The following is a 110008-nucleotide window of genomic DNA, read 5'->3' as shown; positions in this document are numbered from 1 at the left end:
GGGATTGATGCGCGTCTTTACCGTGTGGTGGCCGTGGCGGCCCCCACCGACGAGGAGCGCGCCCATCATTATTTGTGGCGCTTCTGGCGCTACGTGCCGCCCCGGGGACGCATGACGGTGTTCGACCGGTCCTGGTACGGACGCGTGCTCGTGGAGCGGGTAGAGGGGTTTGCCGCCGAGGATCGCTGGCGCCGGGCCTATCACGAGATCAACGACTTCGAGGAGCAGTTGGTGGAGCACGACATCGTGCTGGTGAAGTTCTGGCTGCACATCACGGAAGAAGAGCAACTGGAGCGTTTCCGGGAGCGCGAGAAGGTCGCTTACAAGCAACACAAGATCACCGACGAGGACTGGCGCAATCGCCAGCAGCGGGAGGGCTACAACGCGGCGGTGAACGAGATGGTGGTGCGTACCAGCACCGAATACGCGCCCTGGACGCTGGTATCGGCCAACGACAAGCGCTTTGCGCGGGTGACGGTGCTGGAAACGGCGTGCGAACGCCTGGAGGCGGCGATCAGTTGAGGTGCACGAGGAGCCCTTCGGGCTTGCCAAGCCCTGGCATCTGGGCTAGCTTGGGCGCCTGAAGCTAGGGGTGCCCCCGAAGGGGGCTGAGACAGTCCCTTGGAACCTGAACCGGATCATACCGGCGGAGGGAAGCTTCGGAGGCGCGCAACCGCGCCCCGTGGTGACCGCCGCCCCCTTGAGGTCATCGCATGAGCGCCATCCCCCAGGACTTTGTCACGCAAACCGCCCGTCTGTCCGACGAGATCACCCAGCCCTTCCCGGGCTCCCGCAAGATCCATGTGCCCGGTTCCCGCCCGGACATCCAGGTACCCATGCGCGAGGTCACCCTGGCTGAGACCCAGACCAGCGCCGGTACCGAGCACAACCCTCCCATCACCCTGTATGACACCTCGGGCCCCTATACCGACCCCGAGGCCCGCATCGATCTGATGAAGGGCCTGCCCGCGTTGCGCGAGCCCTGGATTCTGGAGCGGGACAATACCGAGCAACTGGACGGGCCCAGTTCCCGATTTGGTCGGGAGCGGGCTGATGATCCGGAGTTGGCGTCCTTGCGGTTTGAGCATATTCGCGCGCCGCGCCGTGCCCGTGAGGGGCGCAACATCACCCAGATGCACTATGCCCGCCAGGGGATCGTGACGCCGGAGATGGAGTATGTGGCCATCCGCGAGAACTGCCGCCTGCAGGAGATGCGCGCCGACCCCCGATACGCGGCCCTGCTGCGTCAGCACCCGGGGGAATCTTTCGGGGCCCACATCCCCGAGGTCATCACCCCGGAGTTCGTGCGCGACGAGGTGGCCGCGGGCCGCGCCGTCATCCCCGCCAACATCAACCATCCGGAGCTGGAGCCCATGATCATCGGGCGCAACTTCCGGGTGAAGATCAACACCAATATCGGCAACTCCTCACTCACCTCCAGCATCAGCGAAGAGGTGGAAAAACTGGTGTGGTCCTGCCGCTGGGGCGGCGACACCCTGATGGACCTGTCCACCGGCAAGAACATCCATGAAACTCGCGAGTGGGTGCTGCGCAACAGCCCGGTTCCCATCGGCACCGTGCCCATCTATCAGGCCCTGGAGAAGGTGGACGGCAAGGCCGAGGACCTCACCTGGGAGCTGTTCCGCGACACCCTCATCGAGCAGGCAGAGCAGGGCGTGGACTATTTCACCATCCATGCCGGCGTGTTGCTGCGCTATGTGCCGCTCACCGCCCAGCGGCTCACCGGCATCGTCTCCCGGGGCGGTTCCATCATGGCCAAGTGGTGCCTGGCCCACCATGAAGAGAACTTCCTCTACACCCATTTCGAGGACATCTGCGAGATCATGAAGGCCTATGACGTGGCCTTCTCCCTGGGGGACGGGCTGCGCCCGGGCAGCCTGGCCGATGCCAACGACGCCGCCCAGTTCGCCGAGCTGGAGACCCTGGGCGAGCTCACCCGCATCGCCTGGGAGCACGATGTACAGGTGATGATCGAGGGCCCGGGGCATGTGCCTTTGCATCGGGTGAAGGAGAATGTGGAAAAGGAGCTGGCAGACTGCTTCGAGGCGCCTTTCTACACCCTGGGGCCGCTGGTCACGGATGTGGCCCCGGCCTACGATCACATCACCTCCGGGATTGGCGCCGCCAACATCGGCTGGTATGGCACGGCCATGCTGTGCTACGTGACCCCCAAGGAGCACCTGGGGCTGCCCAACAAGCAGGACGTGCGCGATGGCATCATCACCTACCGCATCGCCGCTCACGCGGCGGATCTGGCCAAGGGCTTTCCTGGGGCCCAGGTGCGGGACAACGCCCTGTCCAAGGCACGCTTCGAGTTCCGTTGGCAGGATCAGTTCAACCTGTCGCTGGACCCGGAGCGGGCGCGGGAATTCCATGACGAGACCCTGCCCAAGGAGGCCCACAAGGTGGCCCATTTCTGCTCCATGTGCGGGCCACATTTCTGTTCCATGAAGATCACTCAGGATGTGCGGGAGTATGCGGCGCGCCAGGGCATGTCCGCTGAGGAGGCCCTGGAGAAGGGGATGCAGGAGAAGGCGGTGGAGTTCGTGGAGAAGGGGGGGAAGGTGTACCGGGAGGTGTAGGCTTTCTTGCCTTCCCCCAATGCCTGCGACTACTCAGGTTCCCCGAAGCGCTCCCCGATCAATCCCTCCAGCGCTTCCAGGGCCTGCTCGGCATCCTCCCCCTCGGCGATCAGGCGCACGGTGGTGCCGCGGCTGGCGGCCAGCATCATGATGCCCATGATGCTCTTGCCATTCACGCGGCGGCTGCCCTTTTCCACCTCCAGGTCAGCCGCATAACTACTGGCCAGGTTGACGAACTTGGCCGCTGCACGTGCATGCATGCCCAGCTTGTTGATGATCTCGACTTCCCGCGTGGGCATTTAACTGTGGGTCTCGCAGAGAAGGATGCCGTCGTGGCCACCACTGATGGCCTTGTTGACCAGTTCATGCAGGCGCAGGGTGGGGTAGTTCAGCACCCGCACCAGCATGGGGAGGTTCAGCCCGGCGATCACCTGGACCTTGGGCTGCTGGGTGAGACGGTTGGCGATATTGCTGGGGGTGGAGCCGTACATGTCGGTGAGCACCAGGACGCCGTCCCCCTGGTGGAGTCGATGATAGGCATCGATGGCCTTTCCCAGGAGGATGTCCGGGTCACCGGACTGGGAGACCGCCAGGCAGTACGTTTCCAGCGGGATGGTGCCCATCATGGAACGCGCCGTGTTGAGCAGGTCTTCCCCGATGTGATTGTGTGTAATGATCATGAGTCCGACGGACATGCTGGCATCCCGGTTCAAGGATCAGGAAAGTTCACGGTGACGGGTGCTCACCGCCTCGCCCCTGAGGCCGCGGAAATGTTCCGCCAGTCTCTCCGCTAGATAGACTGAGCGATGCTGCCCGCCAGTGCAACCAATGGATACGGTCAGGTATGAGCGGTTTTCACCCTCGAATCGTGGGATCCAGGTGGTCAGGAAGTCGCGCAACGAGGCAAACATCTCCTCCACCATGGGGTGATTGTCCAGGAATCGGGCCACTTCCTCGTCACGGCCGGTAAGGCCGCGCAGCAGCGGTTCCCAGTGAGGGTTGGGAAGACAGCGTACATCGAAGACAAAATCCGAGTCCACTGGTGCGCCATGCTTGAAACCGAAGGACTGGATCAGCAGGGAGATGCCCCGGTCGGCGGCCTGTTCCACACGCTCACGGATCGTCTGACTCAGCTGGTGCACGTTGGTGCGGGTGGTGTCGATGGCGAGATCGGCATGGTTGGCGATATTGGAGAGCAGCTTGCGCTCCAGATGGATGGCCTCCCACAAGGGCACGCCGTCGCGGGTGAGGGGATGCCGTCGACGGGTCTCGCTGAAGCGTCGCAGCAGGGTCTCCTCCTCTGCCTGGAGGAAGATGACCTGCAGATCCACGCCCATGGCGCGGATCTCCTCGACGATGGTGTCGAAACGATCCAGTTCCTCGATGCCGCTGCGGGCGTCGATGCCCACGGCGGCCTCGTCGTACAGGGTGAGGCGGGGGCTGCGCAGCTGCGCGACCACCGCTGTGAGCAGGCCCAGGTGCAGGTTATCGATGCAGTAATAGCCCGCATCCTCCAGGGCATGCAGGGCCACGGTCTTGCCGGAGCCGGACAGGCCACTGACGATGATGAGCTTCATGGGCTTTCGCTCTGCATCTGCTTGCGCTGTCGGGCAGCCAGGTCGTCGCCGGCATAATAACCGCGCAGGCGCAGCAGGTGGTTGCGAATCGCGCCTTCCACCATGACGGCCAGGTTGCGTCCCGGGGCGACCGGCAGGGTGATGACCGGGATTTCCAGCCCCAGCACCACCCGGGTGTAGCGCACCCCGTGCAGGCGGTCGATATCCTCGGCCTGCACCTTGGCCTGATCTTTGAGATCGATGATCAGGCGCAGGTACTTGCTGTTCTTGATGGCGCTATCGCCGTACATGGCCTTCACATTGAGCACGCCCAGCCCCCTCACCTCGAGAAAATTCTCCAGCACCGGCGGGCAGGTGCCACGCAGGATGTCCGGGGCGATGCGGGCGAATTCCGGGGCATCGTCCGCCACCAGGCGGTGGCCCCGGCTGATGAGCTCCAGGGCCAGTTCACTCTTGCCCACGGCGCTATCGCCGGTCAACAGCACCCCGATTCCCAGCACTTCCATGAACACCCCGTGCAGGGTGGTGGTCTCCGCCAGCTTGTTGCTGAAGAAGTAACGCAGGATATTGATCAGCTCATGGCTGGGCAGGGCGGTGCGCAGCAGCGGCACCGACTGGCGCTCCGACAGGGTGCGCAGCTCCGGGAGGGGCTCCAGGTTATCGGTCACGATCAGCATGGAGGAGGCGCCGCTGCACAATTGCTCCAGAATGTCTCGCTGGGAGTTCTTGCGCAGCGACCACAGGTAGCGCATCTCATCATTCCCCAGCACCTGGATCTGGTTGGGGTGGATGATGTTCAGGTGACCCACCAGGGACGGACTGCCATGGGGGGTGGACCGGTGCGATATGCTCCGGCCACCCCCCTGAGTACCCGCCACCCAGGTGAGGCCCAGGCGCTCCTCCATGACCTCCATGATGTTGCTGACGGTGAGCGAGTCGGTCATGGGCTCATCCCGGGGCTTCGGTGTCCCATTCCCGCACCAGAGTCAGCAGGTCCGAAGGACCGGAGGTGCTGCGCAGCCGGGCCAGCGTCTCCGGATCGGAGAACATCCTTGCCAGCAACGCGAGGATCTGAAGATGCTCGTCCGTGCAGTCTGCCGGCACCACCAGCGCGAACAGGATGTCCACCGGCTCACTGTCGGGGGCATCGTAGTCGACGCCCTTTTCCAGCTTGAGCAGCGCGGCACAGGCCTCGCTGGCGCCGGCCAGTCGACCGTGGGGGATGGCCACGCCATGCCCCAGGCCCGTGCTGCCCAGGCGCTCCCGGGCCAGCAGGCTGTCGAAGATCTCGCCCTGGGTGAGCTTGGGTAGATGATTGGAGAGCATCTCGCCCAGCATCTCCAGCGCACGTTTCTTGCTGCTCACGTCCGTCTGGCAGTGCACCCGCTCAGGGGCGAGAAGATCACCGATGTTCATGAAACGCTCACTCGATGTGGTTGCGGTGGGAGCCTTCCGCCCGGTGGTGGTCCTTGAGCTTCTCCTTGTGCTTCACCACCTGGCGATCCAGTTTGTCCACCAGGGCGTCGATGGCGGCGTACATGTCCGTATGCGTGGCCTCGGCATGGATGCTGTTACCGCTGAGCAACAGGTTGCTCTCGGCCTTTTGCTGCAGCTTCTCCACGGTCAGGATCACATGCACGTCGATGACGTTGTCAAAATGCCGCTCCAGGCGCTCGAACTTCTCGTTGACGTAGTTGCGCAGAGCGTCGGTCAGGTCGACGTGATGACCGGTGAGGTTGATCTGCATGAGATGACTCCTTGGGAATGGATAGGGATGGGTAATGATCAGGACGGCTGCGTGGGTTTGCTTCAAACGAGCCGCTTGCGTTCGTTGGATGGCGGAATGGACATGGCCTCACGGTACTTGGCGACCGTGCGTCGTGCCACATGAATGCCGCGATCCACCAGGACCTGGGCGATCTTGCTGTCACTCATGGGTTTGCCCTGGGGCTCCTCGGCAACCAGCTTGCGGATCATGGCGCGTATCGCGGTGGCTGAACACTCACCGCCGTCGGCCGTGCCCACGTGGCTGGAAAAGAAATACTTGAATTCGTAGATGCCCCGGGGGGTATGCATGAATTTTTGGGTGGTCACCCGGGAGATGGTGGACTCATGCATCTCCAGTTGCTCGGCGATATCGCGCAACACCAGGGGTTTCATGGCCTCGTCACCGTATTCCAGGAAGGCACGCTGGTGCTCGACGATGGCTGTGCCCACCCGCAGCAGCGTTTCGTTGCGGCTTTGCAGGCTCTTGATGAACCAGCGTGCCTCCTGGAGGCTGTTGCGCATGTAGGTGTTGTCCTGGCTGGAATCGGCGCGGCGCACGAAACTGGCATACAGGGGGTTCACCCGCAAGCGCGGCGCGATTTCCGGGTTGAGCTCCACCTGCCAGCGGCCTTCGCGCTTGCGCACGAACACATCAGGGATGATGTATTCGGGCGAACTGCTGCTGATGAGCCCGCCCGGGCGAGGGTTCAGTGTCTGGATCAGGGCGATCACCTGCTGCAACTCGCCATCATCCAGCCCCAGGCGCCGCTGCACGCCCTTGTAGTCACGCGCACCCAGGGCATCCAGGTGTTCGCGGGCCAGGGCGCGGGCCTCGGCCAGCCAGGGGGTGTCCTCCGGGAACTGAGCCAGTTGCAGGGTCAGGCACTCGGCCAGGTCACGTGCGCCCACGCCCACCGGGTCCAGGTGCTGAACCATGTTCAGTACGGCTTCCACCTCATCCAGTTCCAGGTCCATTTCCCGGTCCGTGGCCAGGGCTGCATGGATCTGCTCGATGGGTTCGGCCAGATAGCCGTCTTCGTTAATGGAATCGATGATGGTCAAGGCAATGGCCCGGTCACGCTCACTCATGGACGACAGGTGCACCTGCCACATGAGGTGTTCATGCAGGCTTTCCGAGGGGCCGGTCTGGTTCTCGAAAAGGTCTCGCCCGTCGTGGTCCGACTGTCCGGCGCTGGAAGGGGGCACATCGTAGATGTCGTCCCAGTTGCTGTCCACCGGTAATTCGTCGGGGATCTGCTCCTGACTGCCGTCGGCGTTGCCTTCCGTCTCGGCGGCGGCCTCCGCTGCTTCTGCTGCCTCGGAGGTTTCGGCCTGCTCCTGCTCGCGAGGCTCCTCGCTGGCGGTCTCCTGATCGGCCTCCGTGCCCTCCACGGCCTCGAGCATGGGGTTGGTCTCCAGGGTCTCCTGGATCTGGGCCTGCAATTCCAGCGTCGAGAGCTGCAGCAGGCGAATGGCCTGCTGCAGCTGGGGGGTCATGGTCAGGTTTTGACCCAGCCGGAGCTGGACGGACGGTTTCAACATAGCACGATGTGCGCCATCGGGCCGGGGCCCGGGTCTTTGATGCCTGATGATGAAGGCGGGGGCAGGCCCCCGGCGTAAATGATGCTTTCAGGGGAGATTATACGGTGTGCCAGCAAAAATGGGACCCATGTCCCGAAAACCGCATGCTGAACGGGGGGGCTTGGCTTCACAGGCGGAAGTTCTCCCCCAGATAGACGCGGCGGACCTGCGGGTCGGCCAGTACGTCTTCCGGCGCGCCCTGGCTGATGATGTGCCCGCCACTGAGGATGTAGGCCCGGTTGCAGATGCCCAGGGTCTCGCGCACGTTGTGGTCGGTGATCAGTACGCCGATGTTCCGTGACGTGAGATGGGTGATGATCCGCTGGATCTCGATCACCGAGATGGGGTCCACGCCGGCGAAGGGTTCGTCCAGAAGGATGAAGGCCGGTTCGGTGGCCAGGGCACGGGCGATCTCCACGCGCCGTCGTTCGCCACCGGAGAGACTGACCCCGGCGTTGTCGCGGATGTGCTGGATCTGGAACTCTTCCAGCAGGGATTCCATCTTCTCCAGGCGCTGGGCCTTGTTGAGGTCGCGGCGGACCTCCAGCACGGCCATGATGTTGTCTGCCACGGAGAGCTTGCGGAATACCGATGGCTCCTGGGGCAGATAGCCCACGCCCATGCGGGCCCTCGCGTGCATCGGCAGTCGGGTGATGTCGCGGCCATCCAGACGGATCTGGCCTTCGTCGCAGGGTACCAGGCCCACGATCATGTAGAAGCAGGTGGTCTTGCCGGCGCCATTGGGGCCCAGCAGGCCCACCACCTCACCGCTGTTGATGTGGATGGAGGCGCCGTCCACGGGTTTGACTGCCCGGTAACGCTTGACCAGCTTGTCGGTCTCCAGGCGGCTCATGGGGTGTCGCCGTCCTCCGGCCGGGAGCGAGAACGATCCCGGGGTGCGAAGATGGCCTCCACCCGGCCTGTGTCGCCGGTGCTGGCTTCAAGGGTGGCGGCCTCCAGGTTATAGACGATGCTGCTGCCGCGGAATTCGTCATCCCCCTGCCATACCCGGGCCTCCCCGGTGAGCACCACCCGCGGTCCATCCGGAAAGAACTCCATGCGTCGTGCCTCGGCGCGAACCTCACGGTTGGATTCATCCCGTGTGGTCAGGGTGGCCAGGCGCCCTTCTGAGACCATGCGCTGGAGTTGCCGCTGGGGGGCATGCACCGTCACCTCGTCGCCCGTGATGACGGTATCGCCCTGGGTGATGGTGACGTTGCCCCGGTAAATACTCACCCCCCGCTGATCGTCCAGGCTGGCGCGATCCGCCTCGATGCGGATGGGCAGGTCGGGGTCGTGCTGGCCCTGTGCAACAGGCATCCATGACAGCAAAACGGCCAATAGCAGCCCCGCCACAAACGGACTCGTGGGGATGTCAGTGCGGAACATAGGTGCCTCTCACCTGACTCTCAAGTTCCAGGGTATCCCGGGTCAGATCCAAAGTCATGCCCACTCCCTCCGCCTCCCGATGAGTGCTCACCATGCGGGCCAGTGCATCGGTTTGTGCCTGGCGGGGCAGGGTCCACACCGTGACATCCCGGCTGGTGATGGTGATGGGGGCGTGATCGGGGGCCTCGGGGCGGTCCAGACGCACGTTGCCCAGCAGTTGCACTTCGTCGCCGGCGGGTGAAATCCAGCCGTGTTCGGAACGCAGGGTCCAGTCGGGAGCGGGGGGGTGTTCCATGATCAGCACCGGGGCCTCCACATGACTGGAACGGTCCGCCTGGCGCTGCTCCAGTCGGGCGCCGGAGAGCCGGTACTTGAGGTTGCCGGACTCGTCCATGCTCCAGACCACGAAATCCTCGGCAAAGAACTGATTGGCCTCGGGATCTATCTGGGTGGTCGGCACGACGCGTCGTTCCTGGGCATTCTCGGCGAGCCAGAAGCCGACCACGGCCACCAGGGTGAGTGCCAGGATCAGCAGCAGTCCTGAAAGGCGGCGACTCATTCCAGGTAGGGGGCCAGGGCGACCTGCAGGTTGTCCTGGGCCTCCAGTATGAACTCGCAGGCCTCACGCACCGCTCCACGGCCGCCGCCTGCCCGGGTGATGTAGTGGGCATGCTCGCGCACCAGGGGGTGGGCATCGGCCACGGCAATGGCCATGACGACGCGACGCATCACGGGCAGATCCACCACGTCGTCCCCCATGTAGGCAGCATGTTCGATACCCACGCCAGCCGCCTCCAGCAATCCACCCAGGGCATCCAGCTTGTCGCGACGGCCCTGGACGATGTGCTGGATGCCCAGGTCACGGCAGCGGTGTTCCACCACCTGAGAGCGTCGCCCGGTGAGGATGCCGATCTGAACGCCGCTGTCGGCCAGCATGCGGATGCCATGACCATCACGGCTGTTGAAGGCCTTGTACTGCTGGCCATCGTCCCCCAGGTAGAGGCTGCCATCGGTGAGCACGCCGTCCACGTCAAGGATGAGGAAGCGCACGTCGCGGGCACGTTGTCTTGGCGTATCATTCATGGGGCAAGGATACCACGGGGCCGTCGTACCACTTCAGACCACGCCGGCGCGCAGCAGGTCATGCATGTTCAGGGCTCCAACCAGGTGCTGGCCCACGTCCACCACCGGCAGGGCGCTGATCTTGTGGTCCTCCATCACCTTGAGGGCCTCGGCTGCCAGCATGCCCGACTGCACCGTCTTGCACTGGCGGGTCATGACATCACCGATGCACGTGCCACGGATGTCGATGCCGCGGTCCAGGGTGCGGCGCAGGTCGCCGTCGGTATACACGCCGATCAGGTTGCGGTGCTCGTCCACCACCGCGGTCATTCCCAGGCCCTGGCGGGTGATTTCCATGAGGGCGTCGGTCAGTGGGGCATCGGCCCGCACCAGGGGTATGCGTTCACCCGTGTGCATGATATCCCCCACATGCAGCAGCAGGCGCCGCCCCAGGCGACCACCGGGGTGGGAGCGGGCAAAGTCATCGGCGGTGAAGCCCCGGGCCTCCAGCATGGCCACAGCCAGTGCATCACCCATGGCCAGGGTGGCGGTGGTGCTGGAGGTGGGGGCCAGGCCCAGGGGGCAGGCCTCCGCGGCGACGCTCACATCCAGGTGCACGTTGGCCTCCCGGGCCAGCGTGGAACGCGGATTGCCGGTCAGGGCGATCAGGGGGACGCCCAGGCGGCGGATCAATGGCAGGATGGTGAGGAGTTCATCGGTCTCCCCGGAATTGGACAGGGCCAGCGCCGTGTCCCCGGTGGTGATCATGCCCAGATCGCCGTGGCTGGCCTCGCCCGGATGGACGAAGAAGGCCGGGGTGCCGGTGCTGGCCAGGGTGGCGGCGATCTTGCCGCCCACATGGCCGGATTTTCCCATGCCGGTGACCACCACACGCCCGGTGCAGGCCAGCATGTACTCGCAGGCACGGACAAAGCGTTCATCCAGGCGGGGGATGAGATCGCGGATACCCTGAGCCTCGTTCTCCAGGACGGCCCGGGCCATGTCCAAAGTCTTGTCGGGATTGAGCTTCATCGGCGAAACACTACCTCAAGGCGGGAGCGGATTAAACAATGGGACAAGGCAAGTCTTTCCACCTCACGCTGGGCGCCCGTGACTGGGAGCACCCGGCGTGGGTGGCGCAATTCTACCCCCAGGACATGCCGGCGTCCTGGCGTCTGTGCTTTTACGCCAACGAGTTCTCTGCGGTTCTCGTGCCTGCACAGCGGTGGCAAGGCACAGAGGTGTCGGATTGGCGGGGCTGGCTCGGTGAGGTGCGGGAGGACTTCCGGTTTTATCTGGAACTGGCGGACCCCGGGGGAGTGGATGTGGAGCACCTGGGACGCCTGCGGGAGACCCTGGGGCCCCAATTGGCGGGCCTCGTGGTGCCCGAGGCCATGCGCGTGCCCGGGGAGGGGGGAGGGTACACTCCGGCCATGGGCCCGTGGCCGGATGGCCTGCCTTGTTACTCGGCCAGTGCCCCGGCGACACATGCCCGCTTGTGGACGGGGCCGGACACGCAGGCGCCTTGCGGGCCGGTGGGGCGGGTGGTCCTGCCATCAGGGGCGCACCCGCGTGTCCTGCGTGACCATCTGGAGGCGTTCGCTCGGTGCTCGCAAGGCCGCTCGGGCGTGTTGTTCCTGGATGCCCCGCCCGCCGTCATGGGGCAAACCGTCACCCTGGCCGGCTTGCTGGGGTTCACTTGACAGCCCCGGCGCTCCGACAGATCATGATCGCGGCTCGATTGATATTCGACGATCATTACCCTGCCAAGGAACGTCCCTATTTCCCCCATCCCCGATAAAACCCCCTGGATCGAGATCCGCAATGTGCATTTTGCCCGCGGTGACCGCAAGATCTTTGATGGGCTGGATATCACCATCCCCCGGGGGCAGGTGACGGCCATCATGGGTCCCAGCGGCACGGGCAAGACCACCCTGCTGCGGCTGATCGGCGGCCAGCTCAAGCCCGACCGGGGGCAGGTGCTCGTGGAAGGGCAGGACGTGCATCGGCTTTCCCTGCGGGAGCTTTACCGCCTGCGGCGGCGCATGGGCATGCTGTTCCAGAGCGGGGCGCTGCTCACCGATCTCAATGTCTTCGACAACGTGGCCTTCCCCATCCGCGAGAATACCCGCCTGCCCGAGCCGGTGGTGCGTAATCTGGTGCTGATGAAGCTGGAGGCCGTGGGATTGCGCGGCGCCTGGGCCCTGCAGCCCAGCGAACTCTCCGGCGGCATGGCCCGGCGCGTGGCCCTGGCGCGGGCCATCGCCCTGGATCCGCTGTTGATGATGTACGACGAGCCCTTCACGGGCCTCGATCCCATCACCATGGCCGTGATCGTGTCGTTGATCCGACGCCTGAACGATGCCCTGGGCATGACCAGCATCGTGGTCTCCCACGATGTGGCGGAGGCCAATTCCATCGCCGACTGGGTGTATCTCATCTCCGACGGCCGGGTGGTGGACCAGGGGTCGCCGTCGCAACTGCAGCGGGAGGCCTCGGACTGGTCGCGTCAGTTTCTGGAGGGGCTGCCCGATGGGCCGGTGCCGTTCCATTACCCGGCGCCGGACTACCTGGATGATCTGATGACGGGTGGACGATCCTGATGGGCGCATTCCAGCGGCTGGGACAATGGAGTCTGGGAGTGCTCGAGCGCCTTGGGCGTGGACATCTGTTCCTGTTCCGTACCCTGCTGGCCCTGGGGCCGCTGGCGATGCGGCCCCGGCTGCTGATCCGCGAACTCTATTCGGTGGGCGTGCTGTCCTTGCTCATCATTGTGGTGTCAGGGCTGTTCGTGGGCATGGTGCTCGGGTACCAGGGCTATATCACCCTGGTGGACTTCGGTGCCGCCGAGATCCTGGGTGCGGTGGTGGCGCTGTCGCTGGTGCGGGAACTGGGGCCGGTGGTCACGGCATTGCTGTTTGCCGGCCGGGCCGGTTCGGCCCTCACTGCAGAGATCGGCCTGATGAAGGCCACCGAACAGCTCTCCAGCATGGAGATGATGGCGGTGGATCCCTACAAGCGGGTGATCGCGCCGCGTTTTCTGGCGGCGGTGATCTCCCTGCCCCTGCTGGCGGCCATCTTCAGTGCCGTGGGGGTGATGGGCGGATATTTCATCGGTGTGGGCCTGCTGGGCGTGGACTCGGGGTCCTATTGGTCGCAGATGCAGGCCAGTGTGGATCTGTTCGAGGATGTGATGAACGGTGTCATCAAGAGCATGGTCTTTGGTTTGGTGGCCGCCTGGATTGCCGTCTACGAGGGCTATGACTGTGCGCCCACGTCGGAGGGCGTGAGCCGGGCCACCACCCGCACCGTGGTGCATACCGCATTGGCCGTACTGGCCCTGGACTTTATTCTCACCGGACTGATGTTCGGTGACCTCTGATAACGGGACGGCAAGATGACGACACGCTGGATCGAAATCACCGTGGGCATCTTCGTGGCCCTGGGGCTGGCAGGCCTTTTCATGCTGGCGCTGCAGGTGAGCAACCTGGGTGAATACCGCGGTGGCGAAGGCTATGAGGTGCATGCCCATTTCAATAACATCGGCGGGCTCAAGGTGCGCGCCCCGGTGACCATCTCCGGCGTGCGTGTGGGTCGGGTCACGGATATTCGCTACGATCCCCAGCGTTACCAGGCGCGGGTGACCATGAATATCTCCGCTGCGCATGATTATCTGCCCACCGACACGCAGGCCAGCATCTATACCGCCGGTTTGCTGGGAGAGCAGTACATCGCTCTGGAGCCTGGTGGGGAGGAAGAGGTGCTGGCGGATGGCGACACCATCCTGTTCACCCAATCGGCGGTGGTGCTTGAGGAATTGATCGGGCGCATGTTGGTCAATATGACCAGTGATTAAGCCGTAAGGATTCGCCCGGCCCATTCAGCCCCGGTTCATGCCCCGGGGCGCAGCATCGCAGAACCATCGAACCGGAGTCCGTCATGAAGTCGTTCTTTCATTTACTGCTAGCCGCCCTGCTGGTCGTGGCCACCTCGATGTCCGTCGCCCAGGCCTCCCTGCCCGACAAGGACCCGGTCGACCTGGTCAGGAATACGGCCGACAAGGTCCTGGAAAAACTGCGCGAGGACCCGGAGCGGACCCGCGAGGATCCTGAATTCCTGTTCGAACTGGTGGATGACATCATCCTGCCGCTGATCGACTGGCAGGGCATGTCGCGGCTGATCCTGGCCCGCCACTGGCGCACTGCCGAGCCCGAGCAGCGGGAGCGGTTCGTGAGGGCCTTCCGCAACATGCTGGTACGCACCTACACCCTGCAGATGGCCGAGCACAAGGACAAGGACATCCGCGTACTGCCTCACCGCAGTTTCACCGATGACCGCATGGCCTCGGTGGCCAGCGAGATCGTCATGGGCCAGGGGCGCTCCAACATCAGCGTGAATTACAGCCTGCGGCCCGTGGACGGGGAATGGAAGGTCTTCGACCTGACCGTGGAGGGCCTGAGCTTCGTGACCAACTTCCGCACCAATTTCGGGGCCGAGGTGGATCGTCACGGCCTGGATGCCCTGATAGAGCGCCTGGAGGAGGGTGATGAGTCCCTCATCGAGGAGGCCATCGAGGCGGGGCAGGAACAGTGACCGAGGCCCGCCTGGAATCCGGTGATCAAGGCATGCGTCTGGTGGGGGAACTCACCCAACAGACCGTGCCAGATCTCTGGGCCGAGTCCCGGAAACGCTTCAAGGAGGGGCAAGGCGGCTGCCGGGTGGATCTGTCCGGGGTGACCCGCACCGATTCCGCGGGGGTGGCCCTGCTGGTGGAGTGGATGCGTCTGTGCGGCGGTCCGGAGGGAGGGCTGCGGTTCGTGGGTGTGCCGGATCGCATGTGGGGCCTGATCCGTCTCAGTGACCTGGATGGCGTGATGCCCCTGGAGCGGGACGACTGACGGCCGGATTTCCGCTATCATCCCACCCCCATGGACAAACTCATCATCAGCGGTGGCGGCCCTCTCCAGGGCGACGTGCGTATTTCCGGCGCCAAGAACGCGGTGCTGCCCATCCTGGCGGCCACGCTCCTGGCCGACGGGCCCATGACCATCGGCAACGTCCCGCATTTGCAGGACGTGACCACCACCATGGAGTTGCTCGGACGGATGGGCGTGACGCTCACCGTGGACGAGCGCATGCGCATCGAGGTGAACCCCGACACTCTTCGCGAATGCGTGGCGCCGTATGAGCTGGTGCGCACCATGCGCGCCTCCATCCTGGTACTGGGGCCCCTGCTGGCCCGGCATGGCGAGGCGGAAGTCTCCCTGCCTGGCGGTTGCGCCATTGGCTCGCGTCCGGTGAACATCCATCTGGAGGGGCTGGCGGCCATGGGGGCCGATATCCAGGTGGAGGGGGGCTACATCCGTGCCCGGGCGCGTCGCCTCAAGGGAGCGAAGCTGGTGCTGGACACGGTGACCGTGACCGGCACCGAAAACCTGCTCATGGCGGCCACCCTGGCCGAGGGCACCACGATCATCGAAAATGCCGCCCGGGAGCCGGAGATCATCGACCTGGCCAACTGCCTGAATGCCATGGGTGCCCAGGTGAGCGGTGCCGGCACCGATACCCTGATCATCGAGGGTGTGACCTCGCTCAGGGGGTGCGCCTATGACGTGCTGCCGGACCGCATCGAGACCGGGACCTTCCTGGTGGCCGGGGCCATCACCGGTGGCCAGGTGCGAACCCGCAACACCGAGCCCAAGACCCTGGACGCCGTGCTGGTGAAGCTGGAAGAGGCCGGGGCGGAGTTGGATGTGGGTCAGGACTGGATCAGCCTGGACATGAAGGGTCGACGCCCGCGGGCCGTGAGTCTGCGCACGGCGCCCTATCCGGCCTTTCCCACCGACATGCAGGCCCAGTTCGTGGCCCTGAATACCGTGGCGGAAGGTACGGCCACCATCACCGAGACGGTGTTCGAGAACCGCTTCATGCATGCCCTGGAGATGCAGCGCATGGGAGCGGACATCCGCATCGAGGGCAATACTGCCGTCATCCGCGGCGTACCGCGCCTCAAGGGGGCCCCGGTGATGGCCACGGACCTGCGCGCCTCGGCCAGCCTGATCCTGGCGGGCCTGGTGGGCGACGGCGACACCCTGGTGGATCGCATTTATCACATTGATCGCGGCTATGAGTGCATCGAGGAGAAGCTGTCCCAGCTTGGTGCCATCATTCGCCGCGTGCCCGGATGATTTCATGCCTGAACAGACATTGACCATCGCCCTGTCCAAGGGGCGCATCTACAAGGACACCCTCCCTTTGCTGGCCCAGGCCGGCATCGAGCCGGTGGACGATCCGGAGACCAGCCGCAAGCTCATCCTGGATACCAATCACCCGGATGTGAAGGTGGTGGTGATTCGTGCCACCGATGTCCCCACCTATGTGCAGTACGGAGCCGCCGATGTGGGCGTCTCCGGCAAGGATGTGCTCATGGAGCATGGCGGGGAGGGCATCTACGAGCCCCTGGACCTGCGCATCGCCCGTTGCCGCCTGATGGTGGCCGGGCACCCGGGTGCGACACAACGGGCCGGGCGCCTGCGGGTGGCCACCAAGTTCGTCAACACCACGCGCCGTTATTACGCTGAGCAGGGGCGGCAGGTGGAGATCATCAAGCTTTATGGTTCCATGGAGCTGGCGCCCCTGGTGGGTCTGGCCGATTGCATCGTGGACCTGGTGGACACCGGAAATACCCTGCGCGCCAATGGCCTGGAACCGCTGGAGCATATTGCCGACATCAGCTCCCGCCTGATCGTCAACAAGGCCTCGATGAAGATGAAGTCCGCTCGCGTCAAGGCGCTGATCCAGTCCATGGATACGGCGGTTTCTCAGGCGGCGTGAGCCTCCACCCGGGTGAAGTCGATGCCCGTGACTCAGCCAGGGAAGATCCTCCTCAGACTCGACACGTATTGCCCAAGGTACCCATGCAGCACCCCACCGACGACCTGAAGATCATCAATATCCGCGAGGCCCTGCCACCACGGCAGTTGCACGAGGAGTTGCCCATCAACGAGGCAGCCGCCACCACGGTCTACGAAGCCCGCCAGGCGATTCAGGGCATCCTGCAGGGCACGGATGACCGTCTTCTCGTGATTGCGGGCCCCTGCTCCATCCACGATGTGGAGGCAGGGAAGGATTATGCGCGGCGGCTGAAGGCCCTGCGGGACGAGCTGTCCCGCGACCTGGTGGTCATCATGCGCGTGTATTTCGAGAAGCCGCGCACCGTGGTGGGCTGGAAGGGCCTGATCAACGACCCCAACCTGGACGGCAGCTTCGAGATCAACAAGGGGCTGCGCCTGGCCCGGGGGCTGTTGCTGGACCTGGCCCGGGAGGGCATGCCGGCGGCCACGGAATACCTGGACCTGATCAGCCCCCAGTATGTCTCCGATCTGGTGGCCTGGGGCGCCATCGGCGCGCGCACCACCGAGAGTCAGGTGCACCGGGAACTGGCCTCTGGCCTGTCCTGTCCGGTGGGGTTCAAGAACAGCACCGATGGCAGCCTGCAGGTGGCCATCGACGCCATTCGCTCGGCCTCCAAGCCGCATCACTTCCTCTCCGTGACCAAGGCGGGTCACTCGGCAATCTTCTCCACAGCCGGCAATCCCGATTGCCACATCATCCTGCGCGGTGGGCGCAAACCCAATTACGATGCCAAGAGCCTGGACGAGGCGGCCGAGGCCCTTGGGGACGCCGGTCTGCCGGCTCACATGATGATCGATTGCAGCCATGGCAACAGCCGCAAGGACCCGGCAAAGCAGGTGGACGTGGCCCATTCAGTGGCCCGGCAGGTGGCCAGCGGAGATCGGCGCATCATGGGTGTTATGCTGGAGAGCCACCTGGTGGCTGGACGGCAGGATCTGGTTGCCGACAAGCCCCTCGTTTATGGGCAGAGCATTACGGACGCCTGCATGAACTGGGACGATACCATCCCCGTGTTGAGGGACCTGGCCGCAGGTGTGCGGGAGCGCCGTTCCAAGGCGTCGTAGCTGGAGATATCGTCATGCCAAAGATCAATCGACTGGATTCCACACAGACCGACTTCATGGTCCGGCTCGACGAGCTGCTGGCCTGGGAAGGGGTCTCCGATGAGGCCGTGACCCGCGCCGTCACCGACATCCTGGCAGACGTGCGCCAGCGTGGCGATGCGGCGGTGCTGGAATACACCGCCCGTTTCGATCGCCTGGAGTGCCACGACCTGCATGAACTGGAAATTCCCCAGACGCGCCTGGCCCGGGCACTGGAGACCATTCCTCAGGAACAGCGTGAGGCCCTGGAGCGCGCCGCCGCTCGCGTGCGCAGCTATGCCGAACACCAGAAGATGTCTGATTGGTGCTACACCGAGGCCGATGGCACGATGCTGGGGCAGAAGGTCACGCCCCTGGACCGGGTGGGCCTGTACGTGCCCGGCGGCAAGGCCGCCTATCCCTCGTCGGTGATCATGAACGCCGTGCCCGCCAAGGTGGCCGGAGTGCCCGAGGTGATCATGGTGGTGCCTACCCCGGACGGCGTGGTGAACGACCTGGTGCTGGCGGCGGCGTCTGTAGCCGGTGTTGATCGGGTGTTCGCCATCGGCGGCGCCCAGGCGGTGGCCGCTCTGGCCTATGGCACCCAGACGGTGCCACCGGTGGACAAGATCGTCGGGCCCGGCAACATTTATGTGGCCACCGCCAAGCGCATGGTCTTCGGTACCGTGGGCATCGACATGGTGGCCGGTCCCTCGGAAATTCTGGTGGTCTGCGATGGCAAGACCGACCCGCGCTGGATCGCTGCTGACCTGTTCTCCCAGGCGGAGCATGACGAGGATGCCCAGGCCATGCTGGTCAGTCCGGATGGTGCCTTTCTGGATGGGGTGGCCGCTGCCATGGACGAGCTGCTCACCGAGATGCCGCGGGCCGGGATCATTCGCACCTCCCTGGCGGACCGAGGGGCACTGATCCAGGTGCGGGACATGGAGGAGGCGGTGCAGGTGGCCAACCACATTGCACCGGAGCACCTTGAACTGTCGGTGGCAGATCCCGAGACCCTGGTGCCGGGTATTCGTCATGCGGGCGCCATCTTCATGGGACGTCACACGGCCGAGGCGGTGGGGGATTACTGCGCCGGCCCCAACCATGTGCTGCCCACCTCGCGCACGGCCCGCTTTTCCTCGCCACTGGGGGTGTATGATTTCCAGAAGCGTTCCAGCCTGATCCAGTGCTCCCCGGCGGGCGCTGCCGATCTGGGCCGCACGGCCTCGGTTCTGGCCCGGGGCGAGGGCCTGGTCGCCCATGCGCGTTCCGCGGAATACCGCCAGGACCCGGATGCCCAGCCATGACCATGGCCACGCCTGCGGACCTTGTTCGGCCACAGATTCGGGAACTGTCTGCTTATCCCGTGCCCTCGTCCCAGGGACTGGTTAAGCTGGACGCCATGGAAAACCCCTACGAATGGCCCGCATCACTGCAATCAGCCTGGGCTGAGCGCCTGTCCCGGGTGGCCATGAACCGCTATCCCGATCCTCAGGGCACACGTCTGACCCTGGCGCTGCGCCGGGTGATGCAGGTGCCCGATGCGGCGCGATTGATGCTGGGCAATGGCTCGGACGAATTGATCCAGATCCTGCTCATGGCCGTGGCTGCTCCGGGGCGCGTGATCATGGCACCAGAGCCGGGTTTCGTCATGTATCGCATGATCTCCCGCTGGCTGGGCCTGGAGTTCGTGGGTGTCCCCCTCAATGAGGACTTCTCCCTGGACATGCCCGCCATGGAGCGGGCCCTGGACACCCATCAACCCGCGGTGGTCTTCCTGGCCTATCCCAATAACCCCACCGGTAACCGCTGGTCGCGGCAGGACGTGGAGTCGCTGATTGCCCGTGCACCGGGGCTGGTGGTCGTGGACGAGGCCTATGGCCCCTTTGCCGATGACAGCTTTCTGGCCGACCTGGATCGGTATGAGCGCCTGCTGGTGATGCGGACCGTGTCCAAGCTGGGCCTGGCCGGTCTGCGACTGGGGTATCTGTGCGGCCCTGCGCCTTGGATGGACGAGTTGGAGAAGGTGCGTCTGCCCTACAACGTGAACGTGCTCACCCAGGTGGCGGCGGAATTCGCCCTGGACCATCACGAGGTGCTGGACGAGCAGGCGGCAGCCATTCGCCGGGATCGCGAGGTCCTGCACCAATCGCTGGAGTCGATATCGGGGGTCAAGCCCTTCCCCAGTGAGGCCAACTTCGTCCTTTTCCGGGTGCCGCGAGGCAAGGGGCGAGTGGTGTTCGAGGGTATCCGTGATCGCGGCGTGCTCATCAAGGACCTCTCCGGCCAGGGTGGCCTGCTTGCCGATTGCCTGCGCGTGACGGTGGGCACGCCCGCGGAGAATCAGCAGTTCCTGGAGGCCCTGAAAGGCGCACTCGCCACCGCCTGAAGCGACAGAGGATTGTGTGGGCGGCGGCCCTCGGCCGCGAAAGCGCGAAAGCGGTGGTCGCTGAATCAGCGCCTCGCCGTCGGTCTTTTCCCCACCTCGGCCCGGATCTCGAAGGGCTCCCCATCGCGCAGCCCCTGGATGCGCAGGGTCTTGCCCGGTTTTTTGCGGGCGATGAAATTCAGGGCGTCCTGGGCGTCGTTGATGCGGTCGCCATCGATATGGGTGAAGATGTCCCCGGGGCGGATGCCGGCCCGGGCCGCCGGTCCGGTGCCCAGCACGCCGGCGATGAGGATGCCCCGGCTGTCCGCGAGACCGAAGGACTGGGCCAGTTGCGGCGTGATCTCCTGTACCTCGATGCCCAGCCAGCCGCGCACCACGGCCCCCTGCTCGATGATCTGGGTCATCACGTCCCGAGCCAGATCCACGGGGATCGCGAAACCGATGCCCTGCGACCCCCCCGAGCGGGTGAAGATGGCGGTGTTCACGCCCACCAGTTCGCCATGGGCGTTGACCAGGGCGCCGCCTGAGTTGCCAGGATTGATGGCGGCGTCGGTCTGAATGAAATCCTCGTAGGTGTTGATGCCCAGTCGACTGCGGCCGGTGGCGCTGACGATCCCCTGGGTCACGGTCTGTCCCACGCCAAATGGGTTGCCGATGGCCAGGACCACATCCCCCACACGCAGGTGCCGCGAGTCTCCCACCACGATGCTGGGCAGGGGGCCTTCACCGGATTCGATGCGCAGCACGGCCAGGTCCGTCTCCGGATCCGTGCCCACCACCTGGGCCGGCAGGTTACGCCCATCGGCGAGCATGGTCTCGATCTCGTCGGCGCCCTCAATGACGTGGTTGTTGGTGAGGATGTACCCTTGCGGGCTGATGATCACACCGGAGCCCAGGCTGGTCTGGGTGCGACGTTGCGGAGTGTCGAAGCGATCACCGAAGAACTGACGAAACACCGGGTCGTCCATGAAGGGATGACCCCGTTGCACCACCGTCTTGCGTGTGTGGATGTTCACCACTGCAGGGGTGGCCCGGTCGACCGCGTCGGCATAGGAGACCGGTCCCTCTCCCAGGACGAGCGGCGCAGGCCGGTCGCTCTGCAACACCTCCACTCGCGGCTGCGGTTCCCGCAGCAGGTCGGGGAAGAACAGCAGCATGAGCACGGCCACAGCCACGCCGACGCCAACCACCTGCAGAAGGAAGGGACTGATTCGGATCATGCCGCTACAATAACACAATGCTTATATACGCAGTTTGAAGCGCTGCCCATTACGGAGGTCCCCCATGGTTGCCATCCAGGATCTGGTGAGTCACGTCGATGACCTGCTCAACGTGAGTGCCTTCACCGACTACAGCCCCAATGGGTTGCAGGTGCAGGGGCGACCCCATGTGGGTCGGCTGGTCACCGGCGTCACTGCCAGTCGCGCCCTGATCGAAGCGGCGATCCAGCATGGGGCCGATGCCCTGCTGGTGCATCATGGGTATTTCTGGAAAGGTGAGGATGCCCGCGTCACCGGCATGAAGCGCGAACGCTTGCGCCTGCTGCTGGCCCACGACATCAACCTGCTGGCCTATCATCTGCCTCTGGATGCTCATCCGGAACTGGGCAACAACGCCCAACTGGCGCGGTTGCTGGAGTTTCAGGTGGAGGGCCTCATGCGCCCCGACGGCGTGGGCAACTTTGGTCGTCCGCTGCAGGTCCTATCAGGACAGGAATTGAAGGATCGCATCGCCCGGCGACTGCAACGTGAGCCCTTGTGGATTGCATCCGGCCCGGAGTCCATCCAGCGTGTGGGTTGGTGCACCGGCGGTGCCCAGGGAATGATCGAGCAGGCCGTGGCCCTGGGGCTGGATGCCTTCATCACCGGCGAGGTCTCCGAGCAGACCGTGCATGTGGCCCGCGAGGAGGGCATTCACTTTTTTGCGGCGGGGCATCATGCCACCGAACGCTATGGACCGAAGGCTTTGGGTGAATACCTGGCTCAAACATTAGCACTTTCGCATGAATTTATAGATATTGAAAACCCTATTTAAATCAGAGTGGTACGGATTCTGTGCCAGTTTTCTCTTGACCTCTGGGGCTTCTTCGGGAATGCTACCGCGTTTTGAGTGCCCCGGTGGGCCGAGGGGTTTTAGTGTCAGGCGGCGCGTCTTTCCTTGCGCTCGGTCGGCGCCGGGCGCCCAGCGGCCAGCGGCTTTTTGTTGGAACTCAACGGGAGATCTTAATTAATGTCTTATGAAGACGTGAACCAGAATCGACGGCGATTCCTGGTGGCGGCGACCAGCGTGGTCGGCGGGGCCGGGGTCGCAGCGTTAGCCTATCCGTATCTGGCATCGTGGTCCCCCAGTGCGCGTGCTCAGGCAGCGGGTGCACCGGTGGAATTCGATGTAAGCCAGGTTGAGCCCGGTCAGTTGGTTCGTGTCGAATGGCGCGGCCAGCCTGTGTGGATCACTCACCGCACGCCGGAAATGCTTGATCTGCTTCCGGAAAACCGGCCACGCCTGGTGGATCCGGACTCCCAGGTGGAGTCGCAGCAGCCCGCCTACGCACAAAACGAAACCCGCTCCAGAAAGCCGGAATACTCCGTGCTGGTGGGCATCTGCACCCACTTGGGCTGCTCGCCCAGTTACCGCCCCGAACTGGCTCCGTCCGACCTGGGGGAAAACTGGAAGGGCGGTTACTTCTGCGCCTGCCACGGCTCGCGCTTCGATCTGGCCGGGCGCGTATGGCGCAATATGCCAGCGCCCACAAACCTGGTGGTGCCCGTGCACAAGTATGAGTCGGAAACACTGCTCGTCATCGGTGAGGACGAGGAAGGAGTCGCATTATGAGAGCTCTTCTAGAATGGGTCGACGCCAGGTATCCGCTCACCAAGACCTGGAATGAGCACCTGGCGCAGTACTACGCGCCGAAGAATTTCAACTTCTGGTATTACTTCGGTTCTCTGGCCATGCTGGTGCTGGCCATCCAGATCGTGTCGGGCATTTTCCTGACCATGTTCTACAAGCCGGATGCCGAACTGGCATTTGCTTCCGTTGAATACATCATGCGTGACGTGGAATGGGGCTGGCTCATCCGCTACATGCACACCACGGGGGCGTCGGCCTTCTTCATCGTGGTCTATCTGCACATGTTCCGTGCCCTGCTTTACGGTTCCTACAAGAAGCCGCGTGAACTGGTGTGGGTGATCGGTGTGGCCATCTACCTGGTGCTCATGGCCGAGGCATTTGCCGGCTACATGCTGCCCTGGGGTCAGATGTCCTACTGGGGTGCGCAGGTGATCGTGAATCTGTTCGCGACCATACCGTTCATCGGCCCTGAGCTGGTGACCTGGATCCGTGGTGACTTCCTGATCTCTGATGCCACGCTGACCCGGTTCTTTGCTCTGCACGTGGCTGCCCTGCCGCTGGTGCTGATCATGCTGGTGTTTGCCCACATCGTGGCGCTGCATGCCGTGGGTTCCAATAACCCGGATGGTGTGGACATCAAGAAGTTCAAGGGTGACGACGGCGTTCCTCTGGACGGTATTCCCTTCCACCCCTACTACACCGTCAAGGACATGATCGGCTTCGGCGTCTTCCTGATCCTGTTCTTCGCCGTGGTGTTCTTCGCCCCGGAAGCCGGCGGCTACTTCATCGAGAAGGCCAACTTTGAACAGGCCGATCCGATGGTGACCCCCGATCTGATCCATCCCGTGTGGTACTTCGGTACTTTCTACACCATCCTGCGCGTGGTGCCCGATCCGTTCCTTGGCGTGTTGCTGATGTTCGGTGCGGTGCTGATCCTGTTCTTCCTGCCCTGGCTGGATCGCAACCCCATCAACTCCGTGCGCTATCGCAGTGCCATCCACAAGTTCAACCTGGTGGTATTCGCCATCGCGTTCATCGTTCTGGGTTGGCTGGGCATGCAGGCGGTGGAGCCCTTCTACGCAGAACTGGGTCTACGTCTGACCACGATCTACTGCGCGTTCTTCTTCGTGTTGTGGTTCCATAGCAAGCCTCGATCCTTCACGTTCAGCTGGGCCTCCTTCCTGGTCATCGTGGCAGGTTACACCTACTGGGATTTCCTGCGGGTCGAGGGCGGCGCCGATCCGACCATGGCCATGACCTGGTGGCTTCTGCCCACGGCGTACCTGACGATCTGCCTGCTGGCACCCCTGTACACGAGCTTCAACGAGGAAAAGCCGGTTCCGGCGAGGGTGACTTCGTGATGAAAAAATTTGCGACATTAGCATTTGTAGTGGCCTGCCTGGTGCCGGCGGGTCCGGCCATGGCGGCCGGGCCGTCCGCCCCCCTGGATCGGGCCAACATCGACCTGAGCGATACCGCATCCATTCAGCGGGGGGCCGAGTACTTCTTCCAGTACTGCATCGGCTGTCATTCCCTGGAGCATGCGCGTTACAACCGCATCGGTCAGGATCTGGGTCTCACCGACGAGCAGGTGGCGGAGAAGTTCGTGCACACTCGGGATGCTGCTGGCGATCCCACGGGTGTGGGCGAGTTGATCAAGATCGCCATGCGTCCGGATGATGCCGAGGAATGGTTCGCGCAGCCCGCGCCGGACCTGACTCTCACCGCTCGCGCCAATAGCCCGGACTGGATCTACACCGTGCTGCGCAACTTCTACCTGGATGATTCCCGCCCTCTGGGCGTGAACAACGCCACCTTCGAGGCCATGGGCATGCCCCATGTCCTGTGGGAGCTTCAGGGCTGGCAGAAGAACGTGGGCGAGGACGGCGAGATCAAGCTGGAACTGGTGGAAGAGGGCAAGATGTCCGCTGAGGAATATGACGAAGTGGTCCGCGACATCACCGCCTTCATGACCTACGTGGCCGAGCCGATCCGCATGGAGCGCGAAGCCATGGGCATGTACGTGATCTGGTTCCTGATCGTGTTCACCATCCTGGCCTACCTGTTGAAGAAGGAATACTGGCGCGACGTTCATTGATCGTCATCGTTAGCCCGGGGCAGGGACGCCCCCCGTGTTTGGCGGTCGCGCATGGCGCGGCCTGCCTTATGGAGAGCCTCCATGGCGTTAGTCGCCAACCGTAGATCCGTCATGACGCTCTTTTCAGCACCCGCCTGTCCGCGTTGCCACGCGGTGAGAGTTGTGCTGGCTGAAAAGGACATCACCGTCGATATCACCCATATCGACCCTGAATCCAGACCCGAAGACCTGTCCCATCTCAATCCCTACAATTCCGTACCCACCCTTGTGGATCGGGACCTGGTTTTGTACGGTACGCAGGTCATACAGGAATATCTGGACGAGCGATTTCCTCATCCGCCGCTGATGCCGGTGGACCCGGTTTCCCGTGCCACGGCCCGATTGGCCCTGTATCGCATCGAACAGGACTGGTATCGGGGTGTGGAGAATCTGGAGGCAGCCACAGACAAGGCTGCAGCCAATCGCGCGCGCAAGATCCTGCTGGAGAGCCTCGTGTCCTCAAGCGAGATCTTCGCCATCAAGCCCTATTTTCTCAGTGATGAATTCAGCCTGGTGGATGCTGCGGTGGCGCCGGTGCTATGGCGCTTGCCCACCCTGGGAATCCCCATGGACAAGCTGCCAAAGCCCGTGCGGGACTATGGTCGCCGCGTGTTTGCGCGCGAGGCTTTCCAGCACAGCCTCACCGAGGCAGAAAAGGAAATGCACTGATCACGGGGCCTCGGGCGGTTGTGCTTCCGTTACCGGGCACCGCGCAGGCGCCCCGCGACCCACGTCAGCAAGAGCAGCCCAGTTTGAGCCCTACCATGACTTCCAGTCGTCCCTACCTGATTCGAGCCATTTACGAGTGGATCGCCGACAATGACATGACGCCCCACCTGCTGGTGGACGCGGCGCCGGAAGTGGTGGTGCCGCGCGAGTATGTGGAGGCGGGTCGTATCGTGCTGAACGTGGCCCCCATGGCGGTCAGCGCTCTGAGCATTGGCAATGAAGAGGTGACGTTCAGCGCCCGCTTTGGTGGGCGTCCCATGAACGTGATCATCCCCGTGGATCGGGTGCTGGCCATCTACACGCGCGAGAACGGCCAGGGCATGATGTTCGCCGAGCCCGGCGATGGCGATGAGCCTCCGCCGGAGGGTGGCGGGGACGATAACGGCTCCGGCACCGGCGATTCCGGCGCCCAGAAGAAGGGCCCGAGCCTTCGGGTGGTCAAGTAAACCCTCACCACCCTGTGTGATTCTGACTGTGGGAGCGGCCCTCGGCCGCGAAGGGTCAGAGCCCGCACACCATCCCCCTCGGTTGGCAGCGGAGTGAACCTCGTCGGGGCGGTATGCCTGTCCGCGGGACGCCGTGAATACATCCCTGTAGGCTTGGCCGCCGCATCCATGCGGCGAACACCCGCTCCCAGGCACACCGCCCCGACGAGGTTCGGAGGCTGTTGTGGCTTCGTTTTGAGAAGACCCTTCGCGGCCGAGGGCCGCTCCCACATGCGTGCGCAGCGAAACGCCCGGTGGCCCCCCGGTGGCGGGCTACTGTGGGGCGGGCGGCACGCCCTTGCCAGGATTGAGGATGCCCGCCGGATCGAAGGTGGCCTTGATGCCCTCCATCAGACCGAGCACTTCTGCTCCCAGCTCCCGACCCACAAAATCCCGCTTGGCCAGCCCCACGCCGTGTTCGCCGGAGATGCTGCCGCGCAGCTCCAGTACCAGGGTGAACACCTGGTCCAGGCAGGTCGCGGCGGCCTTCATCTGACGGGCGTCGTCCGGGTCGATCAGCAGATTGACGTGGATGTTGCCGTTGCCGGCATGTCCGAAGCAGACGATGGTGATGTCATGTCGGCGGCCCAGTGACTCCAGACCCCGGATCAGCTCGGGGATGCGGGAGACCGGCACCACTACATCCTCGTTGATCTTCTTGGGTGCCACGCGCCGCAGGGCAGGGGAGAGTGCCTTGCGAGTGGCCCACAGGGCCTTGACCTCGTTTTCGGATTTGGCCAGCGCCACGCTCAGGTTGCCTTTCCCGCGGGCCGCATCGGCCACCCTTTGGGCGGCGTCATCCAGCCCTGCCAGGGGGCCGTCCACTTCAATCATCAGCAGCGCCCCCGCGGCTTCGGGAAGGTTTGCCTGGGAATAGTCGCGGATCATTTCGATGGCTCGGCCATCCATGAATTCCAGGGCGCAGGGCACCACCGGCTGAGCCATGATGCGGGAGACGGCCTGGGCGGCAGCATCCATGGAGTCATACACTGCCTGCAGGGTGCGCTTTCCCTCTGCCAGGGGGGTGAGGCGCAAGGTGGCCTGGGTAATGACGCCCAGTGTTCCCTCCGAGCCGATCAACAGGCGGGTGAGGTCATAGCCCACCACGCCCTTGGTGGTGTAGACGCCCGTGCGAAGCAGGCGCCCGGCCCCGGTGACGGCCGTGAGGCCCAGGGTGTTTTCCCGGGGGGTGCCGTATTTCACCGCCCGGGGTCCGGCCGAGTTGTAGGCCAGGTTGCCGCCCACGGTGCAGTAGGCCGCGCTGGTGGGGTCCGGGGGCCAGAAAAACCCGTGTTGGGCGGCGGCATCCTGCACCGCCTGATTGGTCACCCCTGGCTCCACCACCATCATCCGGTTGTCCGGGTCCACTTCCAGAATGCGGTTCATGCGCTCCATGGAGAGCACCACGCCTCCCTGATCGGGCACGGTGGCACCCGTGGTGCCCGAGCCAAGCCCTCGGGTCACCAGCGGGATCCAGTGGCTTCGGCAGGCATCCACCAGGGCCTGGATCTGGTCCGCGTCTGTGGCGAAAGCCACCGCCTGCGGTGGCGCATGCAGACGCGAGTTGTCGCCGCCGTAGGGCCAGCGATCGGCCGCTTCCGTCAGTAGATTGCCTGCCCCCACCGCGTCCTTGAGGGCCTTGATGGCCGCCTTGGACAGAGGCCTTTCCGGATCGGGAGTGGTCATGGGCGGATACCCAGCAGCTGCCGATCAATCAGATCGCACAGGGAGTGGATGACCACCAGGTGCACCTCCTGGATACGTGCCGTGCGCTCGGAGGGTACACGGATCTCCACGTCGCGCTCCGTCAGTAATTCCGCCAGCGGGCCTCCATCCCGTCCGGTCAGGGCGATCACCTGCAGATCACGTTCACGCGCTGCATGGATGGCTTCAAGGATGTTGGGTGACCGGCCGGAGGTGGAAATGGCCACGAGCACATCACCCCCCTGTCCCAGCACGCGAACCTGCCGGGCGAAGATCTGCTCGAAGGCATCGTCATTGGCGATGGAGGTGAGGGTGGAGGTATCGGTGGTCAGGGCGATGGCGGGGAGGCCCGGTCGGTCATGTTCGAACCGGTTGACCATCTCCGAGGCAAAATGCTGGGCATCCGCTGCCGACCCACCGTTGCCGCAGATCAGGACCTTGTGTCCGCCCAGAAGGGCCCCGAGCAGGTTGTTGGCGGCCAGTTCGATGGCGGGGGGCAGGGCGTCGGCTGCTGCCTGATGGGTTTCCAGGGTTTCGGCGAAGGTCTGGCGGATGATGTCTTGCAGATTCATTGAACGGGCTCGGTTGGATCAGGCTTGCGCCTCAAAGGCATTGGGTATCCACTGGATGCGGTCGTCGGCCTCGATGGCGATCACGTCGAGACGGGCCGGGCGCTGACAGCCGTGGATTTGCAGATAATACGCTGCGGCGCCCAGGATGCGCCGCTGCTTGCGGTGGTTGATGCTGGCGGCCGCGCCCCCGTAGCGCCCCGATCGGCGCTGACGCACTTCAACGAACACCAGGCTGTCGCGGTCCTCCATGATCAGATCGATCTCGCCCACCTTGCAGCGGAACTGGGCGCGAACGAACCGCAAGCCCCGGGATTCCAGATAGGTCCGCGCACGGGCCTCGGCCACGTCCCCCTGCGCCCGTCGGTTCACCATGCCGCGTCACCCAGTGGGTTGATCAGCCCATCGCCAATACCGATGACCCGCGGCTCCCCCTCGATGAAGCGTGCCCAGTTGAGTTCGCGGATGATGCGTCGTTGCTCGTCCAGGTGCAGTCGCCCGGTCAGGCCCTGGTGATACTCGCCCCGCTGGCGGGCCAGTCGTTCCACCATCGAACTCACCTGCAGGGCGTCGAAGCCCAGGGCCACCAGCCGTGGCAACTGCTGTGAGGTGCTCGAGAGCTGGTCGTTCAGGGTCTCGCGCAGTTCCGGGCGAGGGTTGACCTGATCCAGAAGCCAGGGGATGTCGGCAAAGACGATGCCGTTCAGGTCGGCATCGGCGCGGGCATCGGGTCGCCCGGAATAGATATGCGAGGTGGCGATCACCGGCAGGTCGCCGGCCTGGTAGTAGCGCAGTTGCGGGCGGATCAGGCGGGCCTGGCGAGGGCCGCCCGACAGGAAGATGACGTCTACATCGCCACGATACCGGGGCTCATCAGCGTCACGATCTGCCCGACCGTCGTCCGATGGACGGCGTCGATGGGTGGGGCGGGTATCGCGGATCTGCAGTCCCTGGATGATCGTGTCGCTGTAATCGGTGGCCTCGGGGGCATAGAACTGGACATCGCGCACCAGGCCACCCAGGGTCTCGTAACGGTCCTCAAAGGCGCGATGCAGACGCTCACCCAGTTCGGTGCGGGGCACCATCACCACTGCATCATGATGCCCGTCGAGTACCGCACGTTCTGCCGCCTGGACGGCCTCATCCTCCGGGTTCAGCCCGAATTGATAGAGATTGTCCGGGTAACTGTCCCGGGTTTCGGCCCGGTTCAGCGCCAGCACGGGCACCGGCAAGGAGGATTCTCGCGCGAAGCGGTTCACGGCCGAGCGCTCAAGAGGGCCGATCACCAGGCTGGCCCCGGCTTCCACGGCCTTTTCGTACTGGGTCCAGCTGGCGTCCGCCTGCTCGCCCGTGTCGTACACCCTAAGCGTTGTGCGTTCTTCCCTGGGGGTGTCGTAGTAGGCGGCGACGATGCCCTCGAGGATGGCGTTGGCGGAGGACCCGAAACGCCCGGTGAGCGGCAGCAGTACCGCCACGTGATCTGGGTGCCGTGTATAGGCAGCCCATTGCTCCCGCAGGCGCTCCAGGAAGACCGGGTCGGCCGGGTGATCCCGGTGGCGCTCACGCCAGTCATCCAGGGCATCCTCCAGAACGCGCGGACTGGGGGGGGTGGTCCGGGCCACATGACCCAGGTCCAGCCAGCCCCGGGTGGCCGCCCGGTCGGCCTGATCCCGCAGGGCTTCGAGGGCGCCCGGGTCCAGTTCCTGGGTCAGCGCCCAGAGTCGTTCGAATGCTTGCTGGCGTCGGTCGTCATCGGGCTGGCGTGCGCCCAGGGCGTCCCAGGCGTCCACTGCCCTGATCCAGTCCTCTCGATGGCCATGGGCGCGGGCCTCCACCTCCAGGGCCTGGCGGGCGAGGCGGTCGGGCAGGGCCCTGGGGTCTTCCGGCAGCCTCTCGAGGGCAGTGCCGGGGTCCCCCTCCAGTAATGCCAGTCGCGCCGCCAGGATGTCCAGGCGCGCTGGCTCGTCGCCCTCCAGACGACGTCGGTCGATCTCCTCCAGTAACCGCCCGGCCCGGTTCCGCTGGGCCTGGGTGGCGTCCTCTCGGGTGAGAATCTCCAGGGCCTCCAATTGAACGCGCGCACGGGGTGTGGCTCTCAGGCCCTGAGCGATCTCCAGGTAAAGATCTGCCGCTTGCTGATACTCCTGGGCCTCCTCGAGGGCCTGAGCCTGAGCCAGGCGCTCTTCGGCGTCGTCCATGGGGCGAGGGATGCCAGCGCAAGCGGAAAGCAGCAGCGTGATGACCAGCAGGAATGCCACGATCCCCACCCCGCGCCAGGGGGGGCTTGCCCGGTGGGCGTTTCCATGGAGGGCCTGGCGGGCGTGGGGTTGTCTGTCCATCGGTGATCCACAGGGTCGCATTGGGCGGGTGGCCGAGCCTTCCCGGAGCGCTTCTGCCGGGTTAGACTGACACATTGTTTTCATGGGAATGTCAGTATCTTGGCCGAGGTGCGGTGTGTCAATTGAAGGTGGGGTGCTCCATGTGGTGGCCACGCCCATCGGAAATCTGGGTGATCTGTCCCCGCGCGCCGTGCAGGTGCTCGCTGGTGTTGACCTGATCGCAGCCGAAGATACCCGTCACACGGCCGGGCTGCTCACCCATTACGGGGTCCAGACTCCTCGAGTGAGCCTGCACGAGCATAATGAGGACCGGCAGGTGCCGGCCCTGGTCCAGCGGCTCACACAGGGTGAATCCCTGGCTCTGGTCAGTGATGCCGGCACCCCGCTGATCAGCGACCCGGGCTTTCGGCTGGTGGCGGCTGCCCGTGCCGCCGGCATCCGGGTGGTGCCCATCCCCGGCCCCGCCGCCCTGATCGCGGCCCTGTCCGCCAGTGGCCTGCCTTCCGACCGTTTCTGGTTCGAGGGCTTTCTCCCTGCCCGAGCCCAGGCGCGCCGCCACCGCCTGGAGGCCCTGATGGCCGTCTCCGGTACGCTGATCTTCTATGAATCCAGTCATCGCATTCAGGCCAGCCTTGAGGATATGGCCCACACGCTGGGGGGGGAGCGTCTGGCGGTGGTGGCCAGGGAGCTGACGAAGACCTTCGAGCAGATCCAGGGAGGGAGCCTGGAAGATCTGTGCGCCTGGGTGTGCAGCGACCCCCATCATACCCGGGGGGAATTCGTGGTGCTGGTCTCCGGGGCCCCCGACGCGCCCAGGGATGCCCTGTCGGCCGAGTCCATTCGGGTGCTGGAGCTGTGTCTGGCGCAGATGCCCGTGAAGCAGGCGGCGAAACTGGCGTCGCAGATCACCGGAGTCCCCAAGAATGACCTGTATCAGCAGGCATTGGCGCTCAAGGGGCAGGGGTGATGCCGGCTGCCCTTGGGATCGCCGGCGGTGAGTGAAAAAAAGGATGGCGGCCGCTCTTGAAACTATCGAAATTTACAGTATTATGTTCCCTGGAGTTGGCCAGACAGTCGCTGCGGACCCCACGCCGCAGAGGAAAGTCCGGGCTCCACAGGGCAGGGCGCCAGGTAACGCCTGGGCGGCGCGAGCCGACGGAAAGTGCCACAGAAAATATACCGCCGATGGTCCTCGGCCTTCGGGCACGGACACAGGTAAGGTTGAAATGGTGCGGTAAGAGCGCACCGCGCGGGTGGCAACACGCCGCGGCAGGGTAAACCCCGTCCGGAGCAAGGCCAAATAGGGGTGCGTTGGTGTGGCCCGCACTGCACCCGGGTAGGCTGCTAGAGGCGCGTGGTGACGCGCGCCCCAGAGGAATGATTGTCCACGACAGAACCCGGCTTACCGGCCGACTCCCCTTGTTTTCCCTCCGGGGGCCTCCCGGCCCCCACTTTTCCCCCGCTACCCCTTGGTGAGAAAAAAGCTCGGTGAGCCAAGCTCATGGAGCCTATTCCGTATTCTTTTTTCAGAAGTATTCCGCAACCAACTGACTATTGGTGAAACCCTTTCTGCAGGCTCTGGTTTCCGTTATCCCACCCGTGAAGGTTTTTGTAAGTATTTGTGACGTAAGTATAAATCTTCATGGCTGCTTCCGGCTTTTCCCTTGACACCCCAGCGAGGCCCTACCTATAGTGTCGAAAAGTGGGGAAACGTGGGGATGGGTGGTATCGGGTCGTGCTTCCGGGCATCGGCCGATGTGTTCCCGTGACTCCATCGCCACCCCTGCCGGTGGCGATACAGAGGGCCCGGGCTGTCGTGTTTAGAGGTATCACCAACCTGAATCTGGATGCCAAGGGGCGCATGGCGATGCCGGCACGGTATCGCGAGCGTCTGATGGAGTCCTGTCAGGGCCGTCTGGTGATCACCATTGATCGTGATGGCTGCCTCCTGGTGTATCCGTTGCCCGTGTGGGAACGGATCGAAGAGGCCCTCGTCTCCCGCCCCAATATGGATCGCAAGACGCGCCGCATGCAGCGTCTGCTCGTGGGTCATGCCACTGAATGCGAGCTGGACGGGCAGGGGCGCATCCTGCTTCCAACGCCCTTGCGCGACTATGCCGGTCTGGACAAGCGGGCCGTGCTGGTGGGGCAAGGCAAGAAATTCGAATTATGGGACGAGGATGCCTGGACACGTAGCCGGGATGCCTGGTTGCAGGAAGAAGATGAAGATGGTGATCCCAGCTCGACCCTTGAGTCCCTCGTCCTTTGATGGGGGGGCATCCGCGCCCGACACGCATCGACCGGTGTTGCTGGAAGAGGCCCTGGCGGGGCTTGCGGTGCAGGAAGACGGTATCTATGTGGACGCCACCTTCGGGCGCGGTGGTCACAGTGCGGCCATCCTCGAGCGCCTGGGGCCGGAGGGGCGGCTGATCGCCCTGGATCAGGATCCGCAGGCGCAGGCGGTGGCCAGCCGGCGCTTTGGTGACGAGCCGCGTTTTCAGTTCCTTCGCGGTTCATTCGCCGATCTGTCCGCTCTGCTGGAGGGGTGCGCCGTCATGGGCCAAGTGCGGGGGTTGCTCCTGGATCTGGGGGTCTCTTCGCCCCAGCTGGACGATGCAACAAGGGGTTTCAGTTTCATGAATGATGGCCCTCTGGACATGCGCATGGACCCGGACCGGGGTGAATCGGCGGCCCAATGGCTGGCGCATGCCGGTGAGGGGGAAATCGCCAAGGTCCTGCGGGAACTGGGCGAGGAGCGCTTCGCCCGTCGTATCGCCCGGCGCCTGGTGGAGGCCCGTGAGGAAGCGCCTGTGGAGCGCACCGGTCGCCTGGCGGAACTGATCAGTGAGGCCGTGCCGCGGCACGAGCGTCACAAGCACCCGGCAACGCGCAGCTTTCAGGCCATTCGGCTGCACGTGAATCAGGAACTGGAGTCCCTGGATGCATGCCTGGCCCAGATTTCTCGGGTGCTGGCGCCCGGCGGTCGCCTGGCGGTGATCAGTTTTCATTCCCTGGAGGATCGGCGGGTCAAACGTTTCATCCGACGTCAGGTGGAAGGTGAGCCCGTGCCCCGTGACTTGCCGGTGCGTGATCTGCCGCCAGGCCGCACGCTGCGCCACATAGGCAAGGCCCAGCGGGCTGGTGAGGCCGAGCTTGCGGTCAATCCTCGCGCTCGCAGTGCTGTGCTGCGCGTTGCCGAGCGCCTGTCATGAATTGGCAACTGGCCGGTATCGGTGTGCTGTTCGTGGCGGTGATGGCCAGTGCCCTGGCCGTGATCCACAGCAAGCACCAGAGCCGCCTGCTGTTCATGGAGTTGCAAAGGGAGGTGAACCTGAGGGACGAGTTGAATATCGAGTGGGGGAAGTTGCAGTTGGAGCAGAGTACCTGGGCCACCCATGGACGGATCGAAGATGCAGCGAGTCAGCGGCTGGACATGCGCCTGCCCGATAGCCGCACCACCGTGATCCTGCTGGAGTGACGATGAAAGAAGAAACCACAGGGGTATCCCGCTGGCGGCGCCTTGTCGTGCTGGGCGCCCTTGTGCTCGCCTTTTCAGCCGTGCTCGTCCGGGGCGTGGACCTGCAGGTGGTGCAGCAGGACTTCCTGCGCGGTGAAGGGGATGCCCGGCATCTGCGCGTGGTCGCCCTGCCGGCTCATCGGGGCATGATCATGGACCGCCAGGGCGAGCCCATGGCGGTGAGTACACCCGTGGATACCGTGTGGGCCAATCCCCAGGAGGTCCTGGAAGAACCACAGCGCCTGCATGAGGTGGCCCAGGTCCTGGGTGTGGACCCGACCGCTCTTTATCGAAGAGTGTCGGATCGGGCCGGGCGTGAATTCGTCTACCTGCGCCGGCACGTCACCCCCGAGGTGGGGGCACGCGTGTCTGCACTGGGTGTGCCGGGCGTGGGGTTGCAGCGTGAATACCGCCGCTATTACCCCATGGGCGAGGTGGCTTCCCACGTGCTGGGCTTCACCAACATCGATGATCATGGTCAGGAGGGCATCGAACTGGGCTACAACGCCTGGCTCACGGGTGAGCCCGGGGCCAAGCGGGTGCTTCGTGATCGCCTTGGGCGAGTGATCCGGGACGTGGAAAACATCCGGCCCGCAAGCCACGGACAGGATCTTCGCCTCACCATCGATCAGCGCCTGCAATACCTGGCTTATCGGGAACTCAAGGCCGCGGTCAGTGCCCACGGGGCGCGGGCGGGATCGGCCGTGATCCTCGACGCCCGAAACGGCGACGTGCTGGCCATGGTCAATCAACCCTCCTACAACCCGAACAACCGGGAGACCCTCCAGGGGGACCGGTTTCGTAACCGGGCCGTCACGGATCTGATCGAGCCCGGTTCCACCATCAAGCCCTTTACCGTGGCCGCTGCCCTGGAGTCTGGCCAGTTTCAGCCGGAAACCCTGCTGGAAACCAGCCCCGGCACTTTGCGCGTGGGACGACACACCATCCGCGATATCCGCAATTATGGTCTGATCGATTTGTCCACCCTGCTGGTCAAGTCCTCCAATGTCGGCGCCAGCAAGCTGGCCATGGCCATCGAGCCCCAGGCGTTGTGGGAAACCTTCTTCCAGTTGGGCTTTGGTCGGGCCACCGGCAGCGGTTTTCCCGGGGAGGCAGGCGGCACCCTGCGCGATTTTCTCTACTGGCGGGAAGTGGATCGCGCCACTCTGGCCTTTGGCTACGGTGTGTCCGTGTCCATGCTGCAACTGGCCCAGGCCTATGCCGCCATCGCCAACGATGGGGTGATGCCCGCGCCCCGCTTCGTGCAATCCCAGGAAGTCCGGCCCGGAGAGCAGGTCATGCATGCCAGCACGGCCCGCACTCTGGTGGACATGCTGGAGGCTTCGGTGGAGCCGGGTGGCACGGGTGTGCGCGCCCGCGTGGAGGGCTATCGGGTGGCGGGCAAGACCGGGACCGTGCGCAAGTCCGGTGCCGGCGGTTACACCGAGGGGCGGTATCTGTCCCTGTTCGCCGGCATGGCACCGGCCAGCAACCCCCGCCTGGTGATGGTGGTGATGGTGGATGAGCCCAGCGGTGATCAGTATTACGGTGGGCAGGTGGCAGCACCTGTGTTTTCCAATGTCATGCGGGGCGCCCTGCGTTTGATGGACATCCCGCCGGATGATCTGCCCGCGTTGCGTTCAGTCTCCGGCCCCGGACAGGGCAATCCCGCATGAATACGCGTCGCTCCTCCACTCAAGCCTGCCGCCTCTCGGACCTTCTGAGTCCGCATGTGAGCGTGCCCGTGGAACGGGATCGAGAAATCAGCGGCCTGTGTCTTGACAGTCGCCGGGCTCAACCCGGCGAAGTCTTTTTTGCCTTGGCAGGCCATGATCATCATGGCCTGACGCATGCCAGCGAGGCCGTCCGCCGGGGCGTGGCGGCGGTGGTCTGGGAACCCCTCAAGGGGGTCAGTCCTCCTGACCTGGGAGAAGAGGTCTCTTATATTGAGGCGCCGGACCTTCGCCAGTACCTGGGGCAGGTGGCAGCGCGTTTTCATGGTCATCCCAGTCGGTCCATGAAGGTGGTCGGGGTGACCGGCACGGATGGCAAGACCTCGGTATCGCAGATCCTGGCTGCCGCGCTGGATAGCGAGAGCGCCCCCTGCGGCGTCCTGGGGACACTGGGCTACGGTCGCTGGGGCGAGTTGCGGGATCCGGGGCTGACCACGCCCGATCCGGTCACCCTGCAAGGGCGCTTGGCCGAGATGACTGCCCAGGGTGTTCGCCGGGTGGTGATGGAAGTCTCCTCCCATGCCCTGGCCCAGTCCCGGGTGGCGGGCGTGGATTTTGACCTGGCCATCCTGACCAACCTGGGCCACGACCACCTGGACTACCACGCCACCGCCGCCGCTTACGGCGAGGCCAAGGCCAGACTGTTCGAATGGCCGGGTCTGAAGACGGCCGTTCTCAATCTGGATGATCCCTTCGGTCAGATGCTGGTCGGTCGCATTGAAGATCATGTGCAGATACTCGGCTATGGCTTGCGCGCCGACCCGGGTGGGCGTGATCACCTGCATGCCTCGGACCTGCACTTCGGACCCGAGGGCGTGCGTTGTCGGGTGCACACCCCCTGGGGCGACGGGGAACTGGAAACCCGCTTGCTGGGCCGGTTCAACGTGCTGAATCTGCTTGCCGCCCTGGGCGCATTGCTCACCCTGGACGTCACCCTCTCCGATGCCCTGGAACGCCTGTCACGCAGTCCGGTCATCCCCGGGCGCATGGAGTGTTTTCGGGGCAGCCGGGGGCCGACTCTGGTGGTGGACTACGCTCACACCCCCGAGGCCCTGGCCCAGGCACTGCAAGCGGCACGCGCCCACTGCGCTGGACGTCTGTGGTGCGTTTTCGGTTGCGGGGGGAACCGCGACCGGGGCAAGCGGCCGCTCATGGCCAGGGTGGCCGAACGGTATGCCGATCATGTGATCCTCACCAGCGACAACCCGCGGCGGGAGGACCCCATGGCCATCATCGCGGAGGTGAGCCGAGGGTTCGCGCGCGCAGATGCCGTACGCATCGAGGCGGACCGGGATGCGGCAATCCGCCATGCCTTCATGCAGGCTGGATCCCGGGACATGGTCCTGGTGGCCGGCAAGGGCCACGAAACCGGCCAGACGGTGGGCACCGAGGTCCGGCCCTTCAGCGACCGGCAACTGGCGTTGGCCCTGACAGGGGGTGGCGCATGATGCGGCTTTCCCTTCAGGAAGCAGCGAGCCTGTGTCACGGCAGCCCAAGCGGCGATGACGTCATGGTCACGGGCGTCTCCACTCACAGCCGCCAGGTATCGGAGGGGTCGTTATTCGTGGCCTTGCAGGGGCCGCGTTTCGATGCCCATGAGTTCATCCATGCCGCCTTGCCGGCCGCTGCCGTGATGGTGAGTCGTCCCGTGGCATCCGGGCATCCCCGGATCCTGGTGAAGGATACCCGCCAGGCCCTGGGCGCCCTGGCCGCAGGCTGGCGTCGTCGCTGCCCGGCCCGGGTGGTGGGCCTGACCGGCAGTAATGGCAAGACCACCGTCAAGGAGATGCTCGCCGCCATCCTGCAGCAGGCGGGGAGTACTCTCGCCACCCGCGGCAACCTGAACAACGATATCGGCGTGCCCCTGACATTGCTGGGGCTGTCCACGGAGCATCGGTTTGCGGTGATCGAGATGGGGGCCAATCATGCCGGGGAGATCGCGAACCTCACAGCCCTGGCGGGGCCTCAGGTGGCGCTGATCACCAATGCCGGTCCGGCGCACCTGGAGGGGTTCGGAAGTCTGGAAGGCGTGGCACGGGCCAAGGGCGAGATCTTCCAGGGACTGGGCCCCGACGGGGTGGCGGTGATCAACGCCGATGATCCCTATGCGCAGTTCTGGGAAAGCCTGAATACGGGGCGTCGCACACTGCTGTTTGGCACCAGTGAACGGGCACAGGTACAGGTGGGGCAGGGGGCCGATGGCGTTGCATGGGTTCGTCATGAAGGCGTGTGCCTGCCCGTGAACCTGGCGCTGCCGGGTGCCCATAACCGTCTCAATGCGGCCGCGGCGGCCGCTGCGTCCCTGGCCCTGGCGCTTGACCTTGAGACCATCGCCGCCGGGCTGAGCTCCCTGGCACCGGTGCCCGGTCGATTGATGCGGCGCAAAGGGCGCGACGGCCTGAACATCATCGATGACAGTTACAACGCCAATCCCGCCTCCACGCGGGCCGCCGTGGACATGCTGCTGGACGAGCCGGGGCCCCGGATCCTGGTGCTCGGCGACATGGGGGAGTTGGGGGACGATGGTCCGGCCCTGCACCGGCAGACGGGTGAATATGCCGCTGCCAGGGGGGTGGACCGACTGCTGGCGGTGGGCCCGCTGTGTCGGCATGCGGTGGAAGGTTTTGGAGAACGTGCCCTTCATTTCAAGGATCAGGAGGCCCTGATCCGCGCCCTGGACACCCTCTTGCCCAAGAACGGAACCCTTCTGGTCAAGGGGTCGCGGGGGCAACGTATGGAGCGAGTGGTGGAAGCATTGATCACGCCGGATGAGCGGCAACAGGAACAATCGGAGAGCCAAGAGCATGCTGCTCATTCTGTTTGAGTATCTCAGCCAGTACTACACGGCACTGAGTGTCTTCCAGTACCTGACCCTGCGCGCCATTCTGGGCGTGCTCACGGCGCTGTTGATCGCCTTCTGGGTGGGCCCCACCATGATCAAGCGCCTCACCCTGTACAAGATTGGCCAGCACATTCGTGACGATGGCCCCCAGACCCACCTGGGCAAGGCGGGTACGCCCACCATGGGGGGTGCACTGATCCTGGTGGCCGTGGCCGTCAGTACCCTGCTGTGGAGTGATCTGGGGAATCGGTTTGTCTGGATCGTGCTCATCGTCACCCTCCTGTTCGGTTTAATCGGCGGGATCGACGATTACTTGAAGCTTCGTTACGGCAACAGCCAGGGCCTTTCGGCCCGCAAGAAATTCTTCTGGCAGTCGGTGGTGGCCTTTGCCACGGCCTTCCTGCTCTTCTACACGGCGCAGACGCCTATCGAGACCACCCTGATCATGCCCGTCTTCAAGGACGTGGCCATCGAACTGGGTTTGTGGTTCATCCCCCTCACCTGGCTGGTGATCGTGGGCTCGAGCAACGCGGTGAACCTCACCGACGGCCTGGACGGCCTGGCCATCATGCCCTGTGTGCTGGTGGCCGGCGCCCTGGGCGTGTTTGCCTACGTCTCCGGCCATGCCATCTTCGCCGACTACCTGGGCATTCCCTACGTACCGGGCGTGGGGGATCTGGTGGTGTTCTCTGCCGCTCTGGTGGGGGCCGGCATGGGCTTTTTGTGGTTCAACGCCTATCCGGCGCAGGTCTTCATGGGCGATGTGGGCGCCCTGGCTTTGGGGGCGGCCCTGGGTGTGCTGGCGGTGACCACCCGCCAGGAGGTCGTGCTGGTGATCATGGGTGGGGTGTTCGTGATCGAGACCCTGTCGGTGATCCTGCAGGTGGTCTCCTACAAGCTGACGGGGCGGCGCATCTTCCGGATGGCGCCGCTGCATCATCATTTTGAACTCAAGGGGTGGCCGGAACCCAGGGTGATTGTCCGTTTCTGGATCATCACCGTGGTGCTGGTGCTCATTGGCCTGGCCACCCTCAAGATCCGCTGACAGCGGTGTGGATGTGACGACGAACATGAATACCTTGATCGTGGGACTGGGCAGCACAGGGCTTTCCGTGGCGCGGCATCTGACCGCCCGCGGCGAGTCCTTCTGCGTGGCCGATTCCCGCGAGACTCCCCCCGGTGCCGAGGCCCTCAGGGTGCTGGCTCCGGAGGTTTCCCTGCACTGCGGCCGCTTTGATCCCGAGCTGTTCGCGGGTTTTGATCGTCTGGTGGTGAGCCCCGGCGTCAGCGTGCAGGAACCTGCGGTGCGTGCCGCCGTGGCGGCAGGTGCCCGGGTGGAGGGGGACATCGAACTGTTCGCCCAGGCTGCCACGGCCCCGGTAGTGGCCATCACCGGCTCCAACGGCAAGAGCACCGTGACCACCCTGCTGGGAGAGATGGCCCGGGCCACCGGTCGCCGGGTGGCCGTGGGTGGCAACCTCGGCCCGCCGGCCCTGGACCTGCTCAGCGATCCGGAGCCGGACCTGTATGTGCTGGAGTTGTCCAGTTTCCAGCTGGAGACCACCCATTCCCTGGCCTGCGCCGCGGCGGTGGTGCTCAATGTTTCGGCGGACCACCTGGATCGCTATCACGACCTGGATGACTATGCCCGGGCCAAGGCCCGGATCTATCAGCGGGCCAGGGCCGCGGTGATCAACCGGGACGACCCGGTGGTCAGTGCCATGCATCCGGAGGTGACTCCGGTGAGTTTTGGTCTGGACGCTCCCGAAAAGGGGCAGTTCGGTCTGCATGTTCGCAGCGGTGTGCAATGGCTGTCCCGGGGGGAGCAGACCCTGGTGGCGGAATCCACGCTTCGGCTGGCCGGCAGCCACAACATCGCCAATGCCCTGGCGGCACTGGCCCTGGCCGATGCCATTGGCCTGCCCCTGGAGACCAGTATCGTGGCCCTGGGGGATTTCACGGGCCTGCCCCATCGGTGCCAGTGGCTGACCACCTTCCGAGGCGTGAACTGGTACAACGACTCCAAGGGGACCAACCTGGGCTCCACGCTGGCGGCCCTGACCGGTTTGCCCGGTCGCGTGGTGCTGATCGCCGGGGGGCAGGGCAAGGGCCAGGACTTTACTCCGCTGCGACAGGTAGCCCAGCAAAAGGCCCGGGCGGTGGTGCTTCTGGGGCAGGATGCCGGTGTCATCGAACAGGCCCTGGGGGGTGTGGTGCCGGTGGTGCGGGCTCGGGACCTGAATCAGGCGGTCGATGAGGCGGCGCGTCTGGCGCGCCGCAAGGACAGCGTGCTGCTCTCGCCGGCCTGTGCCAGCTTCGACATGTTCCGGGGCTACGAGCACCGGGGCGAGGTCTTTGAGGCGGCGGTACGGAGGCTGGTGTCATGAAGATGCTGGATCTCCAGGCAAGTCGCGATGCAGGCACCCGCCTGACGGTGGAGATTCACCAGCGGGTCGATGTGGGTCTGGCCCTGGTGGTGCTGGCCCTCTTGTCGCTTGGGTTGATCATGGTGGCATCTGCCTCCGTAGGCATGGCCGAGCCCTTCTATTTCCTGCAGCGGCAGGTGGTCTTCGTGGCGCTGGGGCTGGTGGCCGCCTGGGCCCTGTACTCCCTGCGCCTGGCCTACTGGGAGCAGGCAGGTTTGCTGGTGCTGGTGCTGGTGTATGTCCTGCTGGTGGCGGTGCTGCTCCCCGGCGTGGGCAAGACAGTGAATGGCTCCACCCGCTGGATCTCTCTGGGCCTTTTCAACCTGCAGGTGTCCGAGGTGGTCAAGCTGCTGGTGACGGTCTATCTGGCGGGATACCTGGTGCGCCATGGACGCCAGGTGCGCGAGAGCATGATGGGCTTTGTCAAACCCCTGATGTTGCTGGGGCTGGCCACCATACCGCTGCTGATGCAGCCGGATTTCGGGGCCGCGGTGGTGTTGCTGGCCATCGGTCTGGGCATGCTCTTTCTGGGCGGGGCCCGTCTTTGGCAGTTCGTGCTGCTGCTCGGCGTGGTGAGCAGTGCCATGGCCTATCTGGCCATACAGACTCCTTATCGAATCGCTCGCCTCACCGGCTTCATGGATCCCTGGACCGATCCCTTCAACACCGGCTTCCAGCTCACCCAGTCGCTGATTGCCATCGGCAGTGGTTCCTGGTTCGGCGTGGGGCTGGGGGGCAGCGTGCAGAAGCTGTTCTACCTGCCCGAGGCCCACAATGACTTCCTGTTTGCGGTCATGGCCGAGGAACTGGGCCTGGTGGGGGTCTGCGTGGTGGTGGGACTGTTCGTTTTCCTGGTCTGGCGCAGTTTCGCCATCGGCCAGGCGGCCGAGGCGGTTGGCCATCGGTTCGGGGCCTTCCTGGCCTACGGCATTGGCATCTGGATCGGTCTGCAGGCCTTCATCAACATGGGAGTGAACATGGGACTGTTGCCTACCAAGGGTTTGACCTTGCCTCTGATGAGCTATGGAGGCAGTTCCATGCTGGTGACCTGCGCCGCCATGGGACTGCTGGCACGGGTGCATCGGGAAACCGTGGAAAGCGGAGGCTGGCGTCGCCGCAGCCCTCGGCGCAAGGTCCGAGCGGAGGCCAACGCATGAGCCAGCGTCCCATCCTCATCATGGCCGGGGGCACCGGTGGACATGTCTTCCCGGGGCTGGCGGTGGCAGCCCATCTTCAGGCCCAGGGGGAAGAGGTCTGCTGGCTGGGTACGGCGCGTGGCCTGGAGGCCCGGCTGGTGCCCGAGGCTGGCATCCCCTTTCACACGCTGCCGGTGAGCGGTTTGCGCGGCAAGGGGGTGGGCACCTGGTTGCTGGCCCCCTGGCGTGTGGGTGTGGCGCTCTGGGCCGCCCTTGCCCTGCTCATGCGCATCAAGCCTCGTGCCGTACTGGGGTTGGGCGGTTTCGCCTCCGGCCCGGGTGGGTTGATGGCTGCGGCCCTGGGCCGACCCCTGGTGATCCATGAACAGAATGCGGTGGCGGGTCTGACCAATCGCTGGTTGGCAGGTCCCGCTGATCTGGTACTGGAGGCGTTTCCCGATACCTTCGCCGCCCGTCACGAGGCAGTGACCGTGGGCAACCCGGTGCGCGAACAGATCCTGCATCTGCCGGCTCCCGCCCAGCGCATGGCCGGTCGGGAAGGCCGGCTGCGCCTGCTGGTGGTGGGGGGAAGCCTGGGGGCCCTGGCCCTGAACACCTGTGTGCCCGAAGCCGTGGCGCGGCTGCCCCGGGAAGAACGCCCCCTGATCCGGCATCAGGCGGGCGAGCGTACCGTGGAGCAGGCCCGGGCGGCTTATCAGGCCGCCGATGTGGAGGCCCGGGTAGACGCCTTCATCGAGGATATGGCCGAGGCCTATGCCTGGGCAGACGTGGTCATCTGCCGATCCGGTGCCCTGACCGTGTCCGAGCTGGCGGCGGCTGGCGTGGCCTCGCTGCTGGTGCCCTATCCCCATGCGGTGGACGACCATCAACGCATCAATGGGCGCTATCTGGCCGAACCTGGCGCGGCCTGGTTGGTGCCGCAAACGGAATTCAATCCCGAAGAACTGGCGGCGCGACTGCGGGCGATGACCCGTCCGCGACTGCAGGACATGGCCGAGAAGGCCCGCTCCCTGGCCCATCCCGAGGCGACCCGGCGGGTGGCAGAGGCCTGTCAGGCCCTGGCGCGAGGAGGTGACGGGCAATGAATGCACCCACTGCCATGATCGGTATGCGCCGCATCCGCCGTATTCACTTCGTGGGTATCGGTGGCTCGGGCATGGGCGGCATTGCCGAGGTGCTGGCCAACCTGGGGTATCAGGTCAGCGGCTCTGACATGGCCGAGAATGCCGTGACCCGGCGCCTGGAAGACCTGGGTGTGGATGTGTACCGGGGCCATGATGCGGCCCACATGGCCCGTGCCGACGTGCTGGTGGTCTCCAGCGCCATTCGTCCCGACAACCCGGAACTGCGTGCTGCCCGTGAGCGCCGCATCCCGGTGGTGGCCCGGGCCGAGATGCTGGCCGAGCTGATGCGGTTTCGCTATGGCATCGCCGTGGCCGGCACCCATGGCAAGACCACCACCACCAGCCTGGTGGCCAGCCTGCTGGCCGAGGGGGGGCTGGACCCCACCTTCGTCATCGGTGGACGCCTCAATAGTACCGCCAGCCATTCCCGGCTGGGGCAGGGCAGTTACCTGGTGGCTGAGGCCGATGAGAGCGACGCCTCCTTCCTGTGCCTGCAGCCCATGATTTCCGTGGTCACCAATATCGATGCGGACCATCTGGCGACCTATGAGGGTGATTTCACGCGGCTCAAGGACGCCTTCCTGGAGTTTCTGCATCACCTGCCTTTCTATGGTCTGGCGGTGCTGTGCGTGGATGATGACCAGATCCGCCAGCTGATCGAGCGTATTGGTCGCCCCATGCTCACCTACGGGGTGGAGCATCCAGCCGATGTGCGGGCCACGCAGGTGCAGGCCAATGGCACCCGTACCCATTTCCTTTTGCATCTGCCGGGGCGGGATACGGGCTTCCCGGTCACCCTGAACCTGCCCGGGCGTCACAACGTGCTCAACGCCCTGGCGGCCGTGGCTGTGGCCCACGAACTGGGGGTCGGTGACGAGGCCATCCAGCGGGCCCTGCAGGGTTTCCAGGGTATCGGGCGTCGTTTCCAGGTGTATGGTGAGTTGCAGATCGCCAACGGGCAGGTGCTGCTGGTGGATGATTATGGTCATCACCCCACCGAGGTGGCCGCGACCCTGGCCGCCGCCCGCGCCGCCTGGCCGGACCGCCGCCTGGTGCTGGCCTTCCAGCCTCATCGTTACACCCGCACCCGTGACCTGTTCGAGGACTTTACCGAGACCCTGTCCGAGCCCGATGCCCTGGTGCTGCTGGAGGTCTATCCGGCGGGCGAGGAGCCCATTCAGGGCGCCGATGGCCGCACCCTGGCCCGAGCGATCCGCATGCGTGGACGGGTGGATCCGGTCTTTGTGGACGCCCCGGAACGCCTGGTGGATGCCCTCAAGGGCGTTCTCGAGGATGGCGATGTGCTGCTGACTCAGGGCGCCGGCAATGTGGGCGCCCTGTCCGCCAGCCTGCCGCGGGCCCTGGGCGTGCAAGGGGGGTTGGAATGAGCACCGGCCATCTGCGAGGCGAACTGCGCATCAATGAGCTGATGGCGCGCCACACCTCGTGGCGGGTGGGCGGACCTGCGGATCGCTGGTATCGCCCTGCCGATGCGCAGGATCTGAGCCACTTCCTGTCCGGGCTGCGTGCCGGCGAGCCCCTGATGTGGGTCGGACTGGGCAGCAATCTGCTGGTCCGTGACGGCGGCGTGCGCGGCACGGTGATCGCGTGCAGCGGCATCATGGACGACCTGGAGATATTGGAAGATCAGCGGATTCGGGTCGGGGCCGGCGTGAGCTGCGCCAAGCTGGCCCGTTTCTGCGCCGAGCATGATCGGGTGGGCGGTGAGTTCTTCGCCGGAATTCCCGGTGCCCTGGGCGGTGCTCTGGCCATGAATGCCGGGGCCTGGGGCGATGACACCTGGTCCCACGTGCGGGAGGTGTTGACCATCGACCGCCAGGGGCGGATGGAGCGGCGCCACCCCTCGGAATACCAGGTGGGGTATCGCTCGGTGCGAGGGCGGGGAGAGGCCTGGTTCGTGGAGGCCGTACTCCAGTTCGAGGCCGGTGATGGCACTCGCAGCCGCCAGCACATCAAGGAGCTGCTGGCCCGGCGCGGGGAGACCCAGCCCATTGGTCAGCCCTCCTGCGGTTCGGTGTTCCGCAACCCCCCCGGGGATCATGCGGCGCGTCTGATCGAGGCCTGCGGGCTCAAGGGTTTTGCCATCGGCGGCGCCCAGGTGTCGGAGAAGCATGCCAATTTCATCATCAACACCGGCGGTGCCCGGGCCCGGGATATCGAGGCCCTGATGAGCCATGTGCGGCAGGTGGTGCAGGCGCATTACGGTGTGGCGCTGGAGTCCGAGGTTCGCATCGTCGGTGAACCCCATCGGGAGGATCGGGCATGAATCAATCGAACATGGCGGACTTTGGCAAGGTGGCGGTCCTCATGGGCGGCTGGTCCGCGGAGCGGGAGGTGTCGCTGCGCAGCGGTGCCGAGGTACTCAAGGCCTTGCGTGCCGCCGATGTGGACGCCCATGGCGTGGATGTGGGGCGCGACATCCTGGACGTGCTGGCCCGGGAACGATACGACAGGGCCTTCATCGTCCTGCACGGCCGGGGCGGAGAGGATGGCCTCATCCAGGGTGCCCTGGAGGTGCTGGGCCTGCCTTACACCGGCAGCGGCGTGGCCGGCTCGGCCCTGGGGATGAACAAGCTGCTGACCAAACGCCTGTGGCGCGGCGCCGGTCTGCCCACGCCGGACTTCCGGGTGCTGGAGCAGGACACGGACCCCCGCGCCGTTGTGGATGCTCTGGGTCTGCCCCTGATCGTCAAGCCCGCCCTGGAGGGCTCCAGCATTGGCATGACCAAGGTCTCACAACTGGAGGAACTGGGTCAGGCACAGGAGACGGCCGCCCGCTGTGGCGGCCCGGTGTTTGCCGAACACTGGGTGCGTGGCGCCGAGTACACCGTCGCCATCCTGGATGGGCAGGCCCTGCCGCCGATCCGACTGGAAACGCCCCGGTCGTTCTACGACTACGAGGCCAAGTATCAAGCGGACGATACCCTCTACCACTGCCCCTGCGGGTTGCCCGCTGACGAGGAAGCGAGTCTGCAGCGGCTGGCCCTGGATGCCTTCAATGCAGTATCCGGCGAGGGCTGGGGCCGCGTGGACCTGATGCGGGATGGGCAGGGCGGCGCCTGGCTCATCGAGGTGAACACCGTGCCGGGCATGACGGATCACAGTCTGGTCCCCATGGCCGCACGCGCGGCGGGTCTGGACTTCCAGGCCCTGGTCGTCCGCATCCTGGCCACCACCCTGACGCCGGGAGGGCGGTGATGCAGTGCGCATGCGCAAACGCACCATGGCACGGCGTCATCTGTCGCGACCACCCTGGTGGCGCCGGCCCTGGCTGCGCCGTGGCCTGCGCCTTGTGTGGCTGGGAGGGGTGGCCGTGTTGCTGATGGCATTGGTGACCAAGGGCGTGGAGCGACTCCTGCATCCGGAGACCCTGCCGGTACGCAGCGTGGTGATCGAGGGGGACTTTCAGTACCTGGATCGTCAGGCCGTATCGGAGACTCTGGTGCCCTATGCCAGCGGCGGGTTCTTCAGTCTGGACCTGCGGCCGGTGGAGCGGGCGGTGGAGGCGATGCCCTGGGTGCATGGCGTCTCCGTGCGCCGGGAATGGCCGGACCGCCTGGTGGTGCGGGTGGATGAGCAGGTGCCCGTGGCCCGCTGGGGCGAGACGGCCCTGCTCAACCAGTATGGTGAGCTTTTCCACCCCCCGGTGGAGACTCAGCCCGAGGGATTGCCCGCCCTGTGGGGCCGCGACGGTCGGGAGCGGCCGCTCATGGAACGGTATCTGGCGGTCCAGGCCCGTCTCGCCGATGTGGGCCTGGAAGTGGAAGGGCTCCAGGAGGATGCCCGCCGCTCCTGGGTGATTCGTCTGCAGGACGGCAGTCAGGTGGTCATGGGGCGCGGCATGGATACGGACCGGCTGGATCGCCTGGTGCGCATGTATCCGCGTTTGACGGAGCACCGGGACGAGCCCATCAAGCGCATCGACATGCGTTACACCAACGGTATTGCCGTCGCCTGGGGAGAGCCAGCGGAGGCATTGGAATGAATGACTTGAAGACGTTTATGGCCAATAGGCAACAGCGACAGACAGCGAACGTCCGGGTACGGGAGAGCAAGATTTATGTCGAAGCGATCGGATAAGGGAATGATCGTCGGCCTGGATATCGGGACCTCCAAGGTGGAGGCCATCGTCGGCGAGATCTCCGATGAAGGAGAGATCGAGATCGTCGGTATCGGCTCGCACCCCTCTCGGGGCCTCAAGAAGGGTGTGGTGGTCAATATCGAGTCCACCGTGCAGTCCATTCAGCGGGCCATCGAGGAGGCCGAGTTGATGGCCGGCTGCCAGATCCACTCGGTGTTCACCGGCATCGCCGGTAGCCACGTGAAGAGTCTCAACTCCACCGGCGTGGTGGCCATCAAGGACCAGGAGGTGACACCGGCGGATGTGGAACGTGTGATCGATGCCGCCCGGGCGGTGGCCATCCCGGCGGATCAGCGCATCCTGCATGTGCTGCCCCAGGAATTCATCATCGACGAGCAGGAGGGTATTCGCGAGCCGGTGGGCATGTCCGGGGTACGGCTGGAGGCCAAGGTGCATCTGGTCACGGGCGCCGTCTCCGCGGCTCAGAACATCATCAAGTGCGTCCGTCGCTGTGGCCTGGAGGTGGACGACATCATCCTTGAGCAACTGGCGTCCAGTTACGCGGTGCTCACCGAGGACGAGAAGGAGCTGGGGGTGTGCCTGGTGGATATCGGTGGCGGCACCACCGATATTGCCGTGTTCACCGATGGGGCCATCCGTCACACGGCGGTGATCCCCATTGCCGGCGATCAGGTGACCAACGACATTGCCGTGGCCCTGCGTACGCCCACCCAGTATGCCGAGGATTTGAAGATCAAGTACGCCTGCGCCCTGCGTCAGCTGGCGGACCCGGAGGAAACCATCGAGGTGCCGGGCGTAGGGGATCGTCCCCCGCGTCGGTTGTCACGCCAGACACTGGCCGGGGTGGTGGAGCCTCGCTACGAGGAACTGATGTCCCTGGTGCAGTCGGAACTGCGGCGTTCCGGCTGCGAGGAGATGGTGGCGGCCGGCGTGGTGCTCACCGGGGGTTCCTCGAAGATGGAGGGCGTCGCCGAACTGGCGGAAGAGGTGTTCCACATGCCGGTGCGGCTGGGGTTGCCCCATTACGTGACCGGGCTGGTGGATGCGGTTCGCAACCCGGTGCATTCCACCGGTGTGGGGCTGCTTTTGTTTGGTCATGAAAGCCGTCTGGAGCGTACCGGTGAGGGAGTGCGTGGCGGTGGCATGAAATCGGTTTGGGCGCGCATGCGCAGTTGGTTCCAGGGGAACCTGTGATGCGGGCCGGGTGAGGGAATGGCAAAGAACATACGGGAATGCGGCGGCTGGTTGGGTGAGATCGGGATTCGCAAAATCAATTCGGTTGAATGAACCAATGGGTTCTAGGAGGTAACGGAAATGTTTGAACTGATGGATACTTATCCGCAGAACGCGGTCATCAAGGTCATCGGCGTCGGTGGCGGCGGTGGTAATGCGGTGCAGCACATGGTCAACGCCTCCATCGAGGGCGTGGATTTTGTCTGCGCCAACACGGATGCCCAGGCGCTGAAGCGGGTGGATGCCAAGACCCTGCTGCAGATGGGCGCGCACATCACCAAGGGGCTGGGTGCCGGTGCCGACCCCACGGTGGGCCGCGAGGCCGCCCTGGAGGATCGGGAGCGCATCCAGGAGATGATCGATGGGGCCGACATGGTCTTCATCACCGCCGGCATGGGCGGAGGTACGGGCACCGGCGCCGCGCCGGTGGTGGCGCAGATCGCCAAGGAAATGGGCGTGCTCACCGTGGCGGTGGTCACCAAGCCCTTCCCCTTCGAGGGCAAGAAGCGCATGCAGGTGGCGCAGACGGGCATGGAGAATCTGGCCAAGTATGTGGATTCCCTGATCACCATCCCCAATGACAAGCTGCTCTCGGTGCTGGGCAAGAACGTCACTCTGCTGGACGCCTTCAAGGCCGCCAATGATGTGCTGTTGGGTGCGGTTCAGGGTATTGCCGAGCTGATCACCCGCCCAGGTCTGATCAACGTGGACTTCGCCGACGTGCGCACGGTGATGTCGGAGATGGGTATGGCCATGATGGGCACGGGTACTGCCTCCGGCGGTGATCGCGCCCGGGTGGCCGCCGAGGCCGCCATCTCCAGCCCCCTGCTGGAAGACGTGAACCTCTCCGGGGCTCGTGGCATCCTGGTGAACGTGACCGCCGGCATGGATATGTCCATTGGCGAGTTCGAGGAAGTGGGCGCCGCCGTCAAGGAGTTCGCCTCCGAAGACGCCACTGTGGTGGTGGGTACGGTCATCGATCCGGACATGGGCGACGAACTGCGCGTGACCCTGGTGGCCACCGGTCTGGGCACGCCTGGGCAGGCCACCCGTCCCACCCGGGAGAAGCCGGCCGTCAAGCTGGTGGAGACCCACCAGGTGGCTGCCGCCGGCGGTGCAGCGGCTGCGGCCGTGCAGCACGGTCAGTCGGAACTGGAAGTGGTGGACTACGAGAAGCTGGACCGTCCCGCCGTCATGCGCAAGCAGCAAGGGGGTGGCGGTTATGACTCTTCCGGTAACGCCAACATGGACTACCTGGATATTCCGGCTTTCCTGCGCAAACAGGCAGATTGATCATGGCCCGGGGAGGGCCGGGGGGCCTCGCGGGGCGGGGCACCCCCCGGCGCCGGGTGGGCGCTCATCGGAGAGTTTTGGTCGATGACCGGCCACTTATGCTGCACTGCACATGACATAATGCTGTGCTATAGTCGTCAACTTTTATCGACGCCGCTCCGGCCCTGGCGGGAACGGCAGGGCGCCCTTCCGGGCCGTCCGATGCTCCGAGGACATCGCTGTGATCAGACAACGCACACTCAAGAACACCATCCGGGCCACCGGGGTGGGACTTCACACCGGGGAGAAGATCTACCTGATGTTGCGTCCCGCCCCGGCGGACACCGGTGTGGTCTTTCGGCGCGTGGATCTGGATCCCGTGGTGGAGATCAAGGCCCATCCCGAGAATGTGGGAGATACCTGTCTCTCCACCACCATGGTGGATGGCCCGGTGCGGGTTTCCACAGTGGAACATCTGCTCTCGGCCGTGGCGGGTCTTGGGGTCGACAACCTTTACGTGGAGGTCAGTGCCGCAGAGGTGCCCATCATGGACGGCAGTGCAGGCCCCTTTGTGTTCCTGATCCAATCCGCGGGCATCGTTGAACAGAATGCACCTAAACGCTTTATCCGGATCAAGAAGCCGGTGGAGGTGCGTGAGGATGACAAGTGGGCCCGGTTCGAGCCCTTCGATGGCTTCAAGGTGGCCTTCTCCATCGGCTTTGATCACCCCATTTTCAGCGGTGGCATCCAGAGTGCCGAACTGGATTTTTCCACCACGTCCTTCGTCAAGGAGGTGAGCCGGGCCCGCACCTTCGGCTTCATGCGCGATATCGAGGCGTTGCGAGGCAAGCAACTGGCCCTGGGGGGTAGTCTGGACAATGCCGTGGTGCTTGACGACTTCCGTGTGCTCAACGAGGACGGCCTGCGGTACGAGGACGAGTTCGTCAAGCACAAGATCCTGGATGCCATCGGTGACTTGTACCAGTTGGGCTACAGCCTGATTGGCGCTTTCGAGGGCTACAAGTCCGGTCATGCCTTGAACAATCACCTGATCCGCCAACTGATCCACCAGCCGGACGCCTACGAGATCGTCACCTTCGAGGACGAGTCCGAGCGTCTGCCCATCTCCTATGCCCAGGCGGCCACCGCCTGAGCGTTTCAGCATCAGCCCTGCGTTGCAAAGCGACGCAGGGTCTCCCTCAGTTCCGGATCCTCTACTGAATCCGCTGCCCGGGAAAGGGCTTCGCGGGCGTCCTCGTTGAGCGGGGGCAGAGGCTTGCCGGGGCGTGGCGTGAAGGCCTGCATCACCGGACGCACGCGGATCTTGATGGATCGGGCGCTGATGCCGTGGTGGGCCTTCATCTGCTTGAGCACCTCCCGCTGCATGTAGCGTAACGGGTGCGCCCAGGTGCCGGAGTCGGTCACCAGGACCAATACGCCGTCCTTGATGTTCCCCACCCAGCAATGATCCCTCAATCCCGGCGGCAGCAGTGTGCGCACGCTCTGGGTCATGGCTTCCAGTCGTCGCGCCTGGTCCAGCATCGTGGGATCGAGATAGGTTCGGGGGGCACGCATGGTGAATCTTCCCGGGGTGGTTGGGCGTGAATGGTTTCCCTTGAGCGGGTTCGTTCGCTATTATCCCAAAGTTTGTAGTTCTATACGGGATTGTGTCGAGCGCATCCCCCGGCTAACTCCGGCTCGTGGTTTGGTCGGGTGGTGTCACTCACAAACTCAGGTCGCCATGCAGATCATCCTATTGGCAGGTCAGGGCCAAAACGGTCCACGTCGTATCCAGTTCACCCGCTGGCAACAGTTTGCCATGCCCATCGCCGCCTTGCTGGTGGTCGGTGGTGCCCTACTGTGGGCCGGATACCAGCTGGGCAGCCGTCAGGCGCCCCCGGATGCCATTTTCGTCCAGTGGGAAAGGGCGCTGGTCGAACAACGTGAACAGCTCAGCCAGACCCGGGACACCACCAAGGCCAGCCTTGATGCCCTCACCCTCAGGGTGGCGCAGCTTCAGGCCCAGGCCACACGCCTGGACGCCCTGGGCAGCAAGCTGGTGAACATGGCCGGGCTCGACGACGGCGAATTCAATTTTGCCGGGCTCCCCGGTATCGGGGGGCCTGAGGATCTCCTGCAGGACACGCGGCGATCCGATCTGACGCGGGAGCTGGATGATCTGGCCCGTGTGCTGGACGATCGGGAATCCCAGTTGCGGCTGCTGGGTCGGCTGATCCTCTCGGACCAGTTGCAGGAAGAGGTCACCCCTGCGGGACGTCCGGTGAGGACGGGCTGGATGTCCTCTGGCTATGGCACCCGCACCGATCCCTTCACCGGCCGCCAGGCCTTCCATCGGGGGGTGGACTTTGCCGCCGCTCCGGGCACCGAGATTATCGCCGTGGCCGGTGGGCTCGTGGTCTTTGCCGACTATAACGATGCCTTTGGCAAGTTGGTGGAGATCGATCACGGTAACGGCTATGTCACGCGCTATGCCCACAATAAGGAAATGCTGGTCTCGGTGGGGGATACGGTGCGCAGAGGCGATGTGATCGCCAAAATGGGTGCCACCGGTCGGGCCACCGGCACGCATGTGCATTTCGAAGTGCTCAAGGACGGTCGGCATACCAATCCCCATCGGTTCATTCAGTCCTCCGGCTGACCTCTCCGGATGAGCCATCGGGCGCGGGCCCCGGCCTCCTGCGCCCTGACGGGCGATCAGTTATCATGGCCGACCAGAAACTCAGTCACGCAGCGCGAAACCTTCATGGTCACAACCCTCGTAAGAAAGATCTTCGGCAGTCGTAACGACCGCCTCGTCAAGCGCTATTCCAAGGTGGTGGAGCGCGTCAACGAACGGGAGGAGGAGGTCAAGGCCCTCTCCGATGAGGCCCTCAAGGCCAAGACCCGGGAATTCCGTGATCGTCTGGCCAAGGATGAAGCCCTGGAAGACCTCATGCCCGAGGCCTTCGCCGTGGTGCGCGAGGCAGGCCGGCGATTCATGGAGATGCGCCACTTCGATGTGCAGCTCATCGGTGGCATGGTGCTCAATGACGGTCGCATCGCCGAGATGCGCACTGGTGAGGGCAAGACCCTGGTGGCCACCCTGTCGGCCTACCTCAACGCCCTGCCCGCCAAGGGCGTGCATGTGATCACCGTGAACGATTACCTGGCCCGCCGGGACGCGGCCTGGATGGGGCGCCTCTATCACAACCTGGGCTTGTCCGTGGGTGTGATCAACGCCTCCGGCGGCAAGGGTGTGGACAGCGCTTCCTACCTTTTCGATCCGGATTTCCCCGGTGACGGCGAAGCACCCCTGCACCTGCGTCCGGTGACCCGCCGTGAGGCCTATGCGGCCGATATCACCTACGGCACGAACAACGAATACGGTTTCGACTATCTGCGCGACAACATGGCTTTTCGCGCAGAGGATCGGGTGCAGCGGGATCTGGCCTACGCCATCGTCGACGAGGTGGACTCCATCCTCATCGACGAGGCCCGCACGCCGCTGATCATCTCCGGGCCCACCAGTGAAAACTCCGAGCTCTACACACGGATGAAGGACATCGTCCCCAAGCTCGTTCCCCAGGAGGATGAGGAGTCCGAGGGCGATTATGTGGTGGACGAGAAGGCAAAGCAGGTCTTCCTCTCAGAGGATGGTCAGGAGAAGGCCGAGCAGCTGCTGCTGGAAGCAGGCCTGCTCAAGGAAGGCCAGACCCTGTTCGATGCTGCCAGCATCCCGGTGCTGCATCACCTGAACGCCGCCCTGCGGGCCCATGCCCTGTTCCAGCGGGACGTGCAGTACCTGGTGCGGGACAACAAGGTGCTCATCATCGATGAGTTCACCGGTCGCGTGATGACCGGTCGGCGCTGGTCCGATGGCCTGCACCAGGCCGTGGAGGCCAAGGAAGGGGTGCCGATCCAGAACGAGAACCAGACGCTGGCGTCCATCACCTTCCAGAATTTCTTCCGCCTCTACGACAAGCTCTCCGGCATGACCGGTACGGCGGATACCGAGGCCTACGAGTTCCAGCATATCTATGCCCTGGAGGTGGTGGTGATTCCCACCAACCGCCCCATGGTGCGCAATGACATGCAGGACCTGGTCTACATGACCCAGCAGGAGAAGTACAAGGCCATCATCGAAGAGATCAAGGACTGCAGGGAACGCAAGCAGCCCGTTCTGGTGGGAACCGCGTCGGTGGAGGCCTCCGAGGCCCTGGCCAAGCTGCTCAACCAGGAAAAGATCCACCACGAGGTGCTCAACGCCAAGCAGCACGAGCGCGAAGCCCACATCATCGCTCAGGCAGGTCGTCCCGGCGCGCTGACCATTGCCACCAACATGGCCGGTCGCGGCACCGACATCGTGCTGGGGGGCAGCCTGGATGCCGAGCTGGAGACCCTGGGGGAGAACCCGGATCCAGAGCAGGTGAAGAAGATCAAGAGCGATTGGGAAAAGCGTCACGAGGCCGTCCTGGATGCCGGCGGCCTGCACATCATCGGTTCCGAGCGCCACGAATCCCGCCGTATCGACAACCAGCTGCGTGGTCGCGCCGGTCGTCAGGGCGATCCGGGCTCAAGCCGCTTCTTCCTGTCCCTGGAAGACAACCTGATGCGCATCTTCGCCTCCGACCGGGTCAAGGCCGTGATGCAGCGCCTGGGCATGCAGGAAGGCGAGGCCATCGAGAACGCCTGGGTCACCAAGGCCATCGAGAATGCCCAGCGCAAGGTGGAAGGGCATAACTTCGACATCCGCAAGAACCTGCTGGAATACGACGACGTGGCCAACGACCAGCGCCGCGTGGTCTACGAGCAGCGACGGGAGCTGCTGGACTCGGAGGATATTTCCGACACCATCGAGCCCGTGCTCAATGATGTGCTCGACCAGACCGTGAGTCAGTACATCCCCCCGGGTTCCATCGAGGAGCAGTGGGATGTTCCGGGCCTGACCCAGGCCCTGGAGAGCGATTTTGGCATGAAGCTGGATATCGCCGACTGGCTGGAAAAGGACGATGATCTCCATGAGGAAACCCTGCGTGAGCGCCTGCGCGAGGAATTCCAGCAGGCACTCAAGGCCAAGGGCGAACTGGTGGGGCCGGACATGATGCGCCGGATCGAAAAGGACGTGATGCTTCAGGTGCTGGACAGCCACTGGAAGGAGCATCTGGCCGCCATGGACTACATGCGCCAGAGCATCGGCCTGCGCGGCTACGCCCAGCGCAACCCCAAGCAGGAGTACAAGAAAGAAGCCTTTGCCATGTTCGAATCCCTGCTGGATCGCATCAAGCACGACGTGGTGTCCATGCTCATGCGGCTGCAGGTGCGCTCTCCCGAGGACGTGGCGGCCCTGGAAGAACAGACGCGCACCACCAAGCCCTCGAAGATGCAATTCCAGCATGCCCAGCCCGGTAGCCCCTTGAGTGAGGGTGACGAGGCGCGTGGTGGGCAAGGCGGCGCGCCCCAGCCCGTGGGTTCGGGTGCCCAGGCGGGCAAGGCGGATCAGGGGGAAGAAGCGCAGGAACAGCCATACCGTCGTGAAGAGCCCAAGCTGGGGCGCAACGATCCCTGCTGGTGCGGTTCCGGCAAGAAGTACAAGCATTGCCACGGTAAGCTGGGTTGAGCCGTGGCTGTTCACCTCTCTGAACCCGATCATCTGTTGCCCGTGCCCGGCGTGCGCCTGTGCGCCGTGGCGGCAGGCATCCGCTACAAGGACCGCGACGATCTTGTGCTGATGGAACTGGCGCCCGGGAGCGCGTGTGCCGCTGTCTTCACCCGGAACGCCTTCTGCGCCGCGCCGGTGCATGTGGCGCGGGATCATCTGGCCCGGGAGGCTCCGCGCTATCTGCTGATCAACGCCGGCAATGCCAATGCGGGAACAGGGCAGCCGGGCATGCGCGCGGCGCTGGCCTGCTGTGCCGCCGTGGCCGAAGTGGGGCACACCCAGCCCGAGCGGGTGTTGCCTTTTTCCACCGGCGTGATTGGCGAACCCCTGCCCGTGGAGCGCATCACCGGCGCCTTGTCGATGGCCATCCAGGGCCTGAACCCACAGGGCTGGATGGCTGCCATGCGCGCCATCATGACCACTGATACGGTGGGCAAGGGCATCAGCGAGCAGGTGGAACTCTCCGGCGGCACGGTGACCCTCACCGGGATTGCCAAGGGCTCCGGGATGGTCCATCCGGACATGGCCACCATGCTGGCCTATGTGGCCAGCGATGCGCGGGTGGAATCCGGCCTGTTGCGAACCATGCTGGGGCGCTGCGCCGATCAGAGTTTCAATGTCATCACCGTGGACGGCGATACCTCCACCAACGATGCCTGCGTGCTGGCCGCCACCGGGGCCTCGGGCGTGGCGGTGGAAAGCCCCGGGGACCGGGACGCCTTCGAGGCGGCCCTGCTGCGCGTGTGCCGTTACCTGGCCCAGGCCATCGTCAGGGACGGTGAGGGCGCCACCAAGTTCGTCACCGTGCGGGTGACCGGGGCCCGGGATGCCCGGGAGGCCCGCGCCGTGGGCATGACCGTGGCCCAATCACCGTTGGTGAAAACGGCCCTGTTCGCCTCCGACCCCAACTGGGGACGCATTCTGGCTGCCGTGGGCCGTGCCGGTCTTCCGGAGCTGGACGTGGATGCGGTGACCATCCACCTGGGCGATGTACGCATCGTGGTGGATGGCGGGCGGGCACCGGAGTACACCGAGCAGGCCGGTCAGCGGGTCATGGATCAGGCGGAGATCATGATGACCATTGACCTGGGTGGAAGAGGGCATGAGCAGGCCGAGGTGTACACCTGTGACTTCTCCTACGACTACGTGCGCATCAACGCAGAATACCGCTCCTGAGCCCGGGGAGGGAGGTCATGGGCACCCGTAATGATTGTTCTGCCCTGCCGGTGGTGGTGGCCGTCGTCATGGACGGCCAGGGTCGGTGCCTGATCGCCCGCCGCCCGCAGGGTGTCCATCAGGGAGGGCGCTGGGAGTTTCCGGGAGGCAAGCGTGAGCCTGGGGAGTCGCTGGATCAGGCCTTGACCCGGGAGCTTCGGGAAGAGCTGGGCATCACACCCCTGAGCCACGAGCCCTTGATCAGTCTCACCCATGATTACCCGGACCTGAGGGTCCATCTGGACGTGGTCCGGGTGAACGATTTTCAGGGCACGCCTGGAGGGCTGGAAGGTCAGCCCCTGGAGTGGGTGCTCGTGGAGGCCCTTGATACCCGGGACTTCCCCGAGGCCAACCGTCCCATCATTCGGGCCCTCTCCCTACCGGATCGGTATCTCATCACCCCGGATCACTGGGACCCGGAGCAGTTGCGGGTCCATCTGGAGTGCAGCCTGGGGGATCCTGCCGTGAGCCTGGTGCAACTGCGTGCCCCCCAACTGGATGCCGGGGCCTATGGCTCGCTGGCCCGTGATGCCCTGGCCCTGTGCCGGCGGCAAGGGGTTCGACTGATGCTCAATGCCGACCCCGAACTCGCCCGTGACCTGGGGGCAGATGGCGTCCATCTCAACCATCGGCGTTTGTGCGGCTGGCAGGGGCTTCCGTCCGGTGTACCCTCCGGCTTTCTCGTGGCGGCCTCGGTACATGATGTTGCCTCCATGGCGATGGCCCGTCGGGCGGGCTGTGATTTCGTGGTGGTCTCCCCGGTTGCGCCCACACGCACACACCCCTCAGCCGAGCCGCTGGGCTGGTCGGGTTTCCAGGCCCTGGTCGACGAGGCGGTCTGTCCGGCGTACGCCCTGGGAGGCATGACCCCCGAGGATATCCCTCTTGCCCGTGCCCATGGAGGTCAGGGGGTGGCCGGCATCCGTGGAGTATGGCCCGGTTGTTCATCCGAATAGGAGTGCATGTTCATGAGCCTTCGCAACCCCCGTCCGTGGCAGGTTCTGCCGTTGATCCTGCTGGTACTTGGCCTGAGTATCTGGGGCAGCGAAACCTGGTTGCGCCCGATGCTGGACCCCGGCGCAGGGGACCGGGTGATGCTGGAGGTGCCCGAGGGCTGCGAGCTGAATCGTGCCGGCTGCACCGTGGAGCTGGATGGAATGCGCCTGGTCATTCGTGGTCCGGACACCATCCCGCCCCTGGAGGACTTTGACCTGATACTGGAAGCGCAAGGTCCGGTGGAGCCACTGGAGGTGTCCTATATCATGCCAGGCATGGACATGGGCGTGAACCGGTTTGCCTTCGGGGAGGGGGCCGATGGCGTATGGCTTGCCCCGTCGGCCCTGCCCCTGTGCATGTCGGGTCGACTGGACTGGGTGGCTCAGGTGCGGTTCGCCTACCAGGGTCAGGCTTACGAGGCGCGGGTGCCGGTGCTGCTCGAACGCTCGGTGCGAGGCATGTAGCGCGGCACGGGCGACTCAACCGCTTTCATTTCACGCGGTGGCTACAAGGCGCAGCAAGTCAGTGAGAACCGGATATCCCCCTGACATTGTGGCGCCCTTTCACGCATGTCTCCCGGCTGCAGGAAGCGCACATTGAAGCGCTGTCGACCTGCGCTGATCTCCGGATAGAAGGGCGCGTTCTGGGGCAGGACGATACGGATGATCTGCCAGGGTTGACTGGTGTCCAGGGTCTGCTCAAAGAAGCCCTTGCTGGCGGTCAGTTCCCGCGGCGCGCCGGCATTACGGATGAGTTGCAGGATCAGCCCCACGGCCTCGTGAATGTCGTCGAAGGGGCGGGCCCACTCTTCCAGCAGCTTGCGTCGCTCGGACACCGGTCGCATGAGCCAGAAATGGTAGGCGGGCAGGTCGAAGTCACAGGTGCCACCGGGGATGGAGACCCGTTGGCGCACACTGTTGAAAAAGTCGTTGCCCTTCACCTGCTGATCCAGCTGACCGCTGATGGTGTGAATGTTCTCGATCAGCTTGCGCTGTTGATCAATCACCGCCTGCAGGCGTCGCTGGTCCACGCCGGGATCTTCCCTGAGCCGGCTCAGGTTGGTGGTCTGGCGCTCCAGCTCCTTCATGAGTTCCCGCTTGAGATCCACCCGGTTGGTCAGGTTGAGTAACTCGATCAGGGTGAGCAGGGCATTATGGGTATCGGGGCCACCGTCGTGCTGCAGGCTGTGCCAGAAACGGTGCATCAACACTTCCAGGCGCATGAACAGGCGCATGCGCTCGTGGAGAGGCTGTTCGTAGATGACGGATCCCTTCACAGGTGCGACCGACGGCGGATTGTGAACCACATACTCGTTATTTTCCGCTTTACGGCCGAAATTCACAAACATGTCATCACCTCTGAATTGTGGGGCTGGCGCTATTGGCCGCAGTGGATCCGCCTTGTCTCAGCGGGCGTCGGCCAGGTCCAGATACTGCCGATGCAGCTCATCCACCCGGGTCGCAATGGCCTCGGTGGCGCCGCTGTTGTCGATCACGTCGTCGGCGGCGGCCAGACGCTGGGCTCGGGTGGCCTGCGCATCGAGGATTGCCTGAATCTGCTGTGGGGATACCCCATCCCGTGCGCTGGCCCGGGAGCGTTGCATGTCCTCGGGACAGTCCACCACCAGCACACGATCCACCCGCTCCTGCGAGCCCGACTCCACCAGCAACGGGATAACCAGCATGCAGTAAGGGGCGTTAGTTTCTGATTTCTGGCGGTCTATCTCAGCCCAGATCATAGGGTGTAACAAAGACTCCAATCTGTGACGGGCTTGGCTGTTCTGAAAGATCACTTCCCGCATGGCGGACCGGTCCAGATGGCCTTGGGCATCCAGAATGGTTTCGCCGAAGGCCTCGCGAAGGCGCTCGAGACCCTCGCTGCCGGGTTCCACCACCTGGCGGGCCACCACGTCCGAGTCGATGAGCGCGGCGCCACGCTTCTGAAACAGGCGCCCCACCGTGGACTTTCCGCTGCCGATGCCACCGGTCAGGCCAACGGTCAGCATCAGACAAGGGCCTGCAGATAGGCCCCGATGATGGCGTCTCCCCAGAGCAGGGCGATGAAGCCGGCGGCGGCCAGGTAGGGGCCGAAGGGGATGGGGATGTCGCGGTCGCGTCCCCGGGCCAGGATCAGGGCAATGCCCACCACCGCGCCCACCAGGGAAGAGAGCAGAATGACCAGTGGCAGGACCTGCCAGCCCAGCCAGGCCCCGATCAGGGCGAAGAGCTTGAAGTCCCCGTAGCCCATGCCCTCCTTGCCGGTGAGCAGCCGGAAGGCATGGTACACCAGCCACAGGCTGAGATAGCCGGCAATGGCGCCGATGACGCTGCTGGTGGCATCCGTGAACAGGCCGGGCAGGTTGACGATCAGGCCCAGCCACAGCACGGGCAGGGTGATCATGTCCGGCAGCAGTGTGGTGCGCAGGTCGATCACCGCCAGGGCGATCAGGGCCCAGGTGAACAGCAGGGCGGCGCCAGCGGCCCAGGTGAATCCGAAGTGCCACACCACCAGCATGGACAGCACCGCCGTGGCCGCCTCCACCAGCGGGTACTGGGGGGAGATGCGGGCACCACAGGCCGAGCAGCGCCCCCGCAGGAACAGGTAGCTCAGCACCGGGATGTTCTCCAGGGCCTTGATGCGGTGGCCGCAGTGGGGGCAGCCGGATCGGGGAACCACCAGGTTGTAGGGGCCGGCCACCTCGGCTTCGCCTCCCGGGTGTTGTCCCTGGGTTTGCAGCCAGGCACGGGCCTCGCTCTGCCACTGACGTTCCATGATGATGGGCAGCCGGTGGATCACCACGTTGAGGAAGCTGCCGATGAGCAGGCTGAACAGCCCGGTCACGGTGAGCAGCAGCCAGGGGGTACTTGCCATGAGGTCGATCACACCACTGCTCCCAGCTGGAAGATGGGCAGGTACATGGCGATGACCAGGCCACCCACCACGATGCCCAGGAAGGCCATGATCATGGGCTCCATGAGGCTGGAGAGGCCATCGACCATGTTGTCCACCTCTTCCTCGTAAAAATCTGCCACCTTGCCCAGCATCTCGTCCAGAGACCCGGATTCCTCGCCGATGGCCACCATCTGCACCACCATGTTGGGGAATACCCCGGTGTTGCGCATGGCCTGCTGCAGCTGCGTGCCCCCGGCGGTTTCGTCCCGCATGCGCATGGTGGCCTCGTAGTACAGGGCATTGCCGGTGGCCCCGGCCACCGACTGCATGGCCTCCACCAGCGGTACCCCGGCGGAAAACATGGTGGACAGGGTGCGGGCAAAGCGGGCGATGGAGGCCTTGCGCAGCAGTTCACCCACCACCGGGACCCTCAAGGACCACAGATCCAGTTGGCGCCGGAAGCCGGGAGACCGTCGTTTGCCCTGGGTGAAGGCGAACACCGCCAGACCGATCCCGCCGAAAATGGCCCACCAGTAGTTCTGGAAGAAATCGGAAATGCCGATCACGAACTGGGTGAACACGGGCAGGTCGGCGCCAAAGCCCTGGAACAGGTCCTGGAACTGGGGCACCACGAAGATCAGCAGGATGGCGGTGACGATGAAGGCCACCACGATGACCGCCGCCGGGTAGAACATGGCCTTCTTGATCTTGGCCTTGAGGGACTCGGTCTTCTCCTTGTAGGTGGCGATGCGATCCAGCAGGGTTTCCAGGGCCCCTGATTGCTCGCCGGCCCCCACCAGGTTGACCACCAGGTCGTCGAAGTAGAGCGGATGCTTGGCCAGGGCGCTGGCGAAGGTGGAACCGCCTTCAACATCCGACTTGATGCGCAGGATGAGTTCCTGCATGGAGGGGTTTTCATGGCCCCGCCCGACGATCTCGAAGGCCTGCACCAGGGGCACGCCAGCGCTCATCATGGTGGACATCTGCCGCAGGAACACGGCGATATCCTTGGGCGTGATCTTCTTCTTGCCACCAAACAGGGGCTTGGGTTTCTTGCGGACCTTGAGGGGGTTGATGCCCTGGCGGCGCAGATCCGCCTTGGCCAGGTTCTCGTTGGCGGCCGTGGTCTCTCCCTTGACCCGGGCTCCCTTCTTGTCCACGCCTTCCCAGACAAACACGGTCATTGTCTCGGCCATGGCTTAATCCTTGGTGATACGGTTGATTTCTTCAAGGCTGGTGATGCCGGCCTTGACCTTGAGCAGCCCCGAACGACGCAGATCCGCAATGCCTTCCTGCTCGGCCTGTTCCGCGAGTTGCATGGAGTTGCCCCCCTCCAGGATCAGTCGCTGCATCCCTTCGGAGATGGGCAGCACCTGGTAGATCCCCACGCGCCCCTTGTAACCCAGTGTGCAGCGGTCGCATCCCACCGGCTTGAACAGCTTGATGCCCTCCTTGACCTCCTGCTCCGTGAAACCCTCCTCCAGCAGCACTTCGTCGGGCACATCGTGGGGGGTCTTGCAATGATTGCACAGGCGACGCCCCAGTCGCTGGGCGATGATCAGCAGGATGGAGGAGGCGATGTTGTAGGAAGGCACCCCCATGTTGGCCAGTCGGGTGAGGGTCTGGGGGGCATCGTTGGTGTGCAGGGTGGAGAGCACCAGGTGGCCCGTCTGGGCCGCCTTGATGGCGATCTCGGCGGTTTCCAGGTCGCGGATCTCGCCCACCATGATGATGTCCGGATCCTGCCGCAAAAAGGCCCGCAGGGCGCTGGCGAAGGTGAGACCCACCTTGGGGTTCACGTTCACCTGGTTCACTCCGGGCATGTTGATCTCGGCCGGGTCCTCGGCGGTCGAGATGTTGCGGTCCGCCGTGTTGAGAATGCCCAGGCCCGTATACAGGGACACGGTCTTGCCGGAGCCGGTGGGGCCAGTGACCAGGATCATGCCATAGGGCTTGCTCAGGGCATTCATGTAGAGGTCTTTCTGGTGCGGCTCATAGCCCAGTTGGTCAATACCCAGAAAGGCGCTGGTGGGATCCAGGATACGCAGGACCACCTTTTCCCCGTACAGCGTAGGGCAGGTGTTCACCCGAAAGTCGATGGCCCGGTTCTTGGAGAGCTGCATCTTGATGCGGCCGTCCTGGGGGATGCGGCGTTCGGAGATGTCCATGCGGGACATGACCTTGATGCGGGCGGTGATGCGGGGGGCCAGGTTGGAGGGTGGGTGAGCCACCTCAGAGAGCACCCCGTCCAGGCGAAAGCGCACGCGAAAGTTCTTCTCGTAGGGCTCGAAGTGGATGTCCGAGGCCTTCTTGTTGATGGCATCCAGCAACACCTTGTTGACGAAGCGCACCACGGGGGTGTCGTCGATATCGCTTTCCGAGACGTCCTGGCCCCGGTCCTCGTCGTCCCCCTTGATCTGCAGATCGTCCAGATCCTCGTCCATGAGGCCTTCCATCATGGCCCCGGAATCGTTGAGGGCATCCTCGATCAGCTTGACCAGCTTGTCCTGCTCCACCAGCACCGGCTCGGTGGCGATACCGGTATTGAACTTGATCTCGTCCAGGGCGGTGAGGTTCATGGGGTCGGCCAGGCCCACGAACAGGCGATTGCCACGCCTGTACAGGGGCAGGGCCTGGTGCTGGCGGACCAGCTTCTCGTCCACCAGGTAGGCCACCAGTGGCACGCGCTTCTTGCGCGACTGCTCAAGGGCCCGGTTGGCGTCTGCCTCATTGAGCTGGCCATCCTGGACAAGTCTTCGGGCGAGGCCGCTCAGGGGGATGGAACTGGCAGGTGTGGACATGGGCGACCGTTCAGGCAGAGGGTTGCGAGGGTTTAGTCTCGGGGTTAAGGGCGTCAGGCTCAAGTCCTGCGCCGCCTGTGGAACTGTCTTGATCCATCAGAAGTATATGGGCATTCCTCGTTGACGTCATTTCACGGCAGACCTCTTCGGGATGTCAGGGGCTCTCAAGCCCCAGTCGCCGCAGCCGAAAACCCAGTTGCCGGGGGCTCAGACCCAGCCTCTGCGCCGCTTGCTGGCGATCACCGCTTGCGGCCTCCAGTGCCTCCTGGATGACCTGTCGCTCCTCGTGGGCCAGGCGCTCTTCCAGAGACAGCCTGGACGCGTGCTGGCCCGGGTTCGGTGATTCTGCCCCCCGGGGGAGTTGCAGATCCTCAGCCTCGATGACCGCCCCGTCGCACAAGGTGGCGGCCCGCTCAAGGATGTTTTCCAGTTCCCGCACGTTGCCCGGATAGTGATAGCCCGCCAACTGGCTCGCGGCTGTCTCGCTCAGGCGCCTGGGCGGCTCGCCCCAGCGCTCGGCCAGCCGCCCAAGGATGTGATCGGCCAGTCGCGGCAGATCTTCAAGCCTTTCGCGCAGGCTGGGGACCTTGAGTTCGATGACGTTGAGCCGGTAGTAAAGGTCCTGGCGGAAGCGGCCGCCCTCCACCTCGTTGGCCAGGTTCTTGTGGGAGGCCGAGAGAATCCTGACGTCCACGGAGATCTCCCGGGCCGCCCCCACCGGTTTGATGGCTCGTTCCTGAATGGCACGCAGCAGCTTTACCTGCATGTGCAACGGTAGTTCCGCCACCTCGTCCAGGAACAGGGTGCCCCCCTGGGCGGCCTGGAAAAGGCCCTGCTTGTCGGTGACCGCCCCGGTGAAACTGCCCTTCATGTGCCCGAAGAATTCGCTCTCCATGAGTTCGGCGGGGATGGCGCCACAGTTCACGGGTACAAAGGGCCGCTCCGCCCGGGGGCCCAGCCGGTGGATCTCCTGGGCCACCCGTTCCTTGCCACTGCCCGACTCCCCCAGGATGTAGACCGGGGCCTGGCTGCGAGCCAGTTTGGCGATGGTGCCCTTGAGCTTGCGCATGGCCGGGGCGTCGCCCAGCAGGTGGTCGTCGTCCTGAGCCGTGTCCTGAGTCCGGTCAAGGGGGGGCGTTGTAGATGGTGCCGAAAGTTTGAGGGCGCTGCTCACCAGGTCCCGCAGGGTGGTCAGGTCCACGGGTTTGGAGACGAAGTCGAAGGCCCCGGACTTGAGTGCCTGCACGGCCGTGTCCATGCTGCCATAGGCCGTGATCACCGCCACCGGCAGGCAGGGGTGGTAGGCCTGGATATGTTCCACCAGTTCGATGCCATCACCGTCGGGCAGACGCATGTCGGTGAGGCACAGATCAAAGGTCTCGCTCTCCAGGAGGGCCTTGGCCTCCCGCACCGAGGCAGCAGAGTGGGTGTGCAGTTTCATACGGCCCAGAGTGATCTCCAGGAGCTCCCGGATGTCCGGCTCGTCGTCGATGATCAGTACGTGCTGGATGCCCATGGGGTCGTGTTCAGCTGTGGCTCAAGGGGCCGGTTGGGCGGCGGTGTGTTCGGGTATGGGGAATCGTATGCGAAAGCAGCTGCCACCGGTGGGCAGGGGCAGGTATTCCAACCCGCCTCCATTGTTCTCGCACAGCTCCCGCGCGATGTACAGCCCGAGTCCGGTGCCCTGGTTGCCCGAGGTGACGAATGGCTCGAAGAGCTGACGCGCGATCCCCGGCTTCACTCCCTGGCCCTCATCGATGACATCCACCACCGGTTGTCGGGATATGTCCTGGGTGCCGCCCTGGATGCGGATGCGCGGCGGCTCTCCAGCACGGGTCCCATAGCGCAGGGCGTTCACGCACAGATTCCACAGGACCTGGTGAAGCTGCTCCGGGTCGAAACGCCCACGGGCGTCATCGGGACGGATGGCCACCTGCAACTGCGCCGGTTCGAGATTGTAATGCCGCCGGAACTCCTCCGTGAACTGCTCAAGCCAGGGTTTGAGGAGCAGGGACTCACCCCGGGGCGAGGCCTGCCGGGACAGGCCGAGGATATTCTGGATCAGCGCGTTCATGCGCTGGCTCTGATCCTGGATGATGCCCGCCAGGCGACGGTCCGCCTTGTCCAGGGATTCCGACTCCCCCAACAGCTGAGCGGCGTGACTGATGGCCCCCAGGGGGTTGCGGATCTCGTGGGCAATGCTGGCGGTCAGGCGCCCCAGGGAGGCCAGCTTGATAGCCTGCATCTGTCGGTGCAGTTCAGCGATGTCCTCCAGGAAGATCAGGGTCCCCACGGCACGGTCCACCCCCAGGCGCGTGAATCGCACCCGTAACTCGGGTCCGTAGGCCCCGGCCTCCAGGGTTTGATGGCCCTGAATGCCCGGCTTTGCCAGCCACTGTTGCAGGGCGGCCTCGATCTGCGGCGATATCTGCCCCAGATCGCTGGGATTGTCGGCGCTGGGGTTGCCCAGCAGCCCCCAGGCTGCCTCGTTGATCAAGTGCACGTGGCCGGTGTCGTTGACGACGATGACGCCCGATTGCATGCGCTCGATGATGTGGGCATTGAGCTCGGCCATGTTGGCCAGGTCCACGCTGTGACGCTCCGCCCGCGCCTCGCTCTCCCGCACCCGCCGGGACAACACCAGCCCCAGCAGTGCCGTGGCGAACAGTGCTGCACCCAGCAGGCCCGTCTGGGTCAGGGCTGCGTCCCGGGTGGGGTCGAACAGATAGCCGTGAATCTGCGCCAGCAACAGGGCGATGGAACCCAGCGCCGCAAAGAACAGTGCCGGGCGCCCCGGCGCCAGGATGCTCAAGCCGGCCATGGCCGGAATGGTCAGCATGCCCAGGCCACTGGTCACGCCGCCGCTGGCATACATGAGCAGGGTGATGCACAGGGTGTCGGTGACGGCCTGGCTGTAGACCTGAGTCTCTGCGGATGGGGTGAAAAGGCGAGCCGCCGTGCCGAACCCGAAGCTCAGTACCAGATAGACGGACGCGCACACCAGAAACAGCCGGGGGTGGGACTGCCCCAGGGTTTCGGGGCCGGTGCCCAGCACCACCAGGGCCAGCAGCATCCCGGCAATGAAGAAGCGATACAGGCTGAACAGGCGGAGCGCCCGCCAGACATCGTCCATCGGGCGCCGTGTCCAGCCGGTAGGGGGCAGGCCTGAGCGCTTCATGCCCCGTCAATCGGGGCTGGCGGTGCGGATGGGCTCATGCCGCGGCGAGTGTCATTCTCGTGTAGACTCTTGAGCCAATGCCAGTTCCCGGTGCTCGTTGGAGCAAAAGGCCCGCGGGCCTTCCTTGACCGCTTCGTTCTCCGGGACGTGCAGGCCACAGTACTCGCAACGCAGCATGTGGCTGGAACTCACCTGCTGTGGGTGCTTGGGTCGTTTCACGTCCGGGGTTTTGAGCAGCAGTCGGACCACCATAAAGACCAGTACGAAGGCAGCGATCAGGAACAGGATGTTCATGGGAGCGGTGATTCGGGTTTGAGTGGTGTATAAAAAGGTACTACATAAAAGGCGTCGGCAGTGAGTATGTGATCAGCCATTGCGGGCCTGGCCCTTGATATCGGGCAGCCTGCCGGCGAAATTCATCCCCTTTGATAATCAGGATCCATGAACCTTCACGAATTCCAGGCCAAGACCCTGTTCAGAGAACACCAGATCCCCGTGCCCGAGGGGGTTTCCATTCAGCGTCCCGAGGATGTGGACGAGGCCATGGAGCAACTGGGCGGCGACGCCTGGGTGGTCAAGGCCCAGGTGCACGCGGGCGGCCGGGGCAAGGCCGGCGGAGTCAGGCGGGTGCGTGGCCGCGCCGAGTTGCTGGCTGCGGTGTCGGACCTGCTGGGCACCACCCTGGTGACCCACCAGACCGGTCCCGAGGGCCTTCCGGTCAACACCCTGCTCATGGAATCCCTCACCGACATCCAGCGGGAACTCTATGTGAGCTTGCTGGTGGATCGCGGCACCCGGCGGGTGGCCGTGATGGTGTCCGCTTCCGGGGGGATGGATATCGAGGAGGTGGCCGAGAAAACCCCTGAAAAACTGCTCACGCAGTTTGTCGATCCGGCCGCCGGCATCATGCCCTACCAGGGGCGTCGGGCGGCTTTCGCCCTGGGCCTGGAAGGCAAGCAGGTGGGGGCCTTCGTGAAGCTGCTCAGCCGACTGTATGAGCTCTTCGTCGATAGTGACGCCAGTCTGGTGGAGATCAACCCCCTGGTGGTGACCGGCAGCGGCGAACTCATCGCCCTGGACGGCAAGGTGAACATTGATGACAACGCCCTGTATCGCCGCCCGGCACTGGCAGACATGCGCGATATCTCCCAGGAAGAGGCGCGCGAGGCCCAGGCCCGGGAACATGAACTGAACTACGTGCGCCTGGATGGCAATATCGGCTGCATGGTGAATGGCGCCGGCCTGGCCATGGCCACCATGGACCTCATCAAGCTTCATGGGGGCGAGCCCGCCAACTTCCTGGACGTGGGAGGCGGCACCACAGCGGCTCGGGTGGCAGAGGCCTTCAAGCTGATCCTGTCCGATGATGCCGTGAAGGCGGTGTTCGTGAACATCTTCGGCGGCATCGTGCGTTGCGACCTGATCGCCGAGGGGATCATCGCGGCGGTCAAGGAAGTGCATATCACTGTCCCGGTGGTGGTGCGACTTGAGGGTACCAACGTGGAACAGGGCCGCCAGCTCCTGGCGGACAGCGGTTTCAACATCATTACCGCACCCAGCCTGACCGAGGGCGCCCAGCAGGTGGTCAAGGCGGCCTCCGAGGCCTGACCCCATCACGCCATCCCCATAGAATCAGCCAGATCAACAAGGGCGGACACGGACTTTTCATGAGCATCCTGATCGACAAGAACACCCGCGTCATCTGCCAGGGCTTCACCGGCAGGCAGGGCACCTTCCATTCAGAGCAGGCCATCGCCTATGGAACCCGCATGGTGGGTGGCGTCACTCCCGGCAAGGGTGGCCAGACCCACCTGGACCTGCCTGTATTCGACACCGTGCATGACGCGGTCCAGGAGGCGGGTGCCGAGGCCACCATGATCTACGTACCGGCTGCCTTCGCGGCCGATGCCATCCTGGAAGCGGCCGATGCCGGCATCCAGGTCATCGTCTGTATCACCGAGGGCATCCCGGTGCTGGACATGCTGCGGGTACGAGCGGCCCTGGCGGGCAGTTCGGCACGACTCATCGGCCCCAACTGCCCGGGCGTGATCACCCCCGGCGCCTGCAAGATCGGCATCATGCCGGGTCATATCCACGTGCCTGGCAAGGTGGGCGTTGTTTCCCGGTCCGGCACCCTCACCTACGAGGCCGTGAAGCAGACCACCGACGCCGGCCTGGGGCAGAGCACCTGCGTGGGCATCGGCGGTGATCCCATCCATGGCATGAACTTCGTTGACTGCCTGGAACTGTTCCAGCAGGACCCGCAGACCGAGGGCATCATCATGGTGGGCGAGATCGGCGGTACCGCCGAGGAAGAGGCTGCCACCTATATCCGGGAACATGTCAGCAAGCCCGTGGTGGCCTACATCGCCGGCGTGACGGCCCCGCCGGGACGGCGCATGGGCCATGCCGGAGCCATCATCTCAGGGGGCAAGGGCACGGCCGACCAGAAATTCGCCGCCCTGGAGGAGGCCGGGGTGGCTGTGGTTCACTCTCCTGCCGACATGGGCGCACGCCTCAAGGAATTGCTGGGCTGAGCCACTCCCATTTCCGCATGACCCGGGCCCGAGGCTGCGCGATGATTCCTGGCGATGGCTTCGGGCCCGTATCCTTTTCGAGATTGCACTGACTCCATGACTCAGACGCTGAAGATCGCCCTGGCCCAGGTGAACCTCATGGTGGGCGACGTGGAAGGCAACGCCGAGCGGATCATTCATGCCGCCAGCCAGGCCCGTGATCGCCATGGCGCGCAGTTGGCCCTGTTTCCCGAACTGGCCCTTACCGGCTATCCGCCAGAAGACCTGCTCATGCGCGGCAGCCTGCTGGACCGCGTCACCCAGGCCCTGGAAGAGGTGGCTGACCAGGTGCGGGGTATCGACATCCTGCTCGGGGCGCCCCTGCGAGATGCCTGTGGCCTGTGCAACACTGCGGTGTGGCTGCGTGATGGGAAGGTACACGCCCGCTATCACAAGCAGATCCTTCCCAATTACAGTGTTTTTGACGAAAAACGTTACTTCTGCCCCGGTGGCCAAGCCTGCGTCGTGGAAGTGGGTGGGCTGCCCATGGGCATCACGGTCTGCGAGGACATCTGGCAACCGGAACCGGCCCGCCGGGCCCGGGAAGCCGGTGCGAGGCTCATCCTCAATATCAATGCCTCGCCCTTTCATCGGGACAAACACCAGGAGCGCCTGGAGGTGCTGCGCGCGCGGGTGGCCGAAACCGGGTTGCCCATCGCCTACGTGAACCTGGTGGGCGGGCAGGACGAGCTGGTATTCGACGGTCATTCCATGGCCGTGGATGCCGACGGCTCCCTGCGCCTGTGCGCGCCCCCCTGGCAGGAAGGGCTGTATCTGCTGGAGGTGCAGCACGATGCCGAGAGTGTGCGGTTTTCCGGTGGAGTCATGGCGCCGCCGCAACCGGCCGAGGCCAGCCTCTACGACGCCCTGGTGCTGGGAGTGCGGGACTACGTCAACAAGAATGGCTTCAAGGGGGCCGTGCTGGGTCTCTCCGGCGGGATCGACTCCGCTCTGACTCTGTGCATCGCCGTGGACGCCCTGGGGCCGGATGCGGTGGAGGCCATCATGATGCCCTACCACTACACCGCCAGCATGAGCCGGGAGGACGCATCAGCCCAGGCAAAGTTACTGGGCGTGCGCTTTCGGGAGATCCCCATCGCGCCCATGGTGGAGGCCTTCATGGGAAGCCTGTCCGACGCCTTCGCCGGCCTGGCTGCCGACACCACCGAGGAAAACATCCAGGCCCGTTGTCGGGGAACCATCCTGATGGCCTTCTCCAACAAGACCGGGCGCATGCTGCTCACCACCGGCAACAAGAGCGAAATGGCCGTGGGCTACGCCACCCTCTACGGGGACATGGCCGGCGGCTTTGCACCCCTGAAGGATCTGGGCAAGCTCTGGGTGTATCGCCTGTCTCGCTACCGCAACCAGCGGGGGCCTGCCATCCCGGAACGGGTCATCGAACGCCCCCCCTCGGCGGAACTGGCGCCGGATCAACGGGACGAGGACAGCCTGCCGCCGTACGAGATCCTGGACGCCATCCTGGAACGCTTTGTGGAACGGGATGAATCCTTCTCCCGCATTGTCGATGCCGGCTATGACGAGACCGTGGTACGACGGGTGATCGGTCTGGTCCTGCGCAACGAGTACAAGCGCCGCCAGGCCCCGCCGGGCGTGCGGGTCACGCCGCGGGCCTTCGGCAAGGATCGGCGCTATCCCATTACATCGGGCTATGGCAGGCTGTTAAGATAATCGTCTATACATTTCATCCTGACCGCGCCGCGCATCCTGCGGCTCAAACGGAATCCGGAACCCATGAAAAAGATCGAAGCCATCATCAAGCCTTTCAAACTCGAAGACGTGCGCGAAGCCCTCATGGAAATCGGCGTCACCGGGCTCACCGCCACGGAAGTGAAGGGCTTCGGACGTCAGAAGGGCCACACTGAACTCTACCGTGGTGCTGAATACGTGGTGGACTTCATCCCCAAGGTCAAGCTCGAGATCGGCGTCGACGACGGTCTGGTGGATGCCTGCGTGGATGCCATCATCAAGGCCGCCCGCACCGGCAAGATCGGCGATGGCAAGATCTTCGTCACCGACATGGAACGCGCCATCCGCATCCGTACGGGTGAAGAGAACAGCGACGCCCTCTAAGGGGAGCAATCGAGCAAGAGGGAAGCAGTAAGGAAGCAGCAAGAAGGAAGGAACGGTCCCCACCCCGATGCAGGTGCGAGCCGGGGGGCAGTGTTGTCGGCGGGTGTTCACCGCATGGATGCGGTGGTCAAGCCTACAGGAACGTATTCACGGCGTCCCGCGGACAACACTGCCCCCCGGCTTGGACCGGTCACAAAGCCCCCGGCCAAGGAAACCTCCGACGGTAAGGGGCCGGGACAGAGGGGACTGTCCCCTTTCTTGGCCGGCTACCGGTAGGTGACCACCTCATCAAGACGCCGCCGATGGGAGGCCTCCGGGATCTCCGCCGGATACCCCACGCACATCAGCGCCACCGGACGCAGACCCGGCTCCAGATCCAGTGCCCGGATCACCGCACCCTCGTCGAAAAAGCCCACCCAGGTGGAGCCCATGCCGGCCGCCACGACAGCCAGTTGCGCATACGCGGCAGCGATGGTGGCATCCTGCAGCGCGAACAGATCCCGCCCCCGCTCACCGTACTGCTGCTCCGCCCGGGCCGCATCCGTGCAGAACACCAGGCATACGGGCGCCTGGGCGATGAAGGCCTGATCATGGGCGGCGCCCACCAACGACTGGCGCAGGGCGGCATCCTCGATACAGATGATCCGGTAGGACTGCAGATCCCCTGCGGATGGCCCTGTGACGGCGGTCTCCAGGATGGCATGCAGCTTTTCCGGCTCCACCGGCATGTCCGGCTGGTAGCTGCGGATGGAGTGACGGTGCCTGACGGTCTGAAAGAAATCCCACATCCCGGTTGTCTCCTCGTGCCTGTGCGATGATCGGGCGGGTGCACGGCGTCAAGCCGGTGCAGTGATCCGGTGCGGCAGGGCCGCCAGTTCGTCGGCTCTGTCCGGGAAATTCTGCCTCAGCACCCGCAGGGCATCCTCAGCCAGATCATCCATGTCCAGCTCCCGATAGGCCCTCACCATGACCTCCAGGGCGTCAGGCACGGACGCTGAGCCGTCATAATGCTCCAGAACGTAACGCCCCCGCTGGGCGGCCGCCACCCAGGCGCCTCGGCGCATGTAGAAGTCGGCCACGTGCATCTCATGGGCCGCCAGCAGATTGCGCAGACGCACCATGCGCTCCCGAGAATCCTGAGCGTAGCGACTGTCGGGGAAATACTGCACCAGAGTGCCAAAGTCCTGGAAGGCCGTGCGCAGCGGCGCGGCGTCGCGGCGGGCCTGATCCTGAGGGATCCAGCGATTCAGAAAACTCTGGTCCCGCTCGTAATTGGTGAGGCCACGCAAGTAGTAGGCGTAATCCGCATGGGGGTGGCGAGGGTTCATCTGCAGAAAGCGGTCGATGGCGGCGATGGCCATCTCCGGCTCCTGGGCCTTGTAGTAGGCGTAGGCGATTTCCAGTTGCCCCTGTTGAGCGTGGCGGCCGAAGGGGAACCGGGCCTCCAGGGTTTCGTAATACTCCACGGCCTGGTCAAAATTGCCCCGTTCCAGCGCGGCCTTGGCCTCTTCATAGAGCTGGCTGGCGGACCAGTCCCGCGTGGGGTCCTGGCGCATGGCGCCGCAGCCGGAGATCAGGACGGCCAGGAGGATCAGGATCAGCGTATTGCGAAGAGCGGACATGGTGGCCACGAGATTGAAGCATCAGCCCCGGAGTATACTAAGGACCCGGGCGGTAAAGCCATCCAAGTGACTTGCGTCCCGGGGTCACCGACACCCACCTGACAGATGCGTTAGCCAATGCCCCAAACCACCATTCACCTGGACGCCACCATCCCCCCGGAACTGGCGGGAAAACGCCTGGATGCGGTTCTGGCGCGTCTGTTTCCCGACTATTCCCGCAGTCGCATCCAGCAGTGGATCGAGGCGGGCTGGGTTCGGGTGGATGACGTGGTGCCACGCATCCGTGACAAGGCGACGGAGGGCGCGATGGTGGTGGTCCGCGCCTGCCTGGATGAGCCGGGAGACGATGCCCCTCAGGATCTGCCCCTGGACATCGTCCATGAAGACGACAGCCTGATCGTCATCCACAAGCCAGCGGGCCTGGTGGTGCACCCCGCCGCCGGTCATCCGCGAGGCACGCTGGTGAATGCCCTCCTGCACCACGCACCGGAGCTGGCGCATCTGCCTCGGGCGGGTATCGTCCATCGCCTGGACAAGGAGACCTCGGGGCTCCTGGTGGTGGCCCGTACCCTGGAGGCCCACACCGACCTGGTGCGCCAGTTGCAAGCCCGTACGGTGGGCCGTGAATACCTGGCCCTGGTGCAGGGGGAGATGGTGGCCGGTGGCACGGTGGATGAGCCCATCGGCCGTCACCCCGTGGATCGCAAGCGCATGGCCGTGGTGGGCGGCGGACGACCGGCCATCACCCATTACCGGGTCGAGGGCCGTCTGGAGGGTTTCACCCTGCTGCGCGTGAGCCTGGAGACGGGCCGTACGCACCAGATCCGGGTGCACATGGCCCACCTGCGCCATCCCATCGTGGGTGATCCGGTCTACGGTGGCCGCCTGAGGCTGCCTGCCGGGCTGTCCGACACGGCGATAGACACCCTCCAGGGCTTCCGTCGCCAGGCCCTGCACGCCACGCGGCTCACCCTGGTGCACCCCGGGCAGGGTGACACGGTGTGCTGGGAGGCATCCATACCCCCGGATATGGCAGACTTGCTGACCTGCCTGCATGGTGGGTGATGGCCCACTAACGGTGCCATTCCATCGAAAGATTCAAGTGACATGATGGGATGTGCGTGATCTCTTTCATGAGCCTTTGATCCTGGGGCTGCCTTATGGAATTTCTGCACGAACGAGACCTGGAGCAAGTCCGGGAATGCCTGGATGCGGGGGATCTTCCCGGTGTGCGTGAACGCCTGGACGAGATGCGCATACAGGATATCGCCCATGTGCTCATGGATCTGGAACCCGATCCCCGCCGGGATGTGTTCCGTCTGCTGCCGCCGGGTCGACGAGTGGACGTGTTCTCCTATCTGGACCCTCACCATCAGCTGCAGCTGATCAATCAGGTGTCCGTGGACGAGGGGCGCTACCTGCTATCGGAGATGCTGCCGGATGATCTGACGGCTCTGCTGGAGGATCTGGATAAGGACCAGGTGCGCAAGCTGCTGCGCCTGCTACCCTTCCGCTCCATTCGCCGGGCACTGAGCCTGCTTGGTTATCCCGCAGATAGCTGCGGGCGCCTCATGACCACAGCGGTGGTGAGCGTTCGCCCCGAATGGACGATGGCCCGGGCCCTGGATCACCTTCGCGTGCAGGCCGGGCGCGGCGAAACCGTCAATCTGGTTTACGTGACCGATGATGAGGGCGTGCTGGAGGGTGTGCTGGCCCTTAAACATTTTCTCAAGCAGCAGACGCAGACGCTGGTGTCCGAGTTGATGACCCGTAGCGTCATCTCCATCGACGCGCATCAGCCTCAGGAGGAGGCCCTGCACATCATGCGCCACTACGACCTGCCGGCCTTGCCGGTGGTGGATGAGGACAGTGAGCTCCTGGGCATCATTACCGTTGATGATGTGCTGGATGTGGAGGAAGAGGAGACCACCGAGGACTTCCAGAAGATGGGGAGTGTCGGGGCCCTGAACCTGAGTCTGCGAGATGCCCGCCCTTGGCTGCTTTACCGCAAGCGGGTGGGCTGGCTGCTTATCCTGGTGGGCCTGAACATTGTGGGTGGCTTCATCATTGCGGGCTACGAAGAGGCTATTGAGGCCCTCGTGCTGCTGGTGTTTTTCCTGCCTCTGGTGATTGCCGGCGGGGGGAATGCCGGGGCTCAATCCTCCACCTTGATGGTGCGTTCCCTGGCGACCGGGGATGCCAGGCCGGGGGACTGGCTTCGCCTGTGGGGTCGGGAATTGGCGGTGGCGGGGGCCCTGGGGCTGACCATGGGGGTGACCGTGTCCATGTTGGGGCTATGGCGTGGCGGCCCTGAAGTCGCCCTGATGCTGTCGTTGGCCATGCTCTTGATCGTCATGGTGGGCAGCATGGTGGGGATGATCCTGCCATTCATCCTGTCGCGCCTGCGACTGGATCCCGCCACGGCGAGTGCCCCGCTGGTTACGTCCATCGCTGATGTGGCCGGCATCTTGATCTACTTCGGCCTGGCGGCGGCCATGCTGGGACTGCCGCGCTAGCGAGGAGGACGCACATGGACATGACAGAGACCATCAGCCCGGACACTTTCAGGGCGCACATGGAAAACCAGGATCCCGAAGCCCTGAAAGAGGTCCTTGAGGCCCTGCAGGATCAGGACCTGGCGGCGTTGACCGAGCATCTGGAACCGGAGGCCTGGGGTGAGTTGATCCGGCTATTGCCCGGCGACCGGGCTCCGGACGTCTTCTCCTACCTGACCCAGGAGCAGCAGCAGCGCATCCTCCGGGACCTGACCGACCAGGAAAAATCGCATCTGCTCAAACGCTCCTCTTATGACGATACCGCCGCACTGATCGACAGCCTGCCGGAGGATCATGCCCGCGAGGTGATGAACCTGTTGCCGGATCGGCATCAGTGGGTCATCAAGAGTCTGCTGGCCTATCCGGAGGAGAGTGCCGGTCGCCGAATGACGCCGGGTTTTCTTGCGGTTCGTCCTCACTGGACCCTGGAGCAGGCCCTGGATCATTTGCGTCGGGAGTTTGAGCAAAGCGAGACTGTCAACGTGGTGTTCGTTACCGACGAGGAGGGGCGGCTGCTGGGGGCCGTGAAGCTCAAGGAATTGCTGGTGGGGTCCCCGCGCCGCCGGGTGGATACGCTGTTACGCGAGGACGTGGTGCGTGCCCAGACCCGCATGGACCAGGAGAAGGCAGCCAGTTTGATCAGACATTACGATCTGGAGGTGCTGCCGGTAGTGGATGAGCGGGACATCCTCGTGGGCATCATTACCGTGGATGATGTCATGGACGTGGCCACCGAGGAGACCACGGAGGACTTTCTCCGCATGGGGAGTGTCGGTGTGGGGCCCACGGTCACCAGTCTCAGGGACGTGGCCCTGGGGGTTCTCTACCGCAAGCGGGTCGGTTGGCTGGTGATCCTGATCTTTGTGAACCTGGCGAGTGGCGCTGCCATTTCCATTTTCGAGCAGGCGATCGAGACGGTGGTGGCTCTGGTTTTCTTCCTTCCCCTGGTCATTGCCACGGGGGGGAATGCGGGCACGCAGGCATCAACGCTCATGGTGCGTTCGCTGGCCACCGGTGATGTGCAGCTCAAGGATGGTCTCAAACTGTGGGGCAAGGAGTTGTTCGTCTCCATCGCGCTGGGGGTCACACTGGGTCTGGCGGTCTGGGGGGCGGGCGTCTGGCTAGGGGGGCCTGAAGTGGGTATGGCCGTGGCGATCGCGATGGTACTGGTGGTGATCGTTGGCAGTATGCTGGGGCTTATGCTGCCCCTGCTGCTGACCCGGCTCAATATGGATCCGGCCACCGCCAGTGCCCCGCTGGTCACGTCCATCGCGGACGTGGGCGGCATCCTGGTCTATTTCAGCGTGGCGACGCTGGTGCTGCAACTCAGCGTCTGAGCATGGGAGCGGCTCTTGGCCGCGAAAAGGTTGGCACCGTAAAAAAAATGGCCCGGAAGAGGGTTCACCTCATCCGGGCCATTGCGTTCAAAGCCTTGGGAGAGGCCGATTACATCTCCCGGCCAAAGGCCTCCTTGAAGCGGGCTTCAATGTCGGCCCGACTGGGCGCGTGGTTCTGCGGACCCACCTGCTCGATCTTGATGGCGCCCATCAGCGAGGCGATGCGGCCGGTGGTTTCCCAGTCCAGATCGTTCATCAGGCCCCACAGCAGGCCGGCGCGGTAGGCGTCGCCGCAACCGGTGGGGTCCTTGATGCCGGCGATGGGGGCGGTTGGCACCTGGATCTTGCCGTTCTTGGTGTAGATGTCGGACCCTTCGCCGCCGCGGGTGATGATCAGGGTGTCCACGTGGCTGGCCAGTTCCTCGTGGCTCCAGCCGGTGCGCTCGCTCATGAGCTGGGCCTCGTAGTCGTTCAGGGTCACGTAGGTGGCCTGTTCCACGAAGCGGCGCAGGTCGTCGCCACCGAACATGGGCATGCCCTGGCCCGGGTCAAAGATGAACGGGATGCCGGCTTCCACGAACTGTTCGGCGTGCTGGATCATGCCGTCGCGGCCATCGGGGGAGACGATGCCGATCTTCACGCCGCTGGCGTCGCTCACCTTGTTGCGATGGGATTCACCCATGGCACCGGGGTGGAAGGCGGTGATCTGGTTGTCGTCCTGGTCAGTGGTGATGAAGGCCTGGCCGGTGTAGTGCTCGGGGACGACGGTGATGTGCTTTTGGGAGATGCCGCACTTGTCCATCCACTCGGCGTAGGGGTCGAAGTCGGCGCCGACGGTGGCCATGGGGAGGGGGTCGCCCCCCAGCAGTTTCAGGTTGTAGGCGATGTTGCCGGCGCAGCCGCCGAATTCCCGACGCATCCCGGGCACCAGGAAGGAGACATTGATCATGTGCACCTTCTCGGGGAGGATGTGGTTCTTGAAGCGGTCGGGAAAGACCATGATGGTGTCGTAGGCGTATGAACCGCAGATGAGAGCAGACATCGGATCTCCTGGCTTGGTTGAATGAGGGACCGACCGCGGGGTCGGCCCGGCGCTCCGGGCGAGCGCCGTGGCCTGTCCATGGGGGCCGGCGCAGGGCCGGGCGGCGTGAGTCCGTGGGACTGCCGCAGGGTCGTGGACAGGCGAGAGAGCTGTTGTAAGTCCCCCATGATAGTGGTGTTGGCCCGCAATTGCGAATCGGGGAGGGCCGGGTGTATCGTCACCGGGGACCCTGAGCCGCTGATGCGGTGGCCGCGAAGAGGAGGATGCAATCCATGAGTGCTGCTTCGAGTACCCTGGGCCGGCGTCGTCAGACGCTGGGTGAGGAGATCGCCAACAGTGTGAGTCACGGGGCTGCCCTGGTGGCGGTGATTGTGGGAATTCCGTTTCTGATCCTGGATGCTGTTCGGTCGGGCAGTGCGGCATTTGTGGTGGGTGTGAGTGTGTTTTCGGCCACCATGGTGGTGTTGTATCTGTCGTCAACCCTGTATCACGCGATGCCGCAGGGTCGGGCGAAGCGGGTGTTCCGGGTGGTGGATCATTCGGTGATCTTTTTGATGATTGCCGGCACGTATACGCCCTTTACGCTGGGGGTGTTGGGCGGGCCCTGGGGGTGGACGTTGTTTGGTCTGGTCTGGGGGCTGGCGGGGCTTGGGGTGTTGCTGAAGTCGTTCAATGGGCTGTCCCATCCTGTGCTGTCCACGGGTTTGTATCTGTTGATGGGCTGGCTGGTGGTGATTGCCATTGTGCCGCTCTATAACCTGATGCCTACACCCGGGTTGATGTGGCTGGTGGCCGGGGGGCTGGCCTATACGGGTGGGGTGGTGTTTTATGCCCTGGATCAGCGGGTGCGGTATGGGCATTTCATCTGGCATCTGTTCGTGATCGCGGGGACGGTTTGTCATTATTTCGCGATTCTTTGGTATGGGGCGTAGGGGCTTCTGGGGCTTCACCCACCCGCAGGCTTCTGGCTGATGTGGTCTCCGCAGGGTGCCCGCCGTGGGGCGGGGGGCTGCTGCTATTGGTGGGCTTCGGTGGGGCAGAGAAGGGGGAGGCAGGTGTTGTCCTGGGGCTGGGCGTCGGGCGATCTGGTCACGGTTTCCAGGGTGCGCTGGTAGAAGGACTCGTTGGGGGCCATTCGCAGTGCGCAGGTGACGGCCTCGAGGGCCTGGGTGTTGCAGCCGCGGGCGTGGAGGACGTGGGCCAGGTTGTTCCAGGCGGCGTGGGCCTCGGGATTTCTCTGGATGAGTTGTCGGAAGGCCTGCTCGGCGCCGTTGTGGTCCTCGAGGGCGTACAGGGTGTTGCCCAGGCCGATCCAGGCCACGGGGTGGTCGGGCCACTGTTGGGTGGCGGTCCGGTAGGCCGTGGCGGCGGTGGTGAGCTGGCCGGTGGCTTCCAGGGCGTTGGCGGCGCGCAGCCAGCGCAGGGGCTGGGCAGTGGCGGGGAGTTGGCCGGGGGGCTGGACGACGAAGGCCCAGTAGTCGCCGCGACGCCAGGTGCGTTCGAAGACGGGCATGCGGGTGACGTGGCGATGGATAGTGCCCGATCGCAGGATGATCTCTTCCTGGTCCAGATCGAATCCGATCACCACGGCGTAATGCCAGTAGGGGAAGGCGTTGAGGCCCAGGTTCTGGAAGACGAGCACCGGGTGTCCTGCGGCCACTTCCTTGAGGAGCGTTTCCATGCGGGGTTCGATGACGTAGGCCACGAGTCCGCGGGCCCTGGCGGCGGCCAGCATTTCGGTCTGCAGGCTGCCCTGGCGTTCGGGGACGTAGACTTCATCCACCAGGTCGTCGGGGTGCACCAGCAGGCCGCGGGCGCCCAGTACGGTGGCCAGGGCGGCCGGTCCGCATTGATAGAGTTCCTGGGGGTGGAAGGGGGTCTGGTCCAGTTCCACCTGTCGGGGGAGTTCGTCGGGTGGTTCGCGCAGCAGGTCGCGGGTCTGCAGAGGGGTGGCGCAGCCGCTGAGCAGGAGGATGGCCAGCAACAGGCCGGTCAGTCCCCAGAGTCGGGCCCGGTCCTGTGGGTGTTTTTGTGGGAGCGGCCCTTGGCCGCGAAGGCCGCGCTCGGCCGGGGCGGTGCAATCCGGAAACACTTCGCGGCCGAGGGCCGCTCCCACAGGGGGTGTTTCGGGCTTATCGACGTTGAGTTTGACAGCCATGTGTCGCTCTTGCGGGGCTGGGGCCGTCCCAGCCCCGCAGTCATGGTCTCAGGTCATGGGGTGTGGGGGATCAGTTCACGGGGCGCACGAAGGGGAAGATGTCGGTGGCGCCGATGGCGTCGGTGATGATGAAGACGATGAAGACCAGGGCCACGACGCCCAGCACGCTCGCCGAGCCCACCGGCATGTCTTCAATACGCTCGTTCAGTTCACGCACTTCCTGGTCGGTCATCCGTGCCACCCGCTGGGCTGCTTCGCTGGGATCCACGCCCATGGCGGTCAGTTGTTGCCTTACATCATCCCTCTCCAGGGTGGCGAGCAGTTGTGCGCGGTCTACCTGGGCCTGTTCGGACAGGATGAGTTGATCCGTTCCTACCATGGAGGCGTGCAGGGGCGCCGTGCCGGCCAGAAGCAGGGCCATGATGCAGACCAGGGTGACCAGGCGTTGCAGGAGGGGATTATTTTTCATGAGGTTGCTCGCGATTGAGTGAAGTGCTCTGTATTCTCGGTTGCTCCCACGGTTCCGGTCAATCGGCATCCTCTCGAGGGAGTGCCTGTAGCTGACTTGGTTCTTTCACGTTAACCTGATCCCACAATCCAGACGATGAGTGCCATGAAGCGGGCCTCTTTCAAGGAAATCTTTGGCTGGGCGATGTTCGACTTCGCCAACCAGGCCTATACCCTGCTGATCATTACGGTGATCTTCGGGGACCTGTTCACGCGGGTGATTGTCGGTGACTCGGAGACCGACTATCGGTTGGGAAATCTGCTGTGGAGCGTTGCCCTGGCGGTGAGCTACCTGATGGTGGTGCTCGTGGGCCCGGTGGCGGGGGCGATCATGGATTTCTCCGCGGCCCGTAAAAGGTTTCTGTTTGCCAGCTACGTGCTCACCGTGGTGACGACGGGGTTGCTGTACTTTGTGGCCCCGGGGTACATCTGGCTGGGTATGCTGCTGATCATCTGCTCCAACTTTGCGTACGCCATCGGTGAGTCGTTCATTGCCAGTTTTTTGCCTGAGCTGGGGCCTCGGGAGCAGTTGGGGTGGATTTCGGGGTTCGGCTGGGCTCTGGGGTATGTGGGGGGGCTGGTGGCCACGGCCTTTGCACTGGTCATGCTAGGGGAGGTGAGCGAGGAGAATTTTGATCGCATCCGCTGGGTGGGGCCGTTTGCGGCGGTATTCTTCCTGTTGGCAGCCATCCCCACTTTCCTCTGGCTTCGCGAGCGGGGGCGGGCGCGGCGGCTCAAGGGTGGGGTTCGCAGTTATCTGGGGATTGGTTTCCGGCGGGTGCGGGCCACAATCAAGGATCTGCGGCATTACCGTGATCTGGCCACGTTGCTGGTTTCGGTCTTCTTTGCGATGGCCGGTATCTATATCATCATCTCCTTCACCTTCATCTACGGTGCCCAGGTGATTCAATGGGATGAGCAGGTGAGGATCTGGATGTTCGTCACCGTTCAGTTGACTGCGGCTGCCGGGGCCCTGGGTTTTGGTTTTCTTCAGGACAGGATCGGCGCCCGCACCACTTATCTGGCCACCCTGGTGCTGTGGATCGTGGCGGTCACCTTGATCTTTTCCACGCCCTGGCTTGGGCGGGTGGTGCCCATGGAGGCCCAGCATGTGTTCCTGATCGTGGGTAGCGTGGCCGGGTTGTGTCTGGGTTCCACGCAATCGGCGGGGCGGGCTCTGGTGGGGGTGCTGGCGCCGCGTTTGCGGGCGGCGGAGTTCTTCGGCTTCTGGGGGCTGGCGAGTAAACTGGCGGCCATCGTGGGCCTGCTGGGGCTGGGCTTGCTGCAGGTGGCGGTGGGTCTGCATGCGTCGATCCTGTTCTGCGCCTTGTTGTTCGCGCTGGCGCTGGTGGTGGCCCTGGGCCTGAACGAGGCCCGGGGTCGCCGTGTGGCGGAGGAGCGCGAGGCGCCTCGCAGTTCAATTCTGCCGTGAGTCTTTACGGTATCACCTGAAGTTGGACATCAATCCTGTCGGGATTCAAATCATGTCAGTTACTGTTGTTTACCCCGGGACCTTTGATCCCATTACCAATGGCCATATGGATATTGTCCGTCGGGCCCATCGGTTGTTTGATCATGTGCTGGTGGCGGTGGCTGCCAATCCAACGAAGCGGCCCACCTTTACGCTGGAGGAGCGGGTGGATCTGGCGCGACAGGCGTTGCGGGGGATCGAGGGGGTGGAGGTGTGCGGGTTCGATGGTCTGCTGGCGGATTTCGCGGCTGCGCATGGGTCGCGGGTGTTGTTGCGCGGCCTTCGGGCGGTGTCGGATTTTGAGCATGAGTTCCAGTTGGCCAGTATGAACCGGCATCTGGCGCCGGACCTTGAGACGGTGTTTCTCACGCCTGCGGAGGAGTATTCGTATGTTTCCTCAAGTCTGGTGAGGGAAGTTGCTGCGTTGGGTGGTGATGTTTCACACTTCGTGGCGGAAAGCGTGGAGGCTGCGTTGCGCGCCCGCTTGGGCTAAGATGCGCGGTCATCCGCCGTGGGCGGGATTATAAGAAGCTGTGACGTGAGGTCTGCCAGTGGTTTGATAGTGGGGCTGGCAGGGGTTTTTGCAGTCACGGACAAGCGACTACATCTTATTGAGTTTGAAGAGGAAAGTGCGTTATGGCCCTGATGATTACCGACGAGTGCATCAATTGCGACGTGTGCGAGCCGGAATGCCCCAATGGTGCGATCTCTCCGGGTGATGAGATTTATGTGATCGAGCCGAGTCTGTGCACGGAGTGCGTGGGTCACTTTGATGCGCCTCAGTGTGTGGAGGTGTGCCCGGTGGATTGCATTCCCAAGGATCCGGATAACGAGGAGAGCCATGATGTGCTGATGGCGAAGTTCGAGCGGATCACTGCCGGGGCTTCCTGAGTCGATCATTTTTTTGGTGTTGTGCAGGGCCGGGGCTGTTACCCGGCCCTTTTTGTTTCTGGGTCGCCGTCTTGGTGGCCTCCTTCCTTGGGTTCGGTGGTGGCCTCCGGGTGGGTAAATCCCTCCGGGGGACGCCGTGAATACGTCCTTGTAGGCTTGGCCACCGCATCCATGCGGTGAACACCCCCGGAGGGCTTCACCCGCCCGGAGGCTTCTGGCTTGTGTGCTCTCCGCAGGGTGCCCTCCGTGGGTTCGGTGGCGGCCTGCGGGTGGGTAAATCCCTCCGGGGGGCGCCGTGAATACGTCCTTGTAGGCTTGGCCACCGCATCCATGCGGTGAACACCCCCGGAGGGCTTCACCCGCCCGGAGGCTTCTGGCTTGTGTGCTCGCCGCAGGGTGCCCTCCGTGGGTTTGGTGGCGGCCTGTGGGTGGGTAAATCCCTCCGGGGGACGCCGTGAATACATCCTTGTAGGCTTGGCCACCGCATTCATGCGGTGAACACCCCCGGAGGGCTTCACCCGCCCGGAGGCTTCTGGTTGTTTGCCTGCTGAGAGGAGTGCGTTTTACGAGAGCAAGTGCTCAGGAAGTCATTTCTGGCAGGTGGGGCAGTAGTAGCTGGATCGGCCGCCCTGGGTGATGTGCTTGATGGGGGTCTGGCAGGTGGTGCAGGGTGCCTGGGGGCGTCCGTACACTCGGAGGGACTGGCTGAAGTAGCCGTGGGCGCCGTCTTCGTGGACGAAGTCCCGGAGGGTGGTGCCGCCCTGGGCGATGGAGGCTTCCAGGACCTGGCGGATGGCGGCGACGAGGCGGGTGGCCTCGGCGCGGGTGAGGCGGCCGGCGGCGCGGCGGGGGCGGATGCCGGCCAGGAACAGGGATTCGGAGGCGTAGATGTTGCCCACCCCTACCACGACCTGGCTGTTCATGATCAGGGCCTTGATGCTGATGCGGCGGCCGCGGCTGATGCGGAACAGGTAGTCGGCATCGAAGCTGTCGCCCAGGGGTTCGGGGCCCAGGTGGGCGAGCAGGGGGTGGTTGCCGGTTTCGGGGTCGAACCAGAGCAGGGCCCCGAAGCGGCGTGGGTCGTGCAGGCGCAGGGTGAGGCCGGAGTCCAGGGTGAGGTCCACGTGATCGTGGGGGCGGGGTGGGGCGTCGGGGGGCACCAGGCGCAGGCTGCCGGACATGCCCAGGTGGATGAGGACGGTCCCCGGGGGGCACTGGATGAGCAGGTATTTGCCCCTGCGCTCGACGCGGGTGATCGTGCGCCCCTGAAGTCGATGGGGCAGGTCGGTGGGTATGGGCCAGCGCAGTCGCGGCTGCCGGATGTGGACCTGGGTGATGCGGCGTCCGGTGAGGTGGGGTTCGATGCCGCGCCGGGTGGTTTCCACCTCGGGCAGTTCAGGCATGCAGGCCTTCGATCTCTACCAGCAGGTCGTCCCGGCAGATATCGCCTCGCAGGTAAATGGCGGGTGCCTTCGGGCCCAGGGCTTCCTGCAGGCGCGAGCGCACGGCGTCCACGTCCTGGGCGTGGCGTACGTAGACCTTGAGCAGGGAGAGGGCGCCGGGGTTGCCTTCCAGGGTGGCCATGGGGTCGCCGGCCGAGCCGATCAGGGCGCGCAGGTTTTCCAGGATTTCGTCCAGTTGTGTGATGACGTCGGTGTGCAGGGTTTCGTGGCCGACGATGCTGGCGGTGCCGGAAATGTACAGGTGCGGTTTGCCCGGCCAGGGCTTGAGGGTGGCTCGGGAGAACGACGGGCTCTTGGGTCCGTAGCGCCGGGGGTAATGAAAGGCGCTGACCTGGCGGGGGTTTTCGATCTGTATGCCCGGTTCGCGTCCGGCCAGGAAGTAGACCACCAGGCCGGGTGCGGTGGTGCCGATGGCGGTGGCGGCGGGCAGTTCTCCTTCGGTGAGGGGCACGCGCTCCAGGGCGCGGTGGCGCCCCAGGCAGAAGGCCTGGTAGCGATCCAGGCCGTCCACTTCGTCGTGCAGATGCGGGAAGTAGTTCCATATCCGTAGCAGGCTGGGGAATCCCATGGCTCGATGAAAGGCGAGCACACGGTCGTAGGCGTACTCCGCGGCCTGGTCCATGTCGTGATCGAAGCGGGCCTCGTCCACGAGGATCCAGCCGAACAGTGCGTCCCGGGTGTGGGCGTAACCCAAGTCATGGTCGCAACCGGCGGCCACCGGTTCGTTGGCCTCCCAGACCTCCACGGGGGTGTCGGCCGCCAGGGGTGGCAGGGCCAGGGTGAGTTCCGTTGGGCGCGCCGGATCCAGGAGATTCTCCTGGCCGAAGCGGATCACGGCCAGGCGGCGAGGGTCGCGCGTGGCAAGCTCGCTTTCGGTCAGTAGCCGGACGGTCAGTGGTGTCGATTCAGAGATGTTCGCCATGGGCCTAATGTTACCGGATCATGGGCGGTCGTCGTATCACCAACGGATGAAAAGGCTTGCGGTCGGGTGCCGAAAACGGTCGGGCTTGAAATATACCTGGGGTGCGTGATACTTGACTGTAAAGCGGGGATACACCCGCTCTTTCACTGTTGCGGGATAGCCAAAGATTGAAGGAGGGGGTGGAGATGTCGAATCTGCAGCATTTGCGTCAGGGTGTGAGTGACGCCTGGGAGAGCATCCTGGGTGGTTGGCAGCGACTCTATGCCCGCGCCTCGGGAGCCATTACCCCGTTCACGCCGGGGAGTCGGTCCGCCGAAGACCTTGAGCGGGATGAGCATGAACTGGAGGCCCGCAGTATCGGCTGGGGCGTGATGGCGGCCGAGGTCTTTGACGACACTGATCGTCTGGTGGTGCGCCTGGAGGCTCCGGGTATGGATCGGGACAGCTTTGATATTCAGGTGATCGATGATCATCTGGTGATCCGGGGCGAGAAGGGTATCCAGAAGGAGCTCAGCAGGGGGCGCTACCATATCGCCGAGTGTGCTTATGGGCGCTTTGAGCGGGCGATCCCGCTGCCGGGGCCGGTGAGCACCGAGGGTGCCCGAGCCACCTACGAGCATGGCGTCCTGCGTGTTGAGATGCCACGGCTCAGTAGCGCCCATGCGCAACGATCCATCAACGTGGAGGCGGGCTGAACGCCCGTCACTGCCCGAGGGGGGATGTGGCATGGAGCAGATCAAGGCCCCCATGGGGGAGGAGATCGAGTTGCGACAGGTGATGCACGAGAGTGGTGTGCCGCTATTGCGGGTGCTCGTGCGAGACGGGGGGCGTTACACCTATCTGGATCTGGATCCCGCCACCGCCAATCGCTGGGGCAGGCTCATGCAGGTCTGGGCTCGGGAGACGGTGGAGCGGATGGAGGCGGCTCAGAGGGAGGAGTGACCGCCGGGCTGGCGGCCCACCGTCATACGGTGGGCCTATCAGCCAGGTGTTGCCGGGTCATGCCGGCAGGCAAGCCGGTATTACTTGATCTTGGCTTCCTTGTACATCACATGCTGACGCACGACGGGATCGAATTTCTTGATCTCCATCTTGTCGGGCATGTTCCGCTTGTTCTTGGTGGTGGTGTAGAAGTGGCCGGTGCCGGCACTGGACACCAGGCGGATCTTTTCACGAATGCCTTTCGCCATGGGTGCGTCTCCTTAGACCTTTTCGCCACGGGCGCGCAGGTCCGTCAGGACCGTGTCGATACCCTTCTTGTCGATGATGCGCATGCCCTTCTGGCTGATGCGCAGCTTCACGAAACGGTTCTCGCTCTCCACCCAGAAACGGTGTTCGTGCAGGTTGGGCAGGAAGCGACGACGCGTCTTGTTATTCGCGTGGGATACGTTGTTCCCGGTCATCGGGCGCTTACCCGTGATTTGGCAGACTCGGGCCATTGGTGTTCTCCGGAAAAACCAGGCTGATTTGAGGAAAGCCGGGAACCTTAGCAGAAGGGTGGGGTGGGGGCAAGTACGGGGCGCCATGTCGGGCCAGGTCGGGGGTGGTGCCCGCGCGGGGCGGCGTATATAGTCCAATTCCATGGACATCGTCTACATTCGTGATTTAAAGGTGAAAACCACCGTCGGCATCTTCGATTGGGAGCGCAGTATCCGTCAGGAGGTGCGCATTGACCTGGAGATGGGCACCGATATCCGCCCTGCGTCGGACTCCGACTGCATTGACCACACTCTGGATTACAAGGCTGTGGCCAAGCGCGTCATCGCCCTGGTGGAAAGCAATGAACGGGAATTGGTGGAGGCCATGGCCGAGGACATCGCCCGCATGGTGATGCAGGAGTTCTCCGTGCCCTGGTTGCGCCTTACCCTGGGCAAGCCGGGCGCCGTGCGCGGGGCTCGGGAGGTGGGTGTGAGCATCGAGCGTGGGGAGCGCGGATGACTCGGCCGGAATCCCCCTTGCGCCGTGCCTTCGTGAGTATCGGCACCAACGTGAACCGCGAGTGGCATGTGGAGGTTGCTCGTCAGGAACTCCTCAACGCTTTCCGGGAAGTGACCTTTTCCCCCGTCTATGAGACCGGGGCCGTGGGTTTCGACGGCAGCCCTTTCTACAATCTGGCGGCAGGCTTCGATACGGATCAACCGCCTGAGGCTCTGGTGGCCAGTCTCAAGGCCATGGAGGCGCGTCATGGTCGTCAGCGGGGTGGCGAGCGCTTCGCCGACCGCACCCTGGATCTGGACTTGCTGCTGCTGGGAGATCTCGTGCTGGAGGCCCCGGGGGTGCAGCTGCCGCGTGATGAGATCATCCGCCACGCCTTCGTGCTCGGCCCCCTGGCAGACATCGCGGCCGACGTGATCCATCCGGTGCTCCAGACACCCATCGGTCGCCTCTGGGAGACCTTTGACCCGGCGGGCCAATGGCTGCGTCGCGTGGACCTCCTGCCGTCGGATTAGCGCGCGGTATTCACTGTGCCGTGGTACGCCCCCCGTCCACAGGGATCACCTGGCCGGTGACGTAGCGGGCATCCCGGATCAGGAACAGCGCCGTGGTGGCGATATCCTCCGGCGACCCCTCCCGTTTTAGCGCGGTGCGCTGAATCATCTCTTCATGGGTGGCTGCGTTCTCTTCTGCCTCCGGCCAGAGAATGGCTCCGGGTGCGATGCCGTTCACGCGTACCCGGGGGCCCAGCTCCCGGGCCAGGGATTGGGTGAGCATCCACAGTCCTGCCTTGGCCGCGCAATAGACCGGGTAGCCCTTCAGAGGACGCAGGGCGTGGATATCCACGATATTGAGGATGCAGCCCTCAGCCTGCGTCAGGGCCGGTGCCAGCGCCTGGGACAGGAACAGGGGGGCCTTGAGATTGGTTCCCATCAGGTCATCCCAGTGGGCCTCGGTGATCTCGCTCAGGGCCGTGGGGTAGAAGGTGGAGGCATTGTTCACCAGCACATCCATGCCCCCGAAGGCGGCTTCCGCCTCGCTGGCCAGACGCCTGAACGCCCCGGGTTCCAGAAGCTCTCCTGCCACCAGACGCACCGAATCGGGCCGCTTGCGATGCAGCTCCTCCCGAAGTGCCTGGGCCGCCTGCCCGGAACTCCGATAGTGGATCACCAGGTTCATCCCCTGCGCGTGCAGTGTGCGTGCCATTTCGGCGCCGATGCGGCGGGCGCCGCCCGTGATGAAGGCGGTCTTGCCGCTCAGGTCGGGGTGTTTGGGCTGTTCCATGCGGTTTCCTTGTGCTGCTCGCGAAGCGGTGTGCCGACGGCTTGAGGCGCAGAGCGGGTGGGGCCACAATGCCCCTCCCCACGGCGCCGATCATCTTGGACTGCATGCATGCCCACGGATTCCCCATTACCCACGCCTGAACCCGAGGCCCTGCAGGTCAGCCAGCAGTTGCTGGAACTGGTCAGACAGGAGATTAACGCAGGCAATGGCTGGCTGTCTTTCCGACGTTACATGGAACTGGCCCTCTATGCCCCGGGGTTGGGGTATTACACCGCGGGCAGCCACAAACTGGGGCGGGGCGGCGACTTCATCACTGCCCCGGAGGTGTCGCCCCTGTTCGGTCGTTGTATCGCCCGCCAGTGTGCCCAGGTGCTGGAGAGGCTGGGGGGCGGCGATATTCTGGAATTCGGCGCGGGCACGGGCATCCTGGCGGTGGAGATTCTCACCACCCTGGAGGCGCTGGATGCCCTCCCGGAACGTTACCTGATCCTTGAGTTGAGCCCCGACCTGCGTCAGCGCCAGCAGGCCGCCGTGGCCGACTTGCCCGAGACCCTGCGTCATCGCGTGCAATGGCTGGATGCCCTGCCGGAGTCGGGCTGTTTCCGGGGCGTCATGCTGGGAAACGAGGTGCTGGATGCCATGCCGGTGCAGGTGTTCCATTGGCAGGATGGGGAAGTGCTGGAGCGGGGCGTGGTGCTCGGGCAGCGTCTGGAGTGGGCTGATCGACCGGCCGATGAGACGCTCACGAGCACGGTACGCGCCCTGCATGAAAGCACCGGCGGCGCATGGCCGTCCGGGTATGTCTCGGAGATCAACCCCGGCTTGTCCCCGTGGATGCGGGCCGCTGCGAACAGCCTCGTTGCCGGCGTGATCATTCTGGTGGATTACGGCTACCCGCGTCGGGAGTATTACAGCCCGGAGCGGTATCGGGGCACCCTGATCGCCCATTACCGTCATCGGGCCCTGGACGAGCCCCTGGTCTGGCCGGGGGTGGTGGACATTACCGCCAACGTGGACTTCACCGCCGTGGCCGAGGCCGGGGAGGCGGCGGGATTGTCGTTGCTGGGCTACACCAGCCAGGCCTGGTTCCTCATGGGTTCCGGGCTGGAGTCAGCCTTCCAGGCCTGTCAGGCACAGGGGCTGCGCGAGCAGATGGATCTGGCGGCCCAGGTGCGCATGCTCACCCTGCCCGGGGAGATGGGGGAACGCTTCCAGGCCATGGCCCTGGGGCGTGGTGTGTCGGGGCCGTTGATGGGTTTTTCCGGGCGGGATCTTATCCCTCGTCTGTAGTCTCTTCGGCCTTGAGCGCCTTGAGGGCCCGAATGCGCTGCTGCTGCAGGGCCTCGGCGATGGCCGGACCCCTGAGCCCTTGCTCCACCAGTTCCCGGGCCTGGATGGCGGCGCAACGTGCCTGGGCACGGCGCACGTAATCTGCCTGGGGATAGGGCCTGGCCTCAAAGCCCGTGCGCCCCCGGTAATCCGCCTCGCAGGCCAGCAGTGCCGATTCCAGCCGCTCGGGGCGACGATAGGCATCCAGCCCCTCCAGGGTGCGCGCCAGGGTCTGGGGGCGCAGCTCGAAAACCCGGTGCACCAGGCCATGGTAGCGGGCCACCAGACGCGCCAGTTCCCGGTACCGGTTCGGGATCCTGTATCGATCGCACAGGGCCTCGATCAAGACCACGCCGCGTTCCTCGTGCCCACGGTGGCTGGGCAGGATTTCTACAGGTGTGTCGCCCTTGCCCAGGTCGTGGGTGAGGGCTGCAAAGCGGACCAGAGGATCCTTGCTCAGGCGGGTGGCCTGATCCAGCACCATGAACACATGCACGCCGGTATCGATCTCGGGATGGTAGCGCGGCGGTTGGGGCACGCCATACAGGGCCTCCAGTTCCGGGAACAGCACCGCCAGGGCCCCGCAGTCACGCAGCACCTGGAAGAAGGCCGTGGGTGCCGGAGCCTTGAGCGCCTTTTCCGTCTCCTGCCAGACCCGTTCGGGGACCAGGGCATCCAGTTCGCCCTCGTCCACCATGCGTTGCATCAGCAATCGGGTCTCGTCCGCCACCCGAAAACCCAGAGGGGACAGGCGGGCGGCGAAGCGGGCCACGCGCAGCACCCGCACCGGGTCTTCCACGAAGGCGGGGGAAACATGCCGTAGCCAGCGCTCATGCAGGTCCCTCTGGCCATTGAACGGGTCGATCAGGTGGCCTTGTGCGTCCCGGGCCATGGCATTGATGGTGAGGTCGCGTCGCGCCAGATCATCGTCCAGGGTCACCTCGGGCGAGGCATGGACCTCGAACCCATGGTAACCGGGGCCGGTGTTGCGCTCCGTGCGGGCCAGGGCATGTTCTTCGTGGGTGTGGGGGTGCAGAAAAACCGGGAAATCCCTGCCCACTTGAGTGAAACCCTGGTCGAGCATCTGCTGCACGGTGCCGCCCACCACGACCCAGTCTCGTTCCTTGACCGGCAGGCCCAGGAGTTCGTCCCGCAATGCGCCACCCACCAGGTAGGTCTGCATGATCAGCGGGCGCTGCTGCGCAGATGCTGCAGGCGGTTATGATGCGTGGTATCGCCCAGATATTGGGGCACCACGGATTCCAGGGCGGTGGGGCAGATGCCTCCTCCCGGGCAGAGACTGTCCCGCTGGAGTGAGTGATAGTTGTCCAGGCTCAAAGGCTTGCCGGGCACGTATTCCATCACCCGGGCCTGCAGCAGGGAGAGCCGGTCAGACAGGCCGATGATCAGCCGGGATTTTCCCTGAAGCCTTGCGGTGTACTCCACCAGTTCCTTCAGGGTGTAAACCTGGGGGCCACATAGATCCAGGCGCTCACCGTGTGTGGTCGAATCCTTCAGGGCACCGACAAAGGCCTCCACCACGTCTCCCACGAACACCGGCGCGAAGCGTGCGTTCGGGCAGGCCAGGGGCAGCACGGGAGTGATGCGCAGCAGGCCGGCAAAGCGGTTGAAGAAACTGTCGCCCCGACCGAAGATCACCGATGGGCGGAAGCTGGTCACCGCCACATCCCCTGCCAGGGTATGCACGATGTTTTCTGCCTCGCCCTTGGTACGCAGATAATGGCTGGGGCCGCTGGCCGCGTCGGCGTTCAGGGCGCTCATGTGCAGGAGTCGTCTCACACCCATCTCGCGGGCCGATTCGATCACGGTATGGGCCAGGTCCACGTGGGTGCGGCGGAAACCGCTGCCATCGTGGCCGCGCTCGTTTAGAATACCCACCAGGTTGATCACGGCCTCGCAATCCTGGAAGTGGGTTCGAAGCACCGACCCGTCGTGGCAATCCGCTTCCACCAGTCTCACCCCGGGGAGCACCATCAGGTGCTTGGAACGAAAGGCTCGCCGAGTCAGAACCTTGACCCGGTATCCCTGGTCCACCAGTCGGGTGACCAGGTGGCTCCCAACAAAACCCGTGCCCCCCAATACACACACCGTCCGGATGTTCATGCTTTTGTTATTCCTGTCTTGAAGTACGTTGAAAGTCATAAGGCAACCGGCATCCGGAACCCTGTCTGTCGCCCCTCCCTTTTCTCTTGGAGGAGAGTGACGGCGGCGGTCCCGTTACATCGTCAAACGGCCAAATATACTATGGTATGGCCCCCTGCTTCCCAAGGAGTTCACCTGTGCCCATGAGTTCTGTCAATCCCGCCAATGGTTCCGTGCTCAACGTGTTCGAGACATGGGACCGGCCGCGTATTGACAAGGCCCTCGGCCAGGCCGAGCGCGTTGCCCGCCCCTGGCGGGATCTGCCGCTGGCCGAGCGAGCCGATTTGATGCGCCAGGCGGCGCATGTCCTGCGCCATCGGCGGGACCACTTTGCCCATATGATCACCCAGGAGATGGGCAAGCTGCTGCGCGAGTCACGGGGGGAGGTCGACCGCTGCGCCACCGTCTGCGATTACTATGCCGATCATGCGGCACAATTCCTGGCCGATGAGGCCGTGCCTGAAGTGGAGGGGGATGCCCGGGTGATCTTCCAGCCCCTGGGCACCATCCTGGCCGTCATGCCCTGGAACTTCCCCCTGTGGCAGGTGTTCCGCTTCGCCGCCCCCACCCTGATGGCAGGCAACACTGCCCTGCTCAAGCATGCCTCCAACGTCCCCCGGTGTGCGCTGGCCGTGGAGGAGGTCTTTCGGGACGCGGGCTTCCCCGCCGGGGTCTTTCAGACGCTGATGATCCCCTCCGATGCCGTGGCCGATGTCATCCGTGACCCGCGGGTCCATGGGGTGACCCTCACGGGCAGCGAGCCGGCGGGGCGCGCCGTGGCCGCCGTGGCCGGTGAGTCCCTCAAGCCATCCGTGCTGGAACTGGGAGGTTCGGATCCCTTCATCGTCCTGGACGATGCGGATCTGGACCGGGCCGTGGAGCAGGCGGTGGTCTCCCGATATCAGAATGCCGGCCAGAGCTGCATCGCGGCCAAGCGTTTCATTCTCCTGCCTGGCGCCGTCGATGGTTTCATGGAGCGCTTCAAGGCCGCAGTGAAGGCCCTCAAGCCTGGCGACCCCACCCGGGAGGGCACCACGCTGGCTCCCATGGCTCGCGCGGATCTGCGGGATGAGCTTCACCAGCAGGTGCAAGACTCCATCGCCGAGGGGGCCATCCCCGTGCTGGGATGCGAGCCGCTGCCTGGCAAGGGGGCCTGGTACGCCCCGTCGATCCTGGATCGGGTGGTGCCCGGCACCCGGGCCTATAATGAGGAGATGTTCGGTCCGGTGGCCAGCATCATCCGGGCCGAGGACGATGCGGACGCAGTGCGTATCGCCAATGACACCCGCTTCGGGCTGGGCGGCAGTGTCTGGACCCGCGACCCGGAGCGAGGGGCGGCGGTAGCCCGACAGCTGGCCTGCGGGGCCACCTTCGTGAATGCCATGGTCAAGAGCGACCCGCGGCTGCCCTTCGGTGGCGTGAAGGATTCCGGTTACGGTCGGGAGCTGGCCCGGGCCGGCATCCTGGCCTTCGTGAACACCAAGACCCTCACCCTGCGTTGAGAGAGCGCTGACCCCTCATGGACATGGTCGAACTGGCAACGGATGCGATCGCCGACTACGGCTACTGGGCTCTGGGGGTCTTCCTGGTCATCCTGGCCCCGGAAGCCCTGATGCCTTTCGCGGGCTTCCTGGCCCACGAGGGCCTGCTGAACCTGTGGCTGTCCATCCTGGTGGGCTCACTCGGTGGCACCGCCGGGTCCACCCTGATCTACCTGCTGGCCCGCCGCGCCGGTGAGGAACGCGTGCGGGATCTTCTGCGGCGTCGTGGCCGCTGGGTGCTGGTGCGTGAGTCCGACCTGGATAAGGTGCTGGGGGTCTATGAGCGCAAGGGCGACTGGATCGTGGCCGGTGGGCGCCTGATCCCTACGGTGCGCAGTCTGGTGTCCATCCCGGCGGGGCTGCTGCCCATGTCCTTCGGTCGGTTCGTTGGGTTGACCTTCCTGGGGACATTCATCTGGAACAGCTTTCTGGGCCTGGCGGGATATACCCTGGGCGCGCAGTGGAGTGCCCTAGAGCCCTATCTCGGCGTGTACGGGGCCCTGGTCACGGCCACTGTGCTGGTGGTGGTGGGCATCTTTGTGGTGCGCCGGTTGCTGGCGCAAGGGATCAAGGGCAGGTGAGAGCGAAGGGGCTGCAAGGCGCGTGATGACGATGTCCAGAGGAGGGAGTGCGTGGGCTTCCTGGGTGATATCTGGGTGTGTGGCGGCCCTGTGCCTGTGGGTTACACCGGTCTTGTCGGAGCCCTCACTCGATGCCCCCGTGATCAGTGACATCCGTTTCGAAGGCAACCGGGTGACCCGTGAATCGGTGATGCGCCAGGAGCTGATCGTCGAGCGGGGCGATCCGCTGGACGCCCAGGCCATTGAGGACACGCGCCAGGCCCTGATGAACATGGGGCTGTTCCAGTCGGTGGAGTCCCGGGTGGAGGTGGTCAATGGCGAGGCCGAGGTGACCTTCACCGTGCGCGAGAAATTCTACATCTTTCCCTTGCCCCGGCTGAGCCGCACCTCCGATGGCGATATCCGCTACGGGGGCGATGTGCGCTTCGATAACTTCCTGGGCTATAACCAGGTGCTGCGTTTGAGGGCCGAATGGGAGGACGCCGGCAGCGACACCTCCGAAGAAGAGTCGCGCACGTTGAGCGCAAGTTACAGTATTCCCCGCATCCCCCACACGGCCTGGGGCCTGACGCTTTCCTTCGAGGATGAGAGGGTGGTGGAATCGGCCTCGGAGGAGGATGGTCATGGTGACCACGACAAGGACACCCTGCAGTTGGGCGCCTCCATCAGTCGCTGGCTGGATCGCCAGGGGCCGAGTGCCGGGTGGCGGGCCAGCCTGGGGGTGAACTGGAACGATCGGCGTTACAGCCCTCATGATGCGGGTGAGGCCGTCCCCGACGATGCGCGCGTGCTGAGCTGGAGTGGGGGCATTTCCTTTACCGATGTGGCGGATCTGGGGGTGCGTCGGGAGGGCGTGGAGTACGGGGCCTCCCTGTCCTTTGGGGGCGAGGCCATCGGCTCGGATACCAGTCACCAGAACCTGAGCCTGTTCTACCGTGCCTACCGGCCGCTGGGCAACGGCGAATTGTCTCCCAATCTGAACTACCAGGCCCGCTTTGCCGTGGCCAGTCGCACTGCCTTTGGCGACGAGGCCTACTCCCTGGGTGGCGGCAGCAACCTGCGCGGTTATCCCCGGGACTACCGGGAGGGAGATCTGCTCATGCTCCTTAATACCGAGTACCTGCACCCCCTGTTCGGTCGCCCCGATGTGCGCGGGGTGGGATTCGTGGACCTGGGCGGAGTCTGGCCGCGCCGCGACGTGGATTTGTCGGACGTACACGTAGGGGCCGGTCTGGGATTGCGCATCAACCTGCGGTGGTTCGTGCGCACGGATCTACGGGTGGACTATGCCTATGGATTCAGTGCCAATGAATCCCGGGCCTACTTCGGCACGAGTCACGCGTTCTAGGTCTGATGCCGTGCCAAAGCTTCCGGCGCGGCCCTTTTACTGCCTGTCGGTCCCTTGTAAAGTATTGATATATGGTCTTCAAGCGTCCCGAATCGGTCCTGGTGGTGGTTCATGATGACGCCGGCCGTGTGCTGTTGCTGCGGCGCCGTACCCCGGCGGACTTCTGGCAGTCGGTCACCGGCAGTCTGGAATGGGGCGAGTCCCCGGTGCAGGCTGCCCGCCGTGAGCTGGAGGAGGAGACGGGTCTGTCTGCCGACGGCCTGGTCAACCTGCATCGGCAGGTTCGCTTTCCCATCGTGCCCCCCTGGCGGGAGCGTTATCCGCCCGATGCCCATGAGAATCTGGAACATCACTTCACCTTGTGGGTCCCGGAGGGGGTGACCGTCCGGATCAGCCCCCACGAGCATGTTGAATACCGCTGGTTACCCAGGGATGAGGCGGCTCGCTGGGTCACCTCCTGGACCAATGCCGAGGTGATTCTGGACCACGTGCCCAAGGGGCCGGGTGCCCGGGATGCGTGAGGCCGTCGTCTACATACACGGGCTGTGGATGACCGGTCTGGAAATGAACCTGCTGGCGCGTCGATTGAGTGGGCAGGGCTTTGCGGTGCACCGTTTCCGCTATTCCAGTATCCTTGCCACCCCCGAGGGCAATGCGGCCCGACTGGATGCCTATCTGCGTACCCTGGATGCGGATGTGGTGCATCTGGTGGGGCATAGCCTGGGTGGGCTGGTGATCATGCACCTGTTCCATCAGTTTCCGCTGCAGCGTCCGGGTCGGGTGGTGATGCTGGGCACGCCGGTCTCGGGTAGTGGCGTGGCAGCCTCCCTGGCCCGCTCCCCCCTGAGCCGCTGGACCCTGGGCCGGAGCATCCAGAGGGGCCTGCTGGGCGATGTGCCCCGCTGGAAAGGCGCGCGTGATTTGGGCATGATCGCCGGCGCCCGCGGTGTGGGAGTGGGCCGCGCCCTGGGGGCTGCGCCGCCAGGGGAGGGGGATGGCACGGTGGATCTGCGCGAGACCTGGAGCGACGCGGTGACTGCACATCTCACCGTGCCCTATAGCCATTTCACGCTGCTCACGGCCCGGCCAGTGGCCCAGGCGGTAGCCAACTTCCTGCGCACCGGAGATTTCGCGGGTCGAACCACGCATTCATGATGCCCCTGAAGCACATCATCCAAGAGAAGAGATCACATGGCCGGACACAGTAAATGGGCAAACATCCAGCACCGCAAGAATGCCCAGGACGCCAAGCGCGGCAAGCTGTTCACCAAGCTCATCAAGGAGATCACCGTGGCCTCCCGCATGGGGGGATCGGACCCCAATTCCAACCCCCGTCTGCGCCTGGCCGTGGACAAGGCGCTGGACGCCAACATGACCAAGGATACGGTGGAGCGGGCCATCAAGCGCGGCGCCGGCGAGCTGGAAGGTGTTACCTACGAGGAGATTCGCTACGAGGGTTATGGCCCCGGCGGCGCTGCTGTCATGGTGGACTGCATGACCGACAACCGTAACCGCACGGTGGCCGAAGTGCGACATGCCTTCAGCAAGTGCGGCGGCAACCTGGGCACTGACGGCTCCGTGGCCTACCTCTTCGACAAGAAGGGCGTGCTCAGCTATCCGGAGGGCCTGGATGAGGAACGCATCATGGAGGCCGCGCTGGAGGCAGGTGCCGAGGATGTGGTGGTCAATGACGACGGCTCCATGGAAGTGCTCACCTCTCCGGACGAATACGAAAGCGTGCGCGAGGCCATGACCGAAGCCGGCGTCAAACCCGAGCGCGGCGAAGTGACCATGCGTGCGGCCACCGCCAGCAGTCTGGATGCCGACAGCGCTCAACAGGTGCTCAAGCTTCTGGACATGCTGGATGACCTGGATGATGTGCAGAATATCTATACCAACGCCGACTTCCCGGACGAGGTGATGCAGGGCATGTCCTGATGCGCATCATCGGCATTGACCCCGGTTCCCTGGTGACCGGCTACGGGGTTCTGGACACCGATGGGCGTCGCAGCACCCATGTGGAGAGCGGCTGCATCCGCGTCAAGGGCGAAGAGTTGCCCGAGCGTCTGGGCTTCATCTTCCGGCAGGTCCAGGAGATCATTGCCCGGCACCGGCCCGATACCATGGCGGTGGAGCAGGTCTTCGTCTCGCGCAACCCGTCCTCCGCCCTCAAGTTGGGCCAGGCCCGTGGCGCCGCCATCTGTGCCGGCGTGGAGGGCGGGCTCGCGGTGGCCGAGTACACGCCACGGTCCATCAAGCAGGCGGTGGTGGGTACCGGCGCGGCGGCCAAGGAGCAGATGCAGCACATGGTCACCCTGATCCTGGAGTTGCAGTCCACGCCCGCCACGGACGCCGCCGATGCCCTGGCCGTGGCCCTGTGCCACGCCCACACCCATGCCACCCTGTCCCGCCTGCCGGCGGGGTTTGCCAGGAGAGGTCGATGATCGGACGTTTGCGTGGCGTGCTGGTGCTCAAGCAACCGCCGCAACTCATGGTGGAGGTCAATGGTGTCGGCTATGAGCTGGAGGCGCCCCTGTCCACCTTTTACGAGCTGCCCCAGACCGGTGACGAGGTGATCCTGCACACCCATCTGCACGTGCGCGAGGATGCCCATGTCCTGTTTGCCTTTGCCAGCCCCGATGAGCGGGCCCTGTTCCGCAGCCTGATCCGGGTGAGTGGCGTGGGGGCCAAGATGGCCCTGGCCATTCTCTCGGGCATGAGTGCCGAGGCCTTTCACCGTTGCGTGATGGATAACGACATCACCACGCTCACCCGTCTTCCCGGTATTGGCCGCAAGACCGCCGAGCGCCTGATCATCGAGATGCGGGACAAGGTGACGGCGCAGATCCAGGGGCAGGTCGCGCCGGGTGGTGGCAGCGTTGCCCCGTTGTCGGGGCCGGCGGATCCCGCCGGTGATGCGGTGGCGGCGCTGGTCTCCCTGGGCTACAAGCCCCAGGAGGCCAGCCGTCTGGTGAGCAAGGTGGAAAAGGAGTGCGACAGCAGCGAGGAGATGATCCGCCGGGCACTGAAGGCCACGCTGAAGAACTGACGCCGGCCGGCCTGGAGCCCAAATGTTATCCTCCACACTTTTGAACGGCACCCCCCCATGACGGACCGCATCGTCACCCCCGCAGCCACCCCCAACGACGACGAGTCACTGGAGCGATCCATTCGCCCCCAGCGGCTCGCCGATTATGAAGGCCAGCCCGTGGCGCGGGAGCAGATGGAGATCTTCATCTCCGCCACCCGGGCCCGCCAGGAGGCCCTGGATCATGTGCTCATCTTCGGCCCGCCGGGGCTGGGCAAGACCACCCTGTCCCACATCATTGCCCAGGAACTGGGCGTGAACCTGCGACAGACCTCCGGCCCGGTGCTGGAGCGCCCGGGCGATCTGGCGGCCCTGCTCACCAACCTGGAGCCCCGGGATGTGCTGTTCGTGGACGAGATTCATCGCCTCTCACCGGTGGTGGAGGAGGTGCTCTATCCGGCCATGGAAGACTTCCAGCTGGACATCGTCATCGGCGAGGGGCCGGCGGCCCGCTCCATCAAGATCGACCTGCCGCCCTTCACCCTGGTGGGGGCCACCACCCGCGCCGGTCTGCTCACCTCGCCGCTGCGGGATCGATTTGGCATCGTGCAGCGCCTGGAGTTCTATTCCACCGAGGATCTGGCGCACATCGTCACTCGGGCCGCCGGCATCCTTGGCGCGCAACTGGACCCCTCCGGCGCCCTGGAAATCGCCCGCCGCGCCCGGGGTACGCCACGGATCGCCAACCGCCTGCTGCGCCGGGTGCGCGACTACGCCCAGATCAAGGCGGATGGGGTGATCACCGCCCCGGTGGCTGACCAGGCCCTCAAGATGCTCAACGTGGACGCCAACGGCTTCGATGCCCAGGACAGGCGTTTGCTGATGTCCGTGATCGAGAAGTTCGACGGCGGGCCCGTGGGTGTGGACAGCCTGTCCGCCGCCATCGGTGAGGAGCGGGGAACCATAGAGGATGTGCTCGAACCCTACCTGATCCAGCAGGGCTTCCTGATGCGCACCACCCGAGGTCGCATGGCCACCAGTCACGCCTATCGCCATTTTGGCCTGCGTGTGCCCGCTGCCCTGGAGGCGCGCAGCGCCCAGCCGGATCTATTCGATACCCCCGAGGCAGCCGCCGATGGCGAGCCGAGTGCTCCCTGAAACGCACCTTCCACTTCAAACTGTGAACTGTTCTCGTGTCCCGATCTTCCCAAAACAGCACAATGTTGCCGGCCTTTCAGTGGCCCGTGCGCGTCTATTACGAAGACACCGACGCCGGCGGCGTGGTGTTCTACGCCAACTACCTCAAGTACATGGAGCGATCCCGCACTGAATGGCTGCGCCACCTGGGGTTTGAGCAGGAGCGGCTCATGCGGGAGCAGGGCGTCATCTTCGCCGTGCGCAGCGCCCGGGTGGATTACCTGCGGCCGGCTGCGCTGGACGACGCCCTGACCATCACGGCCCGGGTGGCCGACCAGCGTCGGGCCAGTCTGCACATTCATCATGAGGTCTGGCGCGGCATGGAAAGCGAAGCCCCGGAACTGTTATGCCGCGGCGAGGTCAAGATTGCCTGTCTGGATGCCAGGCAGTTCACGCCCCGCCCGATCCCCGACACCATTGCTGCCATCATGAATGCCGGAGACCCGCAGTGAGCGTTGATCTGTCCCTTTACCGCCTGATCCTTGAGGCCAGCCTGATCGTCCAGGTGGTGATGCTCATCCTGGTGCTGGCCTCGGTGTTCTCCTGGATGGTCATCGCCCTCAAGTGGCGGGTGCTGCGGGAGGCGCGGCGGGCCGCGGATGGGTTCGAGGAGCGCTTCTGGTCGGGCGCGGATCTGTCGCGGCTGTACGAAGGACTGAGGCGCAAGGACGATGTTGCCGGGCTGGAGCATGTCTTCGCCGTGGGCTTCAAGGAGTTTCTGCGGGGGCGGCGCCTGGCCCGGGATGCCAGCAGCGGTGCCCTGGTAGCCGCCAGCACGCAGCGCTCCATGCGGGTGGCCGTCTCCCGTGAGGTGGACAGCCTGGAGACCTATCTCACCTTCCTGGCCACGGTGGGGTCCACCAGTCCCTACATCGGCCTGTTCGGCACCGTCTGGGGCATCATGCATGCCTTCATCGGCCTCTCCGGTGTGCAGCAGGCCACCCTGGCCATGGTGGCCCCGGGGATCGCCGAGGCCCTGATCGCCACGGCCCTGGGCCTGTTCGCCGCCATCCCGGCGGTGATCGCCTACAACAGCTACTCCGCCGAGATCGATCGGCTCATGGCCCGTTACGAGAACTTCTCCGAGGAACTCTCGGCCCTGTTGCAGCGCCAGCTGGGGAGCGCCGTGCAGGAGCAGGGGGAGGCGCCCGCCTGATGGCTGAAGGTGTCTCGCTGCGGCGTCGCCGCCGCTCCATGTCCCAGATCAACGTCGTGCCCTTCATCGACGTGATGCTGGTGCTGCTCATCATCTTCATGGTCACCGCGCCGTTGTTGCAGCAGGGGGTGGAGGTGGACCTGCCGCAGGCGGACGCGGAGGCCCTGGACACCACGCCCGACCAGGGTGAGCCCATTGTGGTGACTGTCTCGCGGGACGGCCGGATCACCTTGAACCAGGGCCCGCGCGTGGGTGAGGGGCTGGAGCGGGATGAGTTGCGTGGCATCGTCAGCGACCTGCTCAGCCGGCAGCCGGGCACGGATGTGTTCGTGCGCGGTGACCGATTCGTGGATTACGGTCGGGTGGTGGACGCCATGATCAGTGTCCAGGCGGCAGGGGCCGGGCGCGTGGGTCTGATCACCGACCCGCCTGAACAGGACGGCTGATTCCATGTGGTCTTTGCTGACGCAGCATGGCCGCCTGTTCGTGCTGGTGCTGTCCATTCACCTTCTGCTGTTCCTCGTCCTGGGGGTGAACCTGCACTTCAAGCCCAGCGCCGAACCTGCGGCCCGGGTCGAGCAGGCGCCGGTGGAAGTGGTGGAGGCGGTGGCCATGGACGCTGAGGCCTTCGATCGTGCGCAACAGGCCCGGGAGCAGGCCCGGGAGCAGGCCCAGGAGGAGGCGCGGCGCCAGGCGAGGGAGCGGGCCGAGGCCGAGCGTCGCCGTGAGGAAGAGGCCCTGCGTCGGGAAGAACAGCGTCGTGCCGAGGCGGAACGTCAGCGCCAGGAGGAACAGCGTCGTGCCCAGGCGGAACAGGAACGACGTGAGGCCGAGCGCCGTGCCCAGGCCGAGCAGGAGCGGGCCGAGGCCGAACGGCGGGCCCGGGAACAGCGGGAGCGTGAGCAGGCCGAGCGCCGTGCCCAGGAGCAGCGTGAACGCGAAGAGGCGGAACGCCGGGCCGAGGAAGAGCGTCAGAGGGAGGAGGCAAGACGGCAGGCGGAGGCGGAACGCCGCGAGCAGGAGCGTCAGGCGGAGGAACAACGCACCCGGGAGCGAATGGAAGCGGAACAGCGGCGTCTTGAGCAGGCCCAGGCCCAGGCCGAGGCAGAACGTCAGCGCGCCGCCAGGCAGCGGGAACTGGACAGGCAACAGAATGAATACGCAGCCGCCATCCGCTCAGCCGTGGAGCGCCGTTGGCGTCGCCCGGATGGGCATCGGTCCGGGCAGAGCGCTGTGGTGTTTGTCCGTCAGTCGCCCGGCGGTTTCATCCAGCAGGTGAGGGTGGAACAATGCACGGGAGATGCTGTGTTCTGCGATTCGGTAGAGCGAGCCGTGCGCCTGGCTGAGCCCCTGCCGTCACCACCGGACCCGGATCTGTTTGCCCGGGAGATCCGGTTTACCTTTGAACCGAGTTGACCCTGGCCATGGGTATGTTGATGCCCCCAGCGCCGCTGAGAGCCCAGGCTCTGGCACCCTCATCCCCGGCGCTCTACCTGAACATGATCGAGCCAAATAGATGAAATCACTGACCCGACTGCTGCTGCTCCTCCTGGTGATCGCACCCCTGATCGCCCAGGCTGCCCTGGAGATCCGTATCACCCAGGGGGTGGAGGGGGCCATGCCCGTGGCCATCGTCCCCTTCGACTGGGACGGCGAGGCCTCAGAGGCCCCGGAAGACATCGCCGGCATCATCGCCGCCAACCTCAACCGCACCGGCCGCTTCAGTCCCGCCGATCCGGATGACATGCCTCAGCGCCCCCATGGCGCTGACGAGGTGAGCTACGCCACCTGGCGCGACCAGGGCAGTGAATATCTGGTTGTCGGGCGCCTGCAGCAGACTGGCCGGGACCGCTACTCCGTGCGCTTCCAGCTCCTGGACGTGGCCTCCGAACGTCAGCTCACCGGTTACAGCATTCCCGTGGAGCGTGACAACCTGCGCCGCGCCGCGCATATGGTCAGCGACATCATCTATGAGCGCCTCACCGGCGATCGCGGCGCCTTTGACACGCAGGTGGCCTACGTGAGTCTCACCCGTCGGGACGGGGATCTGCGCTTCGCCCTGCAGGTGGCCGATGCCGATGGTCATAACCCCAAGACCGTCTTCAGTTCCAGTCAGCCCATCATGTCTCCCGCCTGGTCGCCAGATGGCCGTCGCCTCGCCTACGTGTCATTCGAGAACCGGCGCTCAGAGATCTACATCCAGGATCTGGATGGCGGTAACCGCACCCGGGTGGCCAGCCATGAGGGCATCAACAGCGCCCCGGCCTGGTCGCCGGACGGGCGTCGCCTGGCCCTGACCCTGTCCAGGGGGGGGCAGCCGGACATTTATGTGCTGGACCTGTCCGATCAGTCCCTGAACCGGGTCACCCAGCACCGCGCCATCGATACCGAGCCGGCCTGGATGCCTGATGGCCGCTCCATCGTCTTCACCTCCGATCGGGCCGGTCAGCCTCAGCTCTACGAGGTGCCCGCTCGGGGAGGTCAGGCCCAGCGCCTCACCTTCGAGGGACGCTACAATGGGGGCGTGACCATCTCGCCTGACGGTCGTCGCCTGGCCATGGTGCACGGCTCTGGCGGCCGTTTCCGCATTGGCCTGCTGGATCGGGATTCGAGACTGTTTCGCACCCTCACTGACAGCGGCATGGATGAGTCCCCCAGTTTTGCCCCCAATGGCAGCATGATCATCTACGCCACCTCGGAAGGCGGCCGCGGGGTGCTGGCGGCGGTCAGTGAAGATGGCCGCGTGCATCAGCGCCTGGTGCTGGAAGACGGCGAGGTGCGCGAGCCGGCCTGGTCTCCTTTTCTTGATTGAACCCCTGTTTTCCTGAATCCCTTACCGAGGTAACACCCCATGCTGAATATCCCCGCCTGGCCTCAGGCCCTGAAGATCTTGGTGATGCTGGTCGCCGTGGCCGCCCTTGGCGCCTGTGCCACTGCAGACCGCCATCCTGCGGGAACCCCCGCCGATCAGTGGCCGGGTGCGACCGATCCGGATGCCCGCGCCCCTGGTACCCTGGACCCGGATGTTCGGACGCGTCCCCTGGGTCGAGATGGCCGTCCCCTGGCAGAGGCCCTGGACGATCCGGATAGCCCCCTGTCCACCCGCGTGATCTATTTCGAGTTCGACCGTGACACGGTGCGTTCCGAGTTCGTGGACGTGATCGCCGCCCATGGCGATTATCTGTCCCGTGATCGCGATGCCCGGGTTCGCCTGGAGGGGCATACCGACGAGCGCGGCACCCGCGAATACAACCTGGGCCTGGGCGAGCGTCGGGCTCAGTCGGTGCGCCGCATGTTGATGCTGCAGGGGGCCCGTGGTGAGCAGATTCAGGTGATCAGCTATGGCGAGGAAATGCCAGCCGAGCTGGGCAGCAATGAGGAAGCCTGGGAGCGGAACCGCCGCGTGGAGATCGTCTACGAGGGTGAACAGTGATGTGGCATCGTGTCATACCTTTGCTGGTGTCCGGGACACTGCTGACCGGCGCCGTGGTCGGTCCCGTGCAGGCTCAGGACCGGCTGGCGCAACTGGAAGAACGCCTGGAGCGCCTGGAACGCATCCTTGAAAACCAGGCCCTGATGGAAATGCTCAACCGCATGGAGGGCATGGATCAGGACCTGCGGGACCTGCGGGGTGAGTCGGACGCCCTGCGCCATGAACTGGAAACGGTGAAGACGCGACAACGGGATCTTTACCTGGATGTGGATCAGCGACTGGAGCGACTGGAGCGGGCGGGTCCGGGTCGGCAGGCCGGTGAGCCCCCGTCGGAGCAACCGGCCCTGGTGGATCCCCAGGCGGCCGGCGATGATCGTCAGGCCTACCAGGATGCCTTCAACCTGCTGCGGGAGGGTCGCCATCGTCGCTCCATCGAAGCCTTTCAGGGGTTCCTGGAAAACCACCCCGACAGCCTCCTGGCTGCCAATGCGCAATACTGGCTGGCCGAAGCCTTCTACGTGACCCGGGACTTTGAGCAGGCCCTCAAGGAGTTTTCTCGGGTGCTGGATGAGCACCCCGGCAGCAACAAGGAGGCCGATGCCCGGCTCAAGAAGGGTTTCACCCATTACGAACTGGGGCAATGGGATGCCGCCCGGGAACAACTCACCCAGGTGAGGGACGAACACCCTGGCACCACCGTGGCACGCCTGGCAGAACAGCGTCTGGCCCGCCTGGCCGAGCGCTCCGACTAACTCCTATATGCCAGGGTGGCGAGTCACCCCCGATGATGAAAGATACATTACGAGCCCCTCTCCCCACAGGGGAGAGGGGCTTCCGTAGCTGAACCTGGGTACTTTTACGTTAAGGCCAAGGTCATTGATGAATACACCCAGCCTAGAATCCGCCCCCCCGGCGCCCATCAATCTGAGGATCACCGAGATCTTCCTGTCCCTGCAGGGAGAGTCCCGCAGCGTGGGTTGGCCTACGGTGTTCATCCGGCTCACCGGCTGTCCGCTGCGCTGTGGTTATTGCGACACCGCCTACGCCTTCACCGGCGGACGGGTCATGCCCCTCGAGGACATCCTTGCCAGGGTGCAGGGCTACGGCGTGCATCATGTCTGTGTGACCGGCGGCGAGCCCCTGGCCCAGCCCGCCTGTCTCCCCCTGCTCGCCGCCCTCTGTGATGCCGGTCATGAAGTCTCCCTGGAGACCAGTGGCGCCCTTGATGTTTCCGCCGTGGACCCGCGGGCCATCAAGGTCATGGACCTCAAGACCCCGGGTTCCGGCGAGGTTGCCCGCAACCTGTGGGAGAACCTGGCGCATCTATCCGCCCACGATCAGGTCAAGTTCGTGATTTGTGGCCGGGCAGATTACGATTGGGCCCGGGAGGTGGTGTCCCGGTACGGCCTTGCCGACCGAGTGGAGGTGCTGTTCTCCGCCGCCTTCGGTGACCTGGCCCCGGGCACCCTGGCGGACTGGATCGTGGCAGATCGTCTGCCCGTGCGTTTCCAGTTGCAGCTCCACAAGGTCCTCTGGAACGATGCCCGGGGCAGATGACCGCAAGCGCCCCTCTCGGGGGAGCTTGTTCCACGGGCCAGGGGCATTTGAGCCTCTTCCTCACTGGCGGTAGAGAGAGGAGGGCAATCGCCGGCAGGGTGCAAATGAAGATTGAGGAAATCACCATGAAAAACGCTGTCGTCCTCCTCTCCGGGGGCATGGACTCTGCCACGGTCCTGGCCCTGGCCCGCGCCGAGGGTTTCGACTGTCATTGCCTGAGCTTTCGCTATGGGCAGCGCCACCACGCCGAACTGGTGGCGGCCGCTGAATTGGCGCAATCCCTGGGCGCCGCCGACCATCGGGTGGTGGACCTCAACCTGGGCCTGTTCGGTGGCTCAGCCCTCACCGATCAAGCCATTCAGGTACCCGATGCCCCCTCCAACGGTATCCCCGTCACTTACGTGCCCGCCCGCAACACCGTCTTCCTGTCCATCGCCCTGGCCTGGGCCGAAGTGCTCGACGCCCGGGACATCTTCATCGGCGTGAACGCCGTGGACTATTCCGGCTATCCCGACTGCCGCCCGGAATTCATCCAGGCCTTCGAGACCATGGCCAACCTGGCTACCAAGGCTGGGGTGGGTGGTGATCACTGCCATATCCGTACACCCCTGATTGACCTCTCCAAGGCCGAAATCATTCGCCAGGGCGTTGGGGCCGGGGTGGACTTCGCCCGCACCGTGTCCTGCTACAGCGCCGATGACCAAGGCCGCGCCTGCGGCCTGTGCGACGCCTGCCGCCTGCGCGCCCGGGGCTTTGCCGACGCCGGTCTGCCCGACACCACCCGCTATCGCCTCTGAGCCCTGAGTCTCAGGCGTCCAGGAAGCCCCCGTGGGAGCGGCCCTCGGCCGCGAATGGCGGTGTCTCCGGTGCCACCAGCTTCGAGGCAGGCCGGTCCTGCAGCAGCCCCCCAAGTCCCATTGATCTGCCCATTCAAAACACTGAATGGGTGTGATCGGGCTCGCTGTTGCAGAATGTCAAACTATGATAAGAAAAGTCCGGGCTTTCAGGCCCAAGGACATGGGCGCACAGACGCCCCCCGCTACCCGGAGGAGGAGATAACATGGTATTCGAGAGCTTTACCGCGGCGGCGGCCGTGGTGCTGACATCCATTTTCGTGCTGGCCTTCATCTTCGGCGCGGTGGCCAACAAGACCAACTTCTGCACCATGGGGGCCGTCTCCGACTGGGTCAACATGGGCGACCTGGGCCGCATGCGAGCCTGGTTGCTGGCCATTGCCGTGGCCATGCTGGGTGTGATCCTGTTCGAGATTTTCGGCATGGTGAACGCCGACGGGGCCTTCCCGCCCTACCGATCCCCCCAGTTCCGCTGGATCGAGCACCTGCTGGGCGGCCTGTTGTTCGGTATCGGCATGAGCCTGGCCAGTGGCTGCGGCAACAAGATCCTGGTGCGGGTGGGCGGCGGCAACATCAAGTCCATCATGGTGTTGCTCATTATTGCCGTGATCGCCTACTTCATGATCAATCCCTTCCCGGGTACCTCGCACACCCTTTACTCCACGCTGTTCTACCCCTGGATGAACCCCCTCGCCATCAACCTGGGCAACCAGCAGGATCTGGGCTCCCTGGTGGCAGGCACGGAGCATGGCGCCATCGCGCGCCTGATCATCGGTCTCATCCTGGCTGCCGGGGTCCTGTTCTTCATCTTCAAGAATGCGGATTTCCGTCGCAGTTTCGACAATATCCTTGGCGGCGTGGTGATTGGCCTGATGGTGGTGGGGGCCTGGTACGTGACCAGTCAGGCCATGATCGACGATGGTTTCGGTGGCCAGAACACCCTGAACGAATACGTGCAGGACTGGGATTTCCTGGCCGATGACCCGGACGCCCGCCCGGCCGAAGCGGCCCCCTGGTCGGCGCAGTCGTTCACCTTCATCAACCCCATGGGGCAGAGTCTGCGTTATGTGGGCAGCGGGTTTGACTCGGCGGTGCTCTACATCGGTGTGATGGCCCTGGTCGGTGTCATCCTGGGCTCCCTGTTCTGGGCGCTGGTCACCAAGGCGTTCCGCATCGAGTGGTTTGCCTCGGTAAGGGATTTCGTCAATCACTTCGTCGGCGCCATCCTCATGGCCTTCGGTGGGGTGCTGGCCATGGGGTGCACCATCGGTCAGGGCATTACCGGCATCTCCACCCTGGCCCTGGGTGGTTTTCTCACCTTCGCCAGCATCGTCTTCGGGGCGGCGCTGACCATGAAGATCCAGTACTACAAGATGCTCTACGAGGATGAAGCCAGCTTCGGCAAGGCCTTCCTCACCAGCCTGGTGGACATGCGGCTGCTTCCGGGCAAGCTGAGGAAGCTGGAAGCCATGTGACCTCGAGGGTCATGGGGGGGCGGGCACGGCTGCCCGCCCTCCATCAAAGCCCTTGCAATCCCCGAAAACTTCAGTAGAATACGGGCCCTTTCCGGCCCCCCGCCGGAGCGCATGATCCCCCAGGAACGTCAGTTCAATGGGTCGTTAGCTCAGCTGGTAGAGCAGTGGACTTTTAATCCATTGGTCGTAGGTTCGAATCCTACACGACCCACCATTCAAATCAGGCACTTACGCCGCTCCCTCTCTCACCATCAATCCCGCCTCATGGCGCTGGGCCCCACTGGGCCACCTAAGCGGGACAACTCGGACGGCTGATGCCGATCGCTCGGCCCTGGGACCGGGAATGAAAAAACCCACCTCAGGGGCGGGTCTCTGATGGTCTTCGAGAGTCGTGTCCTGGCGGATCTGATGCTATCCGGGGCTGACCAGACGGCGTGGAAGGCCGCGATCCATGACGGGAATCGTCTGCAGAAGGCGCGTCCCGCCACGGCGACGCGCGTGGGCAGCGCGGTTTGTCAGCGCCTTGAGCGGCTGGAACCGCCATTTTGGCAAGCGCTGCGGGATGGCGATGACCAGCTGGCGACCCAAGTGGCGTTCTGTGCCGCACTTGTATGCAATGCACTCCTGGTTGAGTTCATCGAGACCGTGGTGGCCGATGTTTTCGTCACGCGAGCGGAGATCCTGGAAGTCTACCACTGGGACGATTTTCTTGATGAGCGCGTGTGCCGTGATGCATCGATGGCCGACTGGACGAGCGCCTCCAAACGCAGGAGGTGGATGCCTTCCTCGACGCACTCAAGCGCGAACTGGAAGAGGCGATCCAGTCCAACAAGCGTATTCGCCTGCGCTGATGTGAAGGGAAGACAGTAGGAAATCAGCTATGCGTATTCCGGAGCAAGGTTGCCACTGATTCCACGGCAAGCCTGCCACCCATTCCAGGGGAAAGCTGCCACTGATTCCACGGCAAGGCTGCCACCCAGGCAGAGGCGCTGAGTCGACTCATCGAAGTGTCCAGACGCGGGATAACTTACCGGTAGGCTGGTCCTTTCCATCCGGGGAAGGTCAGATGCCAGCGAAGAGGTTATCCATGCGGAAGATCAAAGAAGTCCTACGCCTCAAATGGGAGCGAGGGCTGAGCAA

General features: G+C 64.5%; 117 protein-coding genes, 1 tRNA gene, 1 other RNA gene and 1 riboswitch (1 of these 120 only partly in view). Of the genes, 80 read left to right on the top strand and 39 right to left on the bottom strand.

Features of this window, described 5'->3' with window-relative positions; translation table 11 throughout:
- Both pap and thiC read left to right on the top strand, forming a co-directional pair.
- Positions 1-522, top strand: the 3' portion of a protein-coding gene (pap, locus tag ECTHA_RS0105385; protein ID WP_025280565.1) for a polyphosphate:AMP phosphotransferase. The gene continues 969 nt to the left of window position 1, outside the view; only the last 522 of its 1491 coding nucleotides appear in the window; its start codon lies off the left edge, out of view; its stop codon occupies positions 520-522.
- A gap of 56 nt (positions 523-578) precedes the next feature.
- A riboswitch (TPP riboswitch) is annotated at positions 579-672 on the top strand.
- A gap of 41 nt (positions 673-713) precedes the next feature.
- Positions 714-2603, top strand: a complete 1890-nt coding sequence (gene thiC, locus ECTHA_RS0105380; RefSeq protein WP_025280566.1) for a phosphomethylpyrimidine synthase ThiC — start codon at positions 714-716, stop codon at positions 2601-2603.
- 29 nt (positions 2604-2632) lie between these two features.
- Here the strand turns inward: thiC and ECTHA_RS0105375 are convergent, their stop codons facing one another.
- From ECTHA_RS0105375 to ECTHA_RS0105320, 12 genes are all read right to left on the bottom strand, one after another.
- On the bottom strand, positions 2633-2902 hold the full coding sequence (locus ECTHA_RS0105375; RefSeq protein WP_025280567.1) for an HPr family phosphocarrier protein: 270 nt from the start codon (positions 2900-2902) through the stop codon (positions 2633-2635).
- A complete protein-coding gene (locus ECTHA_RS0105370; protein WP_025280568.1) occupies positions 2903-3298 on the bottom strand; it encodes a PTS sugar transporter subunit IIA in 396 nt (131 codons plus the stop codon). It lies immediately after the preceding gene.
- Between the two features lie 21 nt (positions 3299-3319).
- The gene (rapZ, locus tag ECTHA_RS0105365) at positions 3320-4180 is read right to left on the bottom strand and encodes an RNase adapter RapZ (protein ID WP_026623568.1); all 861 of its coding nucleotides are present in this window, start codon (positions 4178-4180) and stop codon (positions 3320-3322) included.
- Entirely contained in the window at positions 4177-5124 is a 948-nt protein-coding gene (gene hprK, locus ECTHA_RS0105360) for an HPr(Ser) kinase/phosphatase (RefSeq protein ID WP_026623567.1), read from the bottom strand. Before hprK ends, rapZ begins: the two co-directional genes overlap by 4 nt.
- Before the next feature lie 4 nt (positions 5125-5128).
- Positions 5129-5596, bottom strand: coding sequence for a PTS sugar transporter subunit IIA (locus ECTHA_RS0105355; protein WP_025280570.1), 468 nt, complete (start codon positions 5594-5596; stop codon positions 5129-5131).
- Between the two features lie 7 nt (positions 5597-5603).
- Positions 5604-5927, bottom strand: coding sequence for a ribosome hibernation-promoting factor, HPF/YfiA family (gene hpf / locus ECTHA_RS0105350; RefSeq protein WP_025280571.1), 324 nt, complete (start codon positions 5925-5927; stop codon positions 5604-5606).
- Between the two features lie 62 nt (positions 5928-5989).
- The gene (locus ECTHA_RS0105345) at positions 5990-7489 is read right to left on the bottom strand and encodes an RNA polymerase factor sigma-54 (protein WP_025280572.1); all 1500 of its coding nucleotides are present in this window, start codon (positions 7487-7489) and stop codon (positions 5990-5992) included.
- Positions 7490-7655: 166 nt separating this feature from the next.
- A complete protein-coding gene (gene lptB, locus ECTHA_RS0105340; RefSeq protein WP_025280573.1) occupies positions 7656-8381 on the bottom strand; it encodes an LPS export ABC transporter ATP-binding protein in 726 nt (241 codons plus the stop codon).
- Positions 8378-8848 (bottom strand): lipopolysaccharide transport periplasmic protein LptA, encoded by a 471-nt coding sequence (gene lptA, locus ECTHA_RS0105335; RefSeq protein WP_238623714.1) that lies wholly within the window; start codon positions 8846-8848, stop codon positions 8378-8380. The genes lptB and lptA overlap by 4 nt, the downstream gene beginning before the upstream one ends.
- Before the next feature lie 55 nt (positions 8849-8903).
- A complete protein-coding gene (gene lptC, locus ECTHA_RS0105330) occupies positions 8904-9476 on the bottom strand; it encodes an LPS export ABC transporter periplasmic protein LptC (RefSeq protein WP_025280575.1) in 573 nt (190 codons plus the stop codon).
- Complete coding sequence (gene kdsC / locus ECTHA_RS0105325; RefSeq protein WP_025280576.1) at positions 9473-10000, bottom strand: 3-deoxy-manno-octulosonate-8-phosphatase KdsC; 528 nt, start codon at positions 9998-10000, stop codon at positions 9473-9475. The genes lptC and kdsC overlap by 4 nt, the downstream gene beginning before the upstream one ends.
- Before the next feature lie 33 nt (positions 10001-10033).
- Complete coding sequence (locus ECTHA_RS0105320) at positions 10034-11011, bottom strand: KpsF/GutQ family sugar-phosphate isomerase (protein WP_025280577.1); 978 nt, start codon at positions 11009-11011, stop codon at positions 10034-10036.
- A 38-nt stretch (positions 11012-11049) separates the two neighbouring features.
- Here ECTHA_RS0105320 and ECTHA_RS18905 point away from each other — a divergent pair, with 38 nt between their 5' ends.
- The 11 genes from ECTHA_RS18905 to hisC all read left to right on the top strand — a co-directional run bounded on the left by ECTHA_RS18905 (position 11050) and on the right by hisC (position 20368).
- The gene (locus tag ECTHA_RS18905; protein WP_025280578.1) at positions 11050-11682 is read left to right on the top strand and encodes a DUF72 domain-containing protein; all 633 of its coding nucleotides are present in this window, start codon (positions 11050-11052) and stop codon (positions 11680-11682) included.
- A 54-nt stretch (positions 11683-11736) separates the two neighbouring features.
- Positions 11737-12582, top strand: coding sequence for an ATP-binding cassette domain-containing protein (locus ECTHA_RS0105310; RefSeq protein WP_203225319.1), 846 nt, complete (start codon positions 11737-11739; stop codon positions 12580-12582).
- The gene (mlaE, locus tag ECTHA_RS0105305) at positions 12582-13361 is read left to right on the top strand and encodes a lipid asymmetry maintenance ABC transporter permease subunit MlaE (RefSeq protein WP_203225295.1); all 780 of its coding nucleotides are present in this window, start codon (positions 12582-12584) and stop codon (positions 13359-13361) included. The genes ECTHA_RS0105310 and mlaE overlap by 1 nt, the downstream gene beginning before the upstream one ends.
- Positions 13362-13376: 15 nt before the next feature.
- On the top strand, positions 13377-13835 hold the full coding sequence (mlaD, locus tag ECTHA_RS0105300; RefSeq protein ID WP_025280581.1) for an outer membrane lipid asymmetry maintenance protein MlaD: 459 nt from the start codon (positions 13377-13379) through the stop codon (positions 13833-13835).
- Positions 13836-13918: 83 nt separating this feature from the next.
- Positions 13919-14572: an MlaC/ttg2D family ABC transporter substrate-binding protein gene (locus tag ECTHA_RS0105295; RefSeq protein WP_025280582.1), complete on the top strand. Its 654-nt coding sequence runs from the start codon at positions 13919-13921 to the stop codon at positions 14570-14572.
- A complete protein-coding gene (locus ECTHA_RS0105290; RefSeq protein WP_025280583.1) occupies positions 14569-14877 on the top strand; it encodes an STAS domain-containing protein in 309 nt (102 codons plus the stop codon). Before ECTHA_RS0105295 ends, ECTHA_RS0105290 begins: the two co-directional genes overlap by 4 nt.
- Before the next feature lie 30 nt (positions 14878-14907).
- The gene (gene murA / locus ECTHA_RS0105285; protein WP_025280584.1) at positions 14908-16167 is read left to right on the top strand and encodes a UDP-N-acetylglucosamine 1-carboxyvinyltransferase; all 1260 of its coding nucleotides are present in this window, start codon (positions 14908-14910) and stop codon (positions 16165-16167) included.
- A gap of 4 nt (positions 16168-16171) precedes the next feature.
- Positions 16172-16813: an ATP phosphoribosyltransferase gene (gene hisG, locus ECTHA_RS0105280; RefSeq protein ID WP_025280585.1), complete on the top strand. Its 642-nt coding sequence runs from the start codon at positions 16172-16174 to the stop codon at positions 16811-16813.
- Between the two features lie 83 nt (positions 16814-16896).
- Positions 16897-17958, top strand: a complete 1062-nt coding sequence (locus tag ECTHA_RS0105275; protein WP_025280586.1) for a 3-deoxy-7-phosphoheptulonate synthase — start codon at positions 16897-16899, stop codon at positions 17956-17958.
- A gap of 14 nt (positions 17959-17972) precedes the next feature.
- Positions 17973-19286, top strand: a complete 1314-nt coding sequence (hisD, locus tag ECTHA_RS0105270) for a histidinol dehydrogenase (RefSeq protein WP_025280587.1) — start codon at positions 17973-17975, stop codon at positions 19284-19286.
- Positions 19283-20368 (top strand): histidinol-phosphate transaminase, encoded by a 1086-nt coding sequence (gene hisC, locus ECTHA_RS0105265; protein WP_025280588.1) that lies wholly within the window; start codon positions 19283-19285, stop codon positions 20366-20368. Before hisD ends, hisC begins: the two co-directional genes overlap by 4 nt.
- A 65-nt stretch (positions 20369-20433) precedes the next feature.
- On the opposite strand, the gene ECTHA_RS0105260 is transcribed toward hisC, so the two are convergent.
- Complete coding sequence (locus ECTHA_RS0105260; RefSeq protein WP_025280589.1) at positions 20434-21588, bottom strand: Do family serine endopeptidase; 1155 nt, start codon at positions 21586-21588, stop codon at positions 20434-20436.
- Between the two features lie 64 nt (positions 21589-21652).
- On the opposite strand from ECTHA_RS0105260, the gene ECTHA_RS0105255 reads away from it, so the two are divergent.
- The 6 genes from ECTHA_RS0105255 (at position 21653) to ECTHA_RS0105230 (ending at position 26530) form a co-directional block, all read left to right on the top strand.
- Complete coding sequence (locus tag ECTHA_RS0105255; RefSeq protein ID WP_025280590.1) at positions 21653-22402, top strand: Nif3-like dinuclear metal center hexameric protein; 750 nt, start codon at positions 21653-21655, stop codon at positions 22400-22402.
- Positions 22403-22597: 195 nt separating this feature from the next.
- Positions 22598-23200 carry a ubiquinol-cytochrome c reductase iron-sulfur subunit gene (petA, locus tag ECTHA_RS0105250; protein WP_025280591.1) on the top strand — a complete coding sequence of 201 codons (603 nt, stop codon included), beginning with the start codon at positions 22598-22600 and terminating at the stop codon, positions 23198-23200.
- Entirely contained in the window at positions 23197-24579 is a 1383-nt protein-coding gene (locus ECTHA_RS0105245) for a cytochrome b (RefSeq protein ID WP_025280592.1), read from the top strand. The genes petA and ECTHA_RS0105245 overlap by 4 nt, the downstream gene beginning before the upstream one ends.
- Positions 24579-25316, top strand: a complete 738-nt coding sequence (locus tag ECTHA_RS0105240; RefSeq protein ID WP_025280593.1) for a cytochrome c1 — start codon at positions 24579-24581, stop codon at positions 25314-25316. Before ECTHA_RS0105245 ends, ECTHA_RS0105240 begins: the two co-directional genes overlap by 1 nt.
- 81 nt (positions 25317-25397) lie before the next feature.
- Positions 25398-26024: a glutathione S-transferase N-terminal domain-containing protein gene (locus ECTHA_RS0105235; protein WP_025280594.1), complete on the top strand. Its 627-nt coding sequence runs from the start codon at positions 25398-25400 to the stop codon at positions 26022-26024.
- Between the two features lie 95 nt (positions 26025-26119).
- Positions 26120-26530 carry a ClpXP protease specificity-enhancing factor gene (locus ECTHA_RS0105230; protein ID WP_025280595.1) on the top strand — a complete coding sequence of 137 codons (411 nt, stop codon included), beginning with the start codon at positions 26120-26122 and terminating at the stop codon, positions 26528-26530.
- A 312-nt stretch (positions 26531-26842) separates the two neighbouring features.
- Here the strand turns inward: ECTHA_RS0105230 and ECTHA_RS0105225 are convergent, their stop codons facing one another.
- Genes ECTHA_RS0105225 through ECTHA_RS17155 form a run of 4 tightly spaced genes read right to left on the bottom strand, consistent with a single transcriptional unit; the run spans position 26843 to position 31181 of the window.
- A complete protein-coding gene (locus ECTHA_RS0105225) occupies positions 26843-28255 on the bottom strand; it encodes an FAD-binding oxidoreductase (protein ID WP_025280596.1) in 1413 nt (470 codons plus the stop codon).
- The gene (locus tag ECTHA_RS0105220) at positions 28252-28845 is read right to left on the bottom strand and encodes a phosphoheptose isomerase (RefSeq protein WP_025280597.1); all 594 of its coding nucleotides are present in this window, start codon (positions 28843-28845) and stop codon (positions 28252-28254) included. Before ECTHA_RS0105220 ends, ECTHA_RS0105225 begins: the two co-directional genes overlap by 4 nt.
- 18 nt (positions 28846-28863) lie before the next feature.
- The gene (locus tag ECTHA_RS0105215) at positions 28864-29217 is read right to left on the bottom strand and encodes a YraN family protein (RefSeq protein WP_029762222.1); all 354 of its coding nucleotides are present in this window, start codon (positions 29215-29217) and stop codon (positions 28864-28866) included.
- Positions 29211-31181, bottom strand: a complete 1971-nt coding sequence (locus ECTHA_RS17155) for a penicillin-binding protein activator (protein WP_025280599.1) — start codon at positions 31179-31181, stop codon at positions 29211-29213. Before ECTHA_RS17155 ends, ECTHA_RS0105215 begins: the two co-directional genes overlap by 7 nt.
- A 115-nt stretch (positions 31182-31296) precedes the next feature.
- On the opposite strand from ECTHA_RS17155, the gene rsmI reads away from it, so the two are divergent.
- The 19 genes from rsmI to lpxC all read left to right on the top strand — a co-directional run bounded on the left by rsmI (position 31297) and on the right by lpxC (position 51761).
- Positions 31297-32148: a 16S rRNA (cytidine(1402)-2'-O)-methyltransferase gene (gene rsmI / locus ECTHA_RS0105205; protein ID WP_238623700.1), complete on the top strand. Its 852-nt coding sequence runs from the start codon at positions 31297-31299 to the stop codon at positions 32146-32148.
- Positions 32149-32239: 91 nt separating this feature from the next.
- Positions 32240-32602, top strand: an RNA gene (gene rnpB / locus ECTHA_RS18910) — RNase P RNA component class A.
- Between the two features lie 395 nt (positions 32603-32997).
- A complete protein-coding gene (gene mraZ / locus ECTHA_RS0105200) occupies positions 32998-33450 on the top strand; it encodes a division/cell wall cluster transcriptional repressor MraZ (protein WP_025280602.1) in 453 nt (150 codons plus the stop codon).
- Positions 33410-34393 (top strand): 16S rRNA (cytosine(1402)-N(4))-methyltransferase RsmH, encoded by a 984-nt coding sequence (gene rsmH / locus ECTHA_RS0105195; RefSeq protein ID WP_051582581.1) that lies wholly within the window; start codon positions 33410-33412, stop codon positions 34391-34393. The genes mraZ and rsmH overlap by 41 nt, the downstream gene beginning before the upstream one ends.
- Complete coding sequence (ftsL, locus tag ECTHA_RS0105190) at positions 34390-34659, top strand: cell division protein FtsL (RefSeq protein WP_025280604.1); 270 nt, start codon at positions 34390-34392, stop codon at positions 34657-34659. Before rsmH ends, ftsL begins: the two co-directional genes overlap by 4 nt.
- Positions 34660-34661: 2 nt before the next feature.
- Positions 34662-36374: a peptidoglycan D,D-transpeptidase FtsI family protein gene (locus ECTHA_RS0105185; RefSeq protein ID WP_025280605.1), complete on the top strand. Its 1713-nt coding sequence runs from the start codon at positions 34662-34664 to the stop codon at positions 36372-36374.
- Complete coding sequence (locus ECTHA_RS0105180; protein ID WP_035369155.1) at positions 36371-37879, top strand: UDP-N-acetylmuramoyl-L-alanyl-D-glutamate--2,6-diaminopimelate ligase; 1509 nt, start codon at positions 36371-36373, stop codon at positions 37877-37879. Before ECTHA_RS0105185 ends, ECTHA_RS0105180 begins: the two co-directional genes overlap by 4 nt.
- Positions 37876-39255 carry a UDP-N-acetylmuramoyl-tripeptide--D-alanyl-D-alanine ligase gene (locus ECTHA_RS0105175; protein ID WP_025280606.1) on the top strand — a complete coding sequence of 460 codons (1380 nt, stop codon included), beginning with the start codon at positions 37876-37878 and terminating at the stop codon, positions 39253-39255. The genes ECTHA_RS0105180 and ECTHA_RS0105175 overlap by 4 nt, the downstream gene beginning before the upstream one ends.
- The gene (gene mraY, locus ECTHA_RS0105170; RefSeq protein WP_025280607.1) at positions 39236-40318 is read left to right on the top strand and encodes a phospho-N-acetylmuramoyl-pentapeptide-transferase; all 1083 of its coding nucleotides are present in this window, start codon (positions 39236-39238) and stop codon (positions 40316-40318) included. The genes ECTHA_RS0105175 and mraY overlap by 20 nt, the downstream gene beginning before the upstream one ends.
- Positions 40319-40343: 25 nt before the next feature.
- The gene (gene murD / locus ECTHA_RS0105165) at positions 40344-41660 is read left to right on the top strand and encodes a UDP-N-acetylmuramoyl-L-alanine--D-glutamate ligase (protein WP_029762225.1); all 1317 of its coding nucleotides are present in this window, start codon (positions 40344-40346) and stop codon (positions 41658-41660) included.
- Complete coding sequence (gene ftsW, locus ECTHA_RS17150) at positions 41657-42856, top strand: putative lipid II flippase FtsW (protein ID WP_025280609.1); 1200 nt, start codon at positions 41657-41659, stop codon at positions 42854-42856. Before murD ends, ftsW begins: the two co-directional genes overlap by 4 nt.
- On the top strand, positions 42853-43941 hold the full coding sequence (gene murG, locus ECTHA_RS0105155; RefSeq protein WP_025280610.1) for an undecaprenyldiphospho-muramoylpentapeptide beta-N-acetylglucosaminyltransferase: 1089 nt from the start codon (positions 42853-42855) through the stop codon (positions 43939-43941). The genes ftsW and murG overlap by 4 nt, the downstream gene beginning before the upstream one ends.
- Positions 43938-45368: a UDP-N-acetylmuramate--L-alanine ligase gene (gene murC / locus ECTHA_RS0105150; RefSeq protein WP_025280611.1), complete on the top strand. Its 1431-nt coding sequence runs from the start codon at positions 43938-43940 to the stop codon at positions 45366-45368. Before murG ends, murC begins: the two co-directional genes overlap by 4 nt.
- Entirely contained in the window at positions 45365-46267 is a 903-nt protein-coding gene (gene murB, locus ECTHA_RS0105145) for a UDP-N-acetylmuramate dehydrogenase (protein WP_025280612.1), read from the top strand. The genes murC and murB overlap by 4 nt, the downstream gene beginning before the upstream one ends.
- Positions 46264-47199, top strand: a complete 936-nt coding sequence (locus ECTHA_RS0105140) for a D-alanine--D-alanine ligase (protein ID WP_025280613.1) — start codon at positions 46264-46266, stop codon at positions 47197-47199. The genes murB and ECTHA_RS0105140 overlap by 4 nt, the downstream gene beginning before the upstream one ends.
- Positions 47200-47209: 10 nt before the next feature.
- Entirely contained in the window at positions 47210-47986 is a 777-nt protein-coding gene (locus tag ECTHA_RS0105135; RefSeq protein WP_051582580.1) for a cell division protein FtsQ/DivIB, read from the top strand.
- Positions 47987-48061: 75 nt separating this feature from the next.
- Positions 48062-49297, top strand: a complete 1236-nt coding sequence (gene ftsA / locus ECTHA_RS0105130; protein ID WP_025280615.1) for a cell division protein FtsA — start codon at positions 48062-48064, stop codon at positions 49295-49297.
- Between the two features lie 120 nt (positions 49298-49417).
- Positions 49418-50629, top strand: a complete 1212-nt coding sequence (gene ftsZ / locus ECTHA_RS0105125) for a cell division protein FtsZ (RefSeq protein WP_025280616.1) — start codon at positions 49418-49420, stop codon at positions 50627-50629.
- Between the two features lie 220 nt (positions 50630-50849).
- The gene (gene lpxC, locus ECTHA_RS0105120) at positions 50850-51761 is read left to right on the top strand and encodes a UDP-3-O-acyl-N-acetylglucosamine deacetylase (protein WP_025280617.1); all 912 of its coding nucleotides are present in this window, start codon (positions 50850-50852) and stop codon (positions 51759-51761) included.
- An 11-nt stretch (positions 51762-51772) separates the two neighbouring features.
- Here the strand turns inward: lpxC and ECTHA_RS17145 are convergent, their stop codons facing one another.
- On the bottom strand, positions 51773-52183 hold the full coding sequence (locus tag ECTHA_RS17145) for a DUF721 domain-containing protein (protein WP_025280618.1): 411 nt from the start codon (positions 52181-52183) through the stop codon (positions 51773-51775).
- A gap of 166 nt (positions 52184-52349) precedes the next feature.
- On the opposite strand from ECTHA_RS17145, the gene ECTHA_RS0105110 reads away from it, so the two are divergent.
- From ECTHA_RS0105110 to ECTHA_RS18900, 5 genes are all read left to right on the top strand, one after another.
- Complete coding sequence (locus ECTHA_RS0105110; protein WP_025280619.1) at positions 52350-53267, top strand: M23 family metallopeptidase; 918 nt, start codon at positions 52350-52352, stop codon at positions 53265-53267.
- A 105-nt stretch (positions 53268-53372) separates the two neighbouring features.
- The gene (secA, locus tag ECTHA_RS0105105; RefSeq protein ID WP_025280620.1) at positions 53373-56225 is read left to right on the top strand and encodes a preprotein translocase subunit SecA; all 2853 of its coding nucleotides are present in this window, start codon (positions 53373-53375) and stop codon (positions 56223-56225) included.
- Positions 56226-56228: 3 nt separating this feature from the next.
- Positions 56229-57443 carry a bifunctional glutamate N-acetyltransferase/amino-acid acetyltransferase ArgJ gene (gene argJ, locus ECTHA_RS0105100; RefSeq protein WP_026623560.1) on the top strand — a complete coding sequence of 405 codons (1215 nt, stop codon included), beginning with the start codon at positions 56229-56231 and terminating at the stop codon, positions 57441-57443.
- Positions 57444-57460: 17 nt separating this feature from the next.
- Positions 57461-58438: a Nudix family hydrolase gene (locus ECTHA_RS0105095; RefSeq protein WP_035369151.1), complete on the top strand. Its 978-nt coding sequence runs from the start codon at positions 57461-57463 to the stop codon at positions 58436-58438.
- 12 nt (positions 58439-58450) lie between these two features.
- The gene (locus tag ECTHA_RS18900) at positions 58451-58942 is read left to right on the top strand and encodes a hypothetical protein (protein ID WP_128571845.1); all 492 of its coding nucleotides are present in this window, start codon (positions 58451-58453) and stop codon (positions 58940-58942) included.
- Positions 58943-58983: 41 nt separating this feature from the next.
- Here the strand turns inward: ECTHA_RS18900 and zapD are convergent, their stop codons facing one another.
- The 8 genes from zapD to ECTHA_RS0105050 all read right to left on the bottom strand — a co-directional run bounded on the left by zapD (position 58984) and on the right by ECTHA_RS0105050 (position 67643).
- On the bottom strand, positions 58984-59826 hold the full coding sequence (gene zapD / locus ECTHA_RS0105085; RefSeq protein WP_025280622.1) for a cell division protein ZapD: 843 nt from the start codon (positions 59824-59826) through the stop codon (positions 58984-58986).
- Positions 59827-59883: 57 nt separating this feature from the next.
- The gene (gene coaE / locus ECTHA_RS0105080) at positions 59884-60483 is read right to left on the bottom strand and encodes a dephospho-CoA kinase (RefSeq protein WP_025280623.1); all 600 of its coding nucleotides are present in this window, start codon (positions 60481-60483) and stop codon (positions 59884-59886) included.
- Positions 60483-61349: a prepilin peptidase gene (locus tag ECTHA_RS0105075; protein WP_029762227.1), complete on the bottom strand. Its 867-nt coding sequence runs from the start codon at positions 61347-61349 to the stop codon at positions 60483-60485. Before ECTHA_RS0105075 ends, coaE begins: the two co-directional genes overlap by 1 nt.
- An 8-nt stretch (positions 61350-61357) precedes the next feature.
- Positions 61358-62566 (bottom strand): type II secretion system F family protein, encoded by a 1209-nt coding sequence (locus ECTHA_RS0105070; RefSeq protein WP_025280625.1) that lies wholly within the window; start codon positions 62564-62566, stop codon positions 61358-61360.
- Positions 62567-62569: 3 nt separating this feature from the next.
- Positions 62570-64171 (bottom strand): type IV-A pilus assembly ATPase PilB, encoded by a 1602-nt coding sequence (gene pilB, locus ECTHA_RS0105065; protein WP_025280626.1) that lies wholly within the window; start codon positions 64169-64171, stop codon positions 62570-62572.
- A gap of 154 nt (positions 64172-64325) precedes the next feature.
- On the bottom strand, positions 64326-65687 hold the full coding sequence (locus ECTHA_RS0105060) for a sigma-54-dependent transcriptional regulator (RefSeq protein ID WP_025280627.1): 1362 nt from the start codon (positions 65685-65687) through the stop codon (positions 64326-64328).
- 21 nt (positions 65688-65708) lie between these two features.
- Positions 65709-67349 (bottom strand): two-component system sensor histidine kinase NtrB, encoded by a 1641-nt coding sequence (locus tag ECTHA_RS0105055; protein WP_025280628.1) that lies wholly within the window; start codon positions 67347-67349, stop codon positions 65709-65711.
- Positions 67350-67400: 51 nt separating this feature from the next.
- Positions 67401-67643, bottom strand: coding sequence for a PP0621 family protein (locus ECTHA_RS0105050; protein ID WP_025280629.1), 243 nt, complete (start codon positions 67641-67643; stop codon positions 67401-67403).
- A 147-nt stretch (positions 67644-67790) separates the two neighbouring features.
- Here ECTHA_RS0105050 and sucC point away from each other — a divergent pair, with 147 nt between their 5' ends.
- The 4 genes from sucC (at position 67791) to ECTHA_RS0105030 (ending at position 72019) form a co-directional block, all read left to right on the top strand.
- Positions 67791-68957: an ADP-forming succinate--CoA ligase subunit beta gene (gene sucC, locus ECTHA_RS0105045; protein WP_025280630.1), complete on the top strand. Its 1167-nt coding sequence runs from the start codon at positions 67791-67793 to the stop codon at positions 68955-68957.
- Positions 68958-69016: 59 nt separating this feature from the next.
- Entirely contained in the window at positions 69017-69886 is an 870-nt protein-coding gene (sucD, locus tag ECTHA_RS0105040; protein ID WP_025280631.1) for a succinate--CoA ligase subunit alpha, read from the top strand.
- 96 nt (positions 69887-69982) lie between these two features.
- Positions 69983-71617: an NAD+ synthase gene (locus tag ECTHA_RS0105035; RefSeq protein WP_026623556.1), complete on the top strand. Its 1635-nt coding sequence runs from the start codon at positions 69983-69985 to the stop codon at positions 71615-71617.
- Between the two features lie 63 nt (positions 71618-71680).
- Positions 71681-72019, top strand: a complete 339-nt coding sequence (locus ECTHA_RS0105030; RefSeq protein WP_025280632.1) for a P-II family nitrogen regulator — start codon at positions 71681-71683, stop codon at positions 72017-72019.
- A 266-nt stretch (positions 72020-72285) separates the two neighbouring features.
- Here ECTHA_RS0105030 and ECTHA_RS0105025 read toward each other — a convergent pair whose 3' ends face one another.
- Entirely contained in the window at positions 72286-72807 is a 522-nt protein-coding gene (locus ECTHA_RS0105025; protein WP_025280633.1) for a nitroreductase family protein, read from the bottom strand.
- 48 nt (positions 72808-72855) lie between these two features.
- Positions 72856-73641, bottom strand: coding sequence for an outer membrane protein assembly factor BamD (locus ECTHA_RS0105020; protein WP_029762229.1), 786 nt, complete (start codon positions 73639-73641; stop codon positions 72856-72858).
- Between the two features lie 117 nt (positions 73642-73758).
- Between ECTHA_RS0105020 and rluD the strand changes: the two genes are divergently transcribed.
- The 3 genes from rluD (at position 73759) to mgtE (ECTHA_RS0105005) (ending at position 77533) form a co-directional block, all read left to right on the top strand.
- Positions 73759-74706 (top strand): 23S rRNA pseudouridine(1911/1915/1917) synthase RluD, encoded by a 948-nt coding sequence (gene rluD, locus ECTHA_RS0105015; RefSeq protein ID WP_025280635.1) that lies wholly within the window; start codon positions 73759-73761, stop codon positions 74704-74706.
- 95 nt (positions 74707-74801) lie between these two features.
- Positions 74802-76157: a magnesium transporter gene (gene mgtE / locus ECTHA_RS0105010; RefSeq protein ID WP_026623555.1), complete on the top strand. Its 1356-nt coding sequence runs from the start codon at positions 74802-74804 to the stop codon at positions 76155-76157.
- 14 nt (positions 76158-76171) lie between these two features.
- Positions 76172-77533 (top strand): magnesium transporter, encoded by a 1362-nt coding sequence (gene mgtE / locus ECTHA_RS0105005; protein ID WP_338018721.1) that lies wholly within the window; start codon positions 76172-76174, stop codon positions 77531-77533.
- Between the two features lie 109 nt (positions 77534-77642).
- Here the strand turns inward: mgtE (ECTHA_RS0105005) and ECTHA_RS0105000 are convergent, their stop codons facing one another.
- Positions 77643-78575: a carbohydrate kinase family protein gene (locus tag ECTHA_RS0105000; RefSeq protein WP_025280637.1), complete on the bottom strand. Its 933-nt coding sequence runs from the start codon at positions 78573-78575 to the stop codon at positions 77643-77645.
- A 272-nt stretch (positions 78576-78847) separates the two neighbouring features.
- On the opposite strand from ECTHA_RS0105000, the gene trhA reads away from it, so the two are divergent.
- On the top strand, positions 78848-79507 hold the full coding sequence (gene trhA / locus ECTHA_RS0104995) for a PAQR family membrane homeostasis protein TrhA (protein ID WP_026623554.1): 660 nt from the start codon (positions 78848-78850) through the stop codon (positions 79505-79507).
- Between the two features lie 83 nt (positions 79508-79590).
- Here trhA and ECTHA_RS17135 read toward each other — a convergent pair whose 3' ends face one another.
- Both ECTHA_RS17135 and ECTHA_RS0104985 read right to left on the bottom strand, forming a co-directional pair.
- On the bottom strand, positions 79591-80733 hold the full coding sequence (locus ECTHA_RS17135) for a PA2778 family cysteine peptidase (protein WP_025280639.1): 1143 nt from the start codon (positions 80731-80733) through the stop codon (positions 79591-79593).
- A 70-nt stretch (positions 80734-80803) separates the two neighbouring features.
- The gene (locus ECTHA_RS0104985; RefSeq protein WP_025280640.1) at positions 80804-81202 is read right to left on the bottom strand and encodes a DUF6627 family protein; all 399 of its coding nucleotides are present in this window, start codon (positions 81200-81202) and stop codon (positions 80804-80806) included.
- A gap of 144 nt (positions 81203-81346) precedes the next feature.
- On the opposite strand from ECTHA_RS0104985, the gene ECTHA_RS0104980 reads away from it, so the two are divergent.
- The 3 genes from ECTHA_RS0104980 (at position 81347) to ECTHA_RS0104970 (ending at position 83602) form a co-directional block, all read left to right on the top strand.
- The gene (locus tag ECTHA_RS0104980; RefSeq protein WP_025280641.1) at positions 81347-82672 is read left to right on the top strand and encodes an MFS transporter; all 1326 of its coding nucleotides are present in this window, start codon (positions 81347-81349) and stop codon (positions 82670-82672) included.
- A 52-nt stretch (positions 82673-82724) separates the two neighbouring features.
- Complete coding sequence (gene coaD, locus ECTHA_RS0104975; RefSeq protein WP_025280642.1) at positions 82725-83204, top strand: pantetheine-phosphate adenylyltransferase; 480 nt, start codon at positions 82725-82727, stop codon at positions 83202-83204.
- 143 nt (positions 83205-83347) lie between these two features.
- Positions 83348-83602, top strand: a complete 255-nt coding sequence (locus ECTHA_RS0104970; RefSeq protein ID WP_025280643.1) for a YfhL family 4Fe-4S dicluster ferredoxin — start codon at positions 83348-83350, stop codon at positions 83600-83602.
- Positions 83603-84189: 587 nt separating this feature from the next.
- Here the strand turns inward: ECTHA_RS0104970 and mutM are convergent.
- Together mutM and ECTHA_RS0104960 are read right to left on the bottom strand one after the other, a co-directional pair.
- A complete protein-coding gene (mutM, locus tag ECTHA_RS0104965) occupies positions 84190-85005 on the bottom strand; it encodes a bifunctional DNA-formamidopyrimidine glycosylase/DNA-(apurinic or apyrimidinic site) lyase (RefSeq protein WP_025280644.1) in 816 nt (271 codons plus the stop codon).
- Positions 84998-85987: a chorismate transformation FkbO/Hyg5 family protein gene (locus ECTHA_RS0104960; RefSeq protein WP_026623553.1), complete on the bottom strand. Its 990-nt coding sequence runs from the start codon at positions 85985-85987 to the stop codon at positions 84998-85000. Before ECTHA_RS0104960 ends, mutM begins: the two co-directional genes overlap by 8 nt.
- Before the next feature lie 185 nt (positions 85988-86172).
- On the opposite strand from ECTHA_RS0104960, the gene ECTHA_RS0104955 reads away from it, so the two are divergent.
- Together ECTHA_RS0104955 and ECTHA_RS0104950 are read left to right on the top strand one after the other, a co-directional pair.
- Positions 86173-86682: an Hsp20/alpha crystallin family protein gene (locus ECTHA_RS0104955; protein WP_025280646.1), complete on the top strand. Its 510-nt coding sequence runs from the start codon at positions 86173-86175 to the stop codon at positions 86680-86682.
- A 31-nt stretch (positions 86683-86713) separates the two neighbouring features.
- Complete coding sequence (locus tag ECTHA_RS0104950) at positions 86714-86929, top strand: DUF6967 family protein (RefSeq protein WP_025280647.1); 216 nt, start codon at positions 86714-86716, stop codon at positions 86927-86929.
- 80 nt (positions 86930-87009) lie between these two features.
- On the opposite strand, the gene rpmG is transcribed toward ECTHA_RS0104950, so the two are convergent.
- Positions 87010-87177, bottom strand: a complete 168-nt coding sequence (gene rpmG, locus ECTHA_RS0104945; protein WP_025280648.1) for a 50S ribosomal protein L33 — start codon at positions 87175-87177, stop codon at positions 87010-87012.
- Positions 87178-87189: 12 nt separating this feature from the next.
- Positions 87190-87426, bottom strand: a complete 237-nt coding sequence (gene rpmB, locus ECTHA_RS0104940; protein ID WP_025280649.1) for a 50S ribosomal protein L28 — start codon at positions 87424-87426, stop codon at positions 87190-87192.
- A 142-nt stretch (positions 87427-87568) separates the two neighbouring features.
- On the opposite strand from rpmB, the gene folB reads away from it, so the two are divergent.
- Together folB and folK are read left to right on the top strand one after the other, a co-directional pair.
- Positions 87569-87925 carry a dihydroneopterin aldolase gene (folB, locus tag ECTHA_RS0104935; protein ID WP_025280650.1) on the top strand — a complete coding sequence of 119 codons (357 nt, stop codon included), beginning with the start codon at positions 87569-87571 and terminating at the stop codon, positions 87923-87925.
- Positions 87922-88437, top strand: coding sequence for a 2-amino-4-hydroxy-6-hydroxymethyldihydropteridine diphosphokinase (folK, locus tag ECTHA_RS0104930; RefSeq protein WP_035369146.1), 516 nt, complete (start codon positions 87922-87924; stop codon positions 88435-88437). Before folB ends, folK begins: the two co-directional genes overlap by 4 nt.
- Before the next feature lie 10 nt (positions 88438-88447).
- On the opposite strand, the gene ECTHA_RS0104925 is transcribed toward folK, so the two are convergent.
- Complete coding sequence (locus tag ECTHA_RS0104925; protein ID WP_051582578.1) at positions 88448-89206, bottom strand: pteridine reductase; 759 nt, start codon at positions 89204-89206, stop codon at positions 88448-88450.
- Between the two features lie 108 nt (positions 89207-89314).
- Here ECTHA_RS0104925 and ECTHA_RS0104920 point away from each other — a divergent pair, with 108 nt between their 5' ends.
- Positions 89315-90496, top strand: coding sequence for a class I SAM-dependent methyltransferase (locus tag ECTHA_RS0104920; RefSeq protein WP_025280652.1), 1182 nt, complete (start codon positions 89315-89317; stop codon positions 90494-90496).
- Here the strand turns inward: ECTHA_RS0104920 and ECTHA_RS0104915 are convergent.
- Entirely contained in the window at positions 90480-91718 is a 1239-nt protein-coding gene (locus tag ECTHA_RS0104915; protein ID WP_025280653.1) for a multifunctional CCA addition/repair protein, read from the bottom strand. The two genes, ECTHA_RS0104920 and ECTHA_RS0104915, sit on opposite strands and share 17 nt — an antisense overlap.
- Positions 91719-91720: 2 nt before the next feature.
- Positions 91721-92659, bottom strand: coding sequence for a complex I NDUFA9 subunit family protein (locus ECTHA_RS0104910; protein WP_025280654.1), 939 nt, complete (start codon positions 92657-92659; stop codon positions 91721-91723).
- 182 nt (positions 92660-92841) lie between these two features.
- Between ECTHA_RS0104910 and ECTHA_RS0104905 the strand changes: the two genes are divergently transcribed.
- From ECTHA_RS0104905 to queC, 18 genes are all read left to right on the top strand, one after another.
- Positions 92842-94200: an NAD-dependent succinate-semialdehyde dehydrogenase gene (locus ECTHA_RS0104905; protein WP_035369143.1), complete on the top strand. Its 1359-nt coding sequence runs from the start codon at positions 92842-92844 to the stop codon at positions 94198-94200.
- A gap of 17 nt (positions 94201-94217) precedes the next feature.
- Entirely contained in the window at positions 94218-94820 is a 603-nt protein-coding gene (locus ECTHA_RS0104900) for a DedA family protein (RefSeq protein WP_025280655.1), read from the top strand.
- Positions 94821-94932: 112 nt separating this feature from the next.
- Positions 94933-96168: a BamA/TamA family outer membrane protein gene (locus ECTHA_RS0104895; protein WP_238984811.1), complete on the top strand. Its 1236-nt coding sequence runs from the start codon at positions 94933-94935 to the stop codon at positions 96166-96168.
- A 71-nt stretch (positions 96169-96239) separates the two neighbouring features.
- On the top strand, positions 96240-96689 hold the full coding sequence (gene nudB, locus ECTHA_RS0104890; RefSeq protein ID WP_025280657.1) for a dihydroneopterin triphosphate diphosphatase: 450 nt from the start codon (positions 96240-96242) through the stop codon (positions 96687-96689).
- A complete protein-coding gene (locus ECTHA_RS0104885; RefSeq protein ID WP_025280658.1) occupies positions 96673-97323 on the top strand; it encodes an esterase/lipase family protein in 651 nt (216 codons plus the stop codon). The genes nudB and ECTHA_RS0104885 overlap by 17 nt, the downstream gene beginning before the upstream one ends.
- A 36-nt stretch (positions 97324-97359) precedes the next feature.
- Positions 97360-98106: a YebC/PmpR family DNA-binding transcriptional regulator gene (locus ECTHA_RS0104880; protein ID WP_025280659.1), complete on the top strand. Its 747-nt coding sequence runs from the start codon at positions 97360-97362 to the stop codon at positions 98104-98106.
- Positions 98106-98612 carry a crossover junction endodeoxyribonuclease RuvC gene (ruvC, locus tag ECTHA_RS0104875; protein WP_025280660.1) on the top strand — a complete coding sequence of 169 codons (507 nt, stop codon included), beginning with the start codon at positions 98106-98108 and terminating at the stop codon, positions 98610-98612. The genes ECTHA_RS0104880 and ruvC overlap by 1 nt, the downstream gene beginning before the upstream one ends.
- Positions 98609-99217, top strand: coding sequence for a Holliday junction branch migration protein RuvA (gene ruvA / locus ECTHA_RS0104870; RefSeq protein WP_025280661.1), 609 nt, complete (start codon positions 98609-98611; stop codon positions 99215-99217). Before ruvC ends, ruvA begins: the two co-directional genes overlap by 4 nt.
- 57 nt (positions 99218-99274) lie before the next feature.
- A complete protein-coding gene (ruvB, locus tag ECTHA_RS0104865; protein ID WP_025280662.1) occupies positions 99275-100354 on the top strand; it encodes a Holliday junction branch migration DNA helicase RuvB in 1080 nt (359 codons plus the stop codon).
- Between the two features lie 62 nt (positions 100355-100416).
- A complete protein-coding gene (gene ybgC, locus ECTHA_RS0104860; RefSeq protein WP_025280663.1) occupies positions 100417-100845 on the top strand; it encodes a tol-pal system-associated acyl-CoA thioesterase in 429 nt (142 codons plus the stop codon).
- The gene (gene tolQ / locus ECTHA_RS0104855; RefSeq protein WP_025280664.1) at positions 100842-101549 is read left to right on the top strand and encodes a protein TolQ; all 708 of its coding nucleotides are present in this window, start codon (positions 100842-100844) and stop codon (positions 101547-101549) included. Before ybgC ends, tolQ begins: the two co-directional genes overlap by 4 nt.
- A complete protein-coding gene (gene tolR / locus ECTHA_RS0104850; protein ID WP_025280665.1) occupies positions 101549-101995 on the top strand; it encodes a protein TolR in 447 nt (148 codons plus the stop codon). Before tolQ ends, tolR begins: the two co-directional genes overlap by 1 nt.
- Before the next feature lie 4 nt (positions 101996-101999).
- Positions 102000-102965, top strand: coding sequence for a cell envelope integrity protein TolA (gene tolA / locus ECTHA_RS0104845; RefSeq protein WP_025280666.1), 966 nt, complete (start codon positions 102000-102002; stop codon positions 102963-102965).
- A gap of 100 nt (positions 102966-103065) precedes the next feature.
- Entirely contained in the window at positions 103066-104361 is a 1296-nt protein-coding gene (gene tolB / locus ECTHA_RS0104840) for a Tol-Pal system beta propeller repeat protein TolB (protein WP_026623549.1), read from the top strand.
- A gap of 39 nt (positions 104362-104400) precedes the next feature.
- A complete protein-coding gene (gene pal, locus ECTHA_RS0104835) occupies positions 104401-104982 on the top strand; it encodes a peptidoglycan-associated lipoprotein Pal (RefSeq protein WP_026623548.1) in 582 nt (193 codons plus the stop codon).
- Positions 104982-105734, top strand: a complete 753-nt coding sequence (gene ybgF, locus ECTHA_RS0104830; RefSeq protein ID WP_025280668.1) for a tol-pal system protein YbgF — start codon at positions 104982-104984, stop codon at positions 105732-105734. The genes pal and ybgF overlap by 1 nt, the downstream gene beginning before the upstream one ends.
- A 127-nt stretch (positions 105735-105861) precedes the next feature.
- Positions 105862-106539, top strand: a complete 678-nt coding sequence (gene queE, locus ECTHA_RS0104825; protein WP_026623547.1) for a 7-carboxy-7-deazaguanine synthase QueE — start codon at positions 105862-105864, stop codon at positions 106537-106539.
- Positions 106540-106658: 119 nt separating this feature from the next.
- A complete protein-coding gene (gene queC / locus ECTHA_RS0104820; RefSeq protein WP_025280670.1) occupies positions 106659-107336 on the top strand; it encodes a 7-cyano-7-deazaguanine synthase QueC in 678 nt (225 codons plus the stop codon).
- 10 nt (positions 107337-107346) lie between these two features.
- Here the strand turns inward: queC and ECTHA_RS20505 are convergent, their stop codons facing one another.
- Positions 107347-107469, bottom strand: coding sequence for a hypothetical protein (locus tag ECTHA_RS20505; RefSeq protein WP_280512694.1), 123 nt, complete (start codon positions 107467-107469; stop codon positions 107347-107349).
- A 130-nt stretch (positions 107470-107599) separates the two neighbouring features.
- Between ECTHA_RS20505 and ECTHA_RS0104810 the strand changes: the two genes are divergently transcribed.
- The 3 genes from ECTHA_RS0104810 to ECTHA_RS17130 all read left to right on the top strand — a co-directional run bounded on the left by ECTHA_RS0104810 (position 107600) and on the right by ECTHA_RS17130 (position 109738).
- Positions 107600-108868, top strand: coding sequence for a YeeE/YedE family protein (locus ECTHA_RS0104810; RefSeq protein WP_025280671.1), 1269 nt, complete (start codon positions 107600-107602; stop codon positions 108866-108868).
- A gap of 138 nt (positions 108869-109006) precedes the next feature.
- Positions 109007-109082: transfer RNA gene (locus tag ECTHA_RS0104805), tRNA-Lys, on the top strand.
- Positions 109083-109243: 161 nt separating this feature from the next.
- Positions 109244-109738, top strand: coding sequence for a BrxA family protein (locus ECTHA_RS17130; protein WP_051582576.1), 495 nt, complete (start codon positions 109244-109246; stop codon positions 109736-109738).
- Positions 109739-110008 lie beyond the last annotated feature (270 nt).

The organism is Ectothiorhodospira haloalkaliphila ATCC 51935 (assembly GCF_000633935.1).
GTDB lineage: Bacteria > Pseudomonadota > Gammaproteobacteria > Ectothiorhodospirales > Ectothiorhodospiraceae > Ectothiorhodospira > Ectothiorhodospira haloalkaliphila.
Note: the sequence above shows the minus strand (reverse complement) of the source record. Positions and strands in the feature narration are given on the sequence as shown.

Coding starts and splice junctions, on each gene's coding strand:
- ECTHA_RS0105020 (WP_029762229.1), bottom strand. CDS start 73,641: ATGTCCGCTCTTCGCAATACGCTGATCCTGATCCTCCTGGCCGTCCTG.
- ECTHA_RS0105180 (WP_035369155.1), top strand. CDS start 36,371: ATGAATACGCGTCGCTCCTCCACTCAAGCCTGCCGCCTCTCGGACCTT.
- ybgC (WP_025280663.1), top strand. CDS start 100,417: ATGTTGCCGGCCTTTCAGTGGCCCGTGCGCGTCTATTACGAAGACACC.
- tolB (WP_026623549.1), top strand. CDS start 103,066: ATGAAATCACTGACCCGACTGCTGCTGCTCCTCCTGGTGATCGCACCC.
- ECTHA_RS0105320 (WP_025280577.1), bottom strand. CDS start 11,011: ATGAAGCTCAATCCCGACAAGACTTTGGACATGGCCCGGGCCGTCCTG.
- ECTHA_RS0104960 (WP_026623553.1), bottom strand. CDS start 85,987: ATGGCGAACATCTCTGAATCGACACCACTGACCGTCCGGCTACTGACC.
- ECTHA_RS0104915 (WP_025280653.1), bottom strand. CDS start 91,718: ATGCAGACCTACCTGGTGGGTGGCGCATTGCGGGACGAACTCCTGGGC.
- thiC (WP_025280566.1), top strand. CDS start 714: ATGAGCGCCATCCCCCAGGACTTTGTCACGCAAACCGCCCGTCTGTCC.
- ECTHA_RS0105185 (WP_025280605.1), top strand. CDS start 34,662: ATGAAAGAAGAAACCACAGGGGTATCCCGCTGGCGGCGCCTTGTCGTG.
- ruvB (WP_025280662.1), top strand. CDS start 99,275: ATGACGGACCGCATCGTCACCCCCGCAGCCACCCCCAACGACGACGAG.
- murA (WP_025280584.1), top strand. CDS start 14,908: ATGGACAAACTCATCATCAGCGGTGGCGGCCCTCTCCAGGGCGACGTG.
- ECTHA_RS0105255 (WP_025280590.1), top strand. CDS start 21,653: ATGGTTGCCATCCAGGATCTGGTGAGTCACGTCGATGACCTGCTCAAC.
- lptA (WP_238623714.1), bottom strand. CDS start 8,848: ATGCCTGTTGCACAGGGCCAGCACGACCCCGACCTGCCCATCCGCATC.
- ECTHA_RS0105375 (WP_025280567.1), bottom strand. CDS start 2,902: ATGCCCACGCGGGAAGTCGAGATCATCAACAAGCTGGGCATGCATGCA.
- ECTHA_RS17130 (WP_051582576.1), top strand. CDS start 109,244: ATGGTCTTCGAGAGTCGTGTCCTGGCGGATCTGATGCTATCCGGGGCT.
- ftsW (WP_025280609.1), top strand. CDS start 41,657: ATGAAGATGCTGGATCTCCAGGCAAGTCGCGATGCAGGCACCCGCCTG.
- rapZ (WP_026623568.1), bottom strand. CDS start 4,180: ATGAAGCTCATCATCGTCAGTGGCCTGTCCGGCTCCGGCAAGACCGTG.
- ECTHA_RS0105220 (WP_025280597.1), bottom strand. CDS start 28,845: ATGAATCTGCAAGACATCATCCGCCAGACCTTCGCCGAAACCCTGGAA.
- kdsC (WP_025280576.1), bottom strand. CDS start 10,000: ATGAATGATACGCCAAGACAACGTGCCCGCGACGTGCGCTTCCTCATC.
- ECTHA_RS0104925 (WP_051582578.1), bottom strand. CDS start 89,206: ATGGAACAGCCCAAACACCCCGACCTGAGCGGCAAGACCGCCTTCATC.
- ECTHA_RS17135 (WP_025280639.1), bottom strand. CDS start 80,733: ATGGCTGTCAAACTCAACGTCGATAAGCCCGAAACACCCCCTGTGGGA.
- ECTHA_RS0105075 (WP_029762227.1), bottom strand. CDS start 61,349: ATGGCAAGTACCCCCTGGCTGCTGCTCACCGTGACCGGGCTGTTCAGC.
- hisG (WP_025280585.1), top strand. CDS start 16,172: ATGCCTGAACAGACATTGACCATCGCCCTGTCCAAGGGGCGCATCTAC.
- murG (WP_025280610.1), top strand. CDS start 42,853: ATGAGCCAGCGTCCCATCCTCATCATGGCCGGGGGCACCGGTGGACAT.
- ECTHA_RS0105260 (WP_025280589.1), bottom strand. CDS start 21,588: ATGATCCGAATCAGTCCCTTCCTTCTGCAGGTGGTTGGCGTCGGCGTG.
- ECTHA_RS0105355 (WP_025280570.1), bottom strand. CDS start 5,596: ATGAACATCGGTGATCTTCTCGCCCCTGAGCGGGTGCACTGCCAGACG.
- mraY (WP_025280607.1), top strand. CDS start 39,236: ATGCTGCTCATTCTGTTTGAGTATCTCAGCCAGTACTACACGGCACTG.
- ECTHA_RS0105025 (WP_025280633.1), bottom strand. CDS start 72,807: ATGTGGGATTTCTTTCAGACCGTCAGGCACCGTCACTCCATCCGCAGC.
- ECTHA_RS17145 (WP_025280618.1), bottom strand. CDS start 52,183: ATGCGTGCCCCCCGAACCTATCTCGATCCCACGATGCTGGACCAGGCG.
- ECTHA_RS20505 (WP_280512694.1), bottom strand. CDS start 107,469: ATGGGCAGATCAATGGGACTTGGGGGGCTGCTGCAGGACCGGCCTGCC.
- ECTHA_RS0105140 (WP_025280613.1), top strand. CDS start 46,264: ATGAATCAATCGAACATGGCGGACTTTGGCAAGGTGGCGGTCCTCATG.
- ECTHA_RS0105225 (WP_025280596.1), bottom strand. CDS start 28,255: ATGACCACTCCCGATCCGGAAAGGCCTCTGTCCAAGGCGGCCATCAAG.
- hpf (WP_025280571.1), bottom strand. CDS start 5,927: ATGCAGATCAACCTCACCGGTCATCACGTCGACCTGACCGACGCTCTG.
- coaD (WP_025280642.1), top strand. CDS start 82,725: ATGTCAGTTACTGTTGTTTACCCCGGGACCTTTGATCCCATTACCAAT.
- nudB (WP_025280657.1), top strand. CDS start 96,240: ATGGTCTTCAAGCGTCCCGAATCGGTCCTGGTGGTGGTTCATGATGAC.
- ECTHA_RS0104970 (WP_025280643.1), top strand. CDS start 83,348: ATGGCCCTGATGATTACCGACGAGTGCATCAATTGCGACGTGTGCGAG.
- mlaE (WP_203225295.1), top strand. CDS start 12,582: ATGGGCGCATTCCAGCGGCTGGGACAATGGAGTCTGGGAGTGCTCGAG.
- hisD (WP_025280587.1), top strand. CDS start 17,973: ATGCCAAAGATCAATCGACTGGATTCCACACAGACCGACTTCATGGTC.
- ftsZ (WP_025280616.1), top strand. CDS start 49,418: ATGTTTGAACTGATGGATACTTATCCGCAGAACGCGGTCATCAAGGTC.
- folK (WP_035369146.1), top strand. CDS start 87,922: ATGACTCGGCCGGAATCCCCCTTGCGCCGTGCCTTCGTGAGTATCGGC.
- mgtE (WP_338018721.1), top strand. CDS start 76,172: ATGGACATGACAGAGACCATCAGCCCGGACACTTTCAGGGCGCACATG.
- ECTHA_RS0105135 (WP_051582580.1), top strand. CDS start 47,210: ATGCGCAAACGCACCATGGCACGGCGTCATCTGTCGCGACCACCCTGG.
- ruvC (WP_025280660.1), top strand. CDS start 98,106: ATGCGCATCATCGGCATTGACCCCGGTTCCCTGGTGACCGGCTACGGG.
- rpmG (WP_025280648.1), bottom strand. CDS start 87,177: ATGGCGAAAGGCATTCGTGAAAAGATCCGCCTGGTGTCCAGTGCCGGC.
- ECTHA_RS18900 (WP_128571845.1), top strand. CDS start 58,451: ATGAGCCTTCGCAACCCCCGTCCGTGGCAGGTTCTGCCGTTGATCCTG.
- ECTHA_RS0105370 (WP_025280568.1), bottom strand. CDS start 3,298: ATGTCCGTCGGACTCATGATCATTACACACAATCACATCGGGGAAGAC.
- rpmB (WP_025280649.1), bottom strand. CDS start 87,426: ATGGCCCGAGTCTGCCAAATCACGGGTAAGCGCCCGATGACCGGGAAC.
- ECTHA_RS0105055 (WP_025280628.1), bottom strand. CDS start 67,349: ATGAAGCGCTCAGGCCTGCCCCCTACCGGCTGGACACGGCGCCCGATG.
- ECTHA_RS0104900 (WP_025280655.1), top strand. CDS start 94,218: ATGGACATGGTCGAACTGGCAACGGATGCGATCGCCGACTACGGCTAC.
- murB (WP_025280612.1), top strand. CDS start 45,365: ATGAGCACCGGCCATCTGCGAGGCGAACTGCGCATCAATGAGCTGATG.
- pal (WP_026623548.1), top strand. CDS start 104,401: ATGCTGAATATCCCCGCCTGGCCTCAGGCCCTGAAGATCTTGGTGATG.
- pilB (WP_025280626.1), bottom strand. CDS start 64,171: ATGTCCACACCTGCCAGTTCCATCCCCCTGAGCGGCCTCGCCCGAAGA.
- trhA (WP_026623554.1), top strand. CDS start 78,848: ATGAGTGCTGCTTCGAGTACCCTGGGCCGGCGTCGTCAGACGCTGGGT.
- hprK (WP_026623567.1), bottom strand. CDS start 5,124: ATGACCGACTCGCTCACCGTCAGCAACATCATGGAGGTCATGGAGGAG.
- ECTHA_RS0104985 (WP_025280640.1), bottom strand. CDS start 81,202: ATGAAAAATAATCCCCTCCTGCAACGCCTGGTCACCCTGGTCTGCATC.
- ECTHA_RS0105235 (WP_025280594.1), top strand. CDS start 25,398: ATGGCGTTAGTCGCCAACCGTAGATCCGTCATGACGCTCTTTTCAGCA.
- ECTHA_RS0105175 (WP_025280606.1), top strand. CDS start 37,876: ATGATGCGGCTTTCCCTTCAGGAAGCAGCGAGCCTGTGTCACGGCAGC.
- ECTHA_RS0105345 (WP_025280572.1), bottom strand. CDS start 7,489: ATGTTGAAACCGTCCGTCCAGCTCCGGCTGGGTCAAAACCTGACCATG.
- ECTHA_RS0105295 (WP_025280582.1), top strand. CDS start 13,919: ATGAAGTCGTTCTTTCATTTACTGCTAGCCGCCCTGCTGGTCGTGGCC.
- folB (WP_025280650.1), top strand. CDS start 87,569: ATGGACATCGTCTACATTCGTGATTTAAAGGTGAAAACCACCGTCGGC.
- zapD (WP_025280622.1), bottom strand. CDS start 59,826: ATGTTTGTGAATTTCGGCCGTAAAGCGGAAAATAACGAGTATGTGGTT.
- ECTHA_RS0105050 (WP_025280629.1), bottom strand. CDS start 67,643: ATGAACATCCTGTTCCTGATCGCTGCCTTCGTACTGGTCTTTATGGTG.
- ECTHA_RS0105060 (WP_025280627.1), bottom strand. CDS start 65,687: ATGGGCATCCAGCACGTACTGATCATCGACGACGAGCCGGACATCCGG.
- lptB (WP_025280573.1), bottom strand. CDS start 8,381: ATGAGCCGCCTGGAGACCGACAAGCTGGTCAAGCGTTACCGGGCAGTC.
- ECTHA_RS0104880 (WP_025280659.1), top strand. CDS start 97,360: ATGGCCGGACACAGTAAATGGGCAAACATCCAGCACCGCAAGAATGCC.
- murD (WP_029762225.1), top strand. CDS start 40,344: ATGAATACCTTGATCGTGGGACTGGGCAGCACAGGGCTTTCCGTGGCG.
- ybgF (WP_025280668.1), top strand. CDS start 104,982: ATGTGGCATCGTGTCATACCTTTGCTGGTGTCCGGGACACTGCTGACC.
- petA (WP_025280591.1), top strand. CDS start 22,598: ATGTCTTATGAAGACGTGAACCAGAATCGACGGCGATTCCTGGTGGCG.
- ECTHA_RS0105030 (WP_025280632.1), top strand. CDS start 71,681: ATGAAAAAGATCGAAGCCATCATCAAGCCTTTCAAACTCGAAGACGTG.
- ECTHA_RS0104910 (WP_025280654.1), bottom strand. CDS start 92,659: ATGAACATCCGGACGGTGTGTGTATTGGGGGGCACGGGTTTTGTTGGG.
- coaE (WP_025280623.1), bottom strand. CDS start 60,483: ATGCTGACCGTTGGCCTGACCGGTGGCATCGGCAGCGGAAAGTCCACG.
- rsmH (WP_051582581.1), top strand. CDS start 33,410: ATGGTGATCCCAGCTCGACCCTTGAGTCCCTCGTCCTTTGATGGGGGG.
- secA (WP_025280620.1), top strand. CDS start 53,373: ATGGTCACAACCCTCGTAAGAAAGATCTTCGGCAGTCGTAACGACCGC.
- ECTHA_RS0105275 (WP_025280586.1), top strand. CDS start 16,897: ATGCAGCACCCCACCGACGACCTGAAGATCATCAATATCCGCGAGGCC.
- ECTHA_RS0104810 (WP_025280671.1), top strand. CDS start 107,600: ATGGTATTCGAGAGCTTTACCGCGGCGGCGGCCGTGGTGCTGACATCC.
- ECTHA_RS0105110 (WP_025280619.1), top strand. CDS start 52,350: ATGCAGATCATCCTATTGGCAGGTCAGGGCCAAAACGGTCCACGTCGT.
- ECTHA_RS0104905 (WP_035369143.1), top strand. CDS start 92,842: ATGAGTTCTGTCAATCCCGCCAATGGTTCCGTGCTCAACGTGTTCGAG.
- lptC (WP_025280575.1), bottom strand. CDS start 9,476: ATGAGTCGCCGCCTTTCAGGACTGCTGCTGATCCTGGCACTCACCCTG.
- tolR (WP_025280665.1), top strand. CDS start 101,549: ATGGCTGAAGGTGTCTCGCTGCGGCGTCGCCGCCGCTCCATGTCCCAG.
- ECTHA_RS18905 (WP_025280578.1), top strand. CDS start 11,050: ATGGGACAAGGCAAGTCTTTCCACCTCACGCTGGGCGCCCGTGACTGG.
- mlaD (WP_025280581.1), top strand. CDS start 13,377: ATGACGACACGCTGGATCGAAATCACCGTGGGCATCTTCGTGGCCCTG.
- mgtE (WP_026623555.1), top strand. CDS start 74,802: ATGGAATTTCTGCACGAACGAGACCTGGAGCAAGTCCGGGAATGCCTG.
- ECTHA_RS0105035 (WP_026623556.1), top strand. CDS start 69,983: ATGACTCAGACGCTGAAGATCGCCCTGGCCCAGGTGAACCTCATGGTG.
- ECTHA_RS0104920 (WP_025280652.1), top strand. CDS start 89,315: ATGCCCACGGATTCCCCATTACCCACGCCTGAACCCGAGGCCCTGCAG.
- ECTHA_RS0105215 (WP_029762222.1), bottom strand. CDS start 29,217: ATGGTGAACCGACGGGCGCAGGGGGACGTGGCCGAGGCCCGTGCGCGG.
- ftsL (WP_025280604.1), top strand. CDS start 34,390: ATGAATTGGCAACTGGCCGGTATCGGTGTGCTGTTCGTGGCGGTGATG.
- ECTHA_RS0105230 (WP_025280595.1), top strand. CDS start 26,120: ATGACTTCCAGTCGTCCCTACCTGATTCGAGCCATTTACGAGTGGATC.
- ECTHA_RS0105070 (WP_025280625.1), bottom strand. CDS start 62,566: ATGGCCGAGACAATGACCGTGTTTGTCTGGGAAGGCGTGGACAAGAAG.
- ECTHA_RS17155 (WP_025280599.1), bottom strand. CDS start 31,181: ATGGACAGACAACCCCACGCCCGCCAGGCCCTCCATGGAAACGCCCAC.
- murC (WP_025280611.1), top strand. CDS start 43,938: ATGAATGCACCCACTGCCATGATCGGTATGCGCCGCATCCGCCGTATT.
- ECTHA_RS0105245 (WP_025280592.1), top strand. CDS start 23,197: ATGAGAGCTCTTCTAGAATGGGTCGACGCCAGGTATCCGCTCACCAAG.
- sucC (WP_025280630.1), top strand. CDS start 67,791: ATGAACCTTCACGAATTCCAGGCCAAGACCCTGTTCAGAGAACACCAG.
- ruvA (WP_025280661.1), top strand. CDS start 98,609: ATGATCGGACGTTTGCGTGGCGTGCTGGTGCTCAAGCAACCGCCGCAA.
- hisC (WP_025280588.1), top strand. CDS start 19,283: ATGACCATGGCCACGCCTGCGGACCTTGTTCGGCCACAGATTCGGGAA.
- ECTHA_RS0105240 (WP_025280593.1), top strand. CDS start 24,579: ATGAAAAAATTTGCGACATTAGCATTTGTAGTGGCCTGCCTGGTGCCG.
- queE (WP_026623547.1), top strand. CDS start 105,862: ATGAATACACCCAGCCTAGAATCCGCCCCCCCGGCGCCCATCAATCTG.
- ECTHA_RS0105095 (WP_035369151.1), top strand. CDS start 57,461: ATGGGCACCCGTAATGATTGTTCTGCCCTGCCGGTGGTGGTGGCCGTC.
- sucD (WP_025280631.1), top strand. CDS start 69,017: ATGAGCATCCTGATCGACAAGAACACCCGCGTCATCTGCCAGGGCTTC.
- ECTHA_RS0105000 (WP_025280637.1), bottom strand. CDS start 78,575: ATGTCTGCTCTCATCTGCGGTTCATACGCCTACGACACCATCATGGTC.
- ECTHA_RS0104950 (WP_025280647.1), top strand. CDS start 86,714: ATGGAGCAGATCAAGGCCCCCATGGGGGAGGAGATCGAGTTGCGACAG.
- ftsA (WP_025280615.1), top strand. CDS start 48,062: ATGTCGAAGCGATCGGATAAGGGAATGATCGTCGGCCTGGATATCGGG.
- ECTHA_RS0104980 (WP_025280641.1), top strand. CDS start 81,347: ATGAAGCGGGCCTCTTTCAAGGAAATCTTTGGCTGGGCGATGTTCGAC.
- tolA (WP_025280666.1), top strand. CDS start 102,000: ATGTGGTCTTTGCTGACGCAGCATGGCCGCCTGTTCGTGCTGGTGCTG.
- mutM (WP_025280644.1), bottom strand. CDS start 85,005: ATGCCTGAACTGCCCGAGGTGGAAACCACCCGGCGCGGCATCGAACCC.
- rluD (WP_025280635.1), top strand. CDS start 73,759: ATGCCCCAAACCACCATTCACCTGGACGCCACCATCCCCCCGGAACTG.
- ECTHA_RS0104955 (WP_025280646.1), top strand. CDS start 86,173: ATGTCGAATCTGCAGCATTTGCGTCAGGGTGTGAGTGACGCCTGGGAG.